General features: G+C 72.2%; 105 protein-coding genes and 2 pseudogenes (1 of these 107 only partly in view). 54 read left to right on the top strand and 53 right to left on the bottom strand.

The window, feature by feature from the left end; translation table 11 throughout:
* From ABZ919_RS20870 to ABZ919_RS20855, 4 genes are all read left to right on the top strand, one after another.
* Positions 1 to 533, top strand: a 533-nt coding sequence (locus tag ABZ919_RS20870; protein ID WP_361249732.1) for an alpha-glucosidase C-terminal domain-containing protein, incomplete at its 5' end; no start/stop codon positions are given.
* Between the two features lie 32 nt (positions 534 to 565).
* The gene (locus tag ABZ919_RS20865; RefSeq protein ID WP_361249729.1) at positions 566 to 1,930 is read left to right on the top strand and encodes a maltokinase; all 1,365 of its coding nucleotides are present in this window, start codon (positions 566 to 568) and stop codon (positions 1,928 to 1,930) included.
* 4 nt (positions 1,931 to 1,934) lie between these two features.
* Positions 1,935 to 4,136, top strand: a complete 2,202-nt coding sequence (gene glgB, locus ABZ919_RS20860) for a 1,4-alpha-glucan branching protein GlgB (protein WP_361249726.1) — start codon at positions 1,935 to 1,937, stop codon at positions 4,134 to 4,136.
* Positions 4,137 to 4,231: 95 nt separating this feature from the next.
* Entirely contained in the window at positions 4,232 to 5,320 is a 1,089-nt protein-coding gene (locus tag ABZ919_RS20855) for a glutamate--cysteine ligase (RefSeq protein ID WP_361249723.1), read from the top strand.
* Positions 5,321 to 5,329: 9 nt separating this feature from the next.
* Here ABZ919_RS20855 and ABZ919_RS20850 read toward each other — a convergent pair whose 3' ends face one another.
* Positions 5,330 to 5,563 (bottom strand): DUF6480 family protein, encoded by a 234-nt coding sequence (locus ABZ919_RS20850; RefSeq protein ID WP_361249721.1) that lies wholly within the window; start codon positions 5,561 to 5,563, stop codon positions 5,330 to 5,332.
* Positions 5,564 to 5,713: 150 nt separating this feature from the next.
* On the opposite strand from ABZ919_RS20850, the gene ABZ919_RS20845 reads away from it, so the two are divergent.
* The 5 genes from ABZ919_RS20845 (at position 5,714) to ABZ919_RS20825 (ending at position 12,445) form a co-directional block, all read left to right on the top strand.
* A complete protein-coding gene (locus tag ABZ919_RS20845) occupies positions 5,714 to 7,612 on the top strand; it encodes an AMP-dependent synthetase/ligase (protein ID WP_361249718.1) in 1,899 nt (632 codons plus the stop codon).
* Positions 7,613 to 7,767: 155 nt separating this feature from the next.
* Positions 7,768 to 8,202: an ATP-binding protein gene (locus ABZ919_RS20840; RefSeq protein ID WP_361249715.1), complete on the top strand. Its 435-nt coding sequence runs from the start codon at positions 7,768 to 7,770 to the stop codon at positions 8,200 to 8,202.
* 243 nt (positions 8,203 to 8,445) lie between these two features.
* Positions 8,446 to 9,819 (top strand): NAD(P)/FAD-dependent oxidoreductase, encoded by a 1,374-nt coding sequence (locus ABZ919_RS20835; protein WP_361249712.1) that lies wholly within the window; start codon positions 8,446 to 8,448, stop codon positions 9,817 to 9,819.
* A 96-nt stretch (positions 9,820 to 9,915) separates the two neighbouring features.
* Positions 9,916 to 10,125 (top strand): DUF4287 domain-containing protein, encoded by a 210-nt coding sequence (locus tag ABZ919_RS20830; RefSeq protein ID WP_361249710.1) that lies wholly within the window; start codon positions 9,916 to 9,918, stop codon positions 10,123 to 10,125.
* A 97-nt stretch (positions 10,126 to 10,222) separates the two neighbouring features.
* Positions 10,223 to 12,445, top strand: coding sequence for an FUSC family protein (locus tag ABZ919_RS20825; protein ID WP_361249762.1), 2,223 nt, complete (start codon positions 10,223 to 10,225; stop codon positions 12,443 to 12,445).
* A gap of 18 nt (positions 12,446 to 12,463) precedes the next feature.
* Here the strand turns inward: ABZ919_RS20825 and ABZ919_RS20820 are convergent, their stop codons facing one another.
* Positions 12,464 to 13,330 (bottom strand): SigB/SigF/SigG family RNA polymerase sigma factor, encoded by an 867-nt coding sequence (locus ABZ919_RS20820; RefSeq protein ID WP_361249708.1) that lies wholly within the window; start codon positions 13,328 to 13,330, stop codon positions 12,464 to 12,466.
* A gap of 226 nt (positions 13,331 to 13,556) precedes the next feature.
* Positions 13,557 to 13,991, bottom strand: a complete 435-nt coding sequence (locus tag ABZ919_RS20815) for an ATP-binding protein (RefSeq protein WP_361249706.1) — start codon at positions 13,989 to 13,991, stop codon at positions 13,557 to 13,559.
* Between the two features lie 125 nt (positions 13,992 to 14,116).
* Between ABZ919_RS20815 and ABZ919_RS20810 the strand changes: the two genes are divergently transcribed.
* Positions 14,117 to 14,359, top strand: coding sequence for a hypothetical protein (locus ABZ919_RS20810; protein WP_361249703.1), 243 nt, complete (start codon positions 14,117 to 14,119; stop codon positions 14,357 to 14,359).
* 277 nt (positions 14,360 to 14,636) lie between these two features.
* Complete coding sequence (locus ABZ919_RS20805; RefSeq protein WP_361249701.1) at positions 14,637 to 15,095, top strand: cyclic nucleotide-binding domain-containing protein; 459 nt, start codon at positions 14,637 to 14,639, stop codon at positions 15,093 to 15,095.
* Between the two features lies 1 nt (position 15,096).
* Here ABZ919_RS20805 and ABZ919_RS20800 read toward each other — a convergent pair whose 3' ends face one another.
* Both ABZ919_RS20800 and ABZ919_RS20795 read right to left on the bottom strand, forming a co-directional pair.
* On the bottom strand, positions 15,097 to 16,395 hold the full coding sequence (locus tag ABZ919_RS20800) for an MFS transporter (protein WP_361249698.1): 1,299 nt from the start codon (positions 16,393 to 16,395) through the stop codon (positions 15,097 to 15,099).
* A 95-nt stretch (positions 16,396 to 16,490) separates the two neighbouring features.
* Positions 16,491 to 17,108, bottom strand: a complete 618-nt coding sequence (locus ABZ919_RS20795; protein ID WP_361249695.1) for a LysE family transporter — start codon at positions 17,106 to 17,108, stop codon at positions 16,491 to 16,493.
* Between the two features lie 65 nt (positions 17,109 to 17,173).
* Between ABZ919_RS20795 and ABZ919_RS20790 the strand changes: the two genes are divergently transcribed.
* The gene (locus ABZ919_RS20790) at positions 17,174 to 18,061 is read left to right on the top strand and encodes a LysR family transcriptional regulator ArgP (RefSeq protein WP_361249694.1); all 888 of its coding nucleotides are present in this window, start codon (positions 17,174 to 17,176) and stop codon (positions 18,059 to 18,061) included.
* 349 nt (positions 18,062 to 18,410) lie between these two features.
* Entirely contained in the window at positions 18,411 to 18,662 is a 252-nt protein-coding gene (locus tag ABZ919_RS20785; protein ID WP_361249691.1) for a WhiB family transcriptional regulator, read from the top strand.
* 126 nt (positions 18,663 to 18,788) lie between these two features.
* Here ABZ919_RS20785 and ABZ919_RS20780 read toward each other — a convergent pair whose 3' ends face one another.
* From ABZ919_RS20780 to ABZ919_RS20760, 5 genes are all read right to left on the bottom strand, one after another.
* Positions 18,789 to 19,238, bottom strand: coding sequence for a DUF6098 family protein (locus ABZ919_RS20780; protein WP_361249688.1), 450 nt, complete (start codon positions 19,236 to 19,238; stop codon positions 18,789 to 18,791).
* A gap of 68 nt (positions 19,239 to 19,306) precedes the next feature.
* Positions 19,307 to 21,142 carry a HAMP domain-containing sensor histidine kinase gene (locus tag ABZ919_RS20775; RefSeq protein WP_361249686.1) on the bottom strand — a complete coding sequence of 612 codons (1,836 nt, stop codon included), beginning with the start codon at positions 21,140 to 21,142 and terminating at the stop codon, positions 19,307 to 19,309.
* A 271-nt stretch (positions 21,143 to 21,413) separates the two neighbouring features.
* On the bottom strand, positions 21,414 to 22,118 hold the full coding sequence (locus ABZ919_RS20770) for a response regulator transcription factor (RefSeq protein WP_361249684.1): 705 nt from the start codon (positions 22,116 to 22,118) through the stop codon (positions 21,414 to 21,416).
* A 20-nt stretch (positions 22,119 to 22,138) separates the two neighbouring features.
* The gene (locus ABZ919_RS20765; RefSeq protein ID WP_361249681.1) at positions 22,139 to 22,876 is read right to left on the bottom strand and encodes a L,D-transpeptidase family protein; all 738 of its coding nucleotides are present in this window, start codon (positions 22,874 to 22,876) and stop codon (positions 22,139 to 22,141) included.
* A gap of 42 nt (positions 22,877 to 22,918) precedes the next feature.
* Positions 22,919 to 24,343 (bottom strand): M1 family metallopeptidase, encoded by a 1,425-nt coding sequence (locus tag ABZ919_RS20760; protein ID WP_361249678.1) that lies wholly within the window; start codon positions 24,341 to 24,343, stop codon positions 22,919 to 22,921.
* 169 nt (positions 24,344 to 24,512) lie between these two features.
* Between ABZ919_RS20760 and ABZ919_RS20755 the strand changes: the two genes are divergently transcribed.
* Positions 24,513 to 24,860, top strand: a complete 348-nt coding sequence (locus ABZ919_RS20755) for a DUF488 family protein (protein ID WP_361249676.1) — start codon at positions 24,513 to 24,515, stop codon at positions 24,858 to 24,860.
* Between the two features lie 2 nt (positions 24,861 to 24,862).
* Here the strand turns inward: ABZ919_RS20755 and ABZ919_RS20750 are convergent, their stop codons facing one another.
* Together ABZ919_RS20750 and ABZ919_RS20745 are read right to left on the bottom strand one after the other, a co-directional pair.
* Positions 24,863 to 26,536: an FAD-binding dehydrogenase gene (locus tag ABZ919_RS20750; RefSeq protein ID WP_361249673.1), complete on the bottom strand. Its 1,674-nt coding sequence runs from the start codon at positions 26,534 to 26,536 to the stop codon at positions 24,863 to 24,865.
* An 18-nt stretch (positions 26,537 to 26,554) separates the two neighbouring features.
* Positions 26,555 to 27,181 carry a TetR/AcrR family transcriptional regulator gene (locus ABZ919_RS20745; protein ID WP_361249670.1) on the bottom strand — a complete coding sequence of 209 codons (627 nt, stop codon included), beginning with the start codon at positions 27,179 to 27,181 and terminating at the stop codon, positions 26,555 to 26,557.
* 131 nt (positions 27,182 to 27,312) lie between these two features.
* On the opposite strand from ABZ919_RS20745, the gene ABZ919_RS20740 reads away from it, so the two are divergent.
* From ABZ919_RS20740 to ABZ919_RS20730, 3 genes are all read left to right on the top strand, one after another.
* The gene (locus ABZ919_RS20740) at positions 27,313 to 27,942 is read left to right on the top strand and encodes an alpha-ketoglutarate-dependent dioxygenase AlkB (RefSeq protein ID WP_361249668.1); all 630 of its coding nucleotides are present in this window, start codon (positions 27,313 to 27,315) and stop codon (positions 27,940 to 27,942) included.
* Between the two features lie 79 nt (positions 27,943 to 28,021).
* Entirely contained in the window at positions 28,022 to 28,789 is a 768-nt protein-coding gene (locus ABZ919_RS20735) for an MBL fold metallo-hydrolase (RefSeq protein WP_361249665.1), read from the top strand.
* A gap of 10 nt (positions 28,790 to 28,799) precedes the next feature.
* Positions 28,800 to 30,035, top strand: a complete 1,236-nt coding sequence (locus ABZ919_RS20730) for a DUF4032 domain-containing protein (protein ID WP_361249662.1) — start codon at positions 28,800 to 28,802, stop codon at positions 30,033 to 30,035.
* A 1-nt stretch (position 30,036) separates the two neighbouring features.
* Here the strand turns inward: ABZ919_RS20730 and ABZ919_RS20725 are convergent, their stop codons facing one another.
* Entirely contained in the window at positions 30,037 to 30,903 is an 867-nt protein-coding gene (locus ABZ919_RS20725) for a universal stress protein (protein WP_361249661.1), read from the bottom strand.
* Between the two features lie 167 nt (positions 30,904 to 31,070).
* Between ABZ919_RS20725 and ABZ919_RS20720 the strand changes: the two genes are divergently transcribed.
* From ABZ919_RS20720 to ABZ919_RS20705, 4 genes are all read left to right on the top strand, one after another.
* Positions 31,071 to 31,424: a VOC family protein gene (locus ABZ919_RS20720; RefSeq protein WP_361249658.1), complete on the top strand. Its 354-nt coding sequence runs from the start codon at positions 31,071 to 31,073 to the stop codon at positions 31,422 to 31,424.
* Between the two features lie 117 nt (positions 31,425 to 31,541).
* Positions 31,542 to 33,218: an FAD-dependent oxidoreductase gene (locus ABZ919_RS20715; protein WP_361249655.1), complete on the top strand. Its 1,677-nt coding sequence runs from the start codon at positions 31,542 to 31,544 to the stop codon at positions 33,216 to 33,218.
* Positions 33,215 to 34,675 carry an ATP-binding protein gene (locus tag ABZ919_RS20710; protein WP_361249652.1) on the top strand — a complete coding sequence of 487 codons (1,461 nt, stop codon included), beginning with the start codon at positions 33,215 to 33,217 and terminating at the stop codon, positions 34,673 to 34,675. Before ABZ919_RS20715 ends, ABZ919_RS20710 begins: the two co-directional genes overlap by 4 nt.
* Complete coding sequence (locus ABZ919_RS20705) at positions 34,672 to 35,025, top strand: UBP-type zinc finger domain-containing protein (RefSeq protein ID WP_361249649.1); 354 nt, start codon at positions 34,672 to 34,674, stop codon at positions 35,023 to 35,025. The genes ABZ919_RS20710 and ABZ919_RS20705 overlap by 4 nt, the downstream gene beginning before the upstream one ends.
* A gap of 100 nt (positions 35,026 to 35,125) precedes the next feature.
* Here the strand turns inward: ABZ919_RS20705 and ABZ919_RS20700 are convergent, their stop codons facing one another.
* The 5 genes from ABZ919_RS20700 to ABZ919_RS20680 form a co-directional block, all read right to left on the bottom strand.
* Positions 35,126 to 36,343, bottom strand: a complete 1,218-nt coding sequence (locus ABZ919_RS20700; protein ID WP_361249646.1) for an SGNH/GDSL hydrolase family protein — start codon at positions 36,341 to 36,343, stop codon at positions 35,126 to 35,128.
* Positions 36,340 to 38,691 (bottom strand): glycoside hydrolase N-terminal domain-containing protein, encoded by a 2,352-nt coding sequence (locus ABZ919_RS20695; protein WP_361249643.1) that lies wholly within the window; start codon positions 38,689 to 38,691, stop codon positions 36,340 to 36,342. The genes ABZ919_RS20700 and ABZ919_RS20695 overlap by 4 nt, the downstream gene beginning before the upstream one ends.
* Before the next feature lie 41 nt (positions 38,692 to 38,732).
* The gene (locus ABZ919_RS20690) at positions 38,733 to 40,535 is read right to left on the bottom strand and encodes a carbohydrate-binding protein (protein ID WP_361249640.1); all 1,803 of its coding nucleotides are present in this window, start codon (positions 40,533 to 40,535) and stop codon (positions 38,733 to 38,735) included.
* Positions 40,536 to 40,572: 37 nt separating this feature from the next.
* Positions 40,573 to 41,760, bottom strand: coding sequence for an ROK family protein (locus ABZ919_RS20685; RefSeq protein WP_361249638.1), 1,188 nt, complete (start codon positions 41,758 to 41,760; stop codon positions 40,573 to 40,575).
* A 159-nt stretch (positions 41,761 to 41,919) separates the two neighbouring features.
* Entirely contained in the window at positions 41,920 to 43,725 is a 1,806-nt protein-coding gene (locus ABZ919_RS20680) for a M4 family metallopeptidase (RefSeq protein ID WP_361249636.1), read from the bottom strand.
* Positions 43,726 to 44,043: 318 nt separating this feature from the next.
* On the opposite strand from ABZ919_RS20680, the gene ABZ919_RS20675 reads away from it, so the two are divergent.
* Complete coding sequence (locus ABZ919_RS20675; protein ID WP_361249633.1) at positions 44,044 to 45,207, top strand: serine hydrolase domain-containing protein; 1,164 nt, start codon at positions 44,044 to 44,046, stop codon at positions 45,205 to 45,207.
* Positions 45,208 to 45,261: 54 nt separating this feature from the next.
* On the opposite strand, the gene ABZ919_RS20670 is transcribed toward ABZ919_RS20675, so the two are convergent.
* The 4 genes from ABZ919_RS20670 to ABZ919_RS20655 form a co-directional block, all read right to left on the bottom strand.
* Positions 45,262 to 46,020 carry an SDR family oxidoreductase gene (locus ABZ919_RS20670; protein ID WP_361249632.1) on the bottom strand — a complete coding sequence of 253 codons (759 nt, stop codon included), beginning with the start codon at positions 46,018 to 46,020 and terminating at the stop codon, positions 45,262 to 45,264.
* Between the two features lie 93 nt (positions 46,021 to 46,113).
* A complete protein-coding gene (locus ABZ919_RS20665) occupies positions 46,114 to 46,800 on the bottom strand; it encodes an SDR family oxidoreductase (protein ID WP_361249629.1) in 687 nt (228 codons plus the stop codon).
* A gap of 276 nt (positions 46,801 to 47,076) precedes the next feature.
* Positions 47,077 to 47,703, bottom strand: a complete 627-nt coding sequence (locus tag ABZ919_RS20660; RefSeq protein ID WP_361249626.1) for an isochorismatase family cysteine hydrolase — start codon at positions 47,701 to 47,703, stop codon at positions 47,077 to 47,079.
* Entirely contained in the window at positions 47,687 to 47,812 is a 126-nt protein-coding gene (locus ABZ919_RS20655) for a hypothetical protein (protein WP_361249623.1), read from the bottom strand. Before ABZ919_RS20655 ends, ABZ919_RS20660 begins: the two co-directional genes overlap by 17 nt.
* Before the next feature lie 241 nt (positions 47,813 to 48,053).
* Here ABZ919_RS20655 and ABZ919_RS20650 point away from each other — a divergent pair, with 241 nt between their 5' ends.
* From ABZ919_RS20650 to ABZ919_RS20615, 8 genes and pseudogenes are all read left to right on the top strand, one after another.
* Entirely contained in the window at positions 48,054 to 48,731 is a 678-nt protein-coding gene (locus ABZ919_RS20650; protein WP_361249621.1) for an AIM24 family protein, read from the top strand.
* 156 nt (positions 48,732 to 48,887) lie between these two features.
* A complete protein-coding gene (locus ABZ919_RS20645) occupies positions 48,888 to 49,928 on the top strand; it encodes a tetratricopeptide repeat protein (protein ID WP_361249618.1) in 1,041 nt (346 codons plus the stop codon).
* Positions 49,925 to 50,944: a polyprenyl synthetase family protein gene (locus ABZ919_RS20640; protein ID WP_361249615.1), complete on the top strand. Its 1,020-nt coding sequence runs from the start codon at positions 49,925 to 49,927 to the stop codon at positions 50,942 to 50,944. Before ABZ919_RS20645 ends, ABZ919_RS20640 begins: the two co-directional genes overlap by 4 nt.
* Before the next feature lie 103 nt (positions 50,945 to 51,047).
* Positions 51,048 to 52,007, top strand: coding sequence for a threonine/serine dehydratase (locus ABZ919_RS20635; protein WP_361249612.1), 960 nt, complete (start codon positions 51,048 to 51,050; stop codon positions 52,005 to 52,007).
* 197 nt (positions 52,008 to 52,204) lie between these two features.
* A complete protein-coding gene (locus ABZ919_RS20630; protein WP_361249610.1) occupies positions 52,205 to 53,776 on the top strand; it encodes a protein kinase in 1,572 nt (523 codons plus the stop codon).
* Positions 53,777 to 53,826: 50 nt separating this feature from the next.
* Positions 53,827 to 54,798 (top strand): LLM class F420-dependent oxidoreductase, encoded by a 972-nt coding sequence (locus tag ABZ919_RS20625; RefSeq protein ID WP_361249607.1) that lies wholly within the window; start codon positions 53,827 to 53,829, stop codon positions 54,796 to 54,798.
* 120 nt (positions 54,799 to 54,918) lie between these two features.
* Positions 54,919 to 55,665: pseudogene (locus ABZ919_RS20620) on the top strand (hypothetical protein); the annotation flags it as partial.
* Positions 55,666 to 55,751: 86 nt separating this feature from the next.
* On the top strand, positions 55,752 to 56,177 hold the full coding sequence (locus tag ABZ919_RS20615; RefSeq protein ID WP_361249605.1) for an SsgA family sporulation/cell division regulator: 426 nt from the start codon (positions 55,752 to 55,754) through the stop codon (positions 56,175 to 56,177).
* 50 nt (positions 56,178 to 56,227) lie between these two features.
* On the opposite strand, the gene ABZ919_RS20610 is transcribed toward ABZ919_RS20615, so the two are convergent.
* From ABZ919_RS20610 to ABZ919_RS20585, 6 genes are all read right to left on the bottom strand, one after another.
* Positions 56,228 to 56,782, bottom strand: coding sequence for a DUF6328 family protein (locus ABZ919_RS20610; protein WP_361249602.1), 555 nt, complete (start codon positions 56,780 to 56,782; stop codon positions 56,228 to 56,230).
* Between the two features lie 51 nt (positions 56,783 to 56,833).
* Positions 56,834 to 57,817, bottom strand: a complete 984-nt coding sequence (locus ABZ919_RS20605) for an aldo/keto reductase (protein WP_361249599.1) — start codon at positions 57,815 to 57,817, stop codon at positions 56,834 to 56,836.
* Positions 57,818 to 57,887: 70 nt separating this feature from the next.
* Complete coding sequence (locus ABZ919_RS20600; protein ID WP_361249596.1) at positions 57,888 to 58,505, bottom strand: TetR family transcriptional regulator; 618 nt, start codon at positions 58,503 to 58,505, stop codon at positions 57,888 to 57,890.
* Between the two features lie 5 nt (positions 58,506 to 58,510).
* A complete protein-coding gene (locus ABZ919_RS20595) occupies positions 58,511 to 59,995 on the bottom strand; it encodes an MFS transporter (protein ID WP_361249594.1) in 1,485 nt (494 codons plus the stop codon).
* A gap of 97 nt (positions 59,996 to 60,092) precedes the next feature.
* The gene (locus ABZ919_RS20590; protein WP_361249591.1) at positions 60,093 to 60,914 is read right to left on the bottom strand and encodes a lipase family protein; all 822 of its coding nucleotides are present in this window, start codon (positions 60,912 to 60,914) and stop codon (positions 60,093 to 60,095) included.
* A gap of 69 nt (positions 60,915 to 60,983) precedes the next feature.
* Positions 60,984 to 62,186 carry an FAD-dependent monooxygenase gene (locus ABZ919_RS20585; RefSeq protein ID WP_361249588.1) on the bottom strand — a complete coding sequence of 401 codons (1,203 nt, stop codon included), beginning with the start codon at positions 62,184 to 62,186 and terminating at the stop codon, positions 60,984 to 60,986.
* A 334-nt stretch (positions 62,187 to 62,520) separates the two neighbouring features.
* Here ABZ919_RS20585 and ABZ919_RS20580 point away from each other — a divergent pair, with 334 nt between their 5' ends.
* Both ABZ919_RS20580 and ABZ919_RS20575 read left to right on the top strand, forming a co-directional pair.
* Positions 62,521 to 62,901, top strand: coding sequence for a tyrosinase cofactor (locus ABZ919_RS20580; protein ID WP_361249585.1), 381 nt, complete (start codon positions 62,521 to 62,523; stop codon positions 62,899 to 62,901).
* A gap of 35 nt (positions 62,902 to 62,936) precedes the next feature.
* Complete coding sequence (locus ABZ919_RS20575) at positions 62,937 to 63,758, top strand: tyrosinase family protein (RefSeq protein ID WP_361249582.1); 822 nt, start codon at positions 62,937 to 62,939, stop codon at positions 63,756 to 63,758.
* Here the strand turns inward: ABZ919_RS20575 and ABZ919_RS20570 are convergent, their stop codons facing one another.
* The gene (locus ABZ919_RS20570; protein WP_361249580.1) at positions 63,759 to 64,451 is read right to left on the bottom strand and encodes a ribonuclease H; all 693 of its coding nucleotides are present in this window, start codon (positions 64,449 to 64,451) and stop codon (positions 63,759 to 63,761) included.
* A gap of 32 nt (positions 64,452 to 64,483) precedes the next feature.
* Entirely contained in the window at positions 64,484 to 65,278 is a 795-nt protein-coding gene (locus ABZ919_RS20565) for a VOC family protein (RefSeq protein WP_361249577.1), read from the bottom strand.
* A gap of 383 nt (positions 65,279 to 65,661) precedes the next feature.
* Between ABZ919_RS20565 and ABZ919_RS20560 the strand changes: the two genes are divergently transcribed.
* From ABZ919_RS20560 to ABZ919_RS20545, 4 genes are read left to right on the top strand one after another with little or no spacing between them, the layout of a single operon-like run.
* Complete coding sequence (locus ABZ919_RS20560) at positions 65,662 to 67,104, top strand: family 2B encapsulin nanocompartment shell protein (RefSeq protein ID WP_361249574.1); 1,443 nt, start codon at positions 65,662 to 65,664, stop codon at positions 67,102 to 67,104.
* On the top strand, positions 67,101 to 68,171 hold the full coding sequence (locus tag ABZ919_RS20555) for a family 2 encapsulin nanocompartment cargo protein terpene cyclase (protein ID WP_361249572.1): 1,071 nt from the start codon (positions 67,101 to 67,103) through the stop codon (positions 68,169 to 68,171). Before ABZ919_RS20560 ends, ABZ919_RS20555 begins: the two co-directional genes overlap by 4 nt.
* Positions 68,172 to 68,222: 51 nt before the next feature.
* Positions 68,223 to 69,101, top strand: a complete 879-nt coding sequence (locus ABZ919_RS20550; RefSeq protein ID WP_361249568.1) for a geranyl diphosphate 2-C-methyltransferase — start codon at positions 68,223 to 68,225, stop codon at positions 69,099 to 69,101.
* A 53-nt stretch (positions 69,102 to 69,154) separates the two neighbouring features.
* Complete coding sequence (locus tag ABZ919_RS20545) at positions 69,155 to 70,063, top strand: aminoglycoside phosphotransferase family protein (protein ID WP_361249565.1); 909 nt, start codon at positions 69,155 to 69,157, stop codon at positions 70,061 to 70,063.
* A 13-nt stretch (positions 70,064 to 70,076) separates the two neighbouring features.
* On the opposite strand, the gene ABZ919_RS20540 is transcribed toward ABZ919_RS20545, so the two are convergent.
* The gene (locus ABZ919_RS20540; RefSeq protein WP_361249760.1) at positions 70,077 to 70,559 is read right to left on the bottom strand and encodes a VOC family protein; all 483 of its coding nucleotides are present in this window, start codon (positions 70,557 to 70,559) and stop codon (positions 70,077 to 70,079) included.
* A gap of 149 nt (positions 70,560 to 70,708) precedes the next feature.
* Here ABZ919_RS20540 and ABZ919_RS20535 point away from each other — a divergent pair, with 149 nt between their 5' ends.
* The gene (locus ABZ919_RS20535) at positions 70,709 to 71,908 is read left to right on the top strand and encodes an epoxide hydrolase family protein (RefSeq protein WP_361249564.1); all 1,200 of its coding nucleotides are present in this window, start codon (positions 70,709 to 70,711) and stop codon (positions 71,906 to 71,908) included.
* Between the two features lie 99 nt (positions 71,909 to 72,007).
* Here ABZ919_RS20535 and ABZ919_RS20530 read toward each other — a convergent pair whose 3' ends face one another.
* A complete protein-coding gene (locus ABZ919_RS20530) occupies positions 72,008 to 72,403 on the bottom strand; it encodes a helix-turn-helix transcriptional regulator (protein WP_361249561.1) in 396 nt (131 codons plus the stop codon).
* 290 nt (positions 72,404 to 72,693) lie between these two features.
* On the opposite strand from ABZ919_RS20530, the gene ABZ919_RS20525 reads away from it, so the two are divergent.
* Positions 72,694 to 73,578: an RNA polymerase sigma factor SigF gene (locus ABZ919_RS20525; protein ID WP_361249558.1), complete on the top strand. Its 885-nt coding sequence runs from the start codon at positions 72,694 to 72,696 to the stop codon at positions 73,576 to 73,578.
* A gap of 38 nt (positions 73,579 to 73,616) precedes the next feature.
* On the opposite strand, the gene ABZ919_RS20520 is transcribed toward ABZ919_RS20525, so the two are convergent.
* A complete protein-coding gene (locus ABZ919_RS20520; protein WP_361249555.1) occupies positions 73,617 to 74,069 on the bottom strand; it encodes an ATP-binding protein in 453 nt (150 codons plus the stop codon).
* Positions 74,070 to 74,251: 182 nt separating this feature from the next.
* Here ABZ919_RS20520 and ABZ919_RS20515 point away from each other — a divergent pair, with 182 nt between their 5' ends.
* Complete coding sequence (locus tag ABZ919_RS20515) at positions 74,252 to 75,085, top strand: hypothetical protein (RefSeq protein ID WP_361249767.1); 834 nt, start codon at positions 74,252 to 74,254, stop codon at positions 75,083 to 75,085.
* 35 nt (positions 75,086 to 75,120) lie between these two features.
* On the opposite strand, the pseudogene ABZ919_RS20510 reads toward ABZ919_RS20515, so the two are convergent.
* A pseudogene (locus ABZ919_RS20510) lies at positions 75,121 to 75,987 on the bottom strand (DUF6777 domain-containing protein); the annotation flags it as partial.
* Positions 75,988 to 76,111: 124 nt separating this feature from the next.
* Here ABZ919_RS20510 and ABZ919_RS20505 point away from each other — a divergent pair.
* Positions 76,112 to 77,380 (top strand): streptophobe family protein, encoded by a 1,269-nt coding sequence (locus tag ABZ919_RS20505; RefSeq protein ID WP_361249552.1) that lies wholly within the window; start codon positions 76,112 to 76,114, stop codon positions 77,378 to 77,380.
* Between the two features lie 4 nt (positions 77,381 to 77,384).
* On the opposite strand, the gene ABZ919_RS20500 is transcribed toward ABZ919_RS20505, so the two are convergent.
* The 4 genes from ABZ919_RS20500 to ABZ919_RS20485 form a co-directional block, all read right to left on the bottom strand.
* Entirely contained in the window at positions 77,385 to 78,374 is a 990-nt protein-coding gene (locus ABZ919_RS20500) for a serine/threonine-protein kinase (RefSeq protein WP_361249549.1), read from the bottom strand.
* Positions 78,374 to 78,925, bottom strand: coding sequence for a hypothetical protein (locus ABZ919_RS20495; protein ID WP_361249547.1), 552 nt, complete (start codon positions 78,923 to 78,925; stop codon positions 78,374 to 78,376). The genes ABZ919_RS20500 and ABZ919_RS20495 overlap by 1 nt, the downstream gene beginning before the upstream one ends.
* 65 nt (positions 78,926 to 78,990) lie before the next feature.
* Positions 78,991 to 81,327 carry an FHA domain-containing protein gene (locus ABZ919_RS20490; protein ID WP_361249545.1) on the bottom strand — a complete coding sequence of 779 codons (2,337 nt, stop codon included), beginning with the start codon at positions 81,325 to 81,327 and terminating at the stop codon, positions 78,991 to 78,993.
* Positions 81,328 to 81,388: 61 nt separating this feature from the next.
* A complete protein-coding gene (locus tag ABZ919_RS20485; RefSeq protein ID WP_361249543.1) occupies positions 81,389 to 81,799 on the bottom strand; it encodes a hypothetical protein in 411 nt (136 codons plus the stop codon).
* A gap of 314 nt (positions 81,800 to 82,113) precedes the next feature.
* Here ABZ919_RS20485 and ABZ919_RS20480 point away from each other — a divergent pair, with 314 nt between their 5' ends.
* Positions 82,114 to 82,497 (top strand): nuclear transport factor 2 family protein, encoded by a 384-nt coding sequence (locus ABZ919_RS20480; protein WP_361249540.1) that lies wholly within the window; start codon positions 82,114 to 82,116, stop codon positions 82,495 to 82,497.
* A 99-nt stretch (positions 82,498 to 82,596) separates the two neighbouring features.
* Positions 82,597 to 82,881: a DUF1905 domain-containing protein gene (locus ABZ919_RS20475; protein ID WP_361249538.1), complete on the top strand. Its 285-nt coding sequence runs from the start codon at positions 82,597 to 82,599 to the stop codon at positions 82,879 to 82,881.
* 705 nt (positions 82,882 to 83,586) lie between these two features.
* Here ABZ919_RS20475 and mgrA read toward each other — a convergent pair.
* Positions 83,587 to 84,579 carry an L-glyceraldehyde 3-phosphate reductase gene (mgrA, locus tag ABZ919_RS20470; protein ID WP_361249535.1) on the bottom strand — a complete coding sequence of 331 codons (993 nt, stop codon included), beginning with the start codon at positions 84,577 to 84,579 and terminating at the stop codon, positions 83,587 to 83,589.
* A gap of 142 nt (positions 84,580 to 84,721) precedes the next feature.
* Between mgrA and ABZ919_RS20465 the strand changes: the two genes are divergently transcribed.
* Entirely contained in the window at positions 84,722 to 85,603 is an 882-nt protein-coding gene (locus ABZ919_RS20465) for a LysR substrate-binding domain-containing protein (protein WP_361249533.1), read from the top strand.
* A gap of 97 nt (positions 85,604 to 85,700) precedes the next feature.
* Entirely contained in the window at positions 85,701 to 86,105 is a 405-nt protein-coding gene (locus ABZ919_RS20460) for a hypothetical protein (RefSeq protein WP_361249530.1), read from the top strand.
* 22 nt (positions 86,106 to 86,127) lie between these two features.
* Here ABZ919_RS20460 and ABZ919_RS20455 read toward each other — a convergent pair whose 3' ends face one another.
* Complete coding sequence (locus ABZ919_RS20455; protein WP_361249765.1) at positions 86,128 to 86,298, bottom strand: hypothetical protein; 171 nt, start codon at positions 86,296 to 86,298, stop codon at positions 86,128 to 86,130.
* A gap of 118 nt (positions 86,299 to 86,416) precedes the next feature.
* On the opposite strand from ABZ919_RS20455, the gene ABZ919_RS20450 reads away from it, so the two are divergent.
* The 4 genes from ABZ919_RS20450 to ABZ919_RS20435 all read left to right on the top strand — a co-directional run bounded on the left by ABZ919_RS20450 (position 86,417) and on the right by ABZ919_RS20435 (position 89,134).
* The gene (locus ABZ919_RS20450) at positions 86,417 to 87,487 is read left to right on the top strand and encodes an NADH:flavin oxidoreductase/NADH oxidase (RefSeq protein WP_361249527.1); all 1,071 of its coding nucleotides are present in this window, start codon (positions 86,417 to 86,419) and stop codon (positions 87,485 to 87,487) included.
* Positions 87,488 to 87,596: 109 nt separating this feature from the next.
* Positions 87,597 to 87,932 carry a TraR/DksA C4-type zinc finger protein gene (locus ABZ919_RS20445; protein WP_361249758.1) on the top strand — a complete coding sequence of 112 codons (336 nt, stop codon included), beginning with the start codon at positions 87,597 to 87,599 and terminating at the stop codon, positions 87,930 to 87,932.
* A 306-nt stretch (positions 87,933 to 88,238) separates the two neighbouring features.
* Positions 88,239 to 88,529: a hypothetical protein gene (locus ABZ919_RS20440; RefSeq protein ID WP_361249525.1), complete on the top strand. Its 291-nt coding sequence runs from the start codon at positions 88,239 to 88,241 to the stop codon at positions 88,527 to 88,529.
* On the top strand, positions 88,529 to 89,134 hold the full coding sequence (locus ABZ919_RS20435; protein ID WP_361249522.1) for a hypothetical protein: 606 nt from the start codon (positions 88,529 to 88,531) through the stop codon (positions 89,132 to 89,134). Before ABZ919_RS20440 ends, ABZ919_RS20435 begins: the two co-directional genes overlap by 1 nt.
* 166 nt (positions 89,135 to 89,300) lie before the next feature.
* Here the strand turns inward: ABZ919_RS20435 and ABZ919_RS20430 are convergent, their stop codons facing one another.
* The gene (locus ABZ919_RS20430) at positions 89,301 to 90,560 is read right to left on the bottom strand and encodes a SpoIIE family protein phosphatase (RefSeq protein ID WP_361249520.1); all 1,260 of its coding nucleotides are present in this window, start codon (positions 90,558 to 90,560) and stop codon (positions 89,301 to 89,303) included.
* A gap of 377 nt (positions 90,561 to 90,937) precedes the next feature.
* On the opposite strand from ABZ919_RS20430, the gene ABZ919_RS20425 reads away from it, so the two are divergent.
* Positions 90,938 to 91,579 carry a carbonic anhydrase gene (locus ABZ919_RS20425; protein WP_361249517.1) on the top strand — a complete coding sequence of 214 codons (642 nt, stop codon included), beginning with the start codon at positions 90,938 to 90,940 and terminating at the stop codon, positions 91,577 to 91,579.
* Positions 91,580 to 91,657: 78 nt separating this feature from the next.
* On the opposite strand, the gene ABZ919_RS20420 is transcribed toward ABZ919_RS20425, so the two are convergent.
* Entirely contained in the window at positions 91,658 to 92,632 is a 975-nt protein-coding gene (locus ABZ919_RS20420; RefSeq protein WP_361249515.1) for an L-threonylcarbamoyladenylate synthase, read from the bottom strand.
* Between the two features lie 210 nt (positions 92,633 to 92,842).
* On the opposite strand from ABZ919_RS20420, the gene ABZ919_RS20415 reads away from it, so the two are divergent.
* Positions 92,843 to 93,358: a DUF664 domain-containing protein gene (locus tag ABZ919_RS20415; protein ID WP_361249512.1), complete on the top strand. Its 516-nt coding sequence runs from the start codon at positions 92,843 to 92,845 to the stop codon at positions 93,356 to 93,358.
* On the opposite strand, the gene ABZ919_RS20410 is transcribed toward ABZ919_RS20415, so the two are convergent.
* The 8 genes from ABZ919_RS20410 to ABZ919_RS20375 form a co-directional block, all read right to left on the bottom strand.
* Entirely contained in the window at positions 93,340 to 94,410 is a 1,071-nt protein-coding gene (locus ABZ919_RS20410; RefSeq protein WP_361249510.1) for an adenosine deaminase, read from the bottom strand. The genes ABZ919_RS20415 and ABZ919_RS20410 overlap by 19 nt on opposite strands.
* Before the next feature lie 44 nt (positions 94,411 to 94,454).
* Entirely contained in the window at positions 94,455 to 94,847 is a 393-nt protein-coding gene (locus ABZ919_RS20405; protein ID WP_361249508.1) for a VOC family protein, read from the bottom strand.
* A 151-nt stretch (positions 94,848 to 94,998) separates the two neighbouring features.
* Positions 94,999 to 95,925 (bottom strand): M48 family metalloprotease, encoded by a 927-nt coding sequence (locus ABZ919_RS20400; protein WP_361249505.1) that lies wholly within the window; start codon positions 95,923 to 95,925, stop codon positions 94,999 to 95,001.
* The gene (locus tag ABZ919_RS20395) at positions 95,922 to 96,302 is read right to left on the bottom strand and encodes a BlaI/MecI/CopY family transcriptional regulator (RefSeq protein ID WP_361249503.1); all 381 of its coding nucleotides are present in this window, start codon (positions 96,300 to 96,302) and stop codon (positions 95,922 to 95,924) included. Before ABZ919_RS20395 ends, ABZ919_RS20400 begins: the two co-directional genes overlap by 4 nt.
* A gap of 163 nt (positions 96,303 to 96,465) precedes the next feature.
* Positions 96,466 to 97,371: an aldo/keto reductase gene (locus tag ABZ919_RS20390; RefSeq protein WP_361249500.1), complete on the bottom strand. Its 906-nt coding sequence runs from the start codon at positions 97,369 to 97,371 to the stop codon at positions 96,466 to 96,468.
* Positions 97,372 to 97,412: 41 nt separating this feature from the next.
* A complete protein-coding gene (locus tag ABZ919_RS20385; protein ID WP_361249497.1) occupies positions 97,413 to 98,735 on the bottom strand; it encodes an aldehyde dehydrogenase family protein in 1,323 nt (440 codons plus the stop codon).
* 85 nt (positions 98,736 to 98,820) lie between these two features.
* Positions 98,821 to 100,083: an RNA polymerase sigma factor gene (locus ABZ919_RS20380; RefSeq protein ID WP_361249495.1), complete on the bottom strand. Its 1,263-nt coding sequence runs from the start codon at positions 100,081 to 100,083 to the stop codon at positions 98,821 to 98,823.
* Between the two features lie 24 nt (positions 100,084 to 100,107).
* Positions 100,108 to 100,458: a YciI family protein gene (locus ABZ919_RS20375; RefSeq protein ID WP_361249492.1), complete on the bottom strand. Its 351-nt coding sequence runs from the start codon at positions 100,456 to 100,458 to the stop codon at positions 100,108 to 100,110.
* Positions 100,459 to 100,581: 123 nt separating this feature from the next.
* Here ABZ919_RS20375 and ABZ919_RS20370 point away from each other — a divergent pair, with 123 nt between their 5' ends.
* Complete coding sequence (locus tag ABZ919_RS20370; protein ID WP_361249490.1) at positions 100,582 to 101,616, top strand: acyl-CoA dehydrogenase family protein; 1,035 nt, start codon at positions 100,582 to 100,584, stop codon at positions 101,614 to 101,616.
* A gap of 112 nt (positions 101,617 to 101,728) precedes the next feature.
* Here the strand turns inward: ABZ919_RS20370 and ABZ919_RS20365 are convergent, their stop codons facing one another.
* On the bottom strand, positions 101,729 to 101,905 hold the full coding sequence (locus ABZ919_RS20365; RefSeq protein WP_361249487.1) for a hypothetical protein: 177 nt from the start codon (positions 101,903 to 101,905) through the stop codon (positions 101,729 to 101,731).
* 228 nt (positions 101,906 to 102,133) lie between these two features.
* Between ABZ919_RS20365 and ABZ919_RS20360 the strand changes: the two genes are divergently transcribed.
* Entirely contained in the window at positions 102,134 to 102,568 is a 435-nt protein-coding gene (locus ABZ919_RS20360; RefSeq protein WP_361249484.1) for an SPW repeat protein, read from the top strand.
* Between the two features lie 108 nt (positions 102,569 to 102,676).
* Here the strand turns inward: ABZ919_RS20360 and ABZ919_RS20355 are convergent, their stop codons facing one another.
* On the bottom strand, positions 102,677 to 103,444 hold the full coding sequence (locus ABZ919_RS20355) for a metalloregulator ArsR/SmtB family transcription factor (protein ID WP_361249482.1): 768 nt from the start codon (positions 103,442 to 103,444) through the stop codon (positions 102,677 to 102,679).
* A 98-nt stretch (positions 103,445 to 103,542) separates the two neighbouring features.
* Entirely contained in the window at positions 103,543 to 104,991 is a 1,449-nt protein-coding gene (locus ABZ919_RS20350; RefSeq protein WP_361249480.1) for an APC family permease, read from the bottom strand.
* 118 nt (positions 104,992 to 105,109) lie between these two features.
* On the opposite strand from ABZ919_RS20350, the gene ABZ919_RS20345 reads away from it, so the two are divergent.
* Both ABZ919_RS20345 and ABZ919_RS20340 read left to right on the top strand, forming a co-directional pair.
* The gene (locus tag ABZ919_RS20345; RefSeq protein WP_361249477.1) at positions 105,110 to 106,294 is read left to right on the top strand and encodes an ROK family transcriptional regulator; all 1,185 of its coding nucleotides are present in this window, start codon (positions 105,110 to 105,112) and stop codon (positions 106,292 to 106,294) included.
* Positions 106,295 to 106,407: 113 nt separating this feature from the next.
* A protein-coding gene (locus ABZ919_RS20340; RefSeq protein WP_361249474.1) for an exo-beta-D-glucosaminidase crosses the window boundary here: on the top strand, positions 106,408 to 108,238 show its 5' portion. The gene runs 944 nt beyond the window's last position; the window shows 1,831 of its 2,775 coding nt (coding positions 1-1,831); its start codon is at positions 106,408 to 106,410; its stop codon lies off the right edge, out of view.

Genomic DNA, 108,238 nt, shown 5'->3' with positions numbered 1-108,238 from the left:
ACGAGATCGGCATGGGCGACAACATCTGGCTCGGCGACCGCGACGCCGTGCGCACCCCCATGCAGTGGACGCCCGACCGCAACGCCGGCTTCTCGACGAGCGATCCGGGACGCCTCTACCTGCCCACGATCATGGACCCGGTCTACGGCTACCAGGTCACCAACGTCGAGGCGTCGATGTCCTCGCCGTCCTCGCTGCTGCACTGGACGCGGCGCATGATCGAGATCCGCAAGCAGAATCCCGCCTTCGGCCTCGGCTCGTTCACGGAGCTGCAGTCCTCCAACCCGGCCGTACTCGCCTTCCTGCGGGAGCACGAGGACGACCTCGTGCTCTGCGTCCACAACTTCTCCCGCTTCGCGCAGCCCACCGAGCTCGATCTGCGGACCTACGACGGACGGCACCCGGTCGAGCTGATCGGCGGAGTCCGCTTCCCCGCGATCGGCGAACTGCCGTACCTGCTCACCCTGCAGGGCCACGGCTTCTACTGGTTCCGGCTCACCCGAGTCGCATCCCGCATCGGCCGCCGTCGCTAGAGCGCAAGGCGCCGAGGAAAGGACGCGTCACCATGCCGAAGACCATCACCGTCCGACCGAGAGCGGTGGCCGGCCTCGACAGGCACCTGGTCTCGCTGGGCGGGCTGCTGCGCCAATGGCTTCCGAGGCAACGCTGGTTCGCGGGCAAGGACCGGCCCGTCACCGATCTGACGGTGCTGTCCGTGACCAAGCTGTTTCCCGGATGTCTGCATCTGCTGGTGCACGCCTCCCACGCGCCCTTGCCCACGCCCGGCGGCTCGCCCCCGCCCGGCGACTGCTACCAGCTGCTGCTCGGTCTGCGCGAGCACCTCGCCCCGCGGCTGGAGCGTGCCTTCCTCGGGCGGGCCGAGCAGGGCCCGTTCGCCGGGCTCGCGGTGTACGACGCGCTGCACGACCCGCGCTCGGCCCATCTGCTGCTGGAGCGTCTCAGGCAGCCCGGCACGGCGGGCCCGCTGCGGTTCGAGGTGGACCCGGGCGCCGAACTGCCCGGCGGTCTCCCGCCGCGCCTGCTGGACGCCGAGCAGTCCAACTCCTCGATCGTGTACGGCGACGCGTACATCCTGAAGGTCTTCCGCCGCATCCAGCCGGGCGTCAACCCGGACCTGGAGGTGACGGCCGCGCTGGCCGCCCAGGGGTGCGCCCGGGTGCCCGCACCGGTGGCGTGGTTCGGTACGACCGCGCCGCAGCCGGCCACGCTGGGTGTGCTGCAGCCGTTCCTGCCGGACGCGACCGACGGCTGGACGCTCGCGCTGCGCGCCCTCGCCGCGGGCGACGACTTCACCGTCGAGGCGCGGGAACTGGGCCGGGCCATGGCCGAGGTGCATCTCGCGCTGGCCGAGGCGTTCGGGCCGGCCGGACCGGGCGAGAACGGCCGTACGGCCGAGGCGATGTGCATGCGGCTGGACGCCGCCGCGCACGCCGTACCGGGGCTGCGCCCCTACGTACCGGGGCTGCGGGCCGCGTTCGGCGCGCTCGCCACCTGCGACACCGGGCCGCCGGCCCAGCGCATCCACGGCGATCTGCACCTCGGGCAGGTGCTGCGGGCCGGCCGTGACTGGTTCGTCATCGACTTCGAGGGGGAGCCGTCCCTGCCGCTCGCCGAGCGGCAGGCCCCGCACTCCCCGGTGCGGGACGTGGCCGGGATGCTGCGCTCCTTCGACTACGCGGCCCGGCAGCGCCGCCCCTGGCGACCCGAATGGGCGCGCCGCTGCCGGGAGGCGTTCTGCGCGGGCTACGCGGCCCGCGCCGGCTGGGATCCACGCAAGAAGCACGCGCTGCTGCGCGCGCACGAGACGGACAGGGCGGTCTACGAGGTGCTGTACGAGGCGAGACACCGGCCCGACTGGCTGCCGGTACCGATGGCGGCGATCAAGCGACTCGCCGTGTGGGGAGGCTGACGTCATGGCCCTGCGTGACACCTCGCTCCCCGAAGCGGCCGGCCCCGCGCCGGCCCCGGCCGTGCCCCTGGACCCGGCCGACCGCGGCCGGCTGCTCGGCGGCGCCCACCACGATCCGCACGCCCTGCTGGGCGCGCACCCGGTCAAGGGCGGCACTCTGTTCCGGGCGCTGCGCCCGAACGCGCGGTCGGTGAGCGTCGTGGTCGACGGGATGCGCAGCGCGCTGAAGTCGGAGGGCGACGGCCTCTTCGCCGCAGTCCTGCCCTGTCCGGAGGTGCCGGCGTACACGCTGCTGGTGGCGTACGACGACGTCGAGCAGGAGGTGCACGATCCGTACCGCTTCCTGCCCGCCCTCGGTGAGCTGGACCTGCATCTGATCCGGGAGGGCCGGCACGAGCAGCTGTGGCAGGCGCTCGGCGCGGAGCCGATGACGCACGAGGGGGTGGCGGGCACCCGCTTCACCGTCTGGGCGCCCAACGCCCAAGGGGTGCGTGTGGCGGGGGACTTCACGTACTGGGACGGCACCCAGTACCCGATGCGCTCGCTCGGCGCGTCCGGGGTGTGGGAGCTGTTCCTGCCCGGGATCGGCGAGGGCGCCCGGTACAAGTTCGAGATCACCTCGCGGTACGGCCACCGGTTCCTCAAGGCCGACCCGATGGCACGGTGCACGGAGGTGCCGCCGGACACGGCGTCGGTCGTCACGGTCTCGCGGTACGAGTGGGGCGACGCGCAGTGGCTGGCCCACCGGGGCGACACGCCCGTGCACGAGGCGCCGTTCTCGGTGTACGAGGTCCATCTGCCGTCCTGGCGCCCAGGGCTGGACTACCGTCGGCTCGCGGAGGAACTGCCCGCGTACGTCGCGCAGATGGGCTTCACCCACGTCGAGCTGATGCCGGTCGCCGGGCACCCGTTCAGCGGCTCCTGGGGCTACCAGGTCACCTCCTACTACGCGCCGACACCGCGTCTGGGCTCGCCGGACGACTTCAAATACCTGGTGGACCGGCTGCACCAGGCCGGCATCGGCGTGATCATGGACTGGGTGCCGGCGCACTTCCCGAAGGACGACTGGGCGCTGGCCCGGTTCGACGGGGATCCGCTGTACGAGCCGGGGAACGCCGTGCGCGCGGAGCACCCGGACTGGGGAACGTACGAGTTCGACTTCGGGCGCACCGAGGTGCGCAACTTCCTCGTCGCCAACGCGGTGTACTGGTGCCAGGAGTTCCACATCGACGGCCTGCGCGTGGACGCCGTCGCCTCGATGCTGTACCTCGACTACTCGCGGGACTCCGGCCAGTGGGAGCCGAACGTCTTCGGCGGGCGGGAGGACCTGGACGCGGTCGCCTTCCTCCAGGAGATGAACGCCACCGTCTACCGGCGCTGCCCGGGTGTGGTGACCATCGCCGAGGAGTCCACCGCCTGGGACGGGGTGACCCGGCCGACGGACAGCGGCGGTCTCGGCTTCGGGCTGAAGTGGAACATGGGCTGGATGCACGACTCGCTGCAGTACATCAAGAAGGAGCCGGTGCACCGCAAGTACCACCACAACGAGATGACCTTCTCGATGGTGTACGCCTACAGCGAGAACTACGTCCTGCCGATCTCCCACGACGAGGTTGTGCACGGCAAGCAGGCGCTGGTGTCGAAGATGCCGGGCGACTGGTGGCAGCGGCGGGCCAACCACCGCGCCTACCTGGGCTTCATGTGGGCCCATCCGGGCAAACAGCTGCTTTTCATGGGGCAGGAGTTCGCCCAGGGGGCGGAGTGGTCGGAAGCCGACGGCCCCGAGTGGTGGCTGCTCGGCGACGACTACCACTCGGCCGGCGACCACCGGGGCGTGCAGGACCTCGTGCGGGACCTGAACGCCCGGTACCGGGCCACTCCGGCGCTGTGGCAGCGGGACAGCGACCCGGGCGGCTTCCGCTGGGTGCTGTGCGACGCGGCGGACGACAACGTCTTCGCGTTCCTGCGGTTCTCCGCCGACGGCTCTCCCCTGCTCGCGGTGTCGAACCTCTCCCCCGTCGTCCGGCACCGGTACCGGCTGTGGGTCGGCGACGAGATCCCCGCCTGGCAGGAGGAGCTGAACACCGACGACGTCCGCTACGGCGGCGGCGGGATCGGCAACGAGGGGCGGCTCAAGCCCGAGGGCGGGTTCCTGGAGCCGACGCTGCCGCCGCTCGCCACCGTCTGGCTGACGCCGGAGCGCTGAAGCGGCAGGTGTCGGCGGCCCGCCCAGGGGCAGTCGGGGGTCGTACAGACCTACGACTGCCCCTCGTGGCATGAACACGAAAGGGTGGCACTCACGTGCGCACCGTCGGAGTGGAGGAGGAACTCCTCCTGGTCGACCCGGACAGCGGCGAGCCGAAGGCACTTGCGGCGGCCGTCCTCGCCCGCGTCGCCCATGACGATCCCGGCCAGGACGTCTTCGAGAAGGAGCTGTTCGGGCAGATGCTGGAGTTCGCCACGCATCCCCAGGCGGACATGGCGGACCTTGGCGAGGAGATCGCGCGCTGCCGCAAGGAGGCGGCCCGGCACGCCGGGGAGCTCGGCTGCGGGGTCGCCGCGCTGGCCACCTCCCCGCTGCCGGTCAGCCCCTCCCTCAGCGTGAACGAGCGCTACCAGTGGCTGGCCGAGCAGTTCGGCATACCCACCTGGGACCAACTGGTGTGCGGCTGCCATGTTCATGTGTCGGTGGAGTCCGACGAGGAGGGGGTCGGGGTCCTCGACCGGATCCGCCCCTGGCTCCCGGTGCTCCGGGCGGTCAGTGCGAACTCCCCCTTCTGGCAGGGCAAGGACACCAGCTACGCCAGCTACCGCAGCCGGGTGTGGAACCGCTGGCCGTCGGCCGGGCCGACCGAGCTCTTCGAGTCGGCCGAGCAGTACCACCGGCGGGTGGCGGACATGGTGGCCACCGGGGCCCTGCTGGACCAGGGGATGGTCTACTTCGACGCGCGGCTCTCCGCCCGCTACCCCACCGTGGAGATCCGGGTGCACGACGTGTGCCTGGGCGCGGACACCGCCGCACTGATCGCGACACTGACCCGGGCGCTCGTGGAGACGGCCGCGCGGGACTGGCGGGCGGGCCGTCCGGCGCCCGGCCACAGCGTGAGCCTGCTGCGGCTCGCCGACTGGCAGGCCGCCCGGTACGGCCTGGAGCGGAACCTGCTCGATCCTGCGACCATGCGGCCCCACCCCGCCGCACAGGTGCTGCGGTCGCTGCTGGAGCACGCCGGGGACGCACTCGACGCCACTGGTGACGCGGAGCGGGCCGAGCAGGGCGTCGCGGAGCTGCTGCGGCGTGGCAACGGCGCACGCGAGCAGCGCCGGCTGCTCGAGCGGACCGGCAGCCTGCGGGACGTCGTCACCGAGTGCGTGCGGCGCACCCAGGGCTGAGCGCTCCGGTCAGAGGATCAGCGCCAGGGCGTAGGCGAGAAAGCCCACCGCTATCAGGGCGACGAGGAGGAGGATCAGCGTCAGCGGCGCCTTGGCCCATCCTCTGTGCTGGACGTGGGGTTCGCGCGGTCCGGCCTCGGGCAGGCTGCTCTCGGCGGGCGGGGTCTCGCCGGGCGGGACCGAGCCGCCGGGCTCCAGCCCGGTGGTGCGCTCGGGTTCGGGATCGGGGTTCACATAACTCATGTCTGCCGAGTCCCCAGGACACGGCCACATCATCAGCCGATCACGACTTCTCCGTTCCCGGCACCGGAGGCGCTTGCCTGGGCTACATTCGAGCACCGCCGACACAGAGCCGATCGGCGGTGTGACCCTCTGTACACTCAGGAGCAGCGCATGCGCGACGTCGCCCTTGCTCCCGGCGTTGCCCCCTCGCTCACCGGCGGCCTCGCCGACAGCGTCTTCGACAACGCGGAGACCAGCCCCACGCGTGCGGTGCTCGCGCATCGCGTGGACTCCGCGGCGACCGTGTGGCAGGAGGTGACGGCCGTCGAGCTGCGGGACGAGGTGGTCGACCTGGCCAAGGGGCTGATCGCCGCGGGGATCTCCCCCGGTCACCGGGTGGCCGTGATGTCCCGCACCCGCTACGAGTGGACCGTGTTCGCCCACGCGCTGTGGGCCGTGGGCGCGGAGCTCGTGCCGATCCATCCGGCCTCCGCGCGCGACCAGGTCGAGTGGATCCTGCGGGACGCCGGCTGTGTGGCCGTCGTCGTGGAGGACGAGCAGGACGTCATGACGGTGGGCACGGTGTGCGCCGGGCTGCCGCGGCTGCGCCACGTCTGGCAGCTGGACGCGGGCGCCGTGGGCGAGCTGGTCGGACAGGGCACGGTCGTGCCGTACACCACCGTGGAGTCGCTGCGCCGGATCGTGCTGCCGGACGCCACGGCCGCGGTCGTCTACACCTCGGGCACCTCCGGCCGCCCCCAGGGCTGCGCGTTGAGCCACCGCGGCCTCGCCTATCCCTGCGACACGCTGCTGGCCGGCTGGAAGCACACCGCGGCGCCGCCGGGTGAAGAGCCGTCCGTGCTGGCCTTCCTGCCGTTCTCCCATGTGTACGGCATCATGATCATGCTGACGTGTGTGCGCGGCGGCGTCCTGATGGGGCACGAGCCGGAACTGGGCGAGGCGGCGCTGGCGTCGGCGCTGACCACCTTCCGGCCGACGTACCTGTACGGCGTGCCGTCGCTGTTCGAGAAGCTCTACAAGGGTTTCCTGCGGACCGCCGCACGGACGGGCCGGGGAGCCCTGTTCGAGCGGGCCGCGCAGACCGCGCGCGACTTCGCCACGGCCGAGGAGCGTCGCCGGCTGGGCACCGGGCCGGGTCCCGGGTTCGAGCTGAGGGTGCAGCACGCCGTGTACGAACGGACGGTGTACCGCAAGCTGCGCGCGGCGCTCGGCGGGCGGGTGGTGCGCGGCACCTCGGGTGGTTCCTCGCTCAGCCGTGAACTGATCCTGTTCTACGAGGGCATCGGTGTGTTCCTCCACGACGGGTACGGCCTCACCGAGGCGTCCGGCGGGATCACCATGCAGCCGCTGGGCCGGGAGAAGTCCGGAACGGTGGGCCTGCCGCTGCCGGGCACCGAGGTCCAGGTGGCCGACGACGGGGAGATCCTGGTGCGCGGCCCGTCGGTGTTCCAGGGCTACATCGGCGACGAGGCGGCGACACGGGCCGCGGTGCGCGGCGGCTGGCTGGCCACCGGGGACATCGGGCGGCTGGACTCCGAGGGCTATCTGACGATCACCGGGCGCAAGAAGGACGTCATCGTCACGAGCGGCGGCAAGAGCATCGCCCCGGCGCCGCTGGAGCAGCGGCTGCGCATGCATCCCCTGGTCCACCAGGCGGTCGTGATCGGCGACGACCGGCCCTGCGTCGGCGCACTGATCACCCTCGACCCGGACTTCCTCGCACACTGGCGGACGGCCCTCGCGCTCCAGGGCGACAGTCCGGGCCGGGAGAGCCGCGAGGAGAACGCCCTGCGGGAGGAGATCGCACGGGCGGTCGCCTCCGCGAACAGCGCCGTCTCCCGCACGGAGTCCATCAGGGTCTACCGTGTCCTCCAGGAACCGTTCGCCGCGGACAACGGACTGCTCACACCGTCGTTGAAGCTGCGCCGTGACGCGATCGTTCGGCACTACGCCGCCGAGATCGACGCGATGTACCGGGCGCGCTCCCGGGTGGCGTGGGGTCCGCAGGAGCCGGCGGACTGGGACGAACCGGACGATGTCTTCCGCTGATTCGCTGCGCCGACCAGGTGGATCCGAAGGTACCGGCGACGCGGACGGATAGGCCGCCGGGGTGCGGGAACCCGCAAGCAGAAGCAGATCACCTACAACCGTCCCAGCCGGAAGGTCCCTCAGGACCCCGACCGTCCGGGACCGGGGATTGCGAGATGGCATCGGAGCCGCGTTGGGACGACACACCGCCTGCGGAGACCAGGAACGAACGCACCTTCTCCTTCGGCGGTGAGCTGCGCAATGTCACGGAGGCCCGCCTGGCCGCGGAGCAGTTCCTCTGTGCGCTGGCCGCGCACGCGCCGCCCGCCGCGCCCGAGTACTGGGACGACATCCTGCTCGTCGTGACGGAGCTGGCCGCGAACGCGATCCAGTACGCGCCCGGGCCGTTCGGGCTGCGGATGCGCCGCACCTTCGACGGCGTCCACGTGACGATGCGCGACACGAGCACGACCGAGCCGGAACCGCGCCCCTTCCACCCGCGCACGGGTGGCGGCGGCATCGGCTGGCACCTGGTGCACACGCTGTGCACGCAGGTCAGCGTCATCGTCCACGAGAAGGGCAAGGACATCCACGTGTTCCTGCCCTGGTGACGTCCCGGGGACGGTGGGTGCCGAGGTCGCATCACGCGGACGACGTGTGCGCGTACGACGTGTATGTGTACGACAACCGGTTACTCCACCTGCTGTGAGGGGCATGCTGGTGCCCACGCGTTCGTCTGCCTGCCGCACCCGGCTCGCGGAACGGCTCGGGGCACGGTGGGATCAATGGTGGTGCGCACCGATCCAGGGCAGACGAACGGCGTCGAATCGGACCGCCTGGAGCCGCAGAAAGGGATGAACACCGTGACACGACCCAGGATCCTGGTGGTTGGCGCAGGCTTCGCCGGAGTCGAGTGCGTCCGCCGCCTGGAGCGGAAGCTCGCTCCCGACGAGGCCGACGTCACCTTGGTGACGCCGTTCTCCTATCAGCTCTATCTGCCCCTGCTGCCCCAGGTCGCCTCCGGCGTGCTCACGCCGCAGTCGATCGCACTGAGCCTGCGCCGCAGCAAGAGGTACCGCACCCGGATCCTGCCGGGCGGCGCGATCGGCGTCGACCCGAAGGCGAAGGTGTGCGTCGTACGCACCATCACCGACAAGATCGTCAACGAGCCCTACGACTACATCGTGCTGGCGCCCGGCAGCGTGACCCGTACCTTCGACATCCCGGGGCTGACCGAGCACGCCTTCGGCATGAAGACCCTCGCCGAGGCGGCCTACATCCGCGACCACGTCATCACCCAGCTCGACCTCGCGGACGCCAGCGACGACCCGGCCGAGCGCGCCGCGCGGCTGCAGTTCGTGGTGGTCGGCGGTGGTTACGCCGGCACCGAGACCGCCGCCTGTCTGCAACGGCTGACGCACGCCGCGGTCGACCGCTACCCGCGTCTGGACCCCGGCCTGATCAAGTGGCATCTGATCGACATCGCGCCCAAGCTCATGCCGGAGCTGGGCGACAAACTCGGGCGCAGCGCACAGGAGGTCCTCAAGCGGCGCGGCATCGACGTGTCCCTCGGCGTCTCGATCGACAAGGCCGGAGCGGAGGAGGTCACCTTCACCGACGGCCGGGTGGTGCCCACGCACACACTGATCTGGACGGCCGGTGTGGTCGCCAGCCCGCTGATGGCCACCCTCGGCGCGGAGACGGTCCGCGGCCGGCTGGCGGTCACCCCTGAGATGTGCCTGCCGGGCCACGACGGGGTGTTCGCGCTCGGCGACTCGGCCGCCGTGCCGGACCTGGCCAAGGGCGACGACGCGGTCTGCCCGCCGACCGCCCAGCACGCCATGCGGCAGGGCAAGAAGGTCGCCGACAACGTCATCGCGACCCTGCGGGGCCAGTCCATGCAGCCGTACGTGCACAAGGACTTGGGACTCGTCGTCGACCTCGGCGGGAAGGATGCCGTGTCCAAGCCGCTCGGTGTCGAGCTGCGCGGGGTGACGGCCCAGGCGGTGGCCCGCGGCTACCACTGGTCGGCGCTGCGCACGAACGTGGCCAAGGCTAGGGTGATGACCAACTGGCTGCTGAACGCGGTCGCCGGCGACGATTTCGTCCGCACCGGCTTCCAGGCCCGCAAGCCCGCCCGGCTGAAGGACTTCGAGTTCACCGACGCGTATCTGACACCGGAACAGGTGCGGGCGCTGGTCGAGGGCAAGGCCCTGGAAAGCCCGTGATGTGACGCGGATCACCGAAGACCGCCGATCGTTTCCCGGTGGCCCGGCGGTCTTCTTCGGTGACCGGTAGACGTCACGCAGAGGGGACACACCGACATGACCGAGAAGACCGTGAAGGGCCCGGCGAGTTACTTCCCCTCGATCGAGAAGAAGTACGGCCGTCCGATCGCCGAGTGGCAGGAGCTGATCCGTTCCTCGCCGCTGACGAAGCACATGGACCTGGTCGGCTGGCTCAAGTCCGAGCATGGTCTCGGCCACGGACACGCCAATGCCCTGGTCGCCGCGACCCTGGCCGAGGGCAGGTAGCCGGGAGCCGTCGTGCGATGCTGGACCGGAGATCGATTTCGGGCACGGGAGAGAGCGCGGCGGCGTGGGCACAGCGGGACGGTCGGGGCGGGTAAGGATGTGGGACCGGCTCGCGGCGTCCGATCCCGGGCTGCTCAGGCTCACCGCGGGCCTGCGCACGGTCACCGCGATCGCGCTCACCCTCGCCGTCCTGGCCGTCCTGCGGGTGCCGGTGCCCCACCTGGTCGCCGGTGCCATGGCGGCGATGGTGTCGACCTTCGCCGTCCGTGAGCAACAGCGCTCGAAGCAGGCCGTGACGCTCGCGCTCGGACTGCCGGTGGCCCTGGTCTCGGTCTCGCTGGGCGCGCTGCTGAACCAACAGGTCGTCGTCGGTGACCTGTTCTTCGTCCTGCTCATCTTCTGCGCGGTCTACGGCCGCCGGTTCGGCGACCGCGGCACGGCGCTCGGTCTGATCGGTTTTCAGGTCTACTTCCTCTCGCTGTTCGTGCACGCGACCACCTCCGCGCTCCCCGCGCTGTTCGGCGTCATCTGCGTGGCCTTCGCGTGCAGCGCAGCCGCACGGTTCGTGCTGCTGCCGCAGACCCCGACCGGCACCCTGGACCGGCTGCGACGGGCCTTCCGCGCGCGGCTCGCCCAGCTGCTCGCCGTACAGACGGAGTTGCTCGACGCCGGCCCGGACGACGTGGAGAAGGTCCTGGACGACCTGCGGACCGCCACGGCGCGGCTGCACGAGACGGCGCTGATGATCCAGGGACGCCTGGAGGACGGCACGTCCGACGAGGCGGTGGCCCGGCTGCTGCAGCGCCGGATCGCCGACGCCGAGATCGCCGCCGAGCGGCTCGGTCTGCTGCTGCTCACCGCGCGCAGCGCCGAGCGGACCGACACCCTCACTCTGCATCTGCCGGGTGCCACGCTGCCCTCCGGCGGTGAGCTGCCGGTGCGGGACGAGGCGACGGCGGCGCTGCGCCGGGACCTCCAGGCGCTGCGGCTGCTGATGCTGCGGCCGCTCGGCGAGGCCAGGGGCACCGCCCTCGCCCAGGTGCGCAACCGCCTGCTCGGCTACCGCGAGGAGGAGAACCTGCCCAAGGCCTCCTCCGCCGTGCAGGACGTCTTCCGTGGCCTCGGCGAGGCCGCCCGGGCCGCGCTCGGCCTCAGGACGGCGCTGGACGGGCCGCCGGACGAATCCGACGACACCCCGGCGACGACCCGCTCGCGCGAGGAGCTGGACGCGGAGGACGCCGCGATCGAGGCGCGCGAGGAGAGCGAGGCGCAGGAGGCGGGGCCCACCGGTCTGAAGCGGCCCACGACGCGGGCCGCCGTGCAGGGCGCCGTCGGCTCCGCGCTGGCCATCGCGGGCGGTGAGCTGCTGTCCAGCCAGCGCTGGTACTGGGCGGTGCTGACCTGCTGGATCGTGTTCCTCAACACCGCCTCGACCGGGGAGATCCTGGTCAAGGGCTACCGTCGGCTGGTGGGCACGGTGCTCGGCGTGGTGGCCGGCATCGGGCTCGCCGGTCTGGTCGGGCACCACACGTGGACGGCGTTCGCGCTGGTGCTGGTGTTCGTCTTCGCCATGTTCTACACGGCGCCCCTGTCCTACACGCTGATGTCGTTCTTCGTCACGGCGATGCTGGGGCTGCTGTACACGCTGCTGAACACCTACAGCATGGCGGTGCTGGTGCTGCGGGTGGAGGAGACGGCGCTGGGCGCGGCCTGCGGGGTGATCGCGGCGGCGCTGGTCCTGCCGATCCACACCGACCGCCGTACCAACGAACTCCTCGTCACGGTTCTGGAACGCCTCGCCGGTGTCACCCGCGCCGCCGTCGACCAGTTGAGCGGCGGGTCGGGCGCCGACCTGGTCGAGCAGGCGCGCGATCTGGACCAGGCGCTGGCCGACCTGCGCGCGGCCACCCAGCCGCTGACCCACCCGGTCACACCGCTGCGCTCACGCCGGGACACCGCGCGGTACGTGGTGGCGCTGCTGGAGACCTGCGCCTACCACGGGCGCTCGCTGGCGGCCACGGCCGAGCTGCTGCCGACGCATCCGGCGATCGCGGCGGACCCCCGGCTGCGCGGGGCGTGCGCCCGGATCGTGCACAACATCGAGGCGATCGCCGCCCACGTCGAGAACCCGCGCGCGGCCTCGGAGATCGAGAGAGGCTCCAGCATCGCCTCGATGCTGGAGCCGGGCACCCTGCGCACCCCACGCTACGGCCGCGTCACCGATCGGGTGCTGCGCCATCTGCAGCGGCTGGACGAGGCGGTCACGGGTCTGGCCCGGCCCCTGGGCGTCGCTGCCGGGGCGGACCGGCCGAAGAGGTGACTTCCGTCGTCCGCGCGGTCATACCGCCTCGGCGCCGCCCACGCGCCGGCCCATCGCCTCGTCCCGCACCCGTGCGCAGCTGCGGCTGATCAGCCGGGAGACGTGCATCTGGGAGATGCCCAGCCGGTCGGCGATGCGGCTCTGCGTCATGTCCTCGAAGAACCGCATGTAGAGGATGGCCCGTTCGCGCTCGGGCAGCCGGCGCAGCCCCTCCTTGGCGGCCTCGCGGTCGACCACGACATCGAACGAGGTGTCCGCCGCGCCGAGGGTGTCGGCGAGGCTGTAGCCGTCGTCTCCGGTGGACAGTTCGGCGTCCAGGGACAGGGTGCTGAAGCTCTCCAGCGCCTCCATGCCCGCGCCGACCTCCTCCTCGGTCAGTCCGGTGTGGGCGGCGATGTCGCCGACGGTGGGCTCGGGGCTGCCCGGGTGCTGGGTGAGTTCGCGGCGGGCGACGCGCACCCGGTTGCGCAGTTCCTGCACCCGCCGGGGCACCCTGAGGGCCCACATCCGGTCCCGGAAGTGCCGCTTGACCTCGCCGGTGATGGTCGGCACCGCGTAGCTCTCGAAGGCCCCGCGGGACGGGTCGAACCGGTCGACCGCCTTGACCAGCCCGAGGGCGGCCACCTGCCGCAGGTCCTCGACGGACTCGCCCCGGTCGCGGAAGCGGCCGGCGATCCGGTGCGCCATGGGCAGCCAGGCGGCGACGAGTTCGTCGCGTACCGCGTCCCGCTCGGGGCCGTCGCCCAGTTCCGCAAGCCGGGCGAACAGCTGCGCGGTGTCCGGGGCGTCGTCATGGGTGCGCCGCGCGGCGGCGGCATGTGTGGCGGCAGCGGTGGAGTCCGTGGCGGGCGTGCCGGGACGGCTTGTCGACATGTCGGTCAGCATGCGGAATCGCTCCTGAACGTGGTTTCAGGGCACAGCGCCGGAAGAATCCGGTGCGGGCCCGAACGGTGGTGTCAGGTGCGCCGCGGGTCGATCACCCGGTCCGCCGGGGGAAACCAGGCGGTCGGAGGGTTCCCGCTGGGCGCGCGCCTCCGGTCCGAAGCACGAGATTCCGCCTGCCCCTGGACCGGGATGGCAAACACCGCCGTCCGGGAACTTCCGCGCGCCGTCAGTGCAGCGGGACGACGACGGTGATGCGCTTGCCCCCGCAGGGCAGCTCGGCGACCCGGACGTCCCGCGAGAGGCGGCAGACGATGGGCCAGCCGCGGCCGCCGAGCCGGGCGCGGCCGCGCTCGTCGGCGGGAGGCGCGGCCACCGGCAGCTCGTCGCTGCCGTCGCTCACCGACACGTGGACGCCGCCGGAGTCCACGTCGACGTCGAAGTCGGTGATGCCGCCGCCGTGCAGGATGGCGTTGGTGGTGAGCTCCGAGGTGACCAGCAGAGCGTCCTGCACGGCCGCGGTATCGCAGCAGATGGCGTGGGCACGGCACCGTTCGGCCACCACACGCTGCACCGCTCTGCGGGCGTCGGCCGGTCGGCACGGTAGTCGGCGGGGCGGCTCCCGCAGAGTCGCCAAGGAGTTGGTCCGGTGCTTGTCGCGCATCCTTCCTCCCCTGTGCGATGCCCGGATTGCCAAGCTTTCTCCTTTTCCACCTGACCTTTTGCGGCGCCCTCAAACACGCCGGGTACCGATGTCATCACCGCGGGCCTCGCGGGTACCAGACGGGTATGACCGATGTGGTGGACGCGGACGAACTGCTGCGGCGCATCCGGCGCGGCCGGGAGCGTGCGGCAGAGGAGGAGCGAGCATGCCGGGAACGGGCCCAGAGCCTGACGGCGACGGATCCGGACGGCGCACGGGAGGCGGCGGTCCGGGCCTGGGCCTTCGAGGCGGTCGCCAGAGTGCTCACGGAGATCGTCAGCCCGGGCGGGTCACCGATCGCGACGGAGGGCGTGAAGCGGGTCACCTGACCCGTTGCCGATTGGCCGAACACCCGACAGATGGTTTATCGTTCATACATACGTGATGCCGGAGGTGACCGGAACCGCCCTTCCTCCCTCCATGGCGTCACCGCAAACGGCCCTGGCTGGCCTCCCCCGTCCAGCCAGGGCTTCTTGCTGCCCGGAACCGGCGGCGGGCCGGGGTGGCGCGGAAATGAGCGTCCTTCGAGGTGCCCGCGGGGGCCGCAGCGGCTGAAATGGGCTTAGGGAAAGCACCCGAACCGCCGCCGGCGAGGAGCTCCGCGCCATGACCAAAGCGATAAAACTGCTGACCGCCCTGCCCCAGGCGCAGCGCGAGCGCCTGATGGAACTGGCCAAGGAGGTCTCGTTCCCGGAGGACACCCACATCTTCGAGGCGGGCGGCACGGCCGACCGGTTCTGGGTGATCCGTTCCGGCGCGGTCCACCTGGAGACGCAGGTCACCTCGCGGCAGCGGGTGGCGGTGGCCACCCTCGGCGCGGGCGACCTGCTCGGCTGGTCCTGGCTGTTTCCTCCGTACCAGTGGGACTTCGGCGCGGTGGCCTTCAGCAACGTACGGGCCTACGAGTTCGACGGGCCCTCCGTGCTCGCGCTGAGCGTGGAGGACCCGTTGCTCGGGCTCTCGCTGGTGCGGACGGTCGCCGAGATCCTCGCCCACCGCCTGGAGACGACCCGGGGCAAGCTGATGGACCAGTACGCCATCAGGCGGCGCAGCGGCCCGCTGTAGCTCAGACCCGGTAGCGGCGCAGGGCCGGGACCGCGGCGGCCAGAGCCAGCATCACCACGACGACCAGGGCGCCACCGCCCGCCACGGCCGCACGCGTACCGAACGCCGACCCGGCCGTGCCGTGCAGGACGTCGGCCAGACGCGGCCCGCCCGCGACGACCACCGTGAACACGCCCTGCATCCGGCCACGCATCTGGTCGGTCGCGGCCGACAGCAGGATCGCGCCGCGGAACACCATCGAGACCATGTCGGCGACACCGGCCGCGGCGAGGAACGCCAGAGCCACCCAGAGATTGCCGCTCAGCCCGAACCCGGCGACGGCCGCACCCCAGCCGACGACCGCCCCGATGACCATCCAGCCGTGTCGGCGGGCCCGCGAGAACACGCCGGAGAACAGGCCGCCGAGCACCGCGCCGACCGGGATGCCGGCGAAGAGCACGCCGAGCGCGAGCCCCTCGCCCCAGGAGTGGTAGGTCTGCGCCGCCAGCTGCGGGAACAGGGCGCGGGGCATGCCGAGGACCATGGCGACGATGTCGGCGAGGAAGGACAGCAGCAGCACCTTGTGCCGGGAGATGTAGCGGAACCCGGCGGTTATCTCGCGCATGCCGGCCCGGCGCGCGACGCCGTCACCGAGCGGGGGCAGCGCCGGCAGCCGGAAGACCGCCCACACGGTCAGGCACAGCGCGACGGCGTCGAGGAGATACAGCTCGGGCAGTCCGACGACCGGGATCAGCACACCGGCGAGCAGGGGGCCCGCCACCAGGCCGGTCTGCATCACCGTGGAGCCGAGCGCGTTGGCCGCGGGCAGCTGCTCGGCCGGGACCAGCCGGGCGATGGAGGCGTTGCGGGCGGGCGAGTTGAGCCCGAAGAACGCCTGCTGGAGCGCGAGCAGCACCATGAGGACGACGACGGAGGCCATGCCCGTCACGGCCTGCGCCCAGAACAGCAGCGAGGTCACCGCGATGCCGCAGTTGGTCACCAGCAGCAGCTTGCGGCGGTCCACGGTGTCGGCGACCGCACCGCCCCACAGCGCGAACGCCACCATCGGCACGAGGCCGGCCAGGCTCGCGTAACCGACCCACGCCGAGGAGTGCGTGACGTCGTAGATCTGCTTGGGCACGGCGACGGCGGTGAGCTGGCTGCCGACGGCGGTGACGATGGTCGACGTCCACAGGCGCCGGTAGGCGGGGATGCTCAGCGGGCGGGTGTCCATCGCCCAGCGGCGCCAGCCACGCCGCGGCGGGGCCGTCGCGTGCGTCGCCGCGGCGGGTCCGGTGGTGCTGCTCTCGCTCGTGTCCACGGATGTCCTGTTGCCGATAGAGGTTGCTCGTTACATCTTTTCGATTTGAGAGCCTAACTATCTCAGCGGCCCAGGTGCACATCGAACGGGTTTCCTCAGGAACCCACCACGAGTGCGGCCCCCAGCGCCAGCATGGTCACGGCGACCAGTGCGTCCAGGACCCGCCAGGCCGCCGGCCGGGCCAGGAGGCGGCCGAGCAGCCGGGCGCCGAAACCCAGTGCGGCGAACCAGCACAGGCTGGCGAGCGCGGCGCCGAGCCCGAAGGGCCAGCGCAGCACGCCCCGGTGGGCGGCGAGGGAGCCCAGCAGGAACACGGTGTCCAGGTAGACATGCGGATTGAGCCAGGTCATGGCCAGACAGGTGAGCACGGCCCGGCGCCGGGAGCCGGCCGCCTCCCCGGCGGTGCTGAGCCCGGCCGCGCCCGGCCCGAGCGCCCGGCGGGCGGCGAGGGCGCCGTAGCAGAGCAGGAACAGACCACCGACGATGCCGACCGCCCGGACCGCGCCGGGCCACGCCACCACGACCGCGCCGACGCCGCCGACTCCCAGCGCTATGAGTACCGCGTCGGACAGCGCGCAGATGCCCACCACGGCCAGGACCGCGTCGCGGCGCACTCCCTGGCGCAGGACGAACGCGTTCTGGGCGCCGATGGCGACGATCAGGGACAGGCCGGTGCCGAATCCGGCGGCCGCGGAGGTCAGGGCGTGATGCATGTGCCGAACCTAGAAAGACCGTGGAGACAAGTACAGCTAAAGTTTCTTACGTATCCTTAGCGCTCGTGATGACGGAGCTTCCCCTGGAGCAGGTGCGGACGCTGCTCGCCGTGGTGGACGAGGGCACCTTCGACGCCGCCGCGGCCGCTCTGCACGTGACGCCGTCGGCCGTCAGCCAGCGCGTGAAGGCGCTCGAACAGCGCACCGGCCGGGTGCTGCTGCAGCGCACCAAACCGGTGCGGCCCACGGAGTCGGGAGCGGTGCTGGTGCGCTACGCCCGGCAGCTCGCCCGGCTGGAGCGGGACGCCCGGCGCGAGCTGGGGCTGAGCGGTCCCGGGGAGCCGACGCGGGTGTCGGTGGCGGTGAACGCGGACTCCCTGGCGACCTGGTTCCTGCCGGCGCTGACCCGGGTGGCGGGCCTCTGTCACGAACTGCACCGGGAGGACGAGGACCACACGGCTGCCCTGCTGCGCGAGGGTCTGGTGATGGCGGCAGTGACGACCGCTGCCGACCCGGTGCCGGGCTGCACGGTCCGCACACTCGGGCGGATGCGCTATCTCCCGGTCGGCGCACCGGAGTTGAGCGGCACTCAGCTCGCCGGGCGATCTCTCGCGGACGCGCTGCCCGAGGCCCCCGTCGTGGTCTTCGACCGCAAGGACGACTTGCAGGACGCCTTCGTACGCCGGCTGGGCCGCGGCTCTGCCGGCCCGCACCGGCACCATGTGCCCACCTCGGAGGGCTTCCTGGACGCCGTCACCGCAGGGCTCGGCTGGGGCATGGTGCCGGAGGTCCAGGCCGCGCCGCTGCTGGCGGAGGGCCGGCTGGTACTCCTCGCGCCCGGGCAGTGGATGGACGTCACCCTGTACTGGCAGCAGTGGCGACTCGACTCCCCCGCGCTGGCCGCACTGGCCGACGCGGTCACGGCGACGGCGGCCGAGGCGCTGCGCCGCTGACGGCCGCCGTCACGTTTCATCCGTTTCGCACCGCCACAAGCGCCCTGCGCAGTACCGTGGTCGGGCGGTGGCGCGGCGGACGGCGTTCCCACCCGGTTCCCGCCCCGACTTCGCGCCGCCGGCCCTGCCCGGCGCGGGTGCCCTCGGCCCGGTGGCACCTCCGCCCCGTTGCCCGGCCTGCCGAGCGCGTCCGGACCACCCCGGGCCGTACGCGCGCCCGTGGCCGGATCCCGGTCGTCGCACGATCCCCTTCCGGTTCCGCCGTTTCACGCCGCCCCGACCGGTCACCCGATCCCGAAGTACGCATCCGACAGGCACGGACGACTTCGATCCGATCCAGGAGAGTTCCATGGACAACTGGCGCGACCATGCCGCGTGCCGTCATGAGGATCCCGACCTGTTCTTCCCCGTCGGCACCACCGGGCCGGCGCAGGTGCAGATCCAGCAGGCCAAGGCGGTCTGCGAGCCCTGTCCCGTCCGGGAGGAGTGCCTGGACTGGGCGCTGGAGACGGGCCAGGGCATCGGCATCTGGGGAGGGACGACCGAGGTGGAGCGCCGGTCACTGCGGCGCCGCGCCCGCTCGCGGCCCCGCTCCGGCTGACCGGAAGAACCACGGGCCGCCCCGGCCGGCGAGCAGAGCTACGGGCCGCGCCGGCCGACCGGTGGAGCCACGGGCCGCCCCGGCCACCGGCGGACCGCCCCGGACATCCACGGGCCGTCCGGGGAGTCAGCGGCCGCCGCGGCGCAGCGTGCCCCACTCCTGCTCCTGCCGGGCTACCTCGGCCTCGGCCGCGTCGATCGCCTGGTGCGCGATCCAGCACAGCGGCTCGACCTCGGTCACCAGCGGCTCGTTGTCGGGACCCCGGCCGATCTCCCGCCCCCGCAGGACCCAGGGACGTACGCCGGGGCCCTTCTCGTGCGGCAGGTGCGCGTAGTCGTACAGGCGGCGGGCCACCCACAGCTCCACCGAACGGTCCTCCCACCAGTCCTCGACGTCGAGCGGATTGGCCGACAGACCGGGCAGGGGCACTCCGGTCAGCGCGTCCTTGCTGGAGACGTCGGCGAGGTCGGTGGCCGGCCCCCTGGACCAGCGCACGTACAGGCCCTGGTGGCGGCCCATTAGGCGGGCCACCTCGGTGAGTGTGGACACGACCGGCAGGTTCTCCGGTGAGCTCATGGCATGACCTCCCTCGACTGCGCCGCGCGACCGGAGTACCCCTGGTGCGCGAGGGGAATCGGAGGTGGTCAGGTGTCGTCCGCGGGTGGTCCGGCCGCGGGCAGCCGCAGTGTGAAGACCGCTCCCCCGCCCGGCTCGCTCGCCGCGTCCGCCGTGCCGCCGTGGGCGGCGACCAGATGACGCACGATCGGCAGGCCCAGGCCGCTGCCTCCGGTGCGGCGGCTGCGGGACTTCTCGGCGCGCCAGAACCGGTCGAAGACGTGCGGCAGGTCCTCGGGCGCGATGCCCGTGCCGGTGTCGGTCACGGTGAGGACGACATCGGGGCCGTGCCGGCGGGCGGCAAGGGTGACCGTGCCGTCGGCCGGGGTGTGCCGCAGCGCGTTGGAGACCAGGTTGCCGAGGGCCTGCCGCATCCTCACCGGGTCGGCGTCCAGCCAGGCGGCCGTGTCTGCCCCGGTGCGCAGGGCGACCCCGGCGGCGCCGGCGGCGACCCGGTGGGCGGCGGCGACCTGGTCGAGGAGGTCGCCGGCGCGCAGTGGCTCGGGGTGCAGCCGCAGCGTGCCCGCGTCGGCGGCGGCCAGGTCCTGCAGGTCGTCGATGATCCGCTGCAGGACGAGCGCCTCCTCGTGCAGCGAGTCCAGCAGCGGCGGGTCGGGCTCGACGACGCCGTCGCGGACGACTTCCAGCCAGCCGCGGATGTTCGTGAGCGGACTGCGCAGCTCGTGCGCGATGTCGCTGACCATCGCCCTGCGCTGGGCCTCCAGCCGGGCGCGGCGCTCGGTCAGGTCGTTGAAGGCCTCGGCGAGGATGCCGGTCTCGTCCCGGGTGGTCACCGGTACCCGCACGTGCAGTTCGGGCGGCTGCTGTGCGGCCTCGGTCAGCGCGCGCAGCGGCCGCACCAGCCGGGTCGCGACGAGGGCGGTCACGGCGACGGTGACGGCGAGGACCAGTCCGGCCGCGCCGATCACCTTGGCCTTGTTGGCCGGGGACATGTCGAAGCGGGAGGGGTTCTGGTCGCCGATCCCGAGGAACAGCTCGGCCACCGGGGCGACGTAGGGCTCCAGTTGGGTACGGCGGGCGGTCACGATGCAGTTCTGGACGGCCCGGGCCGTCGCCGCCTTGCCCGCCCGGGCGTACTTGGCGACGAGATAGCCGCCGCCGAAGGGGTCCTTGCCGCTGGGGTCGTAGGTGAGGAACAGCGGGCCGCCGAGGTCCAGGCCGGCCCGTTTCAGACAGGGCCGGGCGAGGTCGGTGAGGCGGGCCAGGGCCCCCCGTTCCGTCGGAGTGGGCGCGTTGAGCTCTCCGTCCTCGCACACCGTGGCACCGAATCCGGCCGGGTCGGCGCCGTCCGCGCCGGTGACGACGGGCCGCCCGCTCGCCGTGCGGACGACGGTGGCCTGAAGGCCGTAGCGCTCGTAGCACTGCCTGCGCCTGGTGGCCAGCGCGTCCAGCTTCGCGCGCTCCTTCGCCGGCAGCCGGTAGGGGCCGACCACCCGCGGGTCGATGCCGCTGAGCTGGGCGCCGGTCTCGCTGTAGGTGTCGGTCCGCAGCGGGTCGACGGTGGCGGCGGGCCGGGGCGGCAGCGGGGTGCCGCGGGGCGCGGAGTCGGCTACGAGGGTGCGGTCGGCGGTGGTGAGCGCGATCCGGCGCCCGGTCTCGGCGGCCAGCTGCCGTACGGTGCGCCGGACGTCCGTCCAGTCGGCGTGGGTGGCGGCGTACCCGCTGAGCCGGGCGAGGATGCTGTTGTCGGCCGCGAGGTCCTGACCCTGCTCCTCCTTCAGGGCGCTGGTGGTGGTGGTCACCGCCAGCCAGGCGGTGGCGGCCACCGAACAGACGGCGATCAGGGCGGAGACGGACAGCAGCCGGACGAGGAGCCGCTTGCGCAACGGGATACGCCGCCTCACAGATGCCTCCCGTGCGGCCCGCGGCGCCGCGCGCCGCACCGGCGTCTCCCCACCCGGGCCGGCGTCGCGCGCCGCACGGCCGCGTGCCGGCCGGCCCCGGACGCCCCGCGCGACGGGACGCCTCCCCCGTCCGCGACCGAGCGGCGGGACCGAAAGACGGGCCGCGGAGCTCGGGGCGATGTGGCGGTTCCGGGAGGGTGCCGGCGGTCGGGGGCCGGTGACCGCCGGCAGGTCGAGGCCGCCTCCAGGCCCGCCGGGGGCGCCGTGCGCTTCACGGGCGGCCCCCGGTCAGCTTGTAGCCGACGCCGAACACGGTCAGCAGCCGTGCCGGTCGGCGCGGGTCGGTCTCGATCTTGCGGCGCAGGTTCATGATGTGCACGTCGACGGCCCGCTCGGTGGAGGCCCGGTCAAAGCCGCGGGTGCACTGCAGCAACTGCCGCCGGGTGAACACCCGTTCCGGCTCCGCGGCCATGGCCAGCAGGATCTGGAACTCGGCGGGCGTGCAGTCCACCGGCACGCCGTCGCAGCGCACCTCGTGGCGTACGGGGTCGACGCTGATCCCGGCGGCCCGGACGGCGGGGTCGCCGTCCCGCCCGCCCGCACCGCGCCCGCTGCGTCTGAGGACCGTGCGGATGCGGGCCATCAGCTCGCGCGGACTGTAGGGCTTGGTCAGGTAGTCGTCGGCGCCCAGTTCGAGGCCGAGCAGCAGATCGTCCTCGGCGGAGCGGGCGGTGAGCATGACCACGGGGACGTCCGGGGTGTCGCCGTCGCGCAGCGCCCGGCACACGCCGAACCCGTCGACGACCGGGAGCATCAGGTCCAGGACGACGAGGTCCGGTCTGAGGCCGCGCGCGGCGTCCAGGGCGGCGGCACCGTCGTGCACGACCGTCGCCGTGTGTCCCTCCGCCAGCAGGGAGCGGCGGATCAGTTCGGCCTGCTTCTCGTCGTCCTCGGCGACCAGCACATGTGCGCACACGGGTTCGGATCCTAGGCGGCTCAGGCGGCGAGCCAGCCGGCGTATCCCATGACGACGACCGGATGCCGGTCCGGGTCGAGGGTGCGCAGCAGTTCCTTCATGTGGGCCTTGGCGACGCTGACGCAGCCGTGCGTGGCCCCGCCGTGGTCGACGTGCAGCCAGACCCCGCCGCCGCGGCCCGGGCCGAGCGGCCGGGTCCAGTCCAGGGGCGAGGTGCCGGGTGTGCGGTTGTAGTCGATGGCGATGACGTAGTCGAAACATCCGTCGAGCGGTTCACCCTCGAACCCGGTGCCGGGCGAGTGGAAGCCGGCGGACCGGTGGTAGGGCAGCTTGCTGCCGGGATCCGGGAGCAGGCCGCCGGCGTCGGAGAGGGTGTAGACGCCGAGCGGGGAGCGCAGGTCGCCGAGCATGTGGTGGCCGCTCCAGCCGCGCAGCGCGTTGTGGGCGGGCCAGGCGGGGCCGGCCTGCCAGCCGGTGGCGGTGCGCTGGTGCAGGACGACGGTGCAGCGCGGGGAGTCCTTCCCGCGTCCGGTGACGAGCACGGCCTGACCGCAGCGCTCGGGTATCGCCGCCGACCTGGCGGGGCCGAGGCCGGGTATGCCCCGGGGTGCCTGCTCCGCCTGGACCTCGGCGGTGGGGGTGGCGGGAGCCGGGTGCGTGGGGGGTGTCCGGCGCTCGCCGGCCTCGGCTCCGCCGCCGCAGCCGGCGAGCAGCGGCGGGGAGGCGAGGAGGGCGACGGCGGTTCTGCGATGGATCATGGTGTCGACCATGGCCGACACTTGTTTGAAATCGGTGAGGGTTCAGGCCCGGTTCGGCTTGCCTTTCGTGAACAGCCAGGTGTGGAAAAGACCGTCCAGGTGCTTCCCCGAGAGCTGCCCGGCCAGCCGCACGAACTGTGCCGTCGTGCCGTGGCCGCCGCGGTGGTCGGCCGCCCAGGCGCGCAGGATCCGGAAGAAGTCCCGGTCGCCCACGGCCTTGCGCAGCTCGTGCAGGGTCATGGCGCCGCGGGCGTAGACGGGCGTGCCGAAGATGTTCGCGCCGCTGCCCGGGTCGCCCGGCGGATAGGCCCACAGCTCGTCGCTCGCCGGGCGGGCGTAGAGGGAGTCGAAGGTCTTCTGGGCGCTGTCGCCGCCGTGCTGTTCCTCGTAGAGCCACTCGGCGTAGGTGGCGAAGCCCTCGTTGAGCCAGATGTCCTTCCACGCCGTCAGCGAGACGGAGTCGCCGAACCACTGGTGGGCGCTCTCATGGACGAGGGTGTCGATGTCGGGCGCTGAGTCGTAGAGCGGCCGGGTCTGGGTCTCGAGGGCGTAGCCGACGTTCGCGTGGTCGACGATCGACCCGGCGGAGCGGAACGGGTACGGCCCGAACAGCTTGCTCTCCCAGGCGAGGACGGACGGCAGCTGTTTCAGCACGGGCGCGGCCGCCTTCGCCTCACGCGGGTCCACGGCGTTGTACACGTGGATGCCGTCGCGGGTGGTGTAGCGCTCGACCTGGAAGTTTCCGACGGTGGCCGTGGCCAGGTACGCGGCCGTCGGCTGGGTCTCGCGCCAGTGGAAGGTCGTCCGCCCGTGTGCGGTGTGCTGTCCGAGCAGTTCGCCGCCCGCGACGGCCGTGCGGCCCTGGGGGACGGTGATGGTGATGTCGTACGACGACTTGTCCTTGGGGTGGCTGTTCGCCGGGAACCAGGTCATGGCGCCCTGGGGCTCGCCCGCGACGAAGGCGCCGTCGTCGGTGGGGATCCAGCCGTCCGCGCTGCCGTCGGGGTCGGTGACCGGCTTCGGCGTGCCGCCGTAGGTGACGGTGACCCGGAAGTCATGGCCCGCGCCCACGGTGCGGCCCGGTGTGACGACGAGTTCCTGGCCGTCGCGGCGGAACGCCGCGCGCGTGCCGTCGACGGTGACGCCGGTGACCTTCATGCCCGTCAGGTCGAGGTCGAAGCGGCTGAGGTTCTGGGTGGCGCGAGCGGCGAGGGAGGCCCGGCCCTCGAGGTGCCGGGAGGAAGGGTCGTAGCCGAGCGTGAGGTCGTAGTGCCGGACGTGGTAGCCGCCGTTGCCGCTGAGCGGGAAGTAGGGATCGCCCGCGCCGGACGCCCCGGCCGTGCCCACCGCAGTCGGTCCGGTGGCGCCGACGAGTGCTGCCAGGGCGACGGGGACGGTGGCGAGGACCGCCCCGGGGCGCAGGACGGCGGTGCGGCGCCGGGCGGGCTGTCTGCGGAGTGGCGTCACGGGCGCTCCTCAAGGGGTGGCTGATGATCGGCTGGCCGCCAGACTAGGGGCGCCGGTGGTCCGCTCTCCCTCTCATTCTGGTCAAGTCTCGCCGCGTGGCCGCCCGTCGGACCGGTCGTCGGCGGGTTACGCTCGGGAGCCGTCCGCCGTCCCGCGAGGAGTGACGACCGTGAGCGTGCGTGTGCGCCGGGTCTACGACCCGCCCGAGTCCGACGACGGCCTGCGCGTGCTGGTCGACCGGCTGTGGCCGCGCGGCCTCGCCAAGGACGCGGCCCGGGTGGACGAGTGGCCGAAGGGGCTCACGCCGTCCACCGAGCTGCGCAAGTGGTTCCACGGCGGCGGCTCGTACGAGGAGTTCAGGAGCCGCTACGAGGCGGAGCTCGACGCGCCGGAGGCCGCCGAGCTCCTCGACGGGCTGCGCAGGACGGCCCGCAGGAAGCGCGTGACCCTGCTGACCGCGTCCAAGACACCGGAACGCAGTCATGCGCAGGTCCTGCTGGAGCTGCTGAAGGGCTGAGGTCAGCCCGCCTGCCGGGCCGCGTGCCGGCCGGCGGCGCGCCCCGAGAACAGGCAGCCGCCGAGGAAGGTGCCCTCCAGCGCGTTGTAGCCGTGGACACCGCCGCCGCCGAAGCCGGCCACCTCGCCCGCCGCGTACAGCCCCTCGACCGGCGTGCCGTCGGCGGCCAGGGCGCGGGAGTCGAGGTCGGTCTGGATGCCGCCGAGGGTCTTGCGGGTCAGGATGTGCAGCCGGACGCCGATGAGGGGGCCGGCGGCCGGATCGAGGATGCGGTGCGGGGAGGCGACCCGGCCGAGCCGGTCGCCGATGTAGCGGCGGGCGTTGTGGATGCCCTGGACCTGGGAGTCCTTGCCGTAGGGGTTGGCGATCTGCAGGTCGCGGGCCTCGATCTGGCGGCGCACCTCGGCCGCGTCCAGCAGGGGCTTGCCGGTCAGCGCGTTCATCTTCCCTACGAGCTGGTCCAGGTTGCCCGCGGTCACGAAGTCCGCGCCCTTGTCCAGGAAGGCCTGCACCGGAGCGGGTGCGCCCTTGCCGAGCAGCCTGTCCCGCAGGACGGCCTTGCGGTCCTTGGCGGTGATGTCGGGGTTCTGCTCGGAGCCGGAGAGCGCGAACTCCTTCTCGATGATCTTCCGGGTGAGGATGAACCAGGAGTGGTCGTGTCCGGCTATGTCCTCGGTGGTGCGCAGGTGCTTGAGGGTGTTGAGGGTGTCGTAGCCCGGCAGGCACGGGTCGGGCAGCCGGCGGCCGAGGGCGTCCAGCCAGATGGACGAGGGGCCGGGCAGGATGCGGATGCCGTGGCCGGGCCAGATCGGGTCCCAGTTCTGCAGGCCCTCGGTGTAGTGCCACATGCGGTCGCGGTTGACCAGCCGGACGCCGGCCTCGGCGCTGATGTCGAGCATGCGGCCGTCGACGTAGGCCGGGACTCCGGTGACCATCTCGGCCGGCGGGGTGCCGAGCCGGGCCGGCCAGTGGCGGCGGACGATGTCGTGGTTGGCGCCGATGCCCCCGGTGGTCACGACGACCGCCTGGGCGGTGAGTTCGAAGTCGCCGACGCGGTCGCGGTTGGAGGCGACGCCGCGCGGTGAGCGGTCCTCGGCCAGGACGGTGCCCCGCACTCCGCGTGCCGTGCCGTTCTCGACGACGAGTTCGTCGACCTGGTGGCGGTGGTGGAAGGTGAGCAGTCCGTCCCGGGCGGCCTGGCGGGCGTGGCGCACGAAGGGTTCGACCACGCCGGTGCCGGTGCCCCAGGCGATGTGGAAGCGGGGGACCGAGTTGCCGTGGCCGCCGGCCCTGAGGTCGCCGCGCTCGGCCCAGCCGACGGTCGGCAGCAGTTCGATGCCGTGTCCGCGCAGCCAGGATCGCTTCTCGCCGGCCGCGAACTCGACGTAGGCGCGGGCCCAGCGCACGGCCCAGGAGTCCTCGTCGTCGAGCCGGTCGAACTGCGCGCTGCCCCGCCAGTCGTTCCAGGCGAGGTCGAAGGAGTCCTTGATGCCGAGGCGGCGTTGCTCCGGGGAACCGACGAGGAAGAGCCCGCCGAAGGACCAGAACGCCTGTCCGCCGAGGTTGGCGGAGTTCTCCTGGTCGACCAGGGCCACCCGGCGGCCCCGGCTGGTGAGCTCGTGCGCAGCGACCAGGCCGGCGAGGCCCGCTCCGACGACGATGACGTCCGCGTCCATGGCGTGGAGGTTCCTTCCTCAGTGCGTCGATGGGGAGGTGCTGCCGTCGGTGAGCAGTGCGGTGAGCAGCTGCTTCAGCCACGCCCGTGCGCGCTCGACGTCCTTGTCCAGCAGCAGTTGGGTGGTGACGCCGTCGTACGCGGCGACCACGGCGTGCGCGGCGCCGTTCACGTCGCCCAGTACGGCGGGCAGTCGGGTGTGGCCCCGGGCCCGGAAGAGGCGGTCGGCGATGGCCCGGCGGAGCCGGGCGCGGTGGTCGAGGAGGATGCGCGCGACCTCGGGGTCCCGGGCGGCGTGCACCAGGAAGTCGGTCTTGACCAGCAGCCAGTCCACGTCGAGCAGCAGCACCTCGGTGACCCGGTCCACGGAGGCCTGCACGTCGAGATCGGGGCCGTCCTGGGCGAAGGCGTCGGCGACCTGGGAGGCGATGAGGTCGGCGCGCTCCTGGTAGAGCGCGAAGAACAGCTCGTCCAGGGTGGCGAAGTTCGAGTAGAACGCGCCGCGGCTGAAGCCGGCCGCCTCGCACACTTCCTCGATGGAGACGCGCCCGAAGCCCTTGGCCGCGAACACGCGGAACGCGGCGTCGAGCAGCCGGGCGCGGGTGTGCACCCGGCGCCGGGTGACCCGCTTGGCCGTCTCCTGCATCGCGCTCCCACCCCTCTTTCGATACGCGAATGTATCCGATGCACTGATGTATCGAAAGTCCCCGGGAAGCTCGGGACGGAGCACCAAGATCCGATGGGAACGTATTTTCGAATAAAGGGTACGCTGGGGACATGTCCACGCACCTCCAGGGCTCCCTGTTCGACCAGACCGACGAGATGCGGCTCGGCCCGCTCGACGGGCTGCGCCGGACCGAGCTGGGCGCCGGCGCCTGGATCGACGTGCTGCCGGGCTGGCTGAGCGGGGCCGACGCCCTGTTCGAGAGGCTGGCGGCGGACGTGCCGTGGCGTGCGGAGCGCCGCAAGATGTACGACAACGTTGTGGCCGTACCGCGTCTGCTGGCCTTCTACACGGCGCGCGACCCGCTCCCCCATCCGGTGCTGGACGAGGCGCGCGACGCCCTGTCCCGGCACTACGCCGGGGAACTGGGCGAGCCGTTCACCACCGCCGGGCTGTGCTTCTACCGCGACGGACGGGACAGCGTGGCCTGGCACGGCGACCGGATCGGGCGGGGCGCCCGCGAGGACACGATGGTCGCGATCCTCTCCGTCGGCGCGCCCCGGGACCTGCTGCTGCGTCCGGCGGGCGGCGGCGGTACGACCCTGCGGCGGCCGCTCGGCCACGGCGACCTGATCGTGATGGGCGGCTCCTGCCAGCGGACCTGGGAGCACTGCGTACCGAAGACGACCCGGGCCGCGGGACCGCGCGTCAGCATCCAGTTCCGGCCGCACGGCGTGCACTGAAGCGAGCCCGCCGGTGCGGGACACCGGCCCGTCTGGTTGGCTGTCCCCGACGGTCAGCCGCACAGGGCTCGGAGAGATCATGCGGGCAGAGGTACGCCAAGTCGCCGACGGCACCTATCTGGTGCACGGCAGCCACGTCAACTGGGTGATCCTGAAGGAGGGTGACGCGGTCACCCTGGTGGACACCGGCTATCCGGGAGACCGCCGGGGAGTCCTCGAATCGCTCGCCGAGGTGGGCAGTTCCCCGGAGGCGGTCGCCGCCGTGCTGATCACCCACGCGCACAACGACCATCTGGGCTCGGCCGAGTACCTGCGGGCCACCCACGGCACGCCCGTCTATCTGCACCCGGCCGAAGTCCCCCACGCGCGGCGGGAGTTCCTGCAGCAGGCCACCATCGGCGACGTCGTGCGCAACGCCTGGCGCCCGGGCGTCCTTCCGTGGGCGGCGCACGTGCTCCGCGTGGGCGGCACCGACCACAACCCCGTCACCGCGCCCGAGCCGTTCCCGGTCGAGGGCCCGCTCGACCTGCCCGGCCGTCCCGTGCCCGTGCACACCCCCGGCCACACGGACGGCCACTGCGTCTACCACCTCCCCGGGGCGGGCATCGTCATCTCCGGCGACGCGCTGGTCAGCGGGCACGCGACCTCGCGGGTCAAGGGCCCGCAGATACTCCCCGACTTCTTCCATCACGAGCGCGCCGGGGTCGTGGCCTCCCTGGAACTGATCGGCGCGCTGGACGGCGACACCCTGCTGCCGGGGCACGGGCCGGTGCACCGGGGCCCGGTGCGCGCAGCGGCCGAGCAGGCCCGCGACCGGGCCGCCCAGAACCCCCGGACGGGGCTTTAGGGTTCGTGGCATGGCCTTGCAGATCAGCGCCACGAACCCGGAGCACCCCGCGCTCCTGCTCGCCCTGCCCTGGCACGTGCCCCTGGAGGAGTGGCCCGAGGAACACCTCGTGCCGCTCCCCCGCGGCATCTCCCGGCACGTCGTGCGGTACGCGCACGCCGGTGACGAGGTGATCGCCGTCAAGGAACTGGCCGAGCGGCCCGCGCTGCGCGAGTACCAGCTGCTGCGCGACCTGGACCGGCTCGGCATCCCCGCCGTCGACCCCCTGGCCGTGGTGACCGGGCGCACCGGTCCCTCCGGTGCCCCGCTGGAGCCGGTCCTGATCACCCGGCATCTGCAGGGATCGATGCCGTACCGCTCCATGTTCGAGACGACCATGCGCCCGGCGACCATGCACCGGCTGATGGACGCCCTCGCCGTGCTGCTGGTCCGGCTGCACCTGGCCGGGTTCGCCTGGGGCGACTGCTCGCTGTCCAACACGCTCTTCCGGCGGGACGCGGGCGCCTACGCCGCCTATCTGGTCGATGCCGAGACCGGCGACCTGCACCCGCGGCTGAGCCCGGGCCAGCGGGAGTACGACCTCGACCTGGCCCGCGTGAACATCAGCGGCGAACTGCTGGACCTGGAGGCGTCCGGCGCGCTGCACCCGTCCGTCGACCCGGTGGAGTTCGGGCACGAGATCTGCACCCGCTACCACGGCCTGTGGCAGGAGCTGACCCGCACCTCGGTGTACCCGGCGGGCAAGTACCACTACATCGAACGCAGGATCCGCCGCCTGAACGACCTGGGCTTCGACGTGGCCGAGATGCAGATCGAGCACTCCTCCAACGGCGACACGGTCACCTTCCTGCCGAAGGTCGTCGACGCCGGCCATCACCAGCGCCAGCTGCTGCGGCTGACCGGTCTGGACACCGAGGAGAACCAGGCGCGGCGGCTGCTGAACGACCTGGAGAGCTGGATGGCCACCCAGGACGACCACGCCCCGGGCGATCCCCTGGCAGCCCGGCCCGAGGTGCTGGCCCACCGCTGGGTGCGGGACGTGTTCCGGCCCACCGTGCGGGCGGTGCCGGCCCGGCTGCGCGGCTCGATGGACCCGGCCGAGATCTACCACCAGCTCCTCGAACACCGCTGGTACCTGTCCGAGCGCGCTCAGCACGACATAGGCCTCGACACCGCCGTGGAGGACTACATCGACAACGTCCTGCCCACGGCACGGGCGAGCCTGGAGCCGGCCGAGGAGGAGTAGCTCAGTCGTGCGGGACCACCGCGACCGGACAGTCGGCGTGGTGCAGCATCCCGTGCGCGACCGAGCCGATCCGGCCGCCCACCGCCGTGCGGTGCGACCGGCGCCCGACGACCATCAGCTGGGCCCGCCCGGCCGCCGACAGCAGCACCTGGCCCGCGCTGCCCATCTCCACCTGCTCGGCCACGGGCACGCCGGGGAACCGCTCCCGCCACGGCCGCAGCGCGTCGGCCAGCGCCTGCTTCTCGTACGGCTCCAGACCGCCCGCGTCGTCCAGGAGCCTGAGCGAGCCGGGGCTGTAGGCGAAGACGGGCGGCAGGGTCCACACCCGTACGGCCCGGACGGTCGCCCCGCGGGCCGCCGCTGTCTCGAAGGCGAACTTCAGGGCGGCCGCGCTGTCCTCGGCGTCGCCGTGCTGGCCGACGACCACGTCCCGTCCGGCGGCCTCGGCCGCAGGCCGGTCCCCGGCGCGCACCAGCACCACCGGCCCGGCCGCCTCGGCGACCACCTGCTGCCCGACCGAGCCCACCAGGAAGCCCACGACAGGCCCGTGCCCACGCGAACCGATCACCAGCATCTCGGCGTCCGCCGCCGCCCGGGCCAGCACACCCACGGGATCGCCCTCGACCACGTCGACCCCCGCCTCGAGCTCCGGATGCCGCTCGCAGACGGCCCGCACGGCCTCCCCCACGCCCCGCGACACCCACCCGTGCTGGGTGTCCCGGCCGGCGGTGGCGAGCGACTCGGCGTAGCGCCAGGCGTGCACCACCCGCAGGGGCAGCGCCCGGCGTACGGCCTCCCGCCCGGCCCAGTGCAGCGCGGCCAGGCTCTCCTCCGTACCGTCCACCCCTGCCGTGATCGTGCGTGTCATCGCGTGGGCCTCCTCGTCGTCGCTCGCTCCCGGTGCTGCTGCCCACTGTCGGGCACCGTCGCGCACCCGCACGACGATCTCGCCGGCGAGCCCTCCGGCGAGCGGAAAGGAGATCGGGGGCGGGACGGAACGCGACCGCGCGGGCGTCCGCCCTCTACGCTTCCGGCATGGCGATGGAGTGGGAGCAGGTGGTCGTCGACGCGGCCGACCCGCCGGCGCTGGGGCGCTGGTGGGCCGAGGCGCTGGGGTGGGTCGTGGTGCACGACGCCGCGGACGAGTTCGAGATCCGGCCCGCGCCCGACCGGCTGCCGGGGCTGCTGTTCGTGCCGGTGCCGGAGGGGAAGACGGTCAAGAACCGGCTGCACCTGGACTTCCGGCCGGACGACCAGGCCGCCGAGGTGGCCCGGCTGCTCGCGCTCGGCGCCCGGCACGCGGACGTCGGCCAGGGCGGGCAGCGGTGGGTGGTGCTCGCGGACCCCGAGGGCAACGAGTTCTGCGTGCTCGGGGAGCGCCGGGCCTGATCACGCTCTCCGTTATCCGAAGCGAACCCCCGCGATCGAACATACGATGGCTGCGTACCGGTGCGGTGGTCTCCACGGACACCGAGCCGTGGAACCAGAGCTCGGGGTGGGAGACGTATGGCACAGGCCGCCGACGCGAGCCGGACCGTCATCCTGACGGTGGACGACGACCCGGGGGTCTCCCGTGCCGTCGCCCGCGATCTGCGGCGGCGCTACGGCGAGTCGTTCCGGATCGTGCGGGCGGAGTCCGGGGAGTCCGCGCTCCAGGCGCTGCGCGAGCTGAAGCTGCGCGGCGACCTGGTGGCCGTGATCCTGGCCGACTACCGCATGCCGCAGATGAACGGCATCGATTTCCTGGAGCAGGCGCTCGACGTCTATCCGGGGGCGCGGCGGGTGCTGCTTACCGCCTACGCGGACACCAACGCGGCGATCGACGCGATCAACGTGGTCGACCTCGACCACTACCTGCTCAAACCGTGGGACCCGCCGGAGGAGAAGCTCTACCCGGTCCTGGACGACCTGCTGGACGCGTGGCGGACCAGTGCCTACAAGCCGGTCCCCAGCACCAAGGTCGTCGGGCACCGCTGGTCGGCGCGCTCCTCGGACGTGCGCGAGTTCCTGGCCCGCAACCAGGTGCCGTACCGCTGGTACTCGGTCGACGAGCCCGAGGGGCAGCGGCTGCTGACGGCCGCCGGGCAGGACGGGCGGCGGCTGCCGCTGGTGGTCACGCCGGACGGCAGCGCGCTCGTCGAGCCGGAGGCGCCCGAGCTGGCGGCACGGGTGGGACTGGCGACCACGCCGACGGCCGACTTCTACGACCTGATCGTGATCGGCGGCGGGCCGGCCGGGCTCGGCGCGGCCGTGTACGGCGCCTCCGAGGGGCTCAGGACCGTGCTGGTGGAGCGGTCGGCGACCGGTGGGCAGGCCGGGCAGAGCTCCCGGATCGAGAACTACCTCGGCTTCCCCGACGGCGTCTCCGGCGCCCAGCTCACCGACCGGGCACGGCGGCAGGCCGCCAAGTTCGGTGCGGAGATACTGACCGCCCGTGAGGTGACGGCACTGGAGGTCAACGGCGCCGCCCGGGTCGTACGGTTCGCGGACGGCACGGCGATCGCCGCGCACAGCGTGATCCTCGCGACCGGTGTGCAGTACCGGCAGCTGCAGGCCGCCGGTTGCACCGCCCTGACGGGCTGCGGGGTGTACTACGGCTCGGCACTGACCGAGGCCGCCTCCTGCCAGGGACAGGACATCTACATCGTCGGCGGCGCCAACTCGGCGGGCCAGGCGGCGATGTACCTGTCCCGGGGCGCGAAGTCGGTGACGCTGCTGGTGCGCGGCGCCGACCTGTCGGCCTCGATGTCGCACTACCTCATCCAGCAGATCGCCGAGGCGCCGAACATCTCGGTGCGTGCGCACACGGTGGTGGACGCGGCGCACGGCTCGGACCACCTGGAGCAGCTGACCCTGCGTCATACGGTCACCGGGGAGAGCGAACGCGTCGACGCGCAGTGGATGTTCGTGTTCATCGGTGCCGCCCCCCTGACCGACTGGCTGGGTGACGCGGTGCTGCGCGACGAGCGCGGGTTCATCCTCGCCGGACCCGATCTGACCCCCGACGGGCGGCCGCCGGCCGGCTGGGAGCTGGACCGGCCGCCGTACCACCTGGAGACCAGCGTCCCCGGCATTTTCGTGGCGGGTGACGCGCGTGCGGAGTCCGCCAAGCGGGTCGCGTCCGCCGTCGGAGAGGGAGCCATGGCAGTGATGCTCGTCCACCGGTACCTGGAACAGTCATGAGCGGGCAGATCATGCCGTGCAACCCCAAGGAGATCGGCTCGCTGTTCCTCTTCGAGAAGCTGAGCCCGGAGCAGCTGGGCCGGTTGTGCAGCGAGGGGCGCATCGAGCTGTTCCAGCCCGGTCCGGTGTACACCGAGGGCGACCCGGCCACCTGCTTCTTCGTGATGATCGAGGGCACGGTCGTGCTCTCCCGCCGGGTCGGCGGCGACGACGTGGAGGTCACCCGCGCCTCGCAGCCGGGCGTGTACGCGGGCGCGATGCAGGCCTATCTCGGCGACCGGGTGCGGCAGGTCTACAACAACTCGATGCGCGTCACGGAACCGACGCGGTTCTTCGTGCTGCCGGCGGACATCTTCGCCGACGTCATGACCGAGTGGTTCCCGATGGCCGTGCATCTGCTGGAGGGCCTGTTCTTCGGCGTGAAGAACACCCAGGCCGCCGTCGGCCAGCGGGAGCGGCTGCTGGCGCTCGGCTCGCTGTCGGCGGGCCTGACGCACGAACTGAACAACCCGGCGGCGGCAGCGGTCCGGGCCACCGCCAGCCTGCGCGAACGAGTCGCCAAGATGCGGCGCAAACTCCGCATGATCGCCGAAGGTCCGTTCTCGCGTGACGCGTTGGCGAGGCTGACCGAGATCCAGGAGCGCACCGCCGAACGGGTCGCCAAGGCTCCGGCGCTCACTCCGCTGGAGGCGGCCGACCGGGAGGACGTGCTCACGGACTGGCTGGAGGACCACGGCATCGACCAGGCCTGGCAGCTGGCGCCGGCCTTCGTGCAGGCCGGGCTCGACGTCGACTGGCTGGAGCAGGTCGCGGCGGCCGTGGACGAGGAGATCCTGGCCGGGGCGGTCGGCTGGCTCGACTACACCATCGAGACCGAGCTGTTGATGAACGAGATCGAGGACTCCACCACCCGCATCTCGCGTCTCGTGGACGCGGCCAAGCAGTACTCGCAGCTGGACCGGGCGCCCTACCGGGTGGTGGACGTGCACGAACTCCTCGACAGCACCCTTCTGATGCTCTCCGCCAAGATCGGTCCCGGAATCGAGGTCGTGAAGGAGTACGACCGTACGCTCCCGCCGGTACCCGCCTATCCGGCGGAGCTGAACCAGGTGTGGACGAACCTGATCGACAACGCGGTGTCCGCCGTCAACGGCGCGGGCGGCACGGGCACGCTGACCGTGCGGACCGCGCTCGACCACGAGCGGCTGCTGGTGGAGTTCCGGGACACCGGGCCCGGGGTCCCGCCCGAGATCAAGGACCGGATCTTCGACCCGTTCTTCACCACCAAACCCGTCGGCGAGGGCACCGGGCTCGGCCTGGACATCTCCTGGCGGATCGTCGTCAACAAGCACCACGGCAGCCTGCGCGTCGAGTCGGTCCCGGGCGACACCCGCTTCCAGGTGCTGCTCCCGCTGACCGCCGAGACACCGACGGAGGAAGTGGAGGAAACCGGATGAGCACCGCCGACGGAGTCGAGCCGGGCGTCCCGCCCAGCGGGCCGGGATGCGTGGAGTGCGAGGAGACCGGGGGCTGGTGGTTCCATCTGCGCCGGTGCGCTCAGTGCGGGCACATCGGCTGCTGCGACGACTCCCCCGCCAAGCACGCCACCGCGCACTACCACGCGACGGGGCATCCGGTGATCCGGAGCTTCGAGCCCGGCGAGGAGTGGTTCTGGGACTACACGACGGACGAGTTGTACACCGCGGGTCCTCAACTGGCGCCGCCTGCCAGTCATCCGGCGGAGCAGCCGGTCCCGGGCCCCGCCGGGCGGGTACCGGCGAACTGGGCCGAGACGCTGCGGGGCTGACCGGGATCCGGCCCGGGCGGTTCTCGGACGGCGGCGGCTGCGGCTTCCCGTGGAGGGTCACGCAGTCACCCGCACCCCGTCCGGGTGCGCCCGAGCCCGGTCAGCGGGTGCAGTCGAGATTGTGCAGGTCCACGGTGTCGGCCAACGCCTGCATGCCCTTGTCGTCGGGGTGCAGGTGGTCACCGCCGTCGAGGAACGGCAGCAGCCGTGCCGAGTCGTACGGGCTGCCCAGCGTGTGGTCGAAGTCGGTGACCGCGTCGAACACGCCGCTGGTGCGGATGAAGTGGTTCACGTCCCGGCGTACGGCCTCGGCGGCCGGATCCCAGTCGGGCCAGCCCTCGAACGGGCCGATCGTGGCGGCGACCACGCACTTGCCCGCCGCGTGCACCCGCCCGGCGATCCTCCGGTACCCGGCGGCCAGGTCCTCGGCGGTGACACCGGTGTGCGCCTTGATGTCGTTCACCCCCTCGAAGAGGAAGACGGTCCGGACACCGGGCAGGGACAGTACGTCCCGGTCCAGCCGGTGCAGGGCGCTCTGCCCGGCGCCGTCCGCGAGCACCTGGTTGCCCGAGATGCCCTCGTCGGCCACGCCCTGCACGGCGGCGCGCGTCCTGTTCAGGCGCCGGGCGAGATAGTCGGGCCAGCGGCGGTTCAGATCGGCGCTGGAGTGCCAGCCGTCGGTGATGGAGTCGCCCAGCGCGACCACGGCCCCGGTGGCCGGGCGTGACGGCCGTACGGACACGGCGTCGAGGTACCACCAGGAGCCGGTGGTCTCGTGCCAGTTGGTGGCGCCGTCCTCGGCGGTGTGGTCTCCCTGGCCGGTGTACGACGTCTGCATGGCCATCCAGTGGCCGGTCGCCGGGCCCGAGGCGTCCGGCGTGTGCAGGCTGACGGCCAGGTCGGTGCCGGCGGGCAGCCGGCCGGGCAGCGGGTCGCTCCAGGCGGTGGCGCCCGCCGGGACGACGACCGTGCGCGAGCCGCCGAAGGTCAGCCGCCGGTTGCTGCCCGGCCGCAGCGCGGCTCCCTCGTCGCGCACGCCGGCGTAGGCGCTGTCCACGGTCAGCGGCCGGTCGCCGAAGGCGTTGCTCACGCGGACGCGCAGCTCGTCACCGCCGACACTGGTGTGCACGATCAGCCGGTATTCCGCACCGGCCGTGCCCTCGCCCATGCGGTCGGCGCTCGCCGCCCAGGTGACGACTCCGGAGGCCCGTCCCGGGGACCCGGCCAGCGCGGCCGCCGGGGCGGGCGCGGACTGGCAGGCGACGGCCGTCAGCAGGGCCGCTACGACGCGGCAGAGGCGTGGGAACCGGCCGGTCACGGCGTGAGGTCCCGGAGTGTGACGGTACCGCCGGGTCGCACGCGGACCGTCCGGGACGTGCCTGCGTATCCCACGGAGGTCATGGTCCCGCCGATGCTGCGGATGCGCACCTCGGTGGGCTTTGCGTCCCTCCAGTGCAGGTCGACGACGAAGCCGCCGCGGGCCCCCGCACCGGTCATCGATCCCGCGGCCGCCCAGGCGTCCGGCAGGGCGGGCAGCACTTCCAGGTGGCCCGGGCGTGAGTACAGCAGCATCTCGGCGACGGCGGCCGGGGTGCCCAAGTTCGCGTCGATCTGGAAGATGCCCCGGCCCTGCTCGACCTGGTAGATGTCGAAGAGGTTGGGCGCGGTTCCGTTGCTGCCGTTCTCCGAGGGTCGCAAATTGTTCATCACGAGCTGGTAGGCCTTGCCGGCGTTCTTCAAACGTGCCCAGCACAGGGCGCGCCAGGCGTTGGCCCAGCCGAAGCTGTCCGTGCCACGCGCGGTGAGCAGGGCGGTGGCGCCGGTGACGATGTCTGCGGGGGTGGAGCCGTCGGGCCGGATGCGGTCACCGGGGAACAGGCCGACGAGCGGGGAGAGATGCCGGTGGGTGGTCTCGCCCAGGTTGTCCGGGGACATCCACTCCTCCAGCCAGCCGGTCTTCGGGCTGACCACGGGCAGGTAGAGCCGGTCGCGCAGGGCTCCGACGGTCTCGGCGTGGTCGGCGTCCCGGCCCAGGTCCGCCGCGGCCGTGCGGAAGTTGCCGAACAGGGCCCACACCAGTTCCTGGGCGTAGGTGATGCCCTTGGCGTCGAGCGGGCCCTGTTCGGGTGACCAGTCGCTGTCGGCGATGAGGACCTCCCGGCCGGTGTCCGGCAGAGTGGTGGTGAGCAGCCGGGCCTCCCAGAACTCGCAGGCTCCCTTGAGGAGCGGGTAGATCTTCTCCAGGTGGGTGCGTGAGCCGGTGAACTCATAGTGCTCCCACAGCGAGTTGCACAGCCAGGCGTTGCCCGCGGGGTGCCACCACCAGCCGCCCCCACCGTTGGGGTTGGTGGAGATGGCCAGGGTCCAGCCGGCGTTCCTGCCCGTGGTGTTGCGGTAGCGGTTGCGGGGGTCGTTGAACAGGCGCCGGGTGAGGTCGGTCCAGGAGGGGAGCTGGGCGAGGCAGTAGTCGGTGAGGGCGTCGAAGCACGGGGACAGGCCGGCGCGGTCGGCCGTCCAGTAGTTCATCTGGAGGTTGATGTCGGTGTGGTAGTCGCCCATCCAGTCCGGGTCGTTGCCGTCGAGCCAGAGCCCCTGGAGGCCGAGCGGCAGGCTGCCACGGGAGCCGGAGATCATCAGGTAGCGTCCGAACTGGACGTAGGCGGCCTCCAGTTCCGGGTCGGGTGCGCCGTCGCGGGCGCGGGCCCGGATCCGCTCCCAGGTGTCGAGGGAGCGCTGCTGGGCGGACGAGGTGCCGAGGGTGAGCCCGAACCGGTCGTAGAGGGCGCGGTGGTCGGCGGCATGGGTGCGCAGCAGGGTGCCGGCGGTGTGGCGGGCGGCGGCGCGGACCTTGGTGCGGGCCAGCGCCCGGGGGTCGAGCGCGGGGTCGCGGTAGTCGGCGCAGGCGTCGGGGGCGTAGTTCGTGCCGCCGCTGAGCACCACGGTCAGCTCCCGGCAGCCGGAGAAGACGATGTGCGGGCCGTCGGCGTGGACGCTGCCGCCGCTGCCGTGGGCGGTGACGGCGGCCGCGTAGCGCAGGCCGTTGGGGAAGCTCCCGGCGAAGGAGTCGGCCCCTCCCCCGCTCTCACCGTGGGTGCCCTCGAGGGTGAGGGTGCCGGTGTACTCGCCGCCGCCGCTCTGGCCGAAGTGCAGCACGATGACGTCGTCGGGACGGCTGGCGAACAGCTGCCGCCGGTAGGTGACGTGGGAGTGGTCGTACGAGGTGGTCACGACGCCCTGGGCGAGGTCGAGGGTGCGGCGGTAGCCGGAGACGGCGGACAGGTCGTGGGCGGGCAGGTCGACGGTGAGCCGGGCGAGCAGGGTGAGCGAGCCGAAGTCACTGCGGCCGTAGGGGAATTGACCGTCGGCGTCGAGGGTGTCGTTGCGGCCGCCGGTCCACATCGTGGCGTCGGTGACGAGCAGGAGCTCACGGCCGGGGTCGTTGCTCGACAGCGCCCCGAGCCGGCCGTTGCCGACGGGCAGTCCCTGCCGGATCATGGAGTGCTCGTCGGCAGGAGCCTGCCACCACAGCTGGTCGCGGGGGTCGGGGGCGGGAGCCTCGGTGGGCCGCTGCGGGGCGGCGGTGGCGGTGAAGGCGGGCAGTGCGGTGAGGGCTCCGGTGGCCGCGGCGAGGGCGAGGAAGCCGCGTCTGCTGGTCGGAAGGTCCATGGCCGGGCTCCGATCACTGGTCACTGGTCACTGGTCACTGGTCACTGGCGGGGGGACGTGGGTACGTCGATGCGGTCGATGTCCGGGGCGTAGTCCGTGCCGCTGTCGAAGGTGACGGTGTTGGCGCCGGCCTTCAGGGTGACGGGGACGCTCACCGTCTCGACGGTCCCCCAGTCGCCGGTGGAGGGGAAGCTGTGCCGGGTGGCGGCACCCGAGTCGGCGGAGATGTTCACGGGGCGCGGGTCACCGCTGACATAGGTGACCTTGATCAGATAGGTGCCGGGGCGGTCGACGACGACGTCGTTGAAGCGAAGTGCGCCGCCGAGGTACAGATTGCCCACCTTCTTCCCGCCGGAACAGGCGGAGCAGTCGGCGACCGACGCGTTGCCGCTCAGCGTGTTGGCCGCGGACTCGGCCTCGTAGCCGGTGGTGGTGAGGGCGCCGCCGCGCGGGCTGAGCGTGAACAGCCGGGAGCCGTGGGCGGGCAGGGCCTCGGTGATCCTGTTCCGGTACGAGCCGAGGTTCTCGTGGTTCCACAGGTCCCGCACCTGGGCCCTGCCGGTGAAGCCGAGGTCGGAGAAGTCGGCGGTGACGGCGGCGGGGCTGTCGGCGAGGTTGAACAGCGCGACGGTGTAGGTGCCGTCGGGGTTCTTCGCGGCCCAGACCTGCTGCGGGTCGGACGGGGTGACCGGCCGGGCGGGCGGGGCGGCGCCCTGGTCGACGGCGATGACCTCCCGGTTGGTGAGGAGTCTGACGCCGTAGTCGTCGAGCCGGGTGAGATCGTCACCGGTGTAGAGGGGCGACTTGGCGATGGCCCACAGGGTGGCGTAGCTCTGGCGTTCGGCCCTGGTCAGGCCGTCCATGGCACCGTTGCCGATGTCGAGGGAGTCGAGGTCGTTCCAGCCTCCGGGCCCTGCGTGCCGGGTCCAGCCCGGGGTGTCGCCGAAGCGGTCGTCCACGGAGTTCTCCCAGCTGACGAGGGTGTTGCAGTAGCACTCGACATCGGTGTCGATGCGCCAGCCGTCGGAGTACCTCTTCCAGTCGGCGGCATGGCCGATGTCCAGGGACCAGGACAGTTCCAGGTGGATGGGACGGCCGGTGGCGGCTGTCGCCTTCTGCCAGGCGGCCACGTCGGCAACGTTGTCGTAGTTGTCGCCGCTCTTGAACGAGCCGGGGCCGACGCCGTCGAGCTTGAGGAAGTCGTAGCCCCAGGAGGCCAGCATCTGCGCCTGGGAGTCGACGTACTTCTGGGCGCAGGGCTTGGAGAAGTCGAGTTTGTAGGCGCTGTCCCAGCCGTTGGTGGTGCGCAGGTCGCCGTAGACGATGTCGGCGGTGGTGCAGCCGCCGGCGTCGCGGATCGGCACCCTGCCGTCGCCGTAGGCCTCCTTCTCCAGGCCGACCGGCAGATAGATCCCGGCCTTGAGGCCGAGCCCGTGGATGTGGTCGGCGACGGCCTTCATGCCGTGCGGGAAGCGGTGCGGGTCGGCCTGCTGGCGCGCATGGCCGTCGTACTCGGGCTTCCAGGCGTCGTCCCGCCACCAGCCGGAGTCGATGTTGACGTACTCGTAGCCGTAGGGCTTGAGGCGGCCGGCGAGGGCGTCCGCCTGCTTCACGACGTTCGCCTCGGTGAGGTAGCTGTAGTCGCCGTCGGGGTTCAGGCCCGGGTACTTCGAGGACTGCATGCTCCAACTGGACCAGCCCATGTAGGGCTCGGCGGCCGTCGCCGGCGCTGAGTCCGCGCGGGCGGTGGCCGGCGCGGCGGTGCCGAGGCCCGCCGTGAGGGCGAGGACCACGGCGGCTCCGAGTCCGCGTGCGGGCAGGACGGAGTACGAGGGTGACCGCATGGGCCGTACCTCCTGGGTGGGTTCGGGTCGGGGCGGCTCAGCCCCGTCCGCTGCTGGGGGTCTGGGTGATGAAGGACTGGATCGCGGCGGCCGCGGCGCCACGGGCCCACTCCTCGAAGGGCAGCGGGCGGGTCAGTACCTCGCACCGGGCGGCGGAGCCGAAGGCGGTGGCGGTGAACGCCTGACGGATCTGGTCGGCGAAGAGGTCGTAGGCGGCAAGGCCCTCCCCCGAGATGATCACGCGCTCGGGACCGAGCAGGTTGGCCACGGTGGCGATTCCGCGGCCGATGGCCTCCCCGGCCCGCGCGTACACCTCCCGGGCTCCGGGGACGCCGTCGCGCGCGAGCGCCACCGCCTCCGCGCCGTCGACCACCTGACGGCCCGTCACCTCACGCACACGGGCGACGACGGCGGCCTCACCGGCGATCGCCTCGACACAGCCCCGGTTGCCGCAGCGGCACTCGGGTCCGGCGGGATCGACGACGATGTGCCCGATCTCCCCGGCCACTCCGTGCGCACCGGCGACCACGTGGCCGTGCACCACGAGTCCGCAGCCGATGCCCGCGCCGACGGTCACGACGGCGAAGCCGGCGAGTCCCGCACCGGCGCCGAACCACTGCTCAGCGACGGTCAGCGCGCGCACGTCGTTGTCGACGGTGACCGGCAGTCCGGCGGCCTGCGCGGCGAGTTCGGCGAGCGGTACGTCGCGCCAGTCCAGGAACGGCGAGTACCGTACGACGCCCTCGGCGCGGTCGACGTCCCCGGAGACGGCGATGCCGAGCCCGGCGACAGGTCCGTCGGACTCGGCCGCGTGGGCGAGGAGTTCGTGGACGAGGCCGGCGATCGCGGCCAGGACGGGGCCGGCCGCGCGGTCGGGCAGGGGCGCGCGGCGGGCCAGGCGGATGCGGCAGCACAGGTCCGTCAGGACGGCGATCAGCTCGTCCCCGGTGACCTTCACGCCGAGGAACAGCGCCCGTTCGCCGTTGACCCTGACCAGGCCGGCGGGCCGGCCGAGGGTGAGACGGGCCTCCTCGGCGGCCCCCTCCGACAGGTAGCCCGCCGTCAGCAAGGGGCGTACGGCCTTGGTCACGGCGGCCGGGGACAGGCCCGACCGGCGGCCTGCCTCCAGGCGGGTCAGGGGGCCGTGGGACAGGACCGTCGTGAAGACCTGCGAGGCGGCCGGCGTGTGTGCCGGGAACGTCTCGGCACGGGGGGTCGAGCGCATGGCCGGGAACCTAGGGCCATTATTTTCCGCTGTCAATAAAAGAAACACGTGCTGTTGCGGAGGCAGTTGGGGCGGTCGGCACGGCTCCTGGCCCCCGCGCAGCCCCGGACATGCGGATGCCCCGCGCGGGGCGGGGCATCCAGGGGTGCGGCCGTCGTGTCAGTGACGTGCCTTCGGCCTGTTGGCCGCGGTGACGTTGACCGCCGCCCAGGCCTTGTCCACCGTCTTGTACTCGGTGCTGTTCGCGCCGTACAGGTCCTTGGCCGCGTTCAGCGTCGCGACTCGCGCGTCGTGGAAGTCGGTCGTGGAGACCATGTAGCGGGTGAGCGCACGGTAGAAGATGGCGGTGGCCTTGCTACGGCCGATGCCCTGGACCGTGGAGTGGTCGTACGTGGGCGAGTCGTAGTTGACGCCGTTGATCGTCTTCTTGCCGCTGCCCTCCGCGAGGAGGTAGTAGGCGTGAGAGGAGACACCGGACCCGGCGTGCACCTCGGCCGGGAGGTGGCCGGGGGTGCCGTACACGTCCAGCGACCAGTAGTCGACCGTGCTCTCGAGCTTGTCGAGCGAGGGGTGGTCGAGGCGCCGCAGGAACTTCTGGGCGAGGCCCAGCTTCTCACCGATCAGGTAGTCCGGCGTGTCCTTGGCGTTCTTGGCGTAGAACTCGACGTTGGAGCCGAAGATGTCCGCGAGCGACTCGTTGAGCGCGCCGGGCTCGCCGAACTGGTTGCCATGGGCGTCGACGTTGGTCGGCTCCAGCTTCGCGGTCGCGTCCACCACGCCGTGGGTCAGCTCGTGGCCGGTGACGTCGAGGACGACGAGCGGCTTCTTGAACATGTCGCCGTCGCCGTCGCCGTACAGCATGCAGTTGCAGGTCGGGTCCCAGAAGGCGTTGGCGACCTTCTTGCCCCAGTGCACCATGCCCTGTGCGGCCTTGCCGTTGCCGGCTATGCCCTTGCGGCCGAAGGTGCTCTTGTAGAAGTCCAGCGTCTTGGTGATGCCGTACTGGGCGTCCGCGGCGGCACTCACACGGCTGGTGGTCGTGCCGTTGCCCCACACGTCGGTCGTGTTGGTGAACTTCGTGGCCGCGCTGAACTTCTCCGTGTACGAGCCCTTGGCGTCGCGCGTCTCGGTGCCGTACCGGCTCGGGTCCTTGAGCTGGTAGTGACCGCGAGAGGTCGCCGTGGTGGTCAGGCCGACGCTGCCCACGAACAGGGTCTTGCCCGTGCCCTTGGCGCTCGACGGGTACGGCGTGGCGCCGGAGACGCCGGGGCCGAGCGCGCCGGCCTCGGGGGAGGCGGAACCGACGCCCGTGGCGGGGTCGATCGTCTCGCCGTGCTTGCGCAGGCTGTCGAGCAGCTTGGGCGACAGGAACTCGTCGCTGTCCGGCGTGTTGCTGCGCACCTCGCCGGTGACGGCGTCGATGACGACGGTGTCGGTGCCGTTCGGGTCGGTCACGGTCACCTGGTAGGCGAGGGCGGAGGAGCCGCCACGCGCGTCGACGACGAGCCGGGCGTCACCGGCTTCGCCCTTCGCGGCCTGGGCGGCCTTGGCGGCGGCCTGGTCCGCGGTCAGCCTGGCCTTGGTGGCGGCCGGCTCGACGGTGTGACCGGCGGCGCGGGTCACACCGGCGTAGGCCAGCTCGCGGTCGAGGTGGACGACGAGGTCGCCGCCGAGCACCGGCATGCCGTCGTGCGTGCGGACGAACCGGACGTGCCGGGCGCCCTCGGGGTCGATCATCACGTCCTGGGCGTGCAGTTCGTCGCCCTGGGAGACGCCGGTCGCCGAGGCGTGGGCGAAGGCCGCGGTACGCGCCGCCTCCACCACCGCCGCGGCGTTCGTGGTGGCGGACGCCGAGGACCGCTCCACCCCCGTGGAGGGACCCGCGAAGGCGGTACCGGCCAGGCCCGTGGCAGCGGTGGTCACCGCGATGGCGACGGCGACGCTGCGTATGTGGGGTCTACGCAAGGATCAGGGTCCTTCGTTCGAAGGCAGCGGGGATCACCAACCGCCTTGACGCGTGGCGCGGTCCCGCACCACGGGGGCTGGTCGGGCCCCGGGACGTAACCCTTACGGATCAGTCATGTACACGTAAAGGTGGAATGATCGATTTCGCCACCTTCTAGGGCAATCCTTTACGAATGCACGCCATAGAGTGATCGCCGACTGACCAACTGTGTGTCGGCTGTGGAGACGTCGACTCCATCCCCTAGGTTCCAGGGCCGGAACGTGACCGATGTCGCATCAAACGTCGTGCGCATGCGGAGTGCTGAAAGCAGGTGCGGGATGGTCTCAGCAACGGTGGGACGGGGCACGGTCCTCGGGGCGGTCGTGCTGGCGCTCCTCGCGTTTCCGGCCCGGGCCGCGACGGGAGAGGCGGACGCGCCGGCGGCAGCGACGCCCGCGGCACCCGACACGGCGGGTCTCGCCGCGGCGCTGCGCTCCGCGGTGGACCGGGGCGCGCCGGGCGCCCTGGCCCGCGTCGACGACCACGGCCGGACCTACCAGGCGACGCGCGGAGTCGCCGACCTCGGCACCCGGCGGGCGCTCGCCCCCGGCGACCGGTTCCGCGTCGGCAGCGTCACCAAGACCTTCTCGGCCGTCGTCCTGCTCCAGCTGGTCGACGAACACCGGCTGGCTCTCGACGCGCCGGTCAACCGTTACCTGCCCGGGCTGCTGCCGGACGACCGCATCACGGTCCGCCACCTGCTGAGCCATCGCAGCGGCCTGTACGACTACACCGACGACATGTTCGCCGACAGCGTCCAGGGCTTCGAGGCGGTACGGGACAAGGTCTTCACCTACCGCCGGCTGGTCGCGCTCTCCCTGAAGAAGCCGCCCACCCACGCGCCCGGCGCCGCCTACTCCTACTCCAACACCAATTTCGTGGTGGCGGGCATGCTCATCGAGAAACTCACGGGGCACTCGGTGCGCACCGAGTACGAGGAGCGCATCTTCAAGCCGCTGAAGCTGCGGGACACGTTCTACGTGCATCCGGAGACGGGGATCCCGGGCCGGCACGCGCGCGGGTACCTCACCCCCGACAAGGCCGGTGACCCGCTGGTCGACTCCACCGACCAGACGGTGTCCTGGGCACAGAGCGCGGGGGCGATCATCTCCGGCGCACGGGATCTCGACACGTTCTATTCCGCGCTGCTCGGCGGCAGGCTGATGTCCTCGGCACGGCTCGCCGAGATGGAGAGGTTCGACCGGGTGGACGCCACGACGGCGTACGGACTGGGGCTGCGGCGCCGGGATCTGCCGTGCGGGGTGTCCGTGTACGGGCACACAGGAGTGGTGCAGGGGTACTACACGTACGCCTTCGCCACGAAGGACGGCGAGCGGAGTCTCACGGCTGTCGCCAACACGTCCAACAACGCGAAGGTCTCGGATGCGTTGGCCGGGACCCTGGACTCCGCGTTCTGCGGGAAGAAGGCGGCCAGGAGATAGAGATGCACGGGGTCTTCCCAGGCCTTGCCGGACTCGCCGCAGTCGTCCCGGGTCTCAGCCGACGAGTTGCTGACCGCCGTCGACGTCGTAGGTCGCGCCGGTGAGGGCCGTGTTGGTCATGATGTGCACGGCGAGCGCCGCGACGTCCTCCGGTACGACGACGCGGCCGATCGGCAGTGTGGCGCGCAGTTCCTCGCGTCGGGCCTCGAGGTGGTCGCCGAGAAGCCTGGCCGACAGCGGGGTGTCCACGAAGCCGGCCGCGATCAGATTGACCCGGACCGGCGCGAGCTCGAGCGCGAGACCGGCGGTGAACACGGGCATCGCGGCCGTGGCCGCCGGCGCGGTGCCGAGGCCCGCCCGCAGCCGCCGGGCGCCGGTGCCGCCCAGGAGCAGCAGCGTGCCGCCCGGCCGTACGGTGGTGACGGCGTGGCGTGCGACGTCCAGGGCGAGCACCATGTGCGCGCTGATCGCGCGGCGCGCCTGTTCGGAGTCCATGTCCAGGAGACGCCCGTAGGCGGGACTCCCCGCCGTGACCAGCACGTGGTCGATCGGTCCGGGCAGCTCGGAGAAGAACTGCCGCAGCGAATCGGGGTCGTTGGCGTCGAAGGCGGCGGTGCTGCGCGCCTCCACCTCCGCGGCCGCGGTGCGCAGCCGTTCGGGGTCACGCCCGGTGAGAATCACCGTGGCGCCCTCGGCGCGGGCCTGCCTCGCGGTGGCCAGCCCGATGCCCGCGCTGCCTCCGATGACGACGAGGGTCTGTCCGAACAGGGCCGGGTCCCGGCGGCCGTGCGCCGCCGGCGATGCGTCGCTCATGGGTCCTCCTGTGCCCAGGCGGCTCGGCCGCTGCGGCGGACCGGCCGCTCGTCCGCCCGTGGCGGGTCCCGCACCGGCGAGGCCGGCCTGTGCTCACCGCTCGAGTGGTTGGCAAAGGGCGTGTTTGACCTGTCTGGTCCGCTCGTCGGCGAGGACCTCCACCCGGTCGTTCGCCAGGGCTTCCACGGTCTGCTCCGCGACGTCCGCCGCGCTGATCTTCGGTGCGTCGATGTAGGCACTGAGGTTCGTCTCCACGAAGCCGGCGTGCACCCCGATCACGAGGGTTCCCTGTTCGCGCAGGCCCTCGCGCAGCGCACCCGTCAACGACCACTGGGCCGCCTTGGACGCGGCGTAGCCGGGGAATTCCGGCCGCGCCGCCCAGGAGGCGGCCGACAGGATGTTGACCAGGGCACCGCCCCCGTTGCCCCGGAGGACGGGGGCGAAGGCCCGGGAGACGGCCCAGGTGCCGAAGTAGTTCGTCTCCATCGCCTGGCGGGCACCGTCGAGGGAGCCTGTCAGGAGCTTGGTGTCGAATCCGCCCACGCCGGCGTTGTTGACGACGACGGTGACGTCGCCCGCGACGGCGGCCGCGGCGGCGACGTCGCCGGGCTCGGTGACGTCCAGACGCAGCGGAGTGAGGTCCTCGTCCTGCACGCTCGCCGGATCGCGGACGGCTGCGTAGACCTTTCCTGCGCCGTGGTCGATCAGCGCGCGGGCCAGCGCGCGGCCGATGCCGCGATTGGCTCCCGTCACCAGGGCGACCGATCCTCTGATCTCCATCGCGCTTCCTTCCTGCCGGTGCCCGCCGGGCCCGGCCGGCACCGCGGTCGTGGAGCACGTGCCCTCCCCTGCCAGCCTGCACCGGATCGTGCCGCTTCGCACAAGAACGAGGACGGATGCACTCCGTGACGCGAAGGTGCGGCCGGAGGCTGTCGACGAACCGGGGCGGCACGCCGCCGCAGCGGTCCGCAAGCAGGAGACCGGCACGCCGGCGTACGGGTGCGGCGAGGTCGGGGGCGCACCGCGGGAGCGCCTCTTCTTCACCGGCCTCCTGGATCACCCGGTGTTCTTCAGCGCCCGCAGGAGTTCCTCGGTCGTGGTGATGCTGTGCGCGTAGGTCGGCCCGTTGAGTTCATGGGCGGCGTGCATCATCTCGGGCTTGAAGGCCGCGGTTGCGTCGCGGACCAGTGTCACGTGGTAGCCGAGCTCCATGGCGTAGCGGCCGGTGGCCTCGATACAGGTGTTGGCCAGAAGGCCGATGAGCACCACATGGGTGATGCCGTGCTGCTTGAGCAGCAGGTCCAGGTCGGTGTTGGCGAATCCGCTCGACCCCCAGTGCTCGTGGGCGACGACGTCGCCCGGTTGCGGCTGGAAGTCGGGGTGGAACTCCCCGCCCCAGGAGCCCCTGGCGAAGTGGTGCCGTTCCTGGATCTTGCGCTGCGACGGGTTCGGGTGGTCCCAGCCGTCGTAGTCGCCCGGCTCCCAGCGGCGGTGGGGGACGAAGAAGATCCGGACGTTGCTCGCACGGCCGGCGGCGACCACGGCCCGCAGATGGTCGAGGAGCCCGACCTCGAGAGCCACGTGCCGCACGGCGGGCCAGACCTTCCCGTTCTCGGAGAGGAAGTCGTTGTAGGGGTCGACCAGGAGGATCGCGGTGCGGGCGGGGTCATGGGTTTCGGGCACGGTGGTCCTCGCGGTGGGGGGTCAGGAACGCGGTCAGCGCGGCCAGTACGTCGCCGGGTGCCTCCTCGGCGACGTACTGGCCGCAGCCGGGGATGACGACGGTCCGCACATCGCTCGCGACGGGCTTCGTCCTGGCCGCGACGCTCGCGCCCGGGCTCGCCGCTCCGCCGATCGCAGGCTACGTGCGCCCCGGCCCCGGGGCCCGGATGCGTACCCGGCCGTGCAGCCCATGCTGCGCGGTGCTGTCAGGCCCCGCAAATCGGGCCCTGGCCGTGCGTGCCGGCCGGTGGTCGACCGGGTGCGATCCGTGATCTTGGCGGAATGGCATCGTCCGGGACACCATGCCCGCCATGAAGGGTGATCTCTTTTCCAGTGAGCACGTGGTGCAGCCGGCCGTGGAGCCGGGCATGTCCGTCGAGAACGCCAAGTGCATCAAGTACGCGGTGAACGGCGAGATGTACGCCCGCCAGGGCGCGATGGTCGCCTACCGCGGCGGCCTCAAGTTCGAGCGCAAGGGGCAGGGCGTCGGCGGCATGCTCAAGCGTGCGGTCACCGGTGAGGGGCTGCCCCTCATGGCGGTGCGCGGGCAGGGCGAGGCCTGGTTCGCGCACGAGGCGCAGAACTGTTTCATCGTCGAGGTCGAGCCCGGCGACCAGTTCACGGTCAACGGCCGCAACGTCCTGTGTTTCGACGCCTCGTTGTCGTACGACATCAAGACGGTGAAGGGATCGGGCATCGCCGGCGGCGGCCTGTTCAACAGCGTGTTCACCGGGGCGGGCCGGCTGGGCCTGGTGTGCGAGGGCAACCCACTGGTCATACCGGTCTCCGGGCAGTCGCCGGTGTACGTCGACACGGACGCGGTGGTCGGCTGGACCGCGCATCTGGAGACCTCGCTGCACCGCTCCCAGTCCCTCGGCTCGATGCTCCGCGGCGGTTCCGGCGAGGCGATCCAGCTGATGCTGCGGGGCGAGGGGTACGTCGTGGTGCGGCCGAGCGAACTGACGCCGCAGAAGAACCAGCAGCACTGAACCTTCACAAGGTGAGGCCCGCCACACGGGCAACCCGCGCCGCCGTACCCGCGTCTTGATCGGCAACAGACCGACACGCCCCGGTCGCTTCGGCCGGGGCGTATTTCCCCGACGCTATACACGCCATGTATACATGCCGTGTATAGAAAGGCGCGTATGTACGGCAAGGCTTTCGCCCCGGAGTACCAGGGCGCTCTGACCACCCTGTCCGTGAACTCCTCGCTGGTCGATGTGCTGGCGGAGGGCACCGAGAAGCTGCGTGAGGCCGAGCGGTCCGGGCGCCCCGCCGAGGCCGCCCGCTGCGGACTCGCCGTCGCCGAGGCACACCGGCGGCTCGGTCATGTGGAGGACGCGGACCGGGCCTGGAAGGCGAGTTACCGCGCGGCGCGTGCGGCCCGTGACACCGCCGCGATGGCCTGGGCGCTGTGGAGCGGCGGCACCCTCGCCCGGCAGCGCGGGGCTTTCCCCCTGGCCTGGCGGCTGCTGGGGCTCGCGGCCGAACTCGGCGAGCGTGGCGGCGACATCGTTGTCCGCGGCTACTCGCTCGCCGGCCTCGCGGAAACCGGCCGCATCCAGGGCGACTACGCGGCGGTCGGCCGGCTGCACGAGCAGCTGCTGGCCGAGGCGCGCAGGCGGGGCGAGGCCCGGCACACGGTGTGGGCGCTGGAGGGCATCGCGCAGATGCACCGCAACACCGGTGACTTCGACCGGGCGTACGCGCTGTTCGAGGAGGCGGCGGAGATAGCCGAGCGGGCGGAGGACCGGCGCGGGCACGCCTGGGCGCTGCGCGGGCTCGCCGACATCCTCTCGGTGCGCGACAAGGACACCGAGCGGGCGCTGGAGCTGCTGTCGCGGGCGGAGGCCGGCTGCCGGGCGATGAACCTCTCCAGCGCCCTCGCCTACAACCACAAGATGCGCGGCAATGTCCTCTACCGGGCCGGGCGTCACGCCGAGGCGCGCGAGATGTACGAGCAGGCGCTGGAGGAGTTCCGCGCGATGCGCGAGCCGCGCGGTGAGGCGCTGGCCCGGCTGGGTCTGGCCAAGTCGCGGGCACAGCTCGGCCGCGACCGCGCCGAGACCGCGGCCGAACTCGCCGAGCTGGCACGGACGATGGACCGCGCCGGGCTGAAGCACGCCCGGGAGATGGTGACCCGTGCCCAGGAGGAGTTCGGCCTCGACGCGGAGGTGGCCCGATGACCACGCTACAGGCGCCGTACTCGGCACTCGGCGTCCTCGCCCGCTGCCGTGCACTGGTGGACCCGGCGCTGCGGGAGGCGGTGGGGCGGATGCATCCGTGGGTGGCCGAGATGGCCGCGTACTCCTTCGGCTGGTGCGAGGTCGGCGGGGCGCCCGCCACCGCGCCGGGCGGCAAGGGGGTTCGGCAGGCGCTGGCGGTGCTCGGCGCCGAGGCGGCGGGCGCCGACGGGCGGGCCGGCGTCCCGGCCGCGGTCGCGGTGGAACTGGTGCACGCCTTCTCGCTGCTCCACGACGACATCATGGACGGCGACGCGACCCGGCGCCGCCGCCCCGCCGTGTGGAAGGCGTACGGCACGGGCCCGGCGGTGCTCGCCGGGGACGCCCTGTTCGCGCTGGCGGTGGAGACGCTCGCGGCCGCGCCGCGGGGCGCCGGCGCCGTACGGCTGCTGTCGGCGGCACTGACCGACCTGGTCCGCGGGCAGGCCGACGACCTGCTGTTCGCCACGCGGCCGTACACCGGCCCGGAGCGGGTGACGCCCGAGGAGTACCGGTCGATGGCGGACGGCAAGACCGGCGCGCTGCTGGGATGCGCCGCCGCGCTGGGCGCGCTGCTCGGCGGGGCGCCGGACAGCACGGTCGGCACGCTGGACCGGGCCGGACGGCGGCTCGGTGTCGCCTTCCAGCTGGTGGACGACGTGCTCGGCATCTGGGGCGACCCGGCCGTCACCGGCAAGCCCGTGGGCGGCGACCTGCGGGAGCGCAGGAAGACCTATCCGGTGCTGGCCGCGCTCGGCTCCCCGGCGGCGCGCGGCCTGCCCGAGCTGCTCGACGCGCCGGGACGGGCCGAGGAGACCGCCGCGCTGATCGAGGCGGCGGGCGGCCGTACGGCGGCGCTGGCCGAGGCGCGTGCGCACACGACCGCCGCCCGGGCCGAGCTCGCGCGGGCGCCGCTCGCCGCGGAGGCCGCCGGGCAGCTTCTCGGGCTGCTGGATCATCTGCTCGACCGCGTGCTGTGATCCCGCCCGTCCACCGGTGAAACCGTGTTGACCGCGGCGGTCCGCGCGGGTCAGGGTGCGATTCGGCGCGACCCGCGACCCCGCGCCGGAGGGGTGAGAGACCTTGATCGGCATCAAGGAGATCGAAGCCGCGGCGGAGCGGATCGACGGACATGTCATGCGGACGCCGACGGTACCGAGCCCGGGTCTGACCGGGTTGCTCGGCGTCCCGGTCACCGCCAAGCTCGAACTGCTCCAGCGCACCGGCTCGTTCAAGGCACGCGGGGCGACGGCGAAGCTGCTGTCGCTGGGCGAGGCCGAGCGGGCGGCGGGCGTGGTCGCGGTCAGCGGCGGCAACCACGGGATCGCCCTGGCGGTGACGGCCGCGGCCCTCGATGTGAAGGCGACCGTGGTCATGCCCCGCAGCGCGCCCGCGCGCTCCGTCGAGATCGCGCGGGAGGCGGGGGCGTCGGTGCGGCTGACCGACGGCATGGACAGCGCCTTCGAGCTGGTCACGCGGCTGCGGGACGAAGGACTGACGCTGGTCCACCCCTTCGACGACCCGGTGGTGATCGCCGGGCAGGGCACGGTGGGACTGGAGTTGGCCGAGGACGCGGAGGACCTGACGGACGTCGTCGTCAGCATCGGTGGCGGCGGGCTGATCTCCGGAGTCGCCGCGGCCCTCGCCGCCCGGCGGCCCGGGGTGCGCGTGTGGGGCGTGGAGACCGAGGGCGCCGAGGCCATGGGCGCCGCGCTGAGGGCGGGCGGACCGGTGCCGGTGGCGCTGTCTTCCCTGGTCACCACGCTGAGCGCGCCCTCCGTGTCCCGGCTGACGTACGACCACGTCTGCGCGCTGGTCGAAGAGGTGCTGGTGGTTCCGGACCGGGACGCGGTACAGGGCTCGCTGGATCTCGCCGACCGCGCCAAGGTGTGGGCGGAACCGGCCGCGGGCTGTCTGCTGCCGGCCGCCCGGCAGGTGGTGGCACGGGCCGGCGACGGCGCCCGGATCGGACTGGTGGTGTGCGGCGGCAATACGACGCCACGGGAACTCACCGGCTGGGCGGACCGGTTCGGGCTGCTGTGAGAAGGGGCCGCACCCGGGCACTTACCGTCGGTTACACACAGGTCGAAGACCGCCGGGTGCGGCCATCCCTAACTCGCAAGCCCTTTCGAAGAAGTGAATGAAAGGCAGGAACGGCCCTCCGGTCACCGATTCCTTGAACGCACCCCGGTACGCGCCGCGTACCTCTGGACGACACGAAACCGGGGTTTCAGCGAGGGATGACCATGGCCAAGGCGCACGTCTCCGCACACGAGTTGGTCGCCGGACGGTACCGGCTCCTCGAGGTCTTCGCCCGCGAGACGAACCGCCTGTGGTGGTACGCCGAGGACGTGGCGGCGGAGCAGCCCCGTCTGGTGGCCCAGACCGCCCTGCCGGAGCCTTCCGGGGACGACACCGCGCGCCGGGTAACGGCCCGTGTCATCCGGACCTGCGAGACCATGCGCCTGCTCTGTCCCGGGCAGATCGCCGCGGTGGTCGACGCCGTGGTGGAGGCCGGCACCCTGTGGACGGTCACCGAGTGGATCGACGGCACTCCCCTCGCCGAACTCCTGGACCGCGAGGGCGCGTTCAACCCGGTGCGGGCGGCCCGGGTCGGGCTGGAACTGCTCGATGTGCTGCAGGCCGCGCACGACGAGGGCATCACCCATGGCGAACTGAGCCCCGGCCAGGTCTTCGTGCGCACCAGCGGCCCGGTCGTCGTCACCGGGTTCGGGCTGGCCGGCGCCACCCTGGTGCCGCGGCTCACGGCACCGTCGTACGCCTCCCCGGAGCAGGCCCGCGACGAGCGCATCGGGCCGGCCGCCGACCTGTGGGCGCTGGGCGCGCTGCTGTACACGATGGTGGAGGGCCGGCCGCCGTTCCGGGACCGCGGCCGGGCCGACGCCACCTTGAAGGCCGTGGACCGGCTGCCGCTGCGCACCCCGCTGCGCACGGGGTCGCTCACCCAGGCCGTACAGGGGCTGCTGCGGAAGGACTCACGGGAGCGGCTGACCCGGCCGGTGGTGCGGGACGCCCTGATCCGGACCCTCGACGAGGACAGCGACGCCGATCGGGAGCCGGCCCCCGCGCCCCGGCTGCGCGGCGCCTACACGGGGGTGCTGCTCGCCGGGCAGGAGCGGAGCCGACGGGTCCTGGCGGCCGGGACCGCGCTGGCCGTGGTCACCGTCGCCGCCGCCGTCCTGGCCGCGACCCATCAGCTGCCGGGTACGGGCACCGCCCAGGCGCCGGCGCGCTCCGCGACGTCGGCGAACCCGTCCGGCAGGCGCACCGACGGCACCTCGAGCGCTTCGGCCGCCCCCACGGCGAGCTCCCCCGGCGCGTCCGCCCTGCCGGCCGGCTACCACGGCTACACCGCCCCGGAGGGCTTCTCCGTCGCCCTGCCCGACGGCTGGAGGCGGCTGATCACCTCCCGCGTCAGCGGCGCCTACCGCATCACCTTCGGCCGGGACGGCACCTCCCCCACCCTCGCGGTCACCCACAGCGAAGACGTCGGACCGGATCCCGTGGCCATCTGGCGGGACGACGTCGAGCCCGATCTGCAGCGGCTGCCCGGCTACCGGCGCGTCGGTGACGTCCGGGCCACCACGTACCAGGGCCACAAGGCCGCCGACCTGGAGTGGCTGGCGGGGACGGGGGGCGCGCGGGTGCACACCTTCGGGCGCGGCTTCCTGACGGGCGGCGGCGACGGCTTCTCCCTGCGCTTCACCACCCCGGCCGCGGCCTGGGACGATGCGGCGAACCGGGGGGCGCTGCAGACGTTCCTGCGGACGTTCCGGGCACCGAAGGAGTGACCGGCGGGCGTGGGCCGTTTTCCGGCCGCCACCGCGGGGACTCGTTGTTCATGGTGCACATCGGATACACGATGATGACGGAGCAGGCAGGGCCCCGGGACCTGGTGGACCACGTGGTACGGGCCGAGGAGACCGGTTTCGACTTCTCGGTGATCTCCGACCACTACTTTCCGTGGCTGCGCTCGCAGGGCCATGCCTCGTACGCGTGGAGCGTGCTGGGCGCCGCCGCCCAGGCCACCTCGCGCATTCCGCTGATGACCTACGTGACCTGCCCCATCCTCCGCTACCACCCGGCGATCGTCGCGCAGAAGGCGGCGACCGTGCAGCTGCTTTCGCAGGGCAGGTTCCGGCTCGGGCTGGGCGCGGGCGAGAACCTGAACGAGCACGTGGTGGGCGGCGGCTGGCCCCCGGTGGACGTACGCCACGAGATGCTCGAGGAAGCCGTGGGGATCATCCGCGCCCTGTTCGAGGGCGGCCATGTCACCCATCACGGGCAGCACTACGACGTGGAGTCGGCCCGGCTGTGGGATCTGCCGGAGCAGCCGCCGCCGCTCGGCATCGCCGTCTCCGGCGAGCAGTCCTGCAAGCTCGCGGGGCACCTCGCGGACCTGGTCATCGCCACCGAACCGGAGCCGGGCCTGCTGCAGGCCTTCGACCGGCACGGCGGCACCGGCAAACCCCGGGTCGGCCAGCTGCCGGTGTGCTACGACCCCGACCGGGACACGGCCGTCAAGCGCGCCCATTCCCAGTTCCGCTGGTTCGGGCTCGGCTGGAAGGTGAACGCCGAACTGCCGCACCCCGACGCCTTCGAGGCGGCGACCCAGTTCGTGGACGAGGACGACGTCGCCGCCTCGATCCCGTGCGGCGACGACCCCGATGCCTTCGTGGAGGCCGTACGCCCCTACGCCGAGGCAGGGTTCGGGGAGATCGCCCTCGTCCAGATCGGCGGCGACACGCAGCACGAGTTCCTGGACTGGTCGGCCGGGACGCTGCTGCCCGCACTGCGGGAGGCCTTCGGCTGACGCCGGGAGACCGGGGCCGAACGGGCCCGTCAAAGCATGGTCAATGCGTCCATACAGTCTTTCCTGCCTGCGCCCGCTCCCGGGTGCCGTCCCGTGCACATCCTCGCAGGAGAGTCATCCGTGACCCTGGTCGTCGACCCGTCCGAGACGTCCGCCCCGGCCCCGCGGCCGCTGTCCGACCTGGTGGCGCGCGACGCCCGTGAGTTCGGCGGCTACGCGCGCACCGGAAGCTGGGCCTTCGCGCTGATGGTGGCCCGCAGCGTGCGGCCAGGCGGCCAGGTGGCCGGCGAGACGCCCAAGGTGTCCGCGAAGGAGTTCGCACAGCTGGCCGGCTGCTCGCCGGAGCGGGTCATGCGGTACTACAAAGCCTGGGACCGCGCCGCCGACGACGGACTCGTGCCGAACTTCGAGGCGCTTCGGCCGGGGCAGGAGGTCGGCCTGCCCGACGCGGACGTGTGGCTGACTTACTACGCCTCCCGCACCAGCGCGACCTCCGAGCGCGGCACGGCGATCGCCCAGGCCGCCGAGGCCGAGGGCATCCGCCCCACCAAGGCACTGGAGGTCGCCGAGAACCCGACCGCGCTGCGTGCCGCGATCCTCGCCGACCCCTCCACCGCCCGCGCGGCCCGCGCCGCGCTCCTGGACCGGCTGCGGGAGGACCCGGAGCTCCAGGCGGAGCTGGCGCGGGACGTCGTACGGACCGACGACCTGAAGAAGGCCGTCGCCACCGAGAGCCGGGCCGCCGACCGGATCGGGTACGTCCGGCAGATCACCGAGTCCGGGCGGATCAGGACGCCGGCCGGGCAGACCGTCGAGGCTCCGGACCAGCTGCGCGAGCAGGCCGAGCGCCATCTGTCGCTGATCGACAATCCGAATCCGTCGCACGAGTGAGCATTCCCCGCGCCACGGGGGTACTAGAGGGCCCTGAGCCGATCGTCGCCGGAGGCCCCAGCGTGAACCCGTTCGTGCACAAGACCCTGGTGGTGCAGCTTCGCTCGGAAGGCACCGGCCGGTGCCCCGTGCTCGCCCATCTCAGCTACGCCGCCGACGACCCGTTCGCCGTCACGGCCGCCTTCGGCCACGACGGCCGGATCCTCGCCTGCTGGCGGCTGGACCGGGAGATGCTCTCCGTCGGTCTGGCGCGCCCCGTCGGCGTCGGGGACGTGCGGCTGCGGCCGGCCGCGACCGGCGAGTGGCACGAGCTGCGCATGGAGTTCCTCGGGGACGTCCGCCCGGACGGCACCCGGCACCGCGCGGTGGTGTTCGCCTGGGCCCCCGCGATCGCCGGGTTCCTGCGGGAGACCCACCGGATCGTCCCGCCCGGCCGGGAACGCGTACCCGTCGACGAGCTGCTGGCCGAGATCCTCTCCACGGGCTGAGCGGCCGTACCCGCGCCGCGGGCCGCAGCGCCCGCCCGGCGGACCCCACGTCACCTGCCGGGCCGGCTTCGTCCGCCCTCGGCGGCCGCCGTCCGCTCGCGGCCCGCGGGCTGGTCGTCCGACGCGCTCGTGTGCCGGCGCCGGGCCCACAGCGGCAGGCCGTACCAGCACACCAGGTACCAGGCGACGACGGCCCCCACCAGCCACGGCACGAAGGGGTCGTGCGTGGCGACCCGGAGGATCAGCAGCAGGGAGCACGTCGTCGTGGCGAGCAGCAGGGCCAGGCCGACGAAGGTCATCCAGGAAGCGAGCCGCACCGCCCGTGGCTTGACCCGGCGACCGGAGACCAGGCGGTGCAGGGACACCGGTCCGATCAGGGCACCCGTGGCGCAGGCGCCCAGGACGACGGTCACGATGTAGATGACCTGGTCGGTGTGGGGCAGGGTGGCGTACTTCTGCTGGAAGACGACGGTCAGCAGGAAGCCGAACAGGATCTGCACGCCCGTCTGGGCGACCCGGACCTCCTGGATGAGCTCGACCCACATCCGGTCGGCCCGCTCCTCCTCGCTCTCGTTGCGCCCCCTGCGCCGTCCTTCCTCCGTCATGCGGTGCGTGTAACCGCCCGGGCGTTCGTTCAAACGGAGGGTGCCGCCTGGCTACCAGCGGTGTTCGACCTGCTGCTGGATCCGCCGCTCGTACAGCTCACGGATCGCGGTGAACGTCTCCTCGGGCAAGGGCGGCAGCTTGGCGGCCGTGGCGTTGGCGCGGGCCTGTTCGGGATTGCGGGCGCCCGGGATCACCGTGGTGACGCCGTCCTGTTCGATGATCCAGCGCAGCGCCAGCTGGGCCGGGGTGTAGGCCTCCGGGGCGAGTGCCGCGAACTCGGCGGCGGCCTCGACACCGCTCTCGTAGTCGACGCCCGAGAAGGTCTCGCCCTGGTCGAAGGCCTCCCCGTGCCGGTTGAAGGTGCGGTGGTCGTCGGCGGCGAACACCGTGTCCTTGGTGTACTTGCCGGACAGCAGCCCGGAGGCGAGCGGCACGCGGGCGATGATGCCGACACCGGCCTCCCGGGCGGCGGGCAGGACCTCGCGGAGGGGCTTCATACGGAACGGGTTGAGGATGATCTGCACGCTCGCCACGCGCGGCCGGGCGATGGCCGTCAGCGCCTCCGCGCAGGTCTCCACGCTCACGCCGTACGCCGCGATGCGCTCCTCCTCGACCAGCGTGTCCAGCGCGTCGAACACCGCGTCGCAGGAGTAGACGGGCGTCGGCGGGCAGTGCAGCTGCACCAGGTCGATGCGGTCGACGCCGAGGTTGCGGCGCGAACGGTCGTTCCAGGTACGGAAGTTGTCCAGGACGTAGTTCTCGGGGATCTGCTCGACCCGGCGGCCCATCTTGGTCGCCACCAGCACATGCAGGTCGGGACGGGTGCGCAGGAAGGTGGCGATGGTCTCCTCGCTGCGCCCGTCGCCGTAGACGTCGGCCGTGTCGAAGAAGGTGACGCCCGACTCCGCCGCCGCCTCCAGGACGGACTCCGCCTCCTTGGCGTCCACGTCGCCCCAGTCCGCGCCCAGCTGCCATGTGCCGAGGCCGACCACCGATGCCCACTGACCCGACCTGCCGATTACACGTTCGTCCATGGCGCCAGTGTGTCACCGGGCACCGCAACACGCGGAACGGGCCGCTCCGGCGGGCCACGCCTCGCGTCTCTCAGCCACTCACGGTACGTCGGGCCGGACGCGGGGTACCGGGGGTCAACTGGGCCTGGACGAGAGGTCCGTAGCGGTCGGCGATGGTGTCGACGTCGCTCTCGCGCAGGTGCGGGCCGCGCGCGATGCCGTACATCACGCCGAGGCCGACGAGCGCGGCCACGGCGAGTTCGGCGCGCAGGCCGCGGTCGGGGCCGGTGAGCCGGGCGGCGAGGCGGTCGGTGACCTGGGCGCGGAAGTTGGCGCGCAGCACGTCACCGTGGTCGCCGTGCAGCGGGGCGAAGGCGATGCGCAGCAGCGGGTCGGCGCCGCGCTCGCGCTGGCTGGACAGGACGTGCCGGGCCATGTGCCGGCCGAGGTCGGCGAGCGGCGCGTCCAGCAGGGCGTCCGCGTCGGTGTCGAAGGACATCACCCGGGCGAACAGGGCGTCCTTGTTGCCGAAGTACTTCACGATCAACGGCGGGCTGACACCGGCCCGTTCGGCGACCGCCTTCAGCGTGATGTCGGCGTGGGCGTGCCGGGCCAGGAGGTGGCGGGCGGCCCTGAGGATGGCGGCCTTCGTCGCCTCGGCGTCGCGGCGCGCGGCGGCGGTTCCCCGGAGGGCGGGCGTGGTGCTCACGCCCCTCATGCTCCCTCCATCGCCTCGTCGCGGGCGCCCCGGGGGGTGCCCTCGGCTCGCCCGGCACGTCCGGAGGGTCCGTCGCCGGGTATGGACAGGGCGGCCGCGCAGGCGGCCAGGGCGACGGCGCCGGCCATCGCGAACGCCAGCAGGTAGCCGTGCAGGGTGGGGACCGGGAGGCCGCCGACCTGGCTGCTGTGGTGCACGAGGACGGCGGCGACGGCGGCGCTGGAGGTGGCCTGGCCGATGGTGCGCATGAGGACGTTGACGCCGTTGGCCGAGGCGGTCTGCCCGGCCGGGACGGCCCGCAGGATGAGGGTCGGCAGGGCCGAGTAGGCGAGCGTGGTCCCGGTCGCGACGACGGTGGCACCGAGCACGATCATCCCCAGGTCGCGGCTGTCGGCGATGCGGACCGCGTAGCCGCAGGCGATGACGGCGGCGCCCAGCGCGAGGGTGATCCGCGGGCCGCGCGCGGCCGAGATCCGGGCGGACAGCGGCGAGAACAGCAGCATGGTCACGCCGCCGGGCAGCAGGCACAGACCGGTGGCGACGATCGACAGCCCGAGGCCGTAGCCGGTGGCCTTCGGTGCCTGCACCAGCTGGGCGGTGACCAGCGAGTTGGCGTAGAAGGCGAATCCGGTCAGCAGGGCGGCCACGTGCGACAGGCCCACGCGCGGCCGGAAGACCAGCCGCAGGTCCACCAGCGGCCGTTCGGCGCGCAGTTGCTGCCACCACCACAGGGCGAGGACGGCGACGGCCCCGGCGAACAGCCCGAGGACCCGGGCGCTCGCCCAGCCCCAGGTGCCGCCCTGTGACACGCCCAGCAGCAGGCAGACCAGGCCGGCGGCGATGCCCAGCGCTCCGAGCACGTCGAACCGGCCGGGCTCGCGCACGGGCGACTCCTTGACCGCCCACCAGGTCGCCGCCACGCCCGCCGCGCCCAGGGCGCTGGTCAGCCAGAACATGGTGTGCCAGTCGGCGTACTGGACGACGACGGCGGCGAGCGGCAGGCCGAGGGCGGCACCGATGCCGACGGTGGAGCTCATCAGCGCCACCGCGGAGCCGCGCCGTTCGGGCGGCAGTTCGTCGCGCAGGATGCTGATCGACAGCGGTACGACGGAGGCGGCGGCGCCCTGGAGCGCGCGGGCGGCGATGAGCACGCCGATGTCGGAGGACAGCGCGCACAGCACGGAGCCGGCGGTCATCAGGACGAGCGCGGAGGTGAGCACCCGGCGCTTGCCGTACATGTCGCCGGCCCGTCCGAGCACCGGGGTGAGGACGGCGCCGGAGAGCAGGGTCGCCGTGACCGTCCAGGAGACTGTCGCGGGGGAGGCGCCGGTGAGCCGGGGCAGGTCCGGCAGCAGGGGCACGACGACGGTCTGCATGACCGCCATGAGGATGCCGCCGAAGGCCAGCACCGGGATGGTGAGCCGGTCGCGCAGCGGGGTGGGTCCGGCCGGCGGCCGGGGTCTCGGGGCGGGCTGGTCCATCGGGGCTCCTGCGGACGGCAGACGTTCTCGGTGAATACCCATTCACCCTATCGAGTGAATGGGTATTCACCGACGCTTTCCGTGCCCGCGGGAGCGCTCAGGTGAGGTTCTTCTCCAGGACCGTCAGGTAGGAGTGCATGAAGTGGTCACGGATGCCGTCGGAGGCGGGCGCGAAGGCGTCGGCGGTCAGCCCGGCCGCCCGGTCGGTGAGCGCCGACAGCATCGGCATGCTCTCGTGCAGCCTTCCCCGGGAGTCGATGTACCGCAGGGCGCGGACATGGGTGAAGGCCGGCTCGGGCGGCAGCTGGGGGACGATGTCGTTGTTGTTGACGAAGCGGTACATACGGCCGCCGAAACCCTGGTGGAAGGCCTCGGCGAGCAGCCGGTCGCAGGTGCGCGGCTGGCCGTAGGTGTACACGCCGTCCGCGGCCAGGTACGGGTCCTCCAGATACATCCGGGCACCGGCCAGCATCGCGAGGGCGCCGCCCAGGCTGTGCCCGGTGAAGTAGACGCTCTGGCCGTTCGTGCGCAGTTCGGCGAGGGTGGCGTGGACGGCCGGATAGACCGACTCCAGGGCCTCGGCGAATCCGTGGTGGATGTATCCGTTGCCGCCGGGTCCCGGCCTCGGCGGCGTGGTGGCGTCGGTGAGCCAGTCCCGGATCTGCGTGGGTTCGGTGCCCCGGAACGCGGTGATGATCATCCGGTCCCCGGCCAGGGTGTACGCCTGGGTGTCCTGCAACGGGAAGGGCGGGGCGAAGCGGGTCTCGTGGTGACGCACCTGGTGGAAGCCCCACCGGGCGGCCTGGTCCTCGATGACGGCGCGGTCCTTGTAGGCCAGGTCGGCCGCACGGGCCAGCCAGTAGGCGCGTTGCAGGCTGTAGCCGGACGAGGTGTGGTCGAACGAGACGGGCACGGCCATGGAAGGGCCTCCTCGGGTGTGGCGGTGCGGGAAACCGGGGTGGGCCGGCCGCGGCGGGGACCCCGGGAACTAGCCGCGGTGGGCCGAGGACCGGGCCTGCAGGGCGCTTGCCACCCTGGGGCCGAGCCACCGCTTGAACCCGTGCACGGCCTGCAGCCTGCCGGCCGCCTTGTCGAGGCAGTAGTACAGCTGCGGCGGGACATACGGCAGCAGGGGCGAGTGGCGCTGGCCGAGCAGGGCGAACATCCGGTGCGGAGGAAGGTCGATGTAGCGCGGCAGGTTCTCGTACCACCGGGCGCTGTAGCGGGCCGCGCTCTGCACGGACAGCAGCTCGGCCATGCGCCGGCGCTCGTAGGCGACGAGGGCGTCGGGCAGGCCTCTGTGCTCGTGCAGGGCGCGGGCGAGGCACATGGCGTCCTCCAGGGCGAGGGTGGTGCCTGCGCCGATGGAGTAGTGGGTGGTGTGGGCGGCGTCGCCGAGCAGCACCAGGTTGCCGTGGTGCCAGGTGCGGTTGGTGAGGGTGCGGAAGTTCAGCCAGCCGGCGCCGGGGCGGCCGAGGAGCGGGTGGCCGTCGAGGACGTCCGCGAAGAGTTTTTCCAGCAGGGCGAGGCCGTCTGCCTCGGTAGCCCGGTCCAGGCCGAGCCCGGTGAAGGTCTCGGGGGAGCACTCGACGACACAGGTTCCCGTCACGGCGCTGCAGGCGTAGCCGTAGACCCAGATCCAGCCGTGCTCGGTCTCGGTGAAGGCGAAGGTGAAGGCGTCGAAGACCTTCGTGGTGCCGAGCCAGATGTAATGGTTGCGGCCCGAGGTGACCCGGGTGCCGAAGGCCGCCGCGCGGCGGGCGCGCAGGGCGCTGTGCACCCCGTCGGCCGCGACGACGAGGTCCGCGTCGGCCGGCGGTTCGGCGATCTCGCTCTCGAACTCCAGCCGGACGCCGAGGGCGCGAGCCCGTTCAGCAAGCAGGTCGAGCAGCCGGGGGCGGCCGATGCCGAGGCCCTCGTCACCGTGGTGACGGATAGTCAGGTCGCGTACGTGGGCGACGCCGTGACTCCAGCGGACGGATGCCTCCTCGATCGCCCGGGCCGTGTCGGGGTCGTGCCCCTGGAGCTTGTCGAGGAGGCCGCGCCAGTACGTCACGCCCCAGCCGTAGGTCGAGCCCTCGGGGTTGCGCTCGTGGACGGTGATGTCATGGAACGGGTTCTGCCGCTTGAGCAGGATGGCGAGGTACAGGCCCGCGGGCCCGCCTCCGACACAGACGACTTTCACGTGCACGCCCTCTGACAGTCACCCTATGCGTTCGAATGATATCGCAGGGTAGCAGGGCGGCCACCCTGCCCCATCGCGTCAGTCTCGCGTGGTGAGCCAGGCCACTCGGACGGGCGGCGGGCGAGAAGGATCGCCGGAAGCGGGGCCCATCCGGCAAGGAATTCCCCGTTCCGGTGTGCGCCACGCTCCAGTCACAGCAAGATCATCTTGGTTCAATCTTGTACGACATATGACTAATTGTCCTAATCGTGGCCAACCGGTTCCGGGCGATTTCTTCCCGCCCCGGGGCCCCCGATAGGCATACGCCGTCACCACCCGCACACCCTCCAGGAGGATCCGCATGCCCGACATCACCCGGCGTCGCGCGCTCACCGCGACGGCGGCACTCGCCACGACGGCCGCCGTCACCACCCTCGCGGCACCCGTGGCATCGGCCGCCGGCCACCACCGTCCGATGCCGATGCCGGGGACCTTCGACGAGGTCTACAAGGGCCGCCGGATACAGGGCCGTCCGGTGAGCGGGAGCGGACACCACCACGAACACGGCGGCGGCTACCAGGTGTTGGTCGACGGCGTGCAGCTGCACCTGATGCGGAACGCCGACGGCACCTGGATCAGCGTCGTCAGCCACTACGACCCGGTGAGCACCCCGCGCGCCGCCGCCCGTGCCGCGGTCGACGAGCTGCAGGGCGCAGCGCTGCTGTCCTTCCCCGCCAACTGACCGCCCCCGCAAGGACTTCCGGAGCATCGCGCACCATGACCGTACGCAAGAACCAGGCCGCCCTGACCGCCGACGAGAAGCGGCGGTTCACAGCCGCCGTCCTCGAACTCAAGCGCAACGGACGCTACGACGAGTTCGTCCGCACGCACAACGAGTTCATCATGTCGGACACCGACGACGGTGAGCGCACCGGCCACCGCTCGCCGTCGTTCCTGCCCTGGCACCGCAGATTCCTGCTCGACTTCGAGCAGGCGCTGCAGTCGGTGGACTCCTCCGTCGCGCTGCCGTACTGGAACTGGAGCGCCGACCGCACGCCGCGCGCCGCGCTGTGGGCGCCGGACTTCCTCGGTGGCACCGGGCGCAGCTCGGACGGCAGGGTCACGGACGGGCCGTTCGCCGCGTCGGCCGGCAACTGGCCGATCACCGTCCGGGTGGACGGCCGCACCTTCCTGCGCCGCTCGCTCGGCACGGCCGCGCGTGCGCTGCCGACGCCCGCGGAGGTGGAGTCGGTGCTGTCGATGGCGGCGTACGACATGGCCCCGTACAACAGCGCCTCGGACGGCTTCCGCAACAATCTGGAGGGCTGGCGCGGGGTCAATCTGCACAACCGGGTGCACGTCTGGGTCGGCGGCCACATGGCCACCGGTGCCTCCCCGAACGACCCCGTGTTCTGGCTGCACCACGCCTACGTCGACAAGTTGTGGGCCGAGTGGCAGCGCCGGCACCCGGGCGCGGGGTATGTGCCGACGGGCGGCACACCGGACGTGGTGGACCTGGACGAGACCATGAAGCCGTGGAACGACGTGCGCCCGGCGGACCTGCTGGACCACACGAAGTTCTACACCTTCGACTCCTGATCAGGTCCCGGCGGTACGGCACTCCGGGTGGCCCCAGCCCTGCGCGTTCTTCGCGATGGACTCGCCGGCCGCGTAGGCGCGGCCGCACAGGCAGCGGCCGGGGAACTTCGCCTTGATGGTGCGCGAGGACGCTCCGCCGCCGGTGCGGCGCGGCGCCTTCGCGCGGGGGGCGGCCGCCTTGGGGGTGTCGGGCGACGCAGGCGGCTCGGGCGAGCCGAGCGCGCTGCCCGCCGCCTCCTGCACGGAGGCCGCCTGGCTGGCGGCGCGGTCGGCGAAGTCGTTCAGGGGGTCGCCGCCGACCTGGTGGGCCGGCACGTAGCGGAACTCGACCGAGCGGCCGTCGAGGAGCGCGTCGATGCGGACCACCAGGTCCTGGTTGGCGACGGGCTTGCCGGCGGCCGTCTTCCAGCCGTTGCGCTTCCAGCCGGGCAGCCAGGTGGTGACGGCCTTCATCGCGTACTGGGAGTCCATGCGGATCTCCAGCGGCACATCCGGCTCGACGGCCGTGAGCAGCCGCTCCAGGGCGGTGAGTTCGGCGACGTTGTTGGTGGCCCGGCCGAGCGGGCCCGCCTCCCAGCGGGCGGCGGTCCGCTCGTCGTCGGACACCACCCACGCCCATCCGGCCGGTCCGGGGTTTCCCTTCGAAGCCCCGTCGCACGCGGCCACCACACGTTCATGCATACGCACGATCATGCCATGGCCGGGCCGGACGCCGTCGCGGGCGGTCAGACGTCCTTGACCTTCGGCATCTCACCCTCCGTGGTCGTGATGTCGATCACAGAGAAGTTCGCTCCCTGCGGATCGCTGAGGGCCGCGAACCGGCCGAAGGGGCTGCTCATCGGCCCGAAGCGGAGGACACCGCCGAGTTTGGTGGCGCGGGCCACGGCCTCGTCGCAGTCGCCGACGGCGAAGTAGACGTTGATGTAGGACGGCACCTCGGGCGGGAAGTCGTCGGTCATCCGCATCCGGCCCAGGACGGTGTCCTCGCCGACGTCGAACATCCGGAAGTCCACCGCGTCGTCCACGATGTCCTTCATCCGGTACGGGAAGACGGCGGCGAGGAAGGTGTCCGCCTTCTCGGGCTCACGGGTGAAGACCTCGGCCCAGCAGTAGGCACCGGGGGTCGCGGTCGCCTCGAAGCCCTCGTGGCGGCCGGCCTGCCAGACGCCGAAGACGGCGCCGCTGGGCTCGCGGGCCAGGCACATCGTGCCGAAGTCGCCGACCTGCATCGGCTCCATCAGCACCTCGCCGCCGTTCTCCCTGATCTTCTGCGCGGTGGCGGCGGCGTCCGGCGAGGCGAAGTACAGGCACCACTGCGACTGCCCCTCCTGGCCGGGCATGGGCGGGACGACGGCGGCCACCGCCTTGCCGTCCGCGTAGGCCTGCGTGTAGTTGCCGTACTCCGACGACGACTCGCCGAAGGTCCAGCCGAGGACGTCGGCGTAGAACCGCTTGGCTCCTTCCACGTCGCTGAACATCGCATCGGCCCAACAGGGCGTTCCCTCGGGTTGCACGGCCATGCTCGCGGTCCTCCTGGTCTTTGTCCCGTACGGATGGTCCCCCGCCTGAAGGTGCTGTCTCCCGAAGCTCACGCTAGCCATCCCCGGGTCGGCCCGCGCGCCGAACGAGCGGTCCGCCTGACCTGCGCACCTCGCTCCGGGGGCGCACCACACCGGCGCGCGGGACCGCCGGCCGGGGGCGCAGTGCACCGGCGCCTGAAAACGCCGTTTGCCGGTCGCGCCCCGATCAGCGGGTTTACGCCCCTGTCTGCCGGGATCCGCCCCCTTCGCGCTGTATCGGGCGTCCCACCAGCACTGTTTGGCTTGGCCCGGGTGCAGGACCACCACGCTCACCACCCACCGATCCGGCCCCCCTGTTCGCACGCAGCTCCGCTGGAGGGAATGTGACCACTCCGGACACCGAGACCGGTTCCGCCGTCGACGAGCCCGTCCCCGAGCCCGCGGCCGAGGGGCAGCTCACCAGCCTGAGCACCCGGGCGGCGCGCCAGCTCACCACCACCACCAAGTCCGAGCCGCAGATGCAGGCCATCACCTCGCGATGGCTGCTGAAGACCCTGCCGTGGGTGGACGTCAAGGGCGGCGCCTACCGGGTCAACCGTCGCCTGACGCTGCGCACGGGGCGCGGCCGGGTGCACTTCGAGCAGAACGGCGCCGACGACATCCGCGTCATCCCGGAGACGCTGACCGAGCTGCCGATCCTGCGCGGCTACGCCGACACCGACGTCCTGCGGGAGATCGCCGGCCGTTTCCAGTCCCGGGAGGTACGCGCCGGGCAGGTGCTGTTCGAGGCCGGCCAGCCGGTGACCGAGGCCTACCTGGTCGTGCACGGCCGGTTCACCCGGTATACCGCGGGCAAGTACGGCGACGAGGAGATCACCGGCGTCGTCACCGACGGCGACCAGATGGGGGACGAGGCGGTGGGCCAGTCCGACCCGCTGTGGCTGACCTCGGTGCGGGCCGAGACGGCGGGCGTGGTGCTCGCGCTGCCCTGGGCCGTCGTGCAGGAGTTCACCGGGCGGGTACCCTCGCTGGCAGCCCATCTCCAGGCATATGTCGAGCGGCAGCAGCGGCCGACGAACCGCAAGGGCGAGGCCGAGGTGCCGGTGCAGGCCGGCCATGTCGGCGAGCCCACACTGCCCGGCGGTTTCGTGGACTACGAACTCGCCCCGCGCGAGCACGAGTTGTCCCTCACCCAGACCGTGCTGCGGGTGCACACCAGGGTCGCCGATCTCTTCAACCACCCGATGGACCAGACCCAGCAGCAGCTCAGGCTCACGGTCGAGGAGATCCGCGAGCGCCAGGAGTGGGAGCTGGTCAACAACCGGGAGTTCGGGCTGCTGCACAACGTCGACTACGGCCAGCGGATCAGCACCTTCACCGGGCCCCCGGTGCCGGACGACATGGACGAGCTGCTGTCGATGCGGCGCAAGACCAAGGTGTTCCTCGCCCACCCCAAGGCGATCGCGGCGTTCTTCCGGCAGTGCAACCGGCGCGGTCTGGTGCCCGGCACCGCGAGCGTCGACGGCCACGAGGTACCGGCGTGGCGCGGGGTGCCGATCCTCCCCTGCGGCAAGATCCCCATCAGCGACGACCACACCACGAGCATCATCGCGCTGCGCACCGGTGAGGCCGACCAGGGCGTGATCGGGCTGCACCAGACCGGCATCCCGGAGGAGTACCAGCCGGGCCTGAACGTCCGGTTCATGGGCATCGACTCGGCCGCGATCATCAGCTACCTCGTGACCGCCTACTACTCGCTGGCGATCCTCGTGCCCGACGCGGCCGGGATCCTGGAGAACGTCCAGATCGGGCGGTTGCCCGAATGACGTCCGAGACCGCCACGAGCGCATCCGCGCCGTCGTACACGCTGCCCGGGCCGCCCGACATCGCCGGGAGCCTGCGACGCCGCCCCCGTACCGGAGCCGTCCCCGGGCTGCACCACCGGCCGGCCGTCCCCGCCGACCCGGTCAAGGCCGCTGAGGTGGACCGCCGGCTGGAGACCTGGGCCCGGAGCCTGGAGCTGTTCCCGGAAGCCTGGAAGGGGGACTTCTCCGGCTTCCAGTTCGGCCGGGCCGTCGTACTGCAGCATCCGGGCGCGCTGGACCTGGACCGTCTGACGGCCGCCGGGAAGCTGCTGCTCGCGGAGAACATCGTCGACTCCTGTTACTGCGAGGAGGACGAGGGCCGGGGCGGAGCGCGCCGCGGCCTCGGCGGCCGGCTGATCATGGCACAGTCGGCGCTCGACCCCTATCACGGCATCCCTGAGCTGGAGGAGGAGTGGCGTGAGGGGATGCGGGCCGACGGGCCGCTGCGCTCGTACCACTTCGCCCTGGAGGACTTCGCCGGCTTCGCCACGCCCAGCCAGACCGACCGGTTCGTGCACGACATCGCGCGGCTGCACCTGGGGTACCTCGCCGAGGCCGCCTGGGCGGAGACGCGGTACATGCCGCGGGTCTGGGAGTACCTGGTGATGCGGCAGTTCAACAACTTCCGCCCCTGTCTGTCCGTCGTCGACGCCGTGGACGGCTACGAACTGCCCGAACAGCTCTACGCCCGGCCGGAGATCCAGCGGATCACCGCCCTCGCCTGCAACGCCACCACGATCGTCAACGACCTGTACTCCTTCACCAAGGAGCTGGCGAGCGATCCCACGCATCTGAACCTGCCGCAGGTCGTCGCCGCCGACGAACGGCGCGGACTGAAGGCCGCCTATCTGAAGTCCGTCGAGATCCACAACCGGATCATGGCGGCCTTCGAGGAGGAATCGGCCCTGCTGTCCGCCACCTCGCCGCTGGTGGAGCGCTACGCCCGGGGGCTCGCCGCCTGGGTGTCGGGCAACCACGAGTGGCACGCCACCAACACCCACCGCTACCACCTGCCCGACTACTGGTAACCGCACCGTACGCCGTTTCGGAAGAGCCACATGCGCCACGAGGAGCCACCGTTGACCACTGCCCCCGTCGCCCGGACCACCCCCGTTCCGGTCCCCGCCCAGTCCACCTACCAGAGCCGGGTCGCGGACTACTGGAACGCCGAGGAGAACCCGGTCAACCTCGAACTCGGCAGGATCGACGACCTGTACCACCACCACTACGGCATCGGAGCGGCCGACGGGTCGGTGCTCGACGAGCCCGATCCCGCCCGGCGCCGGGACCGCGTGACCGCCGAACTGCACCGTCTGGAACACGCGCAGGCCGAACTGCTCGCCTCGCACCTGGGGCCGCTGACCCCCGCCGACCGGGTCTTCGACGCGGGCTGCGGCCGCGGCGGCGGCAGTGTCGTGGCACACCTGCGCCACGGCTGCCACGCCGACGGCGTCACCATCTCCGCCAAGCAGGCCGAGTTCGCGAACGAGCAGGCACGCGCCCGCGGCATCGACGACAAGGTGCGCTACCACCACCGCAACATGCTCGACACCGGCTTCGAGACCGGCGCGTACGCGGCGTCGTGGAACAACGAGTCCACCATGTACGTCGAGCTTGACCTGCTGTTCGCCGAGCACGCACGGCTGCTGCGGCGCGGCGGGCGCTATGTGGTGATCACCGGCTGCTACAACGACACCTATGGGCGGGCCTCGCGCGAGGTGTCGCTGATCAACGCCCACTACATCTGCGACATCCACCCGCGTTCGGAGTACTTCAGGGCGATGGCCCGCAACCGCCTGGTGCCGGTCCACGTCCAGGACCTGACCGAGGCGACGATCCCGTACTGGGAGCTGCGCAGGCAGGCCGACCATCTGGTGACGGGCATCGAGGACACGTTCCTGGACGCCTACCGCAACGGCAGCTTCCAGTACCTGCTGATCGCGGCCGACCGGGTCTGAGACCGGGAAATTCCGTGGACGGCGAGGGCGCCGGGGCGCTGGGATGGGCTGCGATGAGCGCCCACGAAAGCCCCACTGCGCCGAAGATGCACGCGGACGAGGTCGACCTCGACGCCCCGCTGGTCCACCGTCTGATCACGCGCCGGTTTCCGCAGTGGGCCGCACTGCCCGTGCGCCGCCTCGCGTCCCATGGGACCGAGAACGCCATCTTCCGGCTGGGCGGCGACCTGCTGGTACGGCTGCCCCGGCGACCCGGCGCCGCCGAGGACCTGACGCTGGAGCAGCGCTGGCTGCTCCGGCTCGGCCCGCTGCTGCCGGTCGCCGTCCCCGAGCCGGTGGGCACCGGCGAGCCGGACGAGGGCTATCCCTGGTCCTGGTCGGTCCACCGCTGGCTGGACGGCCGCAATCCGGTGGCCGGCAGCGTCCGGGAGCCTCGGCGGCTCGCCGAGGACCTCGCGGCGTTCGTGCGTGCGCTGCGCCGGATCCCTGCGCAGGACGCACCGCTCGGCTACCGGGGCGGCCCCCTCCGGGACCGGGACGAGCCCACCCGCGCGGCCGTCGCAGAACTGGGCGGGCGTATCGACACCGGCGCGGTCACGGCCCTGTGGGAGAAGGCCCTGCGCGTCCCGGAGCACGCCGGGCCGCCGGTGTGGGCCCACGGAGACCTCTCCCCCGGGAACGTGCTGGTCGACGGGGGCCGGCTGAGTGCCGTCATCGACTTCGGCTGTGCGGGGGTGGGCGACCCGGCCGTGGATCTGATCGTGGCCTGGAACCTGCTGCCCGCCTCCGTCCGGGGCACCTTCCGCGAGGCCGTCGGCGCGGACGACGCGCAGTGGGCACGAGGGCGAGGCTGGGCGCTGTCGATCTCGCTGATCCAGTTGCCGTACTACTGGGACACCAACCCGGCCCTGGCGGAGAACTCCCGGCACGTCATCACCGAGATTCTCACCGAGGCCGGGTGACGGTGCCGGTCCGCTACTCCCCCGCGTACGCCTCGTCCAGTTCGGCCACGTCCAGCTTGCCCATGCCCATCATGACCTTGAAGACGCGGGCGGTCCCCTCCGGGTCGGGGCCGTGCAGCATCTCGGGCAGCCGGTCGTAGACGATCTGCCAGGAGACGCCGTACCGGTCCTTGAGCCAGCCGCAGGGGCCGGCCTCGCCGCCGTTCTCGGTGAGCCTGGTCCAGTAGAAGTCGATCTCCTCCTGGTCGGAGCAGAGGACCTGGAAGGAGACGGCCTCGTTGAACTTGAACTGGGGGCCGCCGTTCAGGGCGACGAACTTGTGGCCGTTGGCCGTGAACTCGACGGTCAGCACGGAGCCGGTCTCACCGGGCCCGGACTCGGGGTAGCGGCTGACGCGGCCGATGCCGGAGTTCTTGAAGACCGAGACATAGAACTCGGCGGCCTCCTGGGCCTGGCCGTCGAACCACAGGCACGTGAGGAATCCGTCGGTGGTCATGAGCACCTCCTGGGCGGGGAACGTCGTCATCCGTGTCGACCGGTCCTCGCGCCGAAACTCATCGGCCGGGCCGCCGAACAATCCCGACGGGTGAGTCGCCTCCTCACAATCCCGACGGGCGAGTCGCCTCCGCGCCTAGCATCCGGATCATGACCTCCACACCGGCCGAACGCATCGACCCCTTCCGGCTCTCGGTCCCGCAGAGCGACCTCGACGACCTGTACGACCGGCTCGACCGTACCCGCTGGCCGGCCGAGCTGCCCGGAGCCGGCTGGGAGTACGGCGTCCCGGCCGGCTATCTGCGGGAGCTGGTGCGGTACTGGCGGCACGAGTACGACTGGCGGGCCGCCGAGGCCGAGCTGAACCGCTGGCCGCAGTTCACCACCTCGATCGACGGGGCACGTATCCATTTCGCCCACATCCGCTCCCCGGAGCCGGACGCCACACCGCTGATGATCACCCATGGCTGGCCGGGCTCCATCGTGGAGTTCCTGGACCTGGCCGGCCCGCTCACCGACCCCGTGGCACACGGCGCGGACGCGGCCGACGCCTTCCATCTCGTCGTGCCGAGCATCCCCGGCTTCGGGCTGTCCGGGCCCACCAGCGAGCCGGGCTGGGAGGCGGGACGGGTGGCCGGCGCCTGGGTGGAGCTGATGCGGCGGCTCGGCTACGAGCGATTCGGGCTGCAGGGCGGCGACTGGGGCGCGGCGATCTCGCGCGAGCTCGGGCGGGCGCATCCCGACCGGGTGATCGGCGTCCATCTCAATCTGCTGCCGGGCGCCCAGGCGGCCACCGAGCCCACCGAGGAGGAACTGGCCGCGCTCGGCCCCGAGGAGCGGGAGCGGACGCTGCTGTCCTGGCGCCGGTGGGCCGAGTGGTCCCGCGAGGGCACCGGGTACGCCGTCCTGCAGTCCACCCGGCCGCACACCCTCGCCTACGCCCTGACGGACTCGCCCGTCGGTCAACTCGCCTGGATCGTCGAGAAGTTCCGTGACTGGACGGACTGCGAGGAGCTGCCGGAGGAAGCGGTGGACCGGGACCGGCTGCTGACCGACGTGATGCTGTACTGGCTGACCGGTACGGCCGGATCGTCCGCCCGCATCTACTACGAGCGGGCACACGCCACGGGCGAGCGGTCGGCCCGGCCGGCCGAGCCGTCGACAGCTCCCACCGGGCTGGCCCTTTTCCCGGCCGAGCTCCAGGTGCCGCTGCGGCACAAGGCGGAGCGGACCGAGAACCTCGTGCGCTGGACGGAGTTCGACCGGGGCGGCCACTTCGCGGCCCTGGAGGAGCCGGACCTGCTCGTCGACGACGTCCGGGCGTTCTTCCGGCAGCTCCGGCGGAAGTGATCCGATCACCGGCCGACCGCCCCGCGACCGGACCGCGAACGGACCGGGCGGCCAAGGGCTGCCTCGCTGCCTCCTGAGGGGGCAGCCCTGGGGCGCGGCTCAGGCCGCCAGGCAGAGGCCGTTGTGGCTGCGGGGCGGGGCGGCGGCCCGGCGGTGGTGCGCAGTCGTGCGCCGGGTCAGCTCGCCGTGGGCCAGGGACAGCAGGTCCCCGAGCCCCAGGCCGAGGGCGTGGGCCGCGGCCGCGAGGACTTCCGAGGAGGCCTCCTTGCGGCCGCGCTCGATCTCCGACAGGTAGGGCAGCGAGATCCTGGCCGCGTCGGCCACGTCCTTGAGGGTGCGGTCCTGCGCCCGTCGCTCACGGCGCAGCACCTCACCGACCAGATCACGCCACAGCGGCTCCTTGCTCCGCGCGCGCTCGGCCGCCGGGTCCGCCAAACGGGCGGGCACCGGTCGCAGGGGGATCACTCGGGCTTCGTCGCTCACCTGGTTGCTCATCTCCGTCAGCCTAGGAGCCGAGGTCCGTGGGACAAGGGTCCGGGATTGCGCCCTGAGGGAAAACGGGCCGTTCGGACGCGGCACGTCCATTTTCCGCCACCAAGCATCGACTCATGCATGCGGGCCGTGACCGGGGGTACCCGGGCCGTGAGCGGTACCGCGAGCACGCATGGATCGCCGGATTCCGGGTATTCGGGCATCCGGCCGAAGAGGGACATCTACTGACGGACATCTACAGACGCTGTCGCGGCACACGTGAACCGTGACTTACGTGGGAGTGGGAGAGGGCGATGAAGACCGGGATCCGGCCGGAAGCAGAGGTCACCGAAAGGACCGAGCAGTACGGGACGGGCGAAGGGTCACTGCCTGGCATCACGGACCCAGCGTCCGTCGCACCACGTGACGCACGGCAGCTGTCCCGCCAGTTCTTCCGCCGCCTGACCGAGCTGGAAGAGGGCACCCACGAGTACCAGTACGCGCGCAACACCCTCATTGAGATGAACATGTCGCTGGTGCGGTTCGCGGCGGGACGGTTCCGGGGCCGCGGCGACGACATGGAGGACGTCGTCCAGACCGGCATGATCGGACTGATCAAGGCCATCGACCGGTTCGAACTGGCCCGCGAGGTCGAGTTCACCTCCTTCGCGCTGCCGTACATCGTCGGTGAGATCAAACGGTTCTTCCGGGACACCACGTGGGCGGTGCACGTACCGCGGCGGCTCCAGGAGCTGCGGGTGGAGCTGGCGAAGGCACGCGAGGAGCTGTCCAGCCGGCTGGACCGGGACCCGACGGTGGCCGAGCTGGCGACGCTGATGAACATCTCCACGGACGAGGTGGTCGAGGCGCAGCTCGCCTCCAACGGGTACAACTCCGCCTCCCTGGACGCCGCCCTCACCGGTGACGGGGCGGAGGACGGCGAGGCGGTGCTCGCCGACTTCATCGGCGTGGAGGAGGAGGGGCTGCGGCTCGTCGAGGACTTCCACGCGCTCGCTCCCTTGATGGCCGAGCTCAGCGAGCGGGACCGGCAGATCATCCATCTGCGGTTCGTCGAGGAGGCCACCCAGGCGGAGATCGGGGAACGGCTCGGCTGCTCCCAGATGCACGTGTCCCGGCTGATCAAGCGCATCATCATGCGGCTGCGCCAGGGGATGCTCGGCGAGCTCGGCTGCGCCTGACGCGGCCGGGCGGGGAGGCCCTCGAGCTCTCCCGGCCCTCAGCGGTTCAGTTCGAAGCGGGCGCGCACCCGCTTGCCCACGGGCACGCGCTCGGCGGTGACCTCCGAGGCCAAGGCCTTCACGATCTCCAGGCCGTGCCGTCCGACGCGCTCGGGGTCCTTGGGGAAGATGCGGGGCAGGGCGGTGCTGCTGTCGTAGACGCTCACCGTCACGGCGCAGTCCGTACCCTCCAGCTCCAGGATGTACGGGCCGTTGCTGTGCCGGTCGGCATTGGTGACCAGCTCGCTCACCAGCAGGAGCAGCTCGCCGTCGGCGCGGCGATCGGCGCTCGCGCACCATTCCGTACGCAGCTGCTCCAGGAAGTGGGAGGCGAAGACGCGTGCCTCGGCGATGCATCCGGGTTCACCGGTGTAGTGCGCCGCGCGCCGCAGCGGCTCCACGGGTACGTCGAAACCAGTCGGTATCACTGCCCCGCCCAGGTACTTGGTCATGCCGTCTCTCTCGGAAAGCCCGAACCGGGCCGGTCGCCTGTCGCACCTGTCCTCGTACCCTAAGTCCGGCTCGCCAGTCCCCCAGGGTGTTCGCCCTCCGCGCAGAGTGGCGATCGTCACGCTTCTGCGGGCCTGCTTCCGCTCACGAGGCGGCCGAGTCCTGCGGCTCCTGCTGAGTGGGGGTGAGCTCCGACTCAACGGGCGTCTCGGGGGTCGCGGGTTCCGGAGCGGAATTCCCCGGGGACTCCGGAGCGGAATTCTCCGAGGGCGCCGGAGCGGAATTCTGCGAGGACACCGGCAGGGAGGGCGCCGGCGCGGAACCCTCCGAGGACGCCGACAGGGAAGGCGCGGGGCCAGAAGCCTTCGAGGACGCCGGCACGGAGGGGGGCGTCTGCCGCTGCGACGACTTCTCCATCGAGGGGGCCGAGGACGTCCCGGTCGCAGGCGCCGAGGACTTCGCGCCGGGGGTCCTGGAGGACTGGGAGCCGGCAGACGGTGACGTCGGTCCGGTGGCGGCCGGGCCGGTCGACGGCGACTTCGGCGGCGCGGGCTTCGACTCCGACGGCGACTTCGGCGGCGAGGACGACGGGGGCTTCGGCGGCGAGGACGAAGGGGGCTTCGAAGGGGAGGACGACGGCGAAGACGAAGGCGACTTGGACGGTGACTTCGACGGCGAAGACGAAGGCGACTTCGACGGGGACTTCGACGGCGAAGACGAAGGCGACTTCGACGGTGACTTCGACGGCGAAGACGAAGGCGACTTCGACGGTGACTTCGACGGCGAAGACGAAGGCGACTTCGACGGGGACTTCGACGGCGACTTGGACGGCGAGGACGAGGGCGAGCTCGTCGACGACGACATCGAGGGGCTCGGCCTGCCCGGTGTGGACCGGCAGGGCGTCGGCGAGCCGGGCGGGCACGCCGCGGACGGGCTCCAGGGGTGCGGGAACGCCGGCGGCTTGGCGTGCTGGTCGTGCCGGCAGTCGTGGTCTCCGCGCCGGCGGTGGATCCAGTAGTCGTGGTGGGGGTCGTAGAGCACGAACGTCTTGACGACCGCCGGCGCGGGCGTGACCACGACCACGTTCGAGGGCCGGTACGTCGACCAGTGGGGGCCCACCAGCTTCGGTGCGGCCTTCTGGGCGACCGGCGGGGTCAGCGGGTTGCCGCAGGCGCACCGCGTGCGGGGCACGCCGTGGCCGTCCACCAGCACCGCGGTGCCCGCCTGCAGCACCGACTGGTAGGTGGTGGGCGCTCCGTCGCGGTACCCGTGGTTGGTGACCCGGGTGTCGACGCGCAGCTGGACCGGGGTCAGCGAGCGCAGGTAGGCGGGCACACCGGACGGCTGGACGCCGACCACGGAGGCGAACGCCTTCTCCTTGCTCGAGTCGCTCTGGAGGAACTTGATCTGCTTCTCGACGTCGCAGGCCGGGATGCTCTGGGTGCCGCCGTACAGACCGGGCGCTCCGCCCTCCACGCCCTGTACCGCGTTGGCCGTGCCCGAGGGCAGGGCGGAGGCGGAGGGCGGAGGCGCGGCGGAACTCTGCTCGGCGGTCGACTCCGTGAACGGGTCCTGTCCGCGGCTGCTCGCGGACTGCAGGAAGACCTCCCCGCCCTTCACGGGCGAGCCACCCGGACGGGTGAAGACGACCGCGAGGGCCACGGCGGCGACGACGGCTGCGGTGAGGGTCGCCACCCGCGGTACGGATCTCCACCACGGCCCGTGCGGCCCCTTGTGCCCGCCGCTGCCCGGCGGTTGGGAGGGCGGTGGTCCGGAGGGGGGCCGGTTGGAGCCCGACAGAGGGCCGGAGGGCGGCCCGGTGGGGCGGCCGGAAGACGGAGGTTCGGCGCTCACGAGCACTTCTTCCCGTCGCGATCGTCCTGATACGCGGTGCGATACGCGGCTTCTTGTGGGAAACATCCCATTTACTGCATTTGGCTGCGCATTGCTCCCATTGTGTGTCTCAGAGTGGCGACGCTCGCAAGCCGACGCGGACGGCCCACCCGGCGGGCGGGGATCCCGGTCGCTGCTTAGCGTGGCAACCGTGAGCGCTCCAACCGTCTCCGCGCGGCCAGCCGCCCGTCATGGCTGGGCGCAGGCCGTGGCCGCGGTGCTGACCGGGCTGGCTGCCATGGTGGTGGTCGCGGCGCTGGGCCTGTGGGCGGCCGGAGCGGTGGACCTGCCGGACGGCGCCTTCCCGAGAGTGGTGGCCGCGACCCTGGTCACGGCGGTGGGCGGCAGCGTGGAACTCTCCGGCAACGCGGGCGCGCTGGCCCAGACCCGGGCCGGGGTCACCGTGATGCCGTTGTCGGTGACCCTCGTGGGTGCGCTGATGATCGGCGGCGCCTTTCTTCGCCCGCTGCGGCACCGGGCGGTCGCCTCGGCCGCGGAACTGGCCGGCTGGGCCGCCCGGATCGCCGTGCTGTGGCTGCTGGTGCTCATCGGCCTGGCCCTCGGCGCCCGGCAGACCTTCGCCGTCGACGTGGGCAGCGGCACCCTCAGCGATCTGACCGGGCTGTTCGACGCGGCGCCCAGGGTCGGGTTCACCGCCGACATGCCGCTGACGGTGCTGTTCGGCCTGCTGTGGCTGGCCGGGGTGCTGACGCTGGCGCTCCTGGTCGCGCGCGGAGCACCGTTGCCGGGGCGGCTGCTGCGTCTCCAGGAATCGGTGCGCCCGGCGGCGCACGCGATGGTGGTCCTGCTCCTCGCGTACACCGTCGTCGGCCTCGCCACCGCGCTGATCACGGTGGCCGTCCACGGGCGCCTCCCGCAGACCCTTGCGCTGATCCTTCTCGGCCTGCCCAATCTGGCCTGGCTGGCCCTCACCATCGGTTTGGGGGCGACCTGGAACGGCCGTGTGGACGGCCCGTTCGGCCTGCCGATGCCGCACGTTCTGGACGCGATCCTGCGCACCCCGGACGTCTCCGCGCTGAACCTGCGCTCGCTCACCGACTACGACGGCCGGTGGTGGTGGCTGGTGGTGGTGGACGCGGTCCTGCTGCTGGCCGTGGCCTTCCGGATGGCGGCCGGTTCAGCGGCCCGGATCCGCCTGTGGCAGCACGCCGTCCGTCTGGCCGTGGCACTGGCGCTGACCGTACTGATGATCTGCCTGACGGGCCGCATCTCCGCGCACTACGGACTCTCCCTGCTCGGCATCGGCGACCTCGGCGGCGGGCTGTCCGGAGAACTGTTCCTGAGGCCGCAGCTGTGGCAGGCGGTGGGCCTGGGCGCGCTGTGCGGGCTGGTCGCCGGGTTCCTGGGCGGCCTGCTGGCCCGGCCGGTGCACCGGCGCGGCGAGGTGGAGCCCTCCTAGGCCCCTAGGACCGGAACACCGGCCCGGCCCACCGCGGAGGGCCCGGTGCCCCGGTCGCCGTGTGATCGGTCTCGGTGCCGCTCTCCGCGGCCGGACGTGCCCCGGCCGTTCCGGCGCCGGGGGTCACGGCGGCCCGCAGGGCGGCGACGAACGCGAGGCAGGTGTCGTAGCGGGCGTCGGGGGCCTTGGCCAACGCCTTGGCGAAGACCGGGTCGACGGCCGGGGGGAGGCCGGGACGGCTCTCGCTCGGCGGGGGCGGATCGTCGTACTGGTGGGCCCACAGCAGGGCCATGTCGTCGTCGCGGAGGAAGGGCGGGTGGCCGGTGAGGACCTCGTGGACGACGCAGGCCAGGCCGTAGACGTCGCAGCGGCCGTCGACCGGACGGCCGGATATCTGCTCGGGGGCCACGTAGTCGAGCGTGCCGACGAACTGTCCGACGCTGGTGAAGCCGGTCAGGGAGAGCGACTTCTTGGTGAGCCCGAAGTCGGTGAGGTACACGTGCTCGGGGTGGTCGCTGTCGATGCCCTCCGCGACCAGGATGTTGCCGGGTTTGACGTCCCGGTGGACCAGACCGTGCTCGTGGGCGGCGTCGAGGGCGGAGGCCACCTGCGCCGCGATCCGCACGGCGTCCGGCGGCGGCAGCGGTCCGCGCAGGTCGAGGAGGTGGCGCAGATCGCTGCCGGAGACGTACCGCATGGCGATGTAGAGCACTCCGTCCGTCTCCCCGGCCTCGAAGACGGGCACGATGTGCGGGTGGTCGATCGCCGCGGCCACCTGGGACTCGTGGGTGAACCGCTTGCGGAAGGTGTCGTTGCGGGCGAGCTCGGGGGCGAGCAGCTTCAGGGCGACCGTGCGGTCCAGGCGCAGGTCGCGGGCGCGGTAGACGACGGCCATGCCGCCGCGCCCGATCTCGCTGTCGATGCGGTAGCTCGCCACCTGTCGGCCGATCAGCTCCGAGGGGCGGCCGGAGAACAGGCCTGCCTCGCGTGCCATCAGCGCTCACCGTCGGGCGCGACCAGTCGGGTCGGCGTGTGCCCGACCTCGTCGTCACCGGTGACGTCACGGTCGGTGGCGTAGGTGGCCAGCCGCCGCCCGTCGCCGTACACCCAGCGCCCCTCCTGCGGGTCGTACAGCCACATGGCCTCCCCGTCGACGACGACCCCGACCCGCAGTCCCCGGGTGCGCTCCTCGAAGTCCTCGCCGTCCAGGTCGCCGGCCGCCAGCTCCTCGACCGCGGACCGGTACTCGGCCAGGGCCTGTTCGGCAAGGGCGAGCAGGGGCCGTGGATCGGCGCTGCCGGCGGGCCCCTCGGCGGCGGGCGGGTCCTCGGGTACGGCGACGAGCCGGCGGCCGTCGACCCAGGCGCCCCAGCCGTTGGAACAGCGGATGTACCCCCAGTCGCCGCGCCGCTCCACGAGCTCGACCGGCAGCAGCGGGTCGAGGGGCACGGTGGGCCGGGCCGGGTCGGGGGCCTCCCAGGCGGGCAGGCCGCCACGCGGCACGACGTGCGTGGGCTGGAATCCGGGGCTGGGCGCTCTTGCCATCGGGCGCCTACTTCCAGGTCTCTGTCATCAAAGCGCCTGCTTCCGCGTCTGTGTCATCGTGCCGCCTACTTCCGCATCACGGCGGGCTCGCGCCGGCGCAGCAGCCGGGTGACCACGAGCCCGTAGCCGATGGAGAGCACCACCAGCATGGCCAGGTCGAGCAGCCATACGCCTGCCGAGTGCCGGAACAGGGGGTCGGTGGTCAGCGGGCCGGGCACGATCCGGGACAGGCCGACCGTGCCGGCCATGGCGCCGAGCGCCCAGCGGGAGGGCACGAGCCAGGACAGCTCCTCGAGGCCGGGCACGCCCTGGAGTTTCAGCAGGGCTCCGCAGAACACGACCTGGACGATGGCGAGCAGCACCAGCAGGGGCATCGTCACCTCCTCCTTGCGCACCAGCGCGGAGACCAGCAGGCCGAGCATCATCGCGGTGAACGCCAGCAGGGCGACGGCGAGGGTGATCTCGGCCAGCGGCGGCAGCAGCACGCCCGTGCCGCCGGGGGCGTTGAGGTCGACGCCGAGGAGGGCGACCAGGGTGAGGACGACGGCCTGGACGACGCTGATCGTCCCGAGCACCACGACCTTGGACATCAGATAGGCCGACCGGGGCAGGCCGACGGCCCGTTCGCGCTGGTAGACGACGCGTTCCTTGACGAGTTCGCGCACCGCGTTGGCCGCGCCGGTCAGCACGGCGCCGACGCACAGGATGAGCAGCGCGTTCATCGCGGTGTCCCGGACGAGCCGGCCGCCCGCCAGGGCGCGGGCCATGGCTCCCATGACGAACGGCAGGGCGATCATGACGACCAGGAAGGTGCGGTCGGCGCTGAGGACGGCCGTGTAGCGGTGGACCAGGGTGCCGAGCTGGGCGCCCCGGCCGCGGGGGCGGGGCGGCGGTGCCGGGGCGACGGGGGCCGGACCGGGGTGCTGGGGCTGGGTGGTGGCCTCGGCGACGTAGTGCCGGTGGAACGGCGACTCGCGGTACTCCCTGGCCCAGTCGCGCTCAGGGTCGCGGTCGAAGGCCTCGAAGGCCTCGGGCCACTGTTCGAAGCCGAAGAAGGGGAGGGCGTCGCCGGGCGTCCCGTAGTAGGCCACCGTGCCGCCCGGCGCCAGGACGAGCAGGCGGTCGCAGACGCCGAGACTGAGGACGCTGTGGGTGACCACGACGACGGTGCGGCCGTCGTCGGCGAGGCCGCGCAGCATGTTCATCACCGACCGGTCCATGCCGGGGTCCAGTCCGGAGGTCGGCTCGTCGAGGAAGAGCAGCGAGGGCTTGGTGAGCAGTTCCAGGGCCACGCTGACCCGCTTGCGCTGTCCGCCGGAGAGGCTGTGCACGGGCTGCCCGGCGCGCTGTTCGAGGCCGAGTTCCCGGATGACCTCGTCCACCCGGGCGCGCCGCTCGGCCGCCGCGGTGTCCTCGGGGAAGCGGAGTTCGGCGGCGTAGGTGAGGGCGGCTCGCACCGTGAGCTGGGGGTGCAGGATGTCGTCCTGCGGGACCAGGCCGATGCGCTGGCGCAGTTCGGCGTAGTCGCGGTAGAGGTCGCGGCCGTCGTACAGGACGGTGCCGCGGTCGGCGGGCCGCTGTCCGGTCAGGGCGTTCAGCAGCGTCGACTTGCCGGCGCCGCTGGGTCCGACCACCGCGAGCAGGCACTTCTCCCCCACGGGGAAGGACACGTGGTCGAGGAGGATCTTGCCGCCGCCGACGGTGACGGTGAGGTCCTGGACGTCGAGGCAGACCTCGCCGGTGTCGACGTACTCCTGGAGTTCGTCGCCGGCCAGGCAGAACGCGGAGTGGCCGATGCCGACGATGTCACCGGGGCCCAGGGGAGCGCGGGTGACGGGCCGGCCGTTGAGGTAGGTGCCGTTGTGGCTGCCGAGGTCGACGATCTCGTACGTGCCGTCGGTGTGGGCGCGCAGTTCGGCGTGGCGGCGGGAGACGATCAGATCGTCGACCACGAGGTCGTTGTCGGCGGCCCGGCCGATGCGGACCGTGCGCGCGGGCAGCGGGCGGACGCTGCTGGGCCGGCGGAAGGTGCCGGTCAGCAGGGGCAGCGACACGGCGGAGGGACGGCCGGGATCGGGCCGGGGGGCGTCGGCGAGGACCGCACGGGGGCCGTCGGTGGGGTTGCCGAAGCGGATCACGCTGCCCGGGCGCACGCCCCACTCGGCGATCCGGCGGCCGTCGGCGTAGGTGCCGTTGGTGCTGTGCTGGTCCGCCAGGGTCCACTGGTCGTGGTCGCAGCGCAGCACGGCGTGGTGCCACGAGACCCGCGCGTCGTCGAGGACGATGTCGCTCAACGGATCGCGTCCGACGTGGTAGTCGTGTCCCGGGCTCATGACCGTGGAGCCCGTGTCCGTCTCCAGGACGAGTTCGGGCGCCGTCGGGGCGACCGGCCGCTCCGCCATGGCCAGAATTCTACCGATTCGCTCACATGTGCGCCCGGCGCGCACGGCCGGTGGACACGTGTCAGGCGACGGGCACGACGAGCGCCGGCAGGGTGCGCTGCATGCGCAGTGCGTCGACGGACTCGGCGAGCAGTTCGTACTCGGTGGTGTCGTCGCTGGCGGCGATCCGCACCAGCCGTCCGCCCGCCAGCTCGTCGGCCACCAGCTCCTGCCGGACGTCGTCGGCGCACCAGGCACGCAGCAGGGCGGGTACGTCGGCGACCGCGTCCGGGACCGGCACCAGCGCGCCCGCCGGGAAGGCGGGGCCCTCGGGGCTCGGGTCCAGGCGCTCGGCGATCCAGGACGCCCGGTCGCGCAGCCACCACAGGGCCAGGGCCAGCGTCGGCGCGCGGTAGGTGCCGAGCGGTACTCCGATGCGCCGGCCGTCGCACATGCCGTACGCCGTGACATGGCACAGGAATTCGTCGTGCACGCCTCACTCCCCCGTCGCTGCGCCGGTGTGCCGGTTCGGTCCTCGCTCTCCGTGCGGCTCCGGTGCGGTGAAGTGCCCCTGATGTTCGAGTATCGCCACTCCCGAAACACTGTCACCATGACTTTCCGGCCAGTCTGTTGGCATATTCACCGCCGGTTCTGGCCGGAACGGACCGGCGCGCGGGGGCGCCGCGGCATGACCAGGCAGGTAATCGACCCGCCCCCGGCCCTCCGGCATGGTGGTCACACCGGATCGGCCAAGCCCCGGATCCGGCTCCGAGCAGCAGTTTCGACCTCGATGGAGGCTGATTCACCATGTCCGCGAACACCGACCGTTACGAGAGTGCCGCCGCCCGTTACTTCGAGGCCTGGAACGCCCCCGAGCCGGAGGCGGTGAAGAAGGCCGTCGCCGCCGCGTGGACCGTGGACGGCGGCTACACCGACCCCCTCGCCGACGTCCGGGGCCACGAGGGCATCGCGGCCGTGATCGCGGCGGCGCACGAGCAGTTCCCGGGGTTCGTCTTCCGCCCGCTGGGCACGGTCGACGGCCACCACGACACCGCGCGCTTCGGCTGGGAGCTGGTGAACGAGGCCGACGGCTCGGCGCCGGTGGCCGGGTCCGACGTCGTCACGCTGGACGAGGAGGGCCGGATCCGGCAGGTGCTGGGCTTCCTGGACCGGGTGCCGGCGGGTGCCTGACACCGCCCGGCCCCGATGAGTCCCGCCGCGCGCGGGGGTCTGTCCCGGCGAACGATTGCCCGACGGAGCGCCGCGCGCGGCGGAACACGGAGGAACACCATGCACAAGAGCGGTCCGGTGGATGTGGAGTTCACCGCGGTCCTGGAGAGGAGCCGGCAAAACGGTGGCTGGACGTACGTGGTCTGGCCGCGCTCGGCCGCGTTCTTCGGCACCCGTGGCCTGGTGAAGGTGCGCGGCACGGTCGACGGGCACCCGTTCCGGAGTTCCTTCATGGCCCTCGGCGACGGCAGGCACAAGCTGCCCGTGAAGGCCGACGTCCGCAAGGCGATCGGCAAGCAGGAGGGCGACACGGTGACCGTGCGCCTGGCGGAACGGCTCGACTGACGGCGGTCTCCCGGTGGCCGCGGGGTGCCGTCCCGACGGTGCGAGGCGTTGCTCAAGGACCTCACCGAGCCGTATCCGACCGAGCGGCCCGGTGCCGCCACCGGGACGGAGTCCTGCCGCAGGGCTCGGGCGGCCAGGCACGTGCGCCCAGGCGTGCGGACAGGTCAGCGGCGGCACACCCGCCGCCTCCCGGAAGCACACGGCGAAGGTGCTCCGCGACAGCGCGGCGGGCCACGCCAGTTCCTCCGGGGGCCAAGGGTGCGCCGGCTCGGCATGCATCGGGCACAGGGCCGGAACCGGGCGCTCGCCGGCCGCACTGGACCGGCGCGGCCGGTCGGAGGACGTGCGGCCTTCGCCGTCCAGCCCGGCCGGATCATCGACACCGGCCTGGTCCAGCATCTCACCGAGGAAGCCCTGCGGGCGGCTGGCCATCGACGGGCGGGGCCGCCCGGTACGCGACCCCCGCGGGGCAGCAGAGGACCGTGGCGCAGGGAGCGGCGACCAGCGCGGTGCGCCACCAGCCCGAGGCCGCACGCACCGGGCGGCGTCCACCGCGAGGACTGCGCCATCAGTCCCCCTGGCCCCCGGCGGCGAGACCGAGTGGCGGGCCGTGTCCGGGCTGCCCGGTGTGCTGCCGTACGCCGTCGCCCCGGAGGCGCCGGCCCCGCCCCCGGGAGGTCGAGCGGCTCCCGGCCTGATCAGGGCCTACGGCCTGACGATCGCGTCGATCCGCGCCAGTTCCCCGGCGTCGAAGTCCAGGTTGCGGATGGTGCCGACGCTGTCCTCCAGCTGCTGCGGGCTGCTCGCGCCGACCAGTGCCGAGGTGACCCGGCCACCGCGCAGCACCCAGGCCAGGGCCAGCTGGGCAAGGGTCTGCCCGCGGGACCTGGCGATCTCGTCCAGGGAGCGCAGCCGGGCGACGAGGTCCTCGGTGACCGCGTCCGAGTTCAGGAAGGGGCTGTCGCTCGCGGCGCGGGAGCCCTCCGGGATGCCGTCGAGGTAGCGGCCGGTGAGCAGGCCCTGCTCCAGCGGGGAGTAGACGATGGAGCCGACCTGGAGCTCGTCCAGGGCATCGAGCAGGCCCTCGTCCTCGGGGCGCCGGTCGAGCATCGAGTAGCGCGGCTGGTGGATGAGGAGCGGGGTGCCGAGGCCGGCGAGGATCCGGGCGGCCTCGCGGGTCTGCTCCGCAGAGTAGTTGGAGACACCGACGTACAGCGCCTTGCCCTGCTGCACGGCCGAGTGCAGCGCGCCCATCGTCTCCTCCAGCGGAGTGTCCGGGTCGGGACGGTGCGAGTAGAAGATGTCGACGTGGTCCAGGCCCATGCGCGTCAGGCTCTGGTCGAGCGAGGACAGCAGGTACTTGCGCGAGCCCCATTCGCCGTACGGGCCGGGCCACATCAGGTATCCGGCCTTCGTGGAGATGACCAGCTCGTCGCGGTACGGCGCGAAGTCGGCCTTCAGGGCCTCGCCGAGCGCGGACTCGGCGGCGCCGGGCGGCGGGCCGTAGTTGTTGGCGAGGTCGAAGTGGGTGACGCCGAGGTCGAAGGCACGGCGCAGGATGGCCCGCTGGGTCTCGGCGGGCCGGTCCGGGCCGAAGTTGTGCCACAGACCGAGGGACAGCGCGGGGAGCTTCAGTCCGCTGCGTCCGGTGCGCCGGTGGGGCATCTCGGCGTAACGGTCGGGGTGTGCGGTGTACAACGCGACTCCAGAGGGGTTGGCACACGGTGTTCCCGGCTCCCGGGAGCCTTCGGCTCCTGGGGCCGCTTCCACTCTTCCCCGCCCGGCGGGCAGCGGTCCAACAGGAGAATCCGATGCAATTCAGCGGCTAGGCTTCTCAATCATGGAACTGCGCCATCTCCAGCACTTCGTCGCCGTCGCCGAGGACCAGCACTTCACCCGGGCCGCCGAACGCCTCATGGTGTCCCAGTCGGGCCTGTCGGCGTCCATCCGGGCGCTGGAGCGGGAGCTGCGGGCACCGCTCTTCGTGCGTACGACCCGTCGGGTGACGCTGACCGAGGCGGGGCGGGCGCTGCTGGTGGAGGCCGAGCGCATCCTGGCGCAGGTGCGCTCCGCGCACGAGGCGGTCGCGGCGGTGCAGGGCGTGCTCCGCGGCACGCTGGCGCTGGGCACCGAGCAGTGCATCGCAGGGGTGCACGTGGCCCGGCTGCTGGCCGCCTTCCGGGGCCGGCATCCGGACGTGGAGATCCGGCTGCGGCAGGCGGGTTCCGGCGCGCTGGCCGAGGAGGTCGGGGCCGGACGGCTCGACCTCGCCTTCGCCTACCGCACCCAGGCGGACAGCGACCAGTTGCGGTCGGTGTCGCTGACGAGCGAGCCGATGACCGTTCTGTGCCATCCCGGCCACCGGCTGGCCTCGGCCGGCGCGGTGCTGACGCCGGAGGATCTGGCCGGTGAGGTCTTCGTGGACTTCCATCCGGACTGGGGCCCGCGCCGCACCACCGACGCCGCGTTCGCCGCGGCAGGCGTCCGGCGCACCGTCGCGCTGGAGGTCAACGACGTGCACAGCCTGCTGGACCTGGTGGACGAGAACCTCGGGATCGCGGTCGTACCCCGGCACTTCCGGCACAAGCGGCCCTCCCTGACGGCGCTGCCGATCAAGGGCACGAGCGAGACCGAGTACGAGACGGTCGCCCTGCTGCCGCCGGAGCGGTCCACCAGTCCCGCCGCACGCGCACTCGTCACGCTCCTCGCAACCGGGGCCTGACGCCACCCCAGGACGGTCCCCGGGCCCCCTGATCCCGGGCGCCGTCCGCCGCAGACTCGGAGCCGTCGGTCACCCACGACGGTCAGGAGTGCACACGATGGCGGAACACACACGGCGGACCGTGCTGCGCGGCACGGCCGGTCCCGCCGCGGCGGCCACGCTCGCCGGAACGAGGACGCCCCGGGCGGCGGCACGCACCCGCAAGGAGGTGACGGGACGTCATTTCCCGTTTCTGCAGGGGGCGTTCGCACCCGTCACCGAAGAACTGACGGCCTTCGACCTGCCGGTCACCGGCCGTGTCCCGCGCGCCGGCCCCGGCCGGGGCGGCCAGCGTGTTGCCCGTGTGCCGCAGATCATGGAAATGCAGCTCGCCCGAGACACCCGCAGCCTTCCGGACTCGGACGGGGGCCGGGTCGGTCGGCGCGTGGGTGTGGTCGGCCGGCGGGGGGCTGTCCGAGTACTTGGCAGGAACACCGCGCCCTCCCCTTATCTACTCGTCTAGGTGTGTGGACCGTTACGACGGCTCACTCCGGGACCGTGCCGGACTCGACAGGGGGCAGGAAGGTGTGCGAGAGCCAGAAGCCGAAGAGGGCGATCAGGACGACGACCCGGGTGCGCACGCGACCACGGCACGGGACCCCCACGTGCCCGGACATCCGCGCGGGTGAGCACGCCTGGCCGGTGGTGTGTGCCATGAGCGGCCGGGTACTCGGGGGTGCACCCCCCGTGCGGGGCGCCCCGCAGGAACCCCGGCCGTCACGGCTCGACGGCTGCGAGGCACCCGGCATCCCACATCCTCCTGCGAGGCCGCCGATGAGCCGTCTCTTCTCGCCGCTCACCCTCCGCGGCACGACCTTCCCGAACCGGGCCTGGGTGGCCCCCATGTGCCAGTACAGCTCGGTCGAGGGCTATCCGCAGGACTGGCATCTGGTCCATCTCGGCTCCCTGGCACGCGGCGGGTCCGGCCTGGTCATGCAGGAGGCCACGGCAGTGGAACCTGAGGGCCGGATCACCCCTTCCGACGCCGGCATCTGGGATGACGGGCAGGCCGCCGCGTACAAGCGGATCACCGACTTCGTCCACGGGCAGGGAGCCATTGCCGGCATCCAGATCTCCCATGCCGGCCGCAAGGCGTCGACGGCACCGCCCTGGGAGGGTGACGTGTACGTCGAACCGGAGGCCGGAGGATGGCAGACGGTCGCACCGTCACCGCTGCCATTCGGCGACTGGCCGGCCCCGCGGGAGCTCGGCGCGGACGACATCCGCGCTCTGGTGCGGGCCTTCGGCGAGGCCGCCGCGCGGGTGCTGTCCGCCGGCTTCGAGGTCCTGGAGATCCACGCCGCGCACGGCTATCTGCTGCACCAGTTCCTGTCACCGCTGTCCAACCACCGCAGCGACGAGTACGGAGGCGATCTCGACGGGCGCAGCCGTTTCCTGGTCCAGGTCACCGACGCCGTACGGGCGCAGTGGCCGGAGGACCGCCCGCTGTTCGTACGCTTCTCGGCCACGGACTGGGCCGACGGCGGCTGGACCCCGGAGGAGACGGTCGAGCTGTCGCGGCACCTGGTGGCCCATGGCGTCGATCTGGTGGACATCACCAGCGGCGGGCTCGTCCACAACGCCCGTATCGAAGTGGAGCCCGGCTACCAGGTGCCCTTCGCCCGAACCGTCCGCGAAGGCGCGGCCCTGCCCGTCTCCGCGGTCGGCCTGATCACCGCACCGGAGCAGGCCGACCAGATCCTCGTGGACCGCTCGGCCGACGCGATCATGCTCGCGCGCGAACTGCTGCGCAACCCGGCCTGGCCGCTCCGCGCGGCTCACGTGCTCGGTGACGACGTCCCGTGGCCGAAGCAGTACCAGCGTGGCCGCCCACGTCATCGCTGAGGCCGTCGTCGCCCGAGCACCCGGGAATTCGGCACAAGACAATGAGGTTTCCTCCGATATAAGCGATCAATGCATCAATGCCGCTTTTCCCCCACCCCGGGGCGAGTCGATGCGGGCGTTGCTCGCGGCCGACCGTGTCGGCACACTGCAGCAGATATCCGCCCTCAGCCGTGAGTTCGAAGGGATCGTCGAGGCGAACGCAATGGTTGCCATTGACGACGAGCACGACCCGGAGGGGGCGAGCACGGCCTTCGAGCGGGCGCACGTCGCCGCCCTGTTGTCCCAGGCGCGCGAGCATCTGAACGATCTCGATCGCGCCCTGGAACGGTTGGAGAGAGGTGACTACGGGCGCTGCGAGCAATGCGGTGAGCCGATCCCGACGGAGCGCCTCGAAGTTCGCCCGGCGGCGAAAACCTGCGTGCGCTGCGCGTCCGTAGCTCGTTGAAGGCTGCACAGTCGAGGGCGCGACATGTCGTCCCGCCCCGACGCGGCGTGCGGGCAGATGCCGAGTTCCTCCGTCGGCGGTCGTTCATCATCTGACCTTCACCCGGCTTGATCAGGAGAAGACACGGCCTGGCTCATCGGATACCGCCACCCGCACCGCCGCTACGAACGCAAGGCCGACCGCCTCCTCGCTTACACGAGCATCGCCTGCGAGGCCCGGAGTCGATCACCTTTCCGCAGGTCGCGATTCGCAGAATTCCTCTCAAAACCTGCATGGCGTGCGAGACACTTCTGACAGCCTTCCGGGGTGGATCTGACGCCCGATCAAGCCACAATCGCGGTAGAACGAAACGACTGTCCGAAGTGTCAAGCCGCGGCCGGCAGCCCCTGCCGCACTTGCGGCCGGAGATGCGCGACGAAATACCACACTGCCCGCTTCATCCTCGTCCCCGCGCTCCGCGAGGAACTCGACGTCCTCGTCCCCGAGGACCGCGGGCCGGGACGGCCGTGGAAGCCGGGCCCGCCCGCCTCCCCCGACCAGGAGGTCATCCTCACCGTCCACGAGCTCAAGCGCCTCGCCCGCAACGCCGCCGAGTGATGACCCTGTCCGGCCAACTCCAGGCCGCCGGCGTCCGGCTCGAACTCCTCACCGGCCCGCTCAGCGGCATCTACGACTCCCACGGCATGGGCGCGATGTTCTTCGCAGTCCTGGCCGCCGCCCTGCAGATCGAGTGCAACTACATCCGCCGCAAGCCCCTGGACGGCCAGCACGCCGCCGCGGCCAAGGGCAACCACGGTGGTCTGCCGAAGGTCATCGACGACGACACGCTCCTCTTCGCCCGCGCGTTGAAGGACCGCGGCGTCCCCGTCCCGGAGATCTCGAAGAAGCTGACCATCAAGACGGGCAAGAACGCAGGCCAGCATCCCTCGGTGGCCTCGGTCCACCGCGCGCTCGCCGAAACCGAGGCGAGCGAGGCACCGGCCGGGCCGGAGATCATTCCTCCGCGCCGGCCGATGCGGGTGGACCTCACCGGTCCCGGCAGCGGCACCGGCCCCGGGCTGATGGAACGCCTCACCCGGCAGGTCCTCGGCCCCGCCACCAGCGCAGTGGCGGACACGCTCGTTGAACAGACCGAGGACGAAACGGACGACGTCGTGGCGGCACCGCTGGCGCGGGCCCGGTACGGAGGGGAGGCCTCGTGATCCCAATGCCGCGCCCGCAGGAAGGGGTCCCGGCGTCCTCGGAGCTTGGGGCCCTGGCCGGGTCGGGCCGTTCGGCCGTCGGCCGAGCCTGTCGAAAAACGGGCGGCCTGCGCCCACGAGCGCCGTCGCGGCCCGCCAGCGGAGAGGATTCAGGGCGGCGCCCCGGTCAGGACGGCCGGGTCATGCCGTTCAGGCGGACGACGACCATGGCGATGTCATCGCCTGCCCCGCCGGTGAGGTGGAGGCGGGCGAGGAGGGCGTCGGCGAGGTGTTCCGGGCCGAAGTCGGTGCAGGTGGCGAGGGTGGACATCAGGCGGGTCAGGCCGGTGTCGATGTCCTCATCGCGGCGTTCGATCAAGCCGTCGGTGTAGAGGACGAGGGTGTCGCCCGGGCGGTACGTCGCGTTGGCCTGGGGGCGGGGGACGTGTTCGGGGCGGGCGCCCAGGGGTGGGTCGGTGGCCTGGTCGAGCAGGTCGCAGGTGCCGTCAGGGTGCAGCAGGACAGGCGGGGGGTGGCCTGCGCTGCTGTAGATGAGCAGGTGGTTGTGGCAGTCGACGAGGACCTGGACGGCGGTGGCGGCCAGGGCTCCCTCGACCGAGCGGGCGTACAGCCCGAGGGCCTCCAGGGCTTGGGCGGGGCCGTGGACGGTGCGGGTGGTGGCGCTCAGCGCGCTGCGGAGCATGCCCATGACAGTGGCGGCCATCAGCCCGTGGCCGACGACGTCACCGACCGCGACGGCGAAGCGGTCCCCGGGCAGGTCGACCGTGTCGTACCAGTCGCCGCACACGTTCAGTGCTCCCACTGCGGGCAGGTAGCGCACCGCGACGTCCCGGTGCCCGGCCAGGTCCGGGGCGTGCAGCATGGCCTCCTGCAGGGCGACGGCTATCCGTCGTTCACGGGCGTGGGCCTGCCGCAGTTCCTCGTTCAGCTGCTGCAACTGCCGCGCCCGGGCGTACAGCTCAGCCTCCATGGCGGCTTCCCGGCCGGGGCTGACCGACGGCAGGTACGCCGCGCGGCGGGCGCGGACGACGTCGGTCATGTCCTCGGACCGGTGGATGATCCAGGCGACCTGCCCGTCCGCCCCCAGGACGGGCACATTGATCGCGGACCACCAGCGCTCCTTGAACACCCCGGGGCTGCCGGCGACCGGGATGTCGTACTTCTGCAACGCCATGTGATCGGTCTGGCCGCTGGACAGAACCCTGTGCAGGGACGCTTTCAGCGTCGCTACTCCGTCGGCCTCCGGATCGGCGGGGTTGTCCGGGAAGGCGTCGAAGAGGTAGTGCCCGAGCAACTCGGCCCGGTCGCGTCCGGTCACCTCGCAGAACGCCGGGTTGGCATCAATGATCACCAGGTCCGTGCCGAGCGCCAGGCACGGACTCGGAAGGGCGGCGAACAGCGCCACGTAGTCGATCTGCGGTGTCACACGCGTTCCAGCCAGTCGATCCCTCCTTCAATGTACGAAGTGCCCAGCTCCCGCGCCCGCCGAGCCCGCTCATGGCGGCAGGTGGCCGCTGCGCACCGCTCAGCCTGCGTACACCCCGGCCTGGGCCGCCTCGTTGGGTGATGCGTGAAGACGGACAGCGAACGACGGTTTCACGGCCGCGGTGACATCTTCGTCCCGCTCCACGCAGGGGCCTGCTCCTACGGGGTTGCCCGCTCCGCCACGGGCCGCGGATCCAGACCGGAGCCGACATCGCCCGGCGCCGGGGCATCTGGACGGTGCGGAGCAGCGACGCGCCCGGCTCGGGCACGGGCGGACCTGGCGGCTCGACGCCGCGGGGCGGACCTTAGGCTTCAGCCATGAACGAGATCCAGGCCGCAACCCCCCGTGAAGCCTTCGACCTGCTGATGGCCGGCAACCAGCGATTCGTCGCGGGAATCCCCGAGCACCCGAACCAGGACGCCGCCCGGCGCACCGAGCTCGCCGCGTCCCAGCGTCCGTTCACCGTGCTGTTCGGATGCTCCGACTCCCGCCTGGCCGCCGAGATCATCTTCGACCGCGGACTGGGCGATCTGTTCGTGGTGCGCACTGCCGGCCACGTCATGGGACCGGAGGTGATCGGCAGCATCGAGTACGGCGTCGACATACTGAACTGTCCCCTGGTTGTGGTCCTGGGCCATGAGGCGTGCGGTGCCGTCGGCGCCGCATGCGCCGCCCTGGAGGACGGGGTGGCCCCGGCCGGCTACGTGCGCGACGTCGTCGAGCGGGTGACGCCCAGCGTGCTCTCGGCCCGGGCCGCCGGCCGCGTGGAGGGCGAGGAGATCCTGGACGAGCACATCCGGCACACCGTCGACCTGCTGCTGGACCGCTCCCGGCTGCTCGCCGAGAAGGTGGCCGCCGGACAGGCAGCCGTCGTGGGCCTGTGCTACGGCCTGGCCGACGGCACTGCACGCCTCGTCGCGACCCGCGGCCTCGACGCACCCGTCACCACGGCATCGTGACCGCCGCAGCGCCCACAGCATCCGAGGCGCCCACGGCCGTCACTGGCGGAGGCGGCGACCAGCGAAGCGACTGGTGACTTATGAGGGCCGGGGCCCGGCGGCGCGGCGAAGCCGGTTGGCGATCGCCAGTCCCAGCCCCTCCTCCACCGGCAGGGACGCGATGATGAGGTCGCATCCCTGCTGGTCGAGCTTGCGCAGGAACCCGTACAGCCCGCGCGCGTAGGCGGCCATCGAAGACGGGACCGTCACCACGGCGTGCGCCTTCACCGGAGCGTCGGCGAAGGAGGCAGGCAGAAAGACGCCCACCTGGTGCCCCAGCTCCTGCGCCAGCTCCGCCTCGGCAATGACCTTCTCCGGCTCGACGAGGACGACTCGCGCATGCGGCGCGTAGTGGGACGGATGCTGGCCCGGCACCCGGACACGGCTCGTCGCAGGGACGGCGATCGGACACCCCAACACCGCTTCGAGGTCCTCGCGCGTCACCCCGCCCGGCCGCAGGATGCTCGGGATCTCCCCGGTGGCGTCGACGATGGTCGACTCCACCCCGACCTCACAGGGGCCGCCGTCCAGCACGAAGTCGACCGCCTCGCCGAGCTCGGCACGGACATGGTCCGTCGTAGTGGGGCTGACCGAGCCGAAGCGGTTGGCGGACGGCGCCGTGACACCGCCGCCGAAGGCCGACAGCAACGCGAGCGCGACGGGGTGATCGGGCACACGCACGGCCACCGTCTCCAAGCCACCCGTCGCTTCCAGGGGCGCCCGTTGCCCACGCCCCAGGACCAGCGTGAGGGGCCCCGGCCAGAACTGTTCAGCCAGCAGGCGAGCCGCCTGGGGCACGTCCTGGACCCAGTCGTCCAGCTGCTTCGCCCCGGCGATGTGGACGATCAGCGGGTGGGAAGGCGGACGTCCCTTGACCTGGAAGATGCGCGAGACGGCGGCGGGGTCCTCGGCATTGGCGCCCAGACCGTAGACGGTCTCGGTCGGGAGAGCCACCAGGCCCCCGGCGCGCAGCACACCGGCCGCCTTCTCGATGTCACTGGTTCCTGCCGTCACCCTCGCAATCCTAGGTGCGTCAAGGACCGGCGACGGTCTTGATCGATCTCAGCGCCAGCTGCTGTCTCATCGACCCAGGGCCGCTCAAGATCAACTACTGGCGGCCTCGGTGCTCATCTCGGCGACACCCGTTCCGGGGCGTGTGCCGCTCGGTCCACGGGAGCCGGATTCCGGACGCGTGAGCGCCCGCTCTTTGGGATGGTGGACGGTATGCATGCAAAGGACATCCTCATCGACGGCTACGGCCGCATCCAGGAAGAAGTCCATGCCGCCCTCGACGGCCTCGGACCGGACGTGCTCAACCGCCGCCCGGCCCCCGACGCCAACTCCATCACCTGGCTCGTCTGGCACCTCACCCGGGTGCAGGACGACCACCTCGCCGACGCCTTCGGCCTCGACCAGGTGTGGCTGGCCCAGGGCTGGGAGAAGCGCTTCGGCCTCGACCTGCCGCCCCACGACCACGGGTACGGGCACACCCCCGCGAAGGTCGCGAAGGTGAAGGTCGACTCCGCCGGCCTGCTGACCGGCTACTACGACGCCGTCCACGAGCAGACCCTCGGCGTGCTGGGGAAGCTCGCCGCCAAGGAGCTGGAGCGGATCGTCGACGAACGCTGGGATCCCCCGGTGACGCTGGGCGTCCGCCTGGTGAGCGTCCTGTCCGACGACCTTCAGCACGTCGGACAGGCCGCCTACCTCAGGGGGCTGCTTCAGAGCGCGGCCGCGTAGCCCGGCAGGACCACGTCCTCGATGAGGGCCTTGCGCTCGTCGAACGGGACGAAGGCGCTCTTGAGGGCGTTCACCGTGACCGTGCGCAGATCCTCGACCGTCCAGCCGGCCTCCTCGACCAGCAGGGACATCTCCCGGGTCATCGTGGTGCCGGACACCAGCCGGTTGTCGGTGTTGAGGGTGACCCGGAAGCCCAGGTCCTTCAGCGCCGTGATCGGGTGCTCGGCGATCGAGGTGGCGCAGCCGGTCTGCAGGTTGGAGGTGGGGCACATCTCCAGGGCGATGCGGCGGTCGCGCACCCAGGAGGCGAGCCGGCCGAGCTTGCCGTCCACGATGTCCTCGGTCAGGCGCACACCGTGGCCGATGCGCTGGGCGCCGCACACCTGCAGGGCCTGGTGGATGCTGGGCAGGCCGTGCGCCTCGCCGGCGTGGATGGTGAAGGGGACGCTCTCACGGCGCAGGTGCTCGAAGGCGGCCAGGTGGTCGGCGGGCGGGAAGCCGTCCTCGGCGCCGGCGATGTCGAAGCCGACGACACCGGCGTCGCGGTAGGCGACGGCCAGGTCGGCGGCCTCACGGACGCGGTCGAACATCCGCATGCCGCACAGCAGGGTGCCGACCCGGACGGGCGTACCGGCGGCGGCCGCCTTCGCCATGCCGGCGGCGAGGCCCTGCTGGACGGTCTCCACGACCTCGCTCATCGACAGGCCGCCCCTGGTGTTCAGCTCGGGGGCGTAGCGCACCTCGGCGTAGACGACGCCGTCGGCGGCGAGGTCGAGGACGTACTCCTCGGCGGTGCGCAGCAGGCCCTCGCGGGTCTGCATCACGGCGAGGGTGTGCTCGAAGGTGGCTATGTAACGGACCAGGTCGCCGGAGTTGGCGGCCTCGAAGTACCAGGCGGCGAGCTCGTCCGGGTCGGTGGTGGGCAGCGTGTGCCCGATCTCCGCCGCGAGTTCCACGACGGTGGCCGGGCGCAGTCCGCCGTCGAGGTGGTCGTGCAGCACGGCCTTGGGGAGCCGGCGGAGGGTCTCGGTGTCGATGCGGGGCGCGGTCATGGCAGTGCTTTCCTCGGCAGGGGTTCGCTGTGGTTCGGAAGTGATCAGGCGGCGGGCTGGAGCAGGTCCCAGCGGTTGCCGTACAGGTCCTGGAAGACGGCGACGGTGCCGTAGGGCTCGTGCCGCGGCTCCTCCAGGAAGGTCACGCCGGCCGCGGTCATCCGGGCGTGGTCGCCGGCGAAGTCGTCGGTGTGCAGGAAGAACCCGACCCGTCCGCCGGTCTGGTCGCCGACGTGTGAGCGCTGGGCCTCGTCCTTGGCCCGGGCGAGCAGCAGGCCGGTGCCGCCGCCTTCGCCGCCGGGCTCGACGACGACCCAGCGGGAGCCGTCGGGACGCGGGGCGTCCTCGGCGAGGCGGAAGCCGAGGGCCTCGGTGTAGAAGCGGATGGCGTCGTCGTAGTCGTCGACGACGAGGGTGACCAGGGCGACGCGTCGCATCGGGACCTTCCGGTGAGCGTGGTTAGCCGGTGAGGTTATACGTAAAACCCCAGAGACGCCAGTCCTCGTTCTACGCGCGTTACCGTGCGGAGTCCTGGACCCGGCAGGTGCGCGGCAGGCGTGCCGGCAGGCGACGGGGCGAACGGAGTGCTCAGGGCCTCGCGTCGCCCTGGGCGACCTCCACCCGGTGGTGGACATCGGCCAGGCCGGCGGCCATGGCGCCGCACGAGACCGCCGTGCAGGCGATGAGCAGGGCGGCGACCGCACGACCGGCCCGGGGCAGGAGCGGGGCGGCCAGCAGGGCCTGCACGCGGTGCGGAACGGGGCCGGTGGTCGCCGCGGGCGCGAAGTCGGGGCGCGCGGAGCGGGCGGCCTGTCCGGCGAGCGCAGCACGGGCGATGGCCCGGGCGATCAGGCGCCGGTCGCCGACGCTGGCGGCGGCGGCCTCGTCGGCGGCGCGCTCCACGGCGAGGCGGATGGTGTCCCGGACCGGGCGCAGCGCCGGATGGCAGTGCGCGGCGAGTTCGGCGGCGGCGAGGAAGTAGTGGTGGCCGCCGTCGTTGTGCGCGCGCTCGTGCGCGAACAGCGCCTCCCGCTCGGCGCCGTCCAGGCTGCGGAGCATGGCGGTGGTGACGACGATGCGGTGCGGACGGCCGGGCAGGGCGTAGGCGTCGGGGCGGGGCGAGTCGACCACGCACAGGTCGCCGGCCGCCGGGCCGCGCCCGGCCTCGCTGCGGGCCGCGCGGAAGGCACGGGTCTGGCGCAGCACCGAGCGGACGAGGGTCCAGCCGCAGACGGCGAGGGCACCGACGGAGGTCGCGGCGGCGGGCAGCACGACGAAGTCCGAGGCGGTGCGCAGGGGGTGGATCAGCTCGCCCACGGCGGCGAAGAGCGGGATCTTGAGCAGCCCGATCAGGACGAAGGAGCCGAGCGCGGCCAGCGAGCAGCCGGCGACGACGACGGCACAGACGGTGACGGCCCACAGCGCGGCCACCGGGGCCAGCCGGTCCAGGGCCCGGCGGGCCAGGGCCGGCAGGGCGAACGGCAGCAGCAGGGGCAGCAGGAGCAGCGCGGTCATCGGGCGTCGGATTCGAGCAGGTCCCGCAGGATGCGTTCGTCGTCGGGGCTGAGCTGGGCCACGAACCGGGCGAGGACGGTCTCACGGTCGCTGTCCCGGTCCAGTTCGCTGTGCATCCGGCGGGCGGTGAGGCCGTGCGCGTCCTGGACGTCACAGACCGGGAGGTAGGCATAGCCGCGGCCCTGGCGCTGCCGTTCGACGACTCCCTTGTCGTGCAGGCGGGTGAGGATCGTGGTCACCGTCGTACGGGCCAGGTCCGCGCCGAGGCTCCGCTGGACCTGGCCGGGGGTCTGCGGACCGCCCGCGGCCCACAGCGCGGCCATGACGCCGGCTTCCAGCTCACCGGCCGGCCTACGTTCGTCCTTGGCGTCGGTCATGGGAACGTTCCTCACCCCGTTTTCGTCTGCGGCCCGGGCGACCGTCTACACGATAGTAGTCAACCGGGTCTTCGTACGACTGTGTTCCCGCGCCCACCCGGGAAGAGCCGCTGGTCCGGAGCCGGCCCACGGGCGCCGGGTGCACGGGGCGCCGGCCGCGGGGTCAGCTCGCGCGGGCGTGCAGGGCGTCCAGCCGTGTCAGTTCGTCCGCGGTGAGGCGCAGGGCGCCGGCGGCGACGTTCTCCACGAGGTGGTCGGGGTTGCCGGTGCCGGGGATGGCGAGGACGTGCGGGCCCTGGTGCAGGGTCCAGGCGGTGCGGAGCTGCGCGGGGCTCACGCCGTGGGCGCGGGCGATCTCGCGCACGGTGTCGTCGTGGGTGTCGGCCGCGGTCCGGGGTCCGGCCTCGCCGGCGACGGCGTAGAAGGGCACGAACGCGATGCCGTGGGCGCCGCACAGGCGCAGCATCTCGTCGTCCACGGGATCGGGGTGGTCCAGGGCGTACCGGTTCTGCACGGACACCACCGGGGCGATCTCCAGGGCCTCGGCGAGGTGGCGGGGTTCCACGGCGGAGACGCCCAGGTGCCGGACCAGCCCCGCCTCGCGCAGTTCGGCGAGCGCACCGAAGTGCTCGGCGATCGAGTCCTGGCGCATGCGGCGCAGATAGACCAGGTCGAGATGGTCGCGACCGAGCTGGCGCAGGTTCTCCTCGACGTGGCCGCGCAGCTGGTCGGGCCGGGCCGCGGTGCCCCACTCGCCGTAGTAGTCGCGGAAGGGCCCGACCTTGGTGGCGATGACCAGGTCGTCGGCGTACGGGGCGAGGGCGGTGTTGATCAGTTCGTTGGCGGAGCGCGTGGCGGAGAAGTAGAAGGCGGCGGTGTCGATGTGGTTCACACCGAGCTCGACCGCCCGGCGCAGCACGGCCAGGGAGCGTGCGCGGTCGCTGGCCGTGCCCAGGTGGAACGCGGCGCTGCCCGTCAGCCGCATGGCTCCCAGGCCGAGGCGGTGGACGGGCAGGTCGCCGAGTTCGAAGGTGCCGGAGGCGTCCGCGGTGATCATTTCAGCGGTCATTCGGCGGATCTTCGCACATACGGCCTGTCACGCAAGCGAATTCAGCTCAGCGGCTTCTGCAGCACCGCCTTGCGGTGGCTGAACGTCTCGATCGAGTAGCGGCCGTGGTAGCTGCCGGTGCCGCTCTCCCCCACACCGCCGAACGGCAGGTCCGAGACGGTGAGATGGGCGAGGGGCAGGCCGTGGCCGAGACCGCCGGAGGAGGTCTCGGCGGCGATGCGGGCGCGGGTCCCCTCCGACTCGCTGAAGACGTAGAGCGCGAGCGGCTTGTCGCGGTCGTTGATGAAGCCGATGGCCTCGTCCAGGCCGGCCACGGTGACCACGGGCAGGATCGGGCCGAAGATCTCCTCCTGCATGACGGGCGACGCCGGGTCGACGTCCACGAGGACGGTCGGCGCGATGTACTTGGCGTCGCGGTCGGTCTCGCCGCCGACCGCGATCCGGCCCGAGCCGAGCAGGCCGGACAGCCGGTCGAAGTGCCGCTCGTTGATGATCCGGCCGTACTCGGGCGCCTGCGCCGGGTCGGTGCCGTACAGCGCCTCGACCGCGCGCACCAGCGCGGGTTCCAGGGCGGCGGCGGTGTCCGGGTCGGTCAGGACGTAGTCGGGCGCGACGCAGGTCTGGCCGGCGTTGAGGAACTTGCCGCGGGCGAGCCGGTCGGCGACCACGTCGAGGTCGGCGTCGCGGTCCACGAACACCGGGGACTTGCCGCCGAGTTCGAGGGTGACCGGGGTGAGGTGCTCGGCGGCGGCGCGCATCACGATCCGGCCGACGGTGCCGTTGCCGGTGTAGAAGATGTGGTCGAAGCGTTCGGCCAGCAGGGCCGTGGTCTCCGGGACGCCGCCCTCGACCACGGCGACCGCGTCGGTGTCGAGGTAGGCGGGGATCAGCTCGGCCAGCGCGGCGGAGGTGGCGGGGGCCAGCTCGCTCGGCTTGGCGACGACCGCGTTCCCGGAGGCGAGCGCGCCGACCATCGGGGCGAGCAGCAGCTGCGCCGGGTAGTTCCAGGGGGCGATGACGAGGACGACGCCGAGCGGATCGTACTGCGTCCAGGCCGTAGCGTCGGCCCCGAGGTGGGCCGGCACGGGCGCGGGCTCCGGCCGCAGCCAGTCCGCCAGGTGCTCCAGGGTGTGGTCGATCTCCCGGACGGTGAAGTCGATCTCGGTGCGGTAGGCCTCCGTGCCGCTCTTGCCGAGGTCGGCCTTGAGGGCGGCGGCGAGGTCGGCGCCGCGCTCCGTGAGCAGCGCGCGCAGGCGGCGCAGCTGGCCGGTGCGCCATTCGACGGGCTTGGTGCGGCCGGTGGCGAAGGTGGCGCGCAGCCGGGCCACGAGGTCGGCGGGCTGCTCGATGGCGGGGTGGTTCACGGGGGCCTCGCTGGTGTGCACGGGCGGGTGGGGCCCGAGCCTAGGTCTCATTGGATGTATTCGCCAACCTTTCAGGTTCTCAAGTTCATTCCCGGAGGCTCGGAGTGACGCGGGTCACGCCACGGGTCGGTCCGGTCTCCTCCCGGCGTCGTTCCAAGTGGGCCCGCTCGGCCTCGCTGCCGGCCAGCTCGGCGGCCCGGGCGTACTCCGCCCTGGCCTCGGCGGTGCGGCCCAGGCGGCGCAGCAGCTCGGCGCGGACGGCGTGCAGCACGTGATAGCGGCCGAGGTCCAGGGTCTCGACCAGCTCGAGCGCCACGGCCGGGCCCTCGGTCTCGGCCACGGCGACCGCGCGGTTCAGGGCGACGACCGGGGACGGGGCCACGATCATGAGCTGGTCGTACAGGCGCAGGATCTGGCCCCAGTCGGTGTCGGGGGCGGTGGGCGCGTCACTGTGTACGGCGTTGACGGCGGCCTGGATCTGATAGGGGCCGGGCCGGCCCCGGCGCAGACAGCGCCGGACCAGGTCCTGGCCCTCGGCGACGAGTGCCCAATCCCAGCGGGAGCGGTCCTGGTCGGGCAGCGGGACGAGGACGCCGTCCGGGTCGCGCCGGGCCGGTCGCCTGGACTCGGTCAGCAGCATCAGCGCGAGCAGGCCGGTGACCTCCGGTTCGTCCGGCATCAGCGCGGCGAGCAGCCGGCCGAGGCGCAGCGCCTCCGCGCACAGGGCGGGCTCGCCGGTGTAGCCCTCGTTGAAGATCAGGTAGACGACGGCGAGGACACCACCGAGCCGCTCGGGCAGGTCGGCGTCGCGGGGCACCCGGTAGGGGATGCCCGCGTCGCGGATCTTGGCCTTGGCCCGGACCAGCCTCTGGGCCAGCGTCGGCTCCGGCACCAGGAAGGCGCGGGCGATCTGGGCCGTGGTCAGTCCGCCGAGCAGGCGCAGGGTGAGCGCGACCCGGGCCTGGAGGGCGAGCGCGGGGTGGCAGCAGGTGAAGATCAGGCGGAGCCGGTCGTCGCGCACGGGGCCCTCCTCGGGCGGTGCGTCGGGCGTGTGCGGTTCGGGCGCGCCCAGGTGGGGCGCATACAGCCGGGCGGCCTCGGCATGCCGGGCGTCCCGGGAGGACTCGCGGCGCAACCGGTCGATCGCCCGGTTGCGCGCGGTGGTGATGATCCAGCCGGCCGGGCTCGGCGGCACGCCGGACTCCGGCCAGGTGCGTACGGCGGTGGTGAAGGCGTCCTGCACCGCTTCCTCGGCGAGGTCGATGTCGCCGAGGAAGCGGACCAGGGCGGAGACCGCGCGTCCGTACTCGGCGCGGAAGACGGCTTCGATGCCTGTGGTGTCGTCCATCTTCGGTGGCCGGCGTCGTCCACGTCAGTGCTGGTCGACGAACGGCCGCACCTCGATGGGCAGCGTGGTGGCCACAGCGGCCTTGCGGCCCCACTCCAGCGCCTCGTCCAGATCCGCGGCCCTGATCAGGCAGAGTCCGCCCAGATACTCCTTGCCCTCGGCGTAGGGGCCGTCGGTGATCAGGACGTCGCCGTTCTCGGGGCGGAGCACGGTGGCCGTCTCCGGACCGTGCAGGCCGCCGGCGAACACCCAGGCGCCGGCGGCCCGCAGCTCGTCGTTGAAGGCCTCCACGTCACGCATGATCGCGGCGAGCGCGTCGGCGGCGGGCGGGGTGCCGTCGGCCGGCTGGACCACGCTGAGCAGGTAGTGCTTCATGACGTCCTCCTAGGTGACTTTCAGGATGGCTCGGGTGCCTGTCACCTCCTACACGAACGGCCGGGCCCCGGATCGACACCGCGCCCCGCGGGCCGGCGAAAAGATTCCGGAAGAATCTCCTCCATGAGAACTGCCGCACATCCACTCGTCGACCGCGCCCGCCGGCTCGCCGCGGACCTGCTCCTCCCCGAGGCCGAGCGGGTCGACCAGGAGGGCGTGCCCGCGAGCCACATCGAGGCGGTGAAACGGTCGGGGCTGCTCGGGGTGACCGCCCCGGTCGCCTACGGCGGCTCGGGCGCCCCGCCGGACGTGCTGCGCCGGACCGCGGAGATCCTGGCCGGGGCGTGCTGTTCGACGTGGTTCGTGCAGACCCAGCACCACACGCCGGTGCAGACCCTGGCCCAGGGTGAACTCCCCGTGCGTGAGCGCCTGTTGGGTCCGTTGTCGCGGGGTGAGCTGCTGTCCGGGGTGGCGTATGCCCATCTGCGGTCGTATCCGCGCGTCCCGGTGCGCGTGCGCCGGGAACGCGGCGGCCGGCGGTTCGACGGGACAGTGCCCTGGTACACCGGGTGGGGTCTCAACGACGTCATGCTGCTCGCGGGGGTGACCGACACCGGTGAGGTGCTGTTCGCGTGCGCAGAGGCGCGCGACCAGCCGGGGCTGCGCGCCTCGGAACCGATGCGCCTCGCGGCGCTGACCGCCGCCCGCACGGTGTCGCTGGAGCTGGACGGACTGTGGCTTCCCGAGGAGGCGGTGGCCTTGAGCATGCCGTACGAGCGGTGGGCGCCCGCGGACCGGGCGAGGACCCTGAACACCAGCCCGGCGGTCTTCGGCGTCGCGCAGGCCGCCCTGTCCCTGCTGGACACGGAGACGGCCGCACCGCTCGTCTCCCGGCTCGCCGGCCTGCGCCACCGCGCCTACGCCCTGGCCGACGATCCGGCGTCCCGGGAACGGGTCGCCGAACGGCTGGCGGTGCGCGCGGAGGCGTACGAGATGCTGCGCACCGCCACCACGGCCGCGGTGGTGGCCGGGGGCGGCCGGTCGATGTCCCTGACGAGCCGCGCCCAGCGCCTCGCCCGGGAGGCGCTGTTCCTGCTGGTGCAGGGCCAGACGACGGAAACCCGTACGGCCCATCTGCGAGCGCTGGGAGGCGCTTGAGCCAGGGGCGTCGCCGTCCCGTTCGGCATGGCCGCGCACGCCCCGGACGAACAGGACCGCAGCGGCGGGCGGACGCACGGGCTTCCGGAGAGGCGGGACCGGAGCGGGCGCGTCAGGAACGGCCGTCGTCGTCCCTGGCCTCGGCCACCACGAGGAACGCGTCGGACTTCAGGTCCATCACCACCGTCACCCGCTCGCCCGCGGCCCGGCGCGCGGCCGCGTACTCCTCAGCGGGCCAGGATCCTCGCGGGGCCCCGGCGGGGAACCGCTCCAGCACCTTCGCACCCATGACAGCCGGTCACCTCCGAAGTCGACGGTCGGACGGAATGTACGTCCTGTACTCCTCCTGCTGCCCTGCACGGCTGCGGACATGTCACCCGAGGGCCGCGAGTGCTCGGGTCACAGTAGTGACACAGCCCTACACATAAAGAATAAATAAGGGCAAAATAGGACCAGCCGGTGCTCACAGTACACCGAACCAGACGCGATCTGGCCTGCAAGTCAAAGGAGACGAGACATGGCCAACGTGCACAGGGGTGACATATCCACCCACCCCGATGTCTCCGAAATGCGGGATCGCTACGCCCGCATGCTCGGCGGTCGTGATGTGGCGCTCGTGGACGGGCCGGTCTTCCTGCTCGGCCTCTACTGCGCGGCGTCCCCGTGGATCGTGCACTACACGACGAGCCAGCCCGCGCTCATGACCCACAACCTGATCGTGGGCATAGCGATCGGTCTGCTGGCACTGGGATTCACCCGGGCCCCCGAGCGCATGTACGGCCTCAGCTGGGCCATGTGCGCCATGGGCATCTGGATGATCATCGCCCCCTGGATCGTGGGCACCCGCCCGGACGCGGGCGTGATCATCAACAACGTCGTCATCGGCGCACTGGCGCTCGTACTCGGACTGGTCTGCGCCGGTACGGCGGCGCGCAGCACCCCTCGGCCGTGACCGGAGACACCACGAAGGAGCAGGGTCAGGGAAGGAAGAAGGCGAAGAACGGAACCTACGCGAGGCCGGTCCGCCGGGGCGGACCGGCCTCCCCGCGCCCGGCGCCGCTCAGCGGCCCGGCACCAGCCAGGGCTCCTGCGGCAGGGTCCGGCCCGTCTCCAGCAGCGACTTGAGGTTGGAGAGCACGGCGGGCCAGCCGGACGCCACGTCCGAGCGCTCACCCTCGTCGTTGAGGTCCTCGTGGACGACGGTCAGCCGGACGATGTCCTCGTACGGGCGGATCTCGAAGGTGACGCGGGAGTGCCGGTCCTCCCGGCCCTCCTCGTCGGGCGCGGCCCAGCTGGTGACCAGCCGGGTCGGCGGCTCGCTCTCCACGACCGTGCCGACCACGTCGGCGACGCCGGAGCCGTCGGTGCGCACATGCGCCCAGCGGGAGCCGGGCCGCCAGTCGGACTCGTTGCGGTGGCCCCAGTAGGCAGCCGTGAGGTCGGCGTCGGTGAGCGCCTCCCAGACCTTCTCGGGGGTGCTCGCGATGTAGGTGACGTACACGAAACTCGGCTTGTCGGTCATGGCTTCCTCGGCTCGTCGCTTCACTGCGCCGAGCGCGCTCAGACGCGGGCGCTCGAACTTGTCGATCCACCGCTCCTGGATCTCGTGGAGCGGTACGGGGTTGAGGTAGTGCAGCTTCTCCCGCCCCCGCCGCACGGTGCTGATCAGACGGGCGGCCTCCAGGACGGCCAGATGCTGGGTGACCGACTGGCGCGTCATGGAGATGCGCTCGCACAGCTCGCCCAGGGTCTGGCCGTTGTTCTCGTGGAGCCGGTCCAGCAGGCGCCTGCGCGTGTCGTCGGCCAGCGCCTTGAAGACCTTGTCCATCCCGGTCTCGTCCCCTGATCGCACAGTCAACGTTATGCAGCCGATTACCTGCATGTCAAGGGGGCCACAGGACCCGGCGGCGCGCAGGCGCGCCGGTGTCAGACGGGCGCCACGTCGGGGTCCGCGCCGGCCAGATACTCCTCGCTGATCTCCTTCTCCCCGAACGGCCACACCTTCTCGAGGCGGGCCCATACGACGAAGGCCACGCAGCCCAGGGCCAGCCAGGCCAGGGACCATTCGATGGGGTGACGGCCAGGTGAGTTCTTGTCCGCGTAGGCGTAGATCACGCACCAGCCGGCGAACGCGACGATGCTCGGGAGCGGGTAGAGCCACATGCGGTACGGACGGCGCAGCTCGGGCTGGCGCCTGCGCAGCACGGTCAGGGCCACGATCTGGGCGAGCGCCTGCACGATCACCATCACCGTCGTCAGCAGCTGGATCAGGGTGGCCAGGTCGGTGTGCCGGCCGATCAGGAAGCCGATGGCGGTGATCACACCCATGGTCGCGAGGCCGAGCATCGGGAAGCGATGGCGGGGGTGCAGCTTCTCGTACGGCCGGAAGAAGACGCGGTCGCGCGCGGCGTCGTACGGCACCCGGGAGCCGCCGAGCAGCCCGGTGAAGACCGAGGCGAACGCGGTGACCAGGATCAGCACGGTCACCGTGTCGGCGGCTCCCTTGCCCCAGGTCTTCTCCAGCACCGCCGACGCCACGGACGTGGAGGCGATGTCGTGCGGGTCGGTCATCCGGTGCCAGTCCACGACGCCGAGGGTGCCGATCTGCAGCAGCAGATAGATCACCATGATGCCGAGGATCGAGAAGATGACGGAGCGCGGCAGGGCGCGTCCGGGGTCCTTGATCTCGGCGCCCATGTAGGCGGTGGTGTTGTAGCCCAGGTAGTCGTAGATGCCGATGGTCAGGCCCGCGGCGAAGCCCAGCCAGAAGTGGTTGCTCGTCAGGTCGAAGGCATGCGCCGGGTAGTGGAAGGCCAGGTGCGGGCTGAAGTCGGTGGCCGCGGCGACGATCACCAGGAACACCGAGGCGATCATCACGGCCCACATGACGGCGGTGATGCGGGCGATGTGCTCGATGCCGCGCCAGAGCAGGATCACGACCAGGGCGATGACGCCGAGGCCGATCAGATCGCCGGCGGTCTGCCCGAGGCCCGGTGCCAGATACCCCAGGTACTGGACGAACCCGACGACGCCGGTGGACATGATCAGCGGGATGAAGAGCATCGCCGTCCACACGAACAGGAACGGCATGAGCCGGCCCGTGCGGTACTGGAAGGCCTGGCGCAGATAGACGTAACTGCCGCCGGAGCCGGGCATGGAGGCGCCCAGCTCGGCCCAGACCAGTCCGTCGCACAGCGCGAGGACGGCGCCCGCGACGAAACCGATGACCGCCTGCGGGCCGCCGAACGCGGTGACCATCAGCGGGATCGTGACGAACGGGCCGATGCCGCACATCTGGCTCATGTTGATGGCCGTCGCCTGGAACAGGCCGACACGGCGGACGAAACCACCCGTGGGTGGCGGACTACCGGACATGGGGACTCCTGACGCCACGGGCGCCCTCGACGGCGCCCGGCGGGCTGACTGGGCGATAAAGTTAAGGAGCCTTACTAGGGGCGTCAAGTATGCGCCGCTCATACACGAGAATGGTCCGATGGCCGCAAGCGACGTCGAAGAGCAGCAGGAACAGCCCTGGAGCCGCCGACGGCTGCGCAGCACCAACGAGCGGCTGCTGCTGGACCGGTTGCGCGCCCAGGGCGCCGCCTCCCGCGCCCAGCTGGCCCGGGAGACCGGCCTGTCCAAACCGACGGTCTCCAGCGCGCTGGCCTCCCTGGAGACGGCCGGCCTGGTGCACGAGGTCGGCACCCACGCCCCGGAGCGCGGGCGCACCGCGGTGCTCTACGCCCCCGACCCGGCCGCCGGCTACGCGCTGGGCGTGGACATAGGCCGCACCTGGCTGCGCGTGGCGGTGGCGGATCTGGACGGTGCGGTCGTGGCCCGGGCCGACGTGCGCAACCGGGCCCGCGCCTCCGCCGCGCTGGCCGACCTGGTGGTGGGCACCGCCCGGCAGGTGATCGGCAACTCGGGCGTGGACCCGGCCGAGGTGGTGCACGGGGTGGTCGGCACACCCGGCGTCTACGACGAGAAGCAGCGCCGGGTACGGTACGCGATGCACTTGCCGGGCTGGGGGCGCGCCGGGCTCGTCGACCGGATGCGCGAGGAGCTGGGCGTGCCGCTCGAGGTGCACAACGACGCCAATCTGGCCGCTCTCGGCGAGTACACGTACGGCGTCGCACAGGGCAGCAGGCTCTTCGCGTACATCCTGATCGGCACCGGACTGGGCATGGGCGTGGTCAGCGAGGGGCGGCTGTTCACGGGGGCGCACGGACTGGCCGGCGAGATCGGCTTCCTGCCCTGGCCGGGCCGGCAGAAGCCGGAGCGGCTGGAGGACGCGGTGTCCGGGGTGGCCGTGGTGGAGGCCGCCCGGGAGTTCGGGATGAGCGGCCAGCTCACGGCGAAAGCGGTCTTCGACGCGGCCCGGCAGGGTCATCCCGCCGCCCTGCGCGCCGTCGAGCTGGAGGGTGAGCGGATCGCCCACACCGTGGCGGCGGCCGCCGCGGTCCTCGACCCGGACCTGGTCGTACTCGGCGGCGGCGTGGGGCACAGCGTCGACCTGCTGCTACGCCCGGTCCGGGACCGGGTGCGCGCCCTGACCCCGCTGCGCCCGCGGATCGCCCCGAGCCGGCTGGGCGAGGACGCGGTCCTGCTCGGCGCGGTGGCCACGGCGCTGGACACGGCCCGGGACCTGGTGTTCGAGCGGAGGGCGGCCGGATCCTGACCGGCCCCACGACCAACACGCCCGGGTCCCACGGTCATTGACACGGCCCGCCCGGCACCCTAGCTTGAGCCAAGTTAGTAAAGTTTCCTAACTTTACGAGGCTGGAGACCGCCGTGTTCCCTCGCCCCGCCCTCGGACGCCGGTACGCCGTCACCGCCCTGGTCCTCGGCCTGCTCGCCTCCCTGGCCAACGGCGCCTGGGCCGGCCCCCGCCGCCCGGTGGCACCGCACGGGCCTGTCCGGACGACCCGCGTTCCCTCCGCGGCCGGCACCGGCACCCCGCTGACCGGTTACGCCATCCAGTCATCGGCGAAGGTGAGCGACTCCCCCGCGGCCATCTCCTCCCCCGGCTATCCGGCGACGGGCTGGTATCCGGCCGGTCCCCGCTCCACGGTCCTGGCCGCACTGCTCGCCGACGGTGTCTACGCCGATCCGTTCTTCTCCGCCAACCAGCAGAAGATCCCGCGGGCCGACTTCCAGGTTCCCTGGTGGTACCGCTCCGACTTCACCGTCGCCGACACCGCGCGGCGCACCTACCTCGACTTCAGCGGCGTGGTCCCGGCGGCCGACGTCTACGTGAACGGCCACCGGGTGGCGAAGGCCGAGGAGGTCACCGGCGCCTACACGCACCACGAGCTGGATGTCACCTCGCTCGTCCGGCCCGGTACCAACACGGTCGCCCTCCGCATCCCGCCGAACGATCCGGACAAGGACCTCACCATGGGCTGGATCGACTGGCTCCAGCCGCCGCCCGACCGGAACATGGGCATCGTCCGCGACGTCCTGGTGCGCAGGAGCGGCCCGGTGGCGCTGCGCGACGCGCACGTGATCACCGAGCTGGCGGTGCCGTCGCTCGCCTCCGCCGACCTGACGGTGAAGGCGCTGGTCCGCAACGACACCGGCACGGCGGTCACGGCCGAGGTCACCGGACGCATCGGCGCTACACGGTTCACCCGGCGGGTCCCGCTCGCCGCCCACGAGTCGAAGACCGTCACCTTCTCCCCCGCCGACACCCCGGGCCTGCGCCTGGCCTCGCCGAAGGTGTGGTGGCCGGCCGGGATGGGCGGACAGCCGCTGTACGATCTCGGCCTCACCGCGTCCGTCGCCGGTACGACGTCGGACGCCGCGCACGAGAGCTTCGGCATCCGCGACGTCCAGGCGCCGCTGAACGCGGACGGCGCGCGCCAGTACCGGATCAACGGCCGCAAGCTGCTGATCAAGGGGGGCGGCTGGTCACCGGACGAGTTCCTGCGCTGGGACCGCACCTATGCCGAGGACCGGCTGAAGTACGCCGTCGACCTGGGTCTGAACACGATCCGGCTGGAAGGGCACCTGGAACCGGACGAGTTCTTCGACCTGGCCGACCGCTACGGCATCCTCACGCTTCCGGGCTGGGAGTGCTGCGACAAGTGGGAGGGCAACGTCAACGGCGCCGACGAGCCCGGCGAGCCGTGGACCGACGCCGACTATCCGGTGGCGAAGGCGTCCATGGCCGCCGAGGCCGCCCGGCTGCGCGGCCACCCGAGCGTGATCTCCTTCCTGATCGGCAGCGACTTCGCGCCCGACGCGAAGACCGAGAAGACGTACCTGGACGCGCTGCACGCCGCCGACTGGCCCGACCCGGTGGTCTCCGCGGCCTCCGACAACTCCTCACCGCGGCTCGGCAGTTCGGGCATGAAGATGACCGGGCCCTACGACTGGGTGCCGCCCGGCTACTGGTACGCCCCACGCGAGGGCGGGGCCACCGGATTCAACTCCGAGACCAGCGCGGGCCCGAGCATCCCCACCCTCGACACCCTGCGCCGTATGCTCACCCCGGCCGAACTGGACACCCTCTGGAAGGACCCGGCCGCCAGGCAGTACCACCGCTCGCCGTCCCCGGTCTTCGGCACGCTCAAGATCTACGACGCCGCCCTCACCGGGCGCTACGGCGCCCCGACGAGCC

Origin of the sequence: Streptomyces sp. NPDC046759 (assembly GCF_040645475.1) — a bacterium.
Lineage (GTDB): Bacteria > Actinomycetota > Actinomycetes > Streptomycetales > Streptomycetaceae > Streptomyces.
Note: the sequence above shows the minus strand (reverse complement) of the source record. Positions and strands in the feature narration are given on the sequence as shown.

What these genes read in the sequence shown, in the direction of transcription:
- ABZ919_RS20540 (WP_361249760.1), bottom strand. Translation starts at nt 70,559, where the DNA reads ATGACCACCGACGGATTCCTCACGTGCCTGTGGTTCGACGGCCAGGCC.
- ABZ919_RS20795 (WP_361249695.1), bottom strand. Translation starts at nt 17,108, where the DNA reads ATGCATCACGCCCTGACCTCCGCGGCCGCCGGATTCGGCACCGGCCTG.
- ABZ919_RS20610 (WP_361249602.1), bottom strand. Translation starts at nt 56,782, where the DNA reads ATGACGGAGGAAGGACGGCGCAGGGGGCGCAACGAGAGCGAGGAGGAG.
- ABZ919_RS20810 (WP_361249703.1), top strand. Translation starts at nt 14,117, where the DNA reads ATGACCGATGTGGTGGACGCGGACGAACTGCTGCGGCGCATCCGGCGC.
- ABZ919_RS20830 (WP_361249710.1), top strand. Translation starts at nt 9,916, where the DNA reads ATGACCGAGAAGACCGTGAAGGGCCCGGCGAGTTACTTCCCCTCGATC.
- ABZ919_RS20370 (WP_361249490.1), top strand. Translation starts at nt 100,582, where the DNA reads ATGAGAACTGCCGCACATCCACTCGTCGACCGCGCCCGCCGGCTCGCC.
- ABZ919_RS20580 (WP_361249585.1), top strand. Translation starts at nt 62,521, where the DNA reads ATGCCCGACATCACCCGGCGTCGCGCGCTCACCGCGACGGCGGCACTC.
- ABZ919_RS20850 (WP_361249721.1), bottom strand. Translation starts at nt 5,563, where the DNA reads ATGAGTTATGTGAACCCCGATCCCGAACCCGAGCGCACCACCGGGCTG.
- ABZ919_RS20705 (WP_361249649.1), top strand. Translation starts at nt 34,672, where the DNA reads ATGAGCACCGCCGACGGAGTCGAGCCGGGCGTCCCGCCCAGCGGGCCG.
- ABZ919_RS20605 (WP_361249599.1), bottom strand. Translation starts at nt 57,817, where the DNA reads ATGGACGAACGTGTAATCGGCAGGTCGGGTCAGTGGGCATCGGTGGTC.
- ABZ919_RS20555 (WP_361249572.1), top strand. Translation starts at nt 67,101, where the DNA reads ATGACGTCCGAGACCGCCACGAGCGCATCCGCGCCGTCGTACACGCTG.
- ABZ919_RS20355 (WP_361249482.1), bottom strand. Translation starts at nt 103,444, where the DNA reads ATGGACAAGGTCTTCAAGGCGCTGGCCGACGACACGCGCAGGCGCCTG.
- ABZ919_RS20640 (WP_361249615.1), top strand. Translation starts at nt 49,925, where the DNA reads ATGACCACGCTACAGGCGCCGTACTCGGCACTCGGCGTCCTCGCCCGC.
- ABZ919_RS20500 (WP_361249549.1), bottom strand. Translation starts at nt 78,374, where the DNA reads ATGGCACGCGAGGCAGGCCTGTTCTCCGGCCGCCCCTCGGAGCTGATC.
- ABZ919_RS20570 (WP_361249580.1), bottom strand. Translation starts at nt 64,451, where the DNA reads ATGATCGTGCGTATGCATGAACGTGTGGTGGCCGCGTGCGACGGGGCT.
- ABZ919_RS20390 (WP_361249500.1), bottom strand. Translation starts at nt 97,371, where the DNA reads ATGACCGCTGAAATGATCACCGCGGACGCCTCCGGCACCTTCGAACTC.
- ABZ919_RS20475 (WP_361249538.1), top strand. Translation starts at nt 82,597, where the DNA reads ATGCACAAGAGCGGTCCGGTGGATGTGGAGTTCACCGCGGTCCTGGAG.
- ABZ919_RS20490 (WP_361249545.1), bottom strand. Translation starts at nt 81,327, where the DNA reads ATGGCGGAGCGGCCGGTCGCCCCGACGGCGCCCGAACTCGTCCTGGAG.
- ABZ919_RS20565 (WP_361249577.1), bottom strand. Translation starts at nt 65,278, where the DNA reads ATGGCCGTGCAACCCGAGGGAACGCCCTGTTGGGCCGATGCGATGTTC.
- ABZ919_RS20395 (WP_361249503.1), bottom strand. Translation starts at nt 96,302, where the DNA reads ATGACCGACGCCAAGGACGAACGTAGGCCGGCCGGTGAGCTGGAAGCC.
- ABZ919_RS20670 (WP_361249632.1), bottom strand. Translation starts at nt 46,020, where the DNA reads ATGAGCGACGCATCGCCGGCGGCGCACGGCCGCCGGGACCCGGCCCTG.
- ABZ919_RS20595 (WP_361249594.1), bottom strand. Translation starts at nt 59,995, where the DNA reads ATGGACCAGCCCGCCCCGAGACCCCGGCCGCCGGCCGGACCCACCCCG.
- ABZ919_RS20365 (WP_361249487.1), bottom strand. Translation starts at nt 101,905, where the DNA reads ATGGGTGCGAAGGTGCTGGAGCGGTTCCCCGCCGGGGCCCCGCGAGGA.
- ABZ919_RS20695 (WP_361249643.1), bottom strand. Translation starts at nt 38,691, where the DNA reads ATGGACCTTCCGACCAGCAGACGCGGCTTCCTCGCCCTCGCCGCGGCC.
- ABZ919_RS20575 (WP_361249582.1), top strand. Translation starts at nt 62,937, where the DNA reads ATGACCGTACGCAAGAACCAGGCCGCCCTGACCGCCGACGAGAAGCGG.
- ABZ919_RS20840 (WP_361249715.1), top strand. Translation starts at nt 7,768, where the DNA reads ATGGCATCGGAGCCGCGTTGGGACGACACACCGCCTGCGGAGACCAGG.
- ABZ919_RS20545 (WP_361249565.1), top strand. Translation starts at nt 69,155, where the DNA reads ATGAGCGCCCACGAAAGCCCCACTGCGCCGAAGATGCACGCGGACGAG.
- ABZ919_RS20460 (WP_361249530.1), top strand. Translation starts at nt 85,701, where the DNA reads ATGGCGGAACACACACGGCGGACCGTGCTGCGCGGCACGGCCGGTCCC.
- ABZ919_RS20410 (WP_361249510.1), bottom strand. Translation starts at nt 94,410, where the DNA reads ATGACCGCGCCCCGCATCGACACCGAGACCCTCCGCCGGCTCCCCAAG.
- ABZ919_RS20375 (WP_361249492.1), bottom strand. Translation starts at nt 100,458, where the DNA reads ATGAAGCACTACCTGCTCAGCGTGGTCCAGCCGGCCGACGGCACCCCG.
- ABZ919_RS20405 (WP_361249508.1), bottom strand. Translation starts at nt 94,847, where the DNA reads ATGCGACGCGTCGCCCTGGTCACCCTCGTCGTCGACGACTACGACGAC.
- ABZ919_RS20625 (WP_361249607.1), top strand. Translation starts at nt 53,827, where the DNA reads ATGGTGCACATCGGATACACGATGATGACGGAGCAGGCAGGGCCCCGG.
- ABZ919_RS20845 (WP_361249718.1), top strand. Translation starts at nt 5,714, where the DNA reads ATGCGCGACGTCGCCCTTGCTCCCGGCGTTGCCCCCTCGCTCACCGGC.
- ABZ919_RS20735 (WP_361249665.1), top strand. Translation starts at nt 28,022, where the DNA reads ATGCGGGCAGAGGTACGCCAAGTCGCCGACGGCACCTATCTGGTGCAC.
- ABZ919_RS20805 (WP_361249701.1), top strand. Translation starts at nt 14,637, where the DNA reads ATGACCAAAGCGATAAAACTGCTGACCGCCCTGCCCCAGGCGCAGCGC.
- ABZ919_RS20535 (WP_361249564.1), top strand. Translation starts at nt 70,709, where the DNA reads ATGACCTCCACACCGGCCGAACGCATCGACCCCTTCCGGCTCTCGGTC.
- ABZ919_RS20740 (WP_361249668.1), top strand. Translation starts at nt 27,313, where the DNA reads ATGTCCACGCACCTCCAGGGCTCCCTGTTCGACCAGACCGACGAGATG.
- ABZ919_RS20630 (WP_361249610.1), top strand. Translation starts at nt 52,205, where the DNA reads ATGACCATGGCCAAGGCGCACGTCTCCGCACACGAGTTGGTCGCCGGA.
- ABZ919_RS20455 (WP_361249765.1), bottom strand. Translation starts at nt 86,298, where the DNA reads ATGGCACACACCACCGGCCAGGCGTGCTCACCCGCGCGGATGTCCGGG.
- ABZ919_RS20530 (WP_361249561.1), bottom strand. Translation starts at nt 72,403, where the DNA reads ATGAGCAACCAGGTGAGCGACGAAGCCCGAGTGATCCCCCTGCGACCG.
- ABZ919_RS20445 (WP_361249758.1), top strand. Translation starts at nt 87,597, where the DNA reads ATGCGGGCGTTGCTCGCGGCCGACCGTGTCGGCACACTGCAGCAGATA.
- ABZ919_RS20865 (WP_361249729.1), top strand. Translation starts at nt 566, where the DNA reads ATGCCGAAGACCATCACCGTCCGACCGAGAGCGGTGGCCGGCCTCGAC.
- ABZ919_RS20665 (WP_361249629.1), bottom strand. Translation starts at nt 46,800, where the DNA reads ATGGAGATCAGAGGATCGGTCGCCCTGGTGACGGGAGCCAATCGCGGC.
- ABZ919_RS20465 (WP_361249533.1), top strand. Translation starts at nt 84,722, where the DNA reads ATGGAACTGCGCCATCTCCAGCACTTCGTCGCCGTCGCCGAGGACCAG.
- ABZ919_RS20745 (WP_361249670.1), bottom strand. Translation starts at nt 27,181, where the DNA reads ATGCAGGAGACGGCCAAGCGGGTCACCCGGCGCCGGGTGCACACCCGC.
- ABZ919_RS20785 (WP_361249691.1), top strand. Translation starts at nt 18,411, where the DNA reads ATGGACAACTGGCGCGACCATGCCGCGTGCCGTCATGAGGATCCCGAC.
- ABZ919_RS20435 (WP_361249522.1), top strand. Translation starts at nt 88,529, where the DNA reads ATGACCCTGTCCGGCCAACTCCAGGCCGCCGGCGTCCGGCTCGAACTC.
- ABZ919_RS20415 (WP_361249512.1), top strand. Translation starts at nt 92,843, where the DNA reads ATGCATGCAAAGGACATCCTCATCGACGGCTACGGCCGCATCCAGGAA.
- glgB (WP_361249726.1), top strand. Translation starts at nt 1,935, where the DNA reads ATGGCCCTGCGTGACACCTCGCTCCCCGAAGCGGCCGGCCCCGCGCCG.
- ABZ919_RS20495 (WP_361249547.1), bottom strand. Translation starts at nt 78,925, where the DNA reads ATGGCAAGAGCGCCCAGCCCCGGATTCCAGCCCACGCACGTCGTGCCG.
- ABZ919_RS20765 (WP_361249681.1), bottom strand. Translation starts at nt 22,876, where the DNA reads ATGATCCATCGCAGAACCGCCGTCGCCCTCCTCGCCTCCCCGCCGCTG.
- ABZ919_RS20720 (WP_361249658.1), top strand. Translation starts at nt 31,071, where the DNA reads ATGGCGATGGAGTGGGAGCAGGTGGTCGTCGACGCGGCCGACCCGCCG.
- ABZ919_RS20690 (WP_361249640.1), bottom strand. Translation starts at nt 40,535, where the DNA reads ATGCGGTCACCCTCGTACTCCGTCCTGCCCGCACGCGGACTCGGAGCC.
- ABZ919_RS20480 (WP_361249540.1), top strand. Translation starts at nt 82,114, where the DNA reads ATGTCCGCGAACACCGACCGTTACGAGAGTGCCGCCGCCCGTTACTTC.
- ABZ919_RS20450 (WP_361249527.1), top strand. Translation starts at nt 86,417, where the DNA reads ATGAGCCGTCTCTTCTCGCCGCTCACCCTCCGCGGCACGACCTTCCCG.
- ABZ919_RS20525 (WP_361249558.1), top strand. Translation starts at nt 72,694, where the DNA reads ATGAAGACCGGGATCCGGCCGGAAGCAGAGGTCACCGAAAGGACCGAG.
- ABZ919_RS20710 (WP_361249652.1), top strand. Translation starts at nt 33,215, where the DNA reads ATGAGCGGGCAGATCATGCCGTGCAACCCCAAGGAGATCGGCTCGCTG.
- ABZ919_RS20685 (WP_361249638.1), bottom strand. Translation starts at nt 41,760, where the DNA reads ATGCGCTCGACCCCCCGTGCCGAGACGTTCCCGGCACACACGCCGGCC.
- ABZ919_RS20360 (WP_361249484.1), top strand. Translation starts at nt 102,134, where the DNA reads ATGGCCAACGTGCACAGGGGTGACATATCCACCCACCCCGATGTCTCC.
- ABZ919_RS20425 (WP_361249517.1), top strand. Translation starts at nt 90,938, where the DNA reads ATGAACGAGATCCAGGCCGCAACCCCCCGTGAAGCCTTCGACCTGCTG.
- ABZ919_RS20645 (WP_361249618.1), top strand. Translation starts at nt 48,888, where the DNA reads ATGTACGGCAAGGCTTTCGCCCCGGAGTACCAGGGCGCTCTGACCACC.
- ABZ919_RS20815 (WP_361249706.1), bottom strand. Translation starts at nt 13,991, where the DNA reads ATGCGCGACAAGCACCGGACCAACTCCTTGGCGACTCTGCGGGAGCCG.
- ABZ919_RS20750 (WP_361249673.1), bottom strand. Translation starts at nt 26,536, where the DNA reads ATGGACGCGGACGTCATCGTCGTCGGAGCGGGCCTCGCCGGCCTGGTC.
- ABZ919_RS20780 (WP_361249688.1), bottom strand. Translation starts at nt 19,238, where the DNA reads ATGAGCTCACCGGAGAACCTGCCGGTCGTGTCCACACTCACCGAGGTG.
- ABZ919_RS20730 (WP_361249662.1), top strand. Translation starts at nt 28,800, where the DNA reads ATGGCCTTGCAGATCAGCGCCACGAACCCGGAGCACCCCGCGCTCCTG.
- ABZ919_RS20650 (WP_361249621.1), top strand. Translation starts at nt 48,054, where the DNA reads ATGAAGGGTGATCTCTTTTCCAGTGAGCACGTGGTGCAGCCGGCCGTG.
- ABZ919_RS20725 (WP_361249661.1), bottom strand. Translation starts at nt 30,903, where the DNA reads ATGACACGCACGATCACGGCAGGGGTGGACGGTACGGAGGAGAGCCTG.
- ABZ919_RS20590 (WP_361249591.1), bottom strand. Translation starts at nt 60,914, where the DNA reads ATGGCCGTGCCCGTCTCGTTCGACCACACCTCGTCCGGCTACAGCCTG.
- ABZ919_RS20675 (WP_361249633.1), top strand. Translation starts at nt 44,044, where the DNA reads ATGGTCTCAGCAACGGTGGGACGGGGCACGGTCCTCGGGGCGGTCGTG.
- ABZ919_RS20715 (WP_361249655.1), top strand. Translation starts at nt 31,542, where the DNA reads ATGGCACAGGCCGCCGACGCGAGCCGGACCGTCATCCTGACGGTGGAC.
- ABZ919_RS20835 (WP_361249712.1), top strand. Translation starts at nt 8,446, where the DNA reads ATGAACACCGTGACACGACCCAGGATCCTGGTGGTTGGCGCAGGCTTC.
- ABZ919_RS20825 (WP_361249762.1), top strand. Translation starts at nt 10,223, where the DNA reads ATGTGGGACCGGCTCGCGGCGTCCGATCCCGGGCTGCTCAGGCTCACC.
- ABZ919_RS20400 (WP_361249505.1), bottom strand. Translation starts at nt 95,925, where the DNA reads ATGACCGCGCTGCTCCTGCTGCCCCTGCTGCTGCCGTTCGCCCTGCCG.
- ABZ919_RS20345 (WP_361249477.1), top strand. Translation starts at nt 105,110, where the DNA reads ATGGCCGCAAGCGACGTCGAAGAGCAGCAGGAACAGCCCTGGAGCCGC.
- ABZ919_RS20520 (WP_361249555.1), bottom strand. Translation starts at nt 74,069, where the DNA reads ATGACCAAGTACCTGGGCGGGGCAGTGATACCGACTGGTTTCGACGTA.
- ABZ919_RS20380 (WP_361249495.1), bottom strand. Translation starts at nt 100,083, where the DNA reads ATGGACGACACCACAGGCATCGAAGCCGTCTTCCGCGCCGAGTACGGA.
- ABZ919_RS20350 (WP_361249480.1), bottom strand. Translation starts at nt 104,991, where the DNA reads ATGTCCGGTAGTCCGCCACCCACGGGTGGTTTCGTCCGCCGTGTCGGC.
- ABZ919_RS20820 (WP_361249708.1), bottom strand. Translation starts at nt 13,330, where the DNA reads ATGCTGACCGACATGTCGACAAGCCGTCCCGGCACGCCCGCCACGGAC.